We start from the raw sequence: 115343 nt of genomic DNA on the forward strand, positions 1-115343 counted from the left end.
TCGTGACGATTCCGTCGACGTCGCGCCGGTTTGGCTGCCCTTGTCGGTCGCGCCCCCCCCCCACGACGGGGTCGGCGTATCACTGTTCGGCGATCGCCACCGTTTCCAGATCGAGGTCACGGAAGGGCGTGACGGTCACGTTCCGCAAGCGCTCCGACCAGCCGGTCTGCACGCCGGGGATCACCAGCGGAACGGCGGGCATGTCCCGGAGGACGAGGCGTTCGGCCTCCTGATAGAGAGCCCAGGATTCCTGCTCGTTCGCCGTGGCGTCGGCACGGGCGAGCAGCGCGTCGACCTGCTGGTTGCTGTAACGGCCGGTGTTGGACGAACCGCCGGTCCGGTAGAGGGGGTTCAGGAAGTTCTCGATCGAGGGATAGTCGGCGACCCAGCCGGTGCGGTAGATCGTCTGCATCTGGTACGCGTTGATCTGCCGCCGGAACTCGCCGAGCGTCGGTACCGGCCGGAACAGGCACTCGCGGCCGAGGGCGGCGGTGATCGACGAGCAGACCGCGGTGAGCCACTTCTCGTTGGCCGAATCGACATTGGACGCGATCTCGATCGGTCCCTGGAATCCCGTGCTGTCGAACAACTCCCGCGCCTGCTGCGGCCGATGCTCGCACAGTGTTCCGCACTGGCCGGTGGTGCCGCCGCGCACGGTGGCAGGCACGAGTCCGCCTGCCGGGGTGCGATCACCGGTGAACACCGTGTCGATGACGTGCTGCCGGTCGATCGACATCGAAATCGCCTGGCGTACACGCGGATCGGCGAAACGCGGGTCGTACAGCGGGAATGTGATCGTCTGCAATCCCGTTCCGGCGCGGGTGAAGTGGCGGCCGGGCAGATCCTGCTTGTAGCGCCCGCCGACCAGCGCGTCGCCGGGCAGCACCTCGAGGAAGTCGAGCCGGTTGTTCACCACGTCCGCGTAGGCCGCTTCCAGGGTCGCGTTGAAACGGAATTCCGCGCGTTCGATGGACGGCTTGTTCGGTCCGGAGTAGTCGTCGTCGCGCTGGATCGTCAGATTCGAACCCGGTGTGCGGCCCACGAATTCGAAGGGCCCGTTGCCGATCGGGTGGGCCAGGTATCCGGCCCGGTCGGTGAAGAACTTCCGCGGCAGCGGCGCGAAGGCGAGGTAGCCGAGGCGATTGAGGAAGCTCGGCAGCGGCGCGGCGAGCGTGATCGTGAACTGGTGGTCGTCGACGACGCGCAGACCACTCATCGTGCGCGTAGCGGGGTCACCCGAGTGCGCGGCGGGTGCGGCGCCCGGGTCCGCCGCGTTGACCGCGTCGAAACCCTCGATCACGGAGAGGAACCCTGCGCCCTGCTGCTGATTGGGCGCGTACGCGGTGTAGTTCCAGGCATCGACGAAGCTCTGAGCGGTGACCGGTGTTCCGTCGTGGAAGGTCCACCCGTGCTTCAGCCGCACGGTGAACACACGAGAGTCGTCGGTCTGGATGGATTCGGCGACGGCATTGCGGGGCGCGGCGGTGCGCGGATCGTAGTCGACCAAGCCCTTGAACATCGTACGAAGGATCTTCGATCCACCGGCGTCGGTGGTGTCGCCGGGAACCAGCGGGTTCTCCGGCTCGGTCGTGTTGAGAGTGAGAAGACCGGCGTCTCGGCCGGTGGAGTTCGTGTCCGTGCCGCAACTCACCGCACCGAGAGCCGTGAGACAGGCGGTGGCAACGCTTAGCGCGAGTAGAGATTTTCGCATCGGGTACTGCCTTTCCTGCGTGATGCCGGGCGCGGGATCGGTGCGTGTCGTCGATTGCGCCCCCGTTCAGTGCAGCAGCGCCGTGCGTTGACCGTAATACGCTGTGCGGCAGGACAATCAAAACCGATCAATTGTTCAGGACTGCGTCGCGGTGAAGCCGATCCACATCGCGCACCACCAACATCCCTGGGAGACCAGGGCGGTCACCGCGCCGCGCAGGACGAGCGCGACGCCGAGCCGCGGGCCCGCCGCGACCATGCGCCGTTCGAGCGCCATCGCCTGTATCCCGTTGACGAGCAGAATCGCGACCAGAGCCAGTTTCACCCTGGTCGCGAACACCTCGAATTGGGGTTCGAGCAGCATCCCGCTGCCCACCAACCCCGCGAGGCCGGCCCAGATCGGCAGGTGCAACCGGCCGATGTCGCGCAGCATCTGCGCCGTGCTCGCCCGCCCGGTCAGCCACAGCAGGGCCGAATAGTCGCCGACCAGCACCGCGCCGAGCCCGACGACCAGCGCCGCCAAGTGCACGAACAACGCGACGCGATGCAGCTCCGGACTCACCTCCACGCGGCTCGACACCCAGATCGCTGTCGCGAGAAACCCGCCCGCCGACAGCGCCGCGAGCGCGAGCGCCACCGCACCGCCGCTACGAGTCGCTACAGCTGCTTTCCCGACGTCGGTGGACATGACGCCCCGTCCTCTCTGCAGGCAGACCACATGTCAGCCAGTGGACCAGGCATCGCGATTGACCTCCGCTCCTTCGGTCAACCGTCCGTCAATCAATCCAAGCCGTCGAGGAATTCGCGCACGTCCTCGGCGTCGGGGACATGCAGCGCCCGCCACCCCGCAAGGGCCCGCCGGGCATGGTGGCGGGCGCGGACGGTGTCGCCGAGAGCATGGTGGGTGCGCGCCAGGCCCTCCTCCGCCCGCGCCTGCTCGGACCGGTTGCCGTGCTCCTCGGCCAGCCGCAGCGCGGCGGTGTGCTCGGTCAGCGCCCGGAGCGGATCGCCTGCCGCCCTGGCGGTTTCGCCGAGGCCATTGATCGCGGCCGCGCGATCGTGGTGGTCGCCGAGCTCGGCGTACAGTTCCGCGGCCCGGCGGTGGTGGTCGAAGGCAGGGCCGGTCCGGCCGTCGCGGCGATGCAGCAGGCCGATGTGGTCGAGGACCAGAGCTTCCCCGCGCCGGTTGCCCAGTTCGCGATGCAGGGCGAGGGCCATGCTCAGGTGGTCGGCGGCCGCCTCCGGCTCGCCGCAGTGATCGAGGACGTCGCCGAGGTTGCCAAGCACGTGCGCCTCACCGACCCGGTTGCCCGCCGCGTGGGTCAGTTCGAGCGCGCGACCGAAAAGTTCTCTGGCCGACGCGAAGTCACGGCGACGTGCCGCAACGTTGCCCAGGGTGTTGTAGGCGCGGGCCTCTTCGTAGGCGATGCCGGTCGCCCGGCACAGCTCGGCCGCCTGCCGGGACAGCGCTTCGGCGTCGCCGTAATCGCCGCGGCGCCAGGCGGTCCAGCCGAGATCGGTCAGCGCCCGTGCTTCGCCCGTCCGGTCGCCGACGCGGCGGCTGGCCTGGAGGGCGGCGCCGTGCAGGATCACCGCATCGGAGTGCCGGGAGTTGGCGTCCAGGTAGGGCCGCAGGGTGGTCGCCACATCGGAGACCCGCATCGGCCACGTGCATCGGGCGGCGGTGGCGGCGGCCGCGACGAGGTTCTCGCGCTCGGCGTCGAGCCACCGGGCCGCCGCCGTCTCGTCCGGGAAGCCCGTGATCGCGCGGGCGGGCTGCGGCAGTTCCGGGCGCTGGTCGGCGCCGTAAGGGAACAGCAGGTCGACGGCGGCGCGGGCGTGATACAGGTAGTGCTCGAAGAGCCTGGCGGTGGCGGCCCGCCGCGCGTCGGTATCCTCCGCGATCGTCGCTGTGCCGTGGGCGAATTCGCGCAGCAGATCGTGGAAGGTGTAGCGGCCCGCTTCGTGCTGGGCGAGCATGTGCGCGTCCAGCAGGTCTTCCAGGTGGTCTTCCGCCTCGTACACCGAGATGTCGGCGAGCGCGGCAGCGGCGTGTGGCTCGACATCGCGTCCTGGATGCAGACCGAGCAGGCGGAACATCCGCTGCTTGGCTGGGGTGAGCTGTTCGTAGGAGAGCGTGAACGCCGCCGCCACGCCGCGGTCGGCGGTGGCGAGTTCGGCGAGCCTGCGCCGCTCGTCACGCAATCTGTCCGCCAGATACTCGACGCTCCAGCGCGGCCGGTGGTGCAGCCGCGCGGCGGCGATGCGCACGGCGAGCGGCAGAAAACCGCACAGCTGGAGCACATCGAGAACGGCGACCGGTTCCGCGTCGGCTCGCGCCCCGACAATCCGGCCGAACAGGACCACGGCGTCCCCGGCGGGCAGCGGGTCCAGCGAAATGGATCGGGCGCCATCGAGATCGACGAGCCTGCGCCTGCTGGTGATCAGCAGCAGGCTCGGCGAGGCGCCTGGCAGCAGCGGCCGGATCTGGTCGGCGTCGACGGCGTTGTCCAGCACAACGACCACGGCGCGGGCGGCGAGCTCGGCCCGCCACAGCGCGCCCCGCTCCGCGTCGGGCATCGGGATGCGCTCGGCGGGAACGCCGAGCTGGCGCAGGAGGATTTCCAGCGCCGCACCCGGCTCGACCGGATGGCCGCCCGGTGTACGGCCTTGCAGGTCGATGAAGAGTCGTCCGTCGGGGCAGCGGTCGCCGAGCCGATGTGCGGTGTGAATGGCCAAGGTGGTCTTGCCGATTCCGGCCATGCCGTCGAGCACCACGATGTTCACGAGCGGTCCGTCGCCCGGGCCCCGGCCGATGAGTTGGTCGAGTTCGTCGGCGCGTCCGGCGAAGTCGGGGATGTCGTAGGGGAGGAAGTCCGGCCGATGCGAGCCAAGCGACGGAGTCTCCGCGCGATGGAGCTCGATCGTGTTGCCGCCGTGCGGTGATACGTCGACGGGCCGTCGGATGTCCGCGCCGACCGGTTCGGCCGGTATCCCGGCGGCGCGTGATTCCGCGGGGGTGACCGGCAGCATCGGGGGGAGTGACAATCCCGGATCGTCCTGTAGCACAGCCTGTTCCAGCGCGACGAAAGTGCGGCCTGGGTCCAGACCCTGCCCGTCGGCGAGTGCGACCCGGAAGGCGCGGGCGGCGCCCAGCGCGTCCGCCTGCCGACCGGATCGGTACAGGGCGAGGACCAGGTGGGCGTGCAGTCGCTCGCGCAGCGGTTCGGCCGCCGCGTTGGCGACGAGTTCGTCGAGGATCTCCTCGTGCCTGCCGAGTGCCAACTCCAGCTCGAACAGGCGCTCCATGGCACCGAGTCGCTTCTCGTGCAGTCGAATTCGGGCGCTCGTCACGTAATCTGCGCTGACATCCGCGAACGCTTCGCCCTGCCACAGCGCCAACGCGGCGCGCAGCGTCCGCACCGCCTCCCGCGGGTCCATGGCCACGTCCGCTTGGCCAAGCGCGACCGAATCGGTGAACTCGGTGAGATCGAGCTGACCCGCACCGGGGCTCAGCACGTAGCCCGCGGCGCCTCGCGTCTGGAGCAGTTCCGCCGCCCCGGCCTGGCGCAAAACCCGGCGAATGGCGGTGATCGCGGCGTGAATCTGCGAACGCGCGGTGTCCGGCGGGTGCGCGCCCCACATGGCATCGGTGATCCGCTCGGCGCTGAGCACCTGGCCGGCGTGGAGCAGGAGATAGCCGAGGACGGCGCGGTGCCGGGGCGCGGCGCCGGTCAGCGCAACGCCGTTCACGGTGATCTCGACCGCACCGAGAACCCTGAACCGCATACCCTTCTCCCGCCTCCTATCGAGCACCCATAGCGGAGGCATCGCGAATCTATCAACTCGGCGGCACAGAGTAGTCGTCATGCCAGGACTTCCCCTCATCGAACCGGAGATCGCCCCCGGCCCGACCGCCGCGTTGTTCGACGCGGCTCAGCAGCTGTGCGGCCTCACGCCCAACCTGATCAAGACGATCGGCAACAGCCCGGCCGCCCTGCGCGGTTACGTCGACCTGGCGAAAGCGTTGCGCGACAGCGCTGTCGCCGAGACCACCAGGGCCAGGATCGCGGTGCTCGTCGCCCAGGAGAACCGCTGCGACTACATGTTGTCCGCGCACAGTTTTCTGGGCACCCGGGTGAGCGGTCTCACCGACCGGGAGGCCGCCGCCGCGCGGGACGGCGTCGCCGACGATCCGAAAGAGGCGGCGGTGCTGGCATTCGCCGGCGCCGTGCTCCGTGGTCGCGGCGCCGTCACCGACGACGAACTCGCCACCGCGCGAATCACCCTGACCGCGGCCGAGATCGTCGAGGTGGTCGCGCAGGTCGCGCTCGGCGTCTTCGGCAACTACGTGGCGTTGGTCGGACGGGTCGCCAACGACTGGCCGCTCGTTCGCCACGACATCCGGCCGGACGAGTCCTGAGCCGCGGCTTCCCGCCCTTGTCACAGTCTTCCGCCCGCCGTCGTCATAGCGGTACCGGGCGGCCACCCACCGAAAGATAATTCGAAAGGAACACCGACCATGAACACACACGTCGTGACCCCGTCCGCGCTGCCCGCCGCGACTCCGGCACACCGCGTGCGGAGCCTGATCGACTCCGTGGCAGGCCGCACCGCGGCATCGCGAACCAAGTTCGCCGTCTTCGCCGCGACCACCGGCCTGGTGCTGACCGAGTCGGTGGTGGGCGCGTACTGGGACCTCGCGCGCATCCCGTACGTCGAAGAGACCTTCGCCGAGCTGCGCTACCCGATGTACTTCGCGACGATCCTCGGCGTGGCCAAGGTGGCCGCGGTCGCCGCCGTGGTGACGCCCGGATTCCCGCGACTGAAGGAATGGGCCTACGCCGGACTGTTCTTCGTCTACGCCGGTGCGGCAGCCTCGCATCTCGCGGTCGGCGATCCGACCGCCAACGTGGTGTCCCCGTTGGTCTTCGCGGGACTCACGCTGGCCTCGTGGGCGTTGCGCGCGCCGGCCCAGCGCGACCCGAAGCCGTTGTCCCTCGCGCTGAAGTTCCGGCGCGCCTAGTTCTGGTTGGCCCGCGCCACCGATCTCTTGTCTACGACTGAAAGTTAGGAAACAACAATGTCTTTCGAAGTTCTTCGCGACGCGGTGCGTGGCCGGGTGCTGCTGCCGGGTGATGAGGGATTCGACGGAGCCGCCCGGCCGTGGAATGTGACGGTCGCCCAGCCTGTGGCCGCGGTGGTGGAGGCCGCCGACGCCGACGACGTGGCCGCCGTGGTCACCCATGCGGCACGGGCGGGCGTGCCGGTGGTGGCGCAGCCGACCGGACACGGTGCGGCCGGGGGGATTTCGGAGGCGATCCTGCTGCGCACCGGGCGGCTCGACGGCATCGAGATCGACGCCGGACAGCGGATCGCGAAGGTCGGCGCGGGCGCGCAGTGGGGCGCGGTGCAGGCCGCGGCCGGTGCGCACGGTCTCACCGGACTCGCGGGCAGCAATCCGGTGGTCGGGGTGACCGGCTACACGCTCGGCGGCGGTCTGAGCTGGTTCGGGCGCAAGTACGGCTGGGCCTCGGACGCGGTGCGCGCCTTCGATATCGTCGACGCGACCGGCGCTCCGGCGCGGGTGACGGCCGAAAACGATCCGGAGCTGTTCTGGGCGCTGCGCGGCGGCGGCGGTGATTTCGCCGTGGTGACCGGCATGGAGTTCGACCTCTTCCCGGCGCCCGGACTCTACGGCGGCCGGGTGATGTGGCCGGGAGCCCGCACGGCGGAGGTGTTCGAGCTGTTCCAGCGCCTCACCTCGGACGCGCCCGCGGAATTGTCGGTGTGGTTCCACCGTTTCCAGTTCCCGGATGCGCCGCCGATGGTCGCGTTGGACGCCGCTTACCTGGGCGATCCGGAGGCGGGCCGGGAACTGCTCGCCGCACTCGACGCGATCGGCGGCCCCATCACGGACACGCGCGGTGCGCTGGCGGTGGCCGACCTCGGCGCCATCACCGCCGAACCCACCGACCCGAGCCCCTCGCTGTCCCGCGGCGAACTGCTCACCGCCCTCGACGACGCGGTCGTCAAGACCGTGCTGGAAGGGCCGGTCGCCCCGCTGGTCGACATCCAGATCCGCCACTTGGGTGGCTCTTTGGCCGAAACCCGTCCCGGCGGTGGCGCCTGCGGACCCGTCGCGGAGCCTTACCTGCTGTATCTGCTCGGTCTCGGCCTTCCGCACCTGGCCGACGCGGTCAAGGGGCGCCGCCGCGAGATCGTCGACGCGCTCGGCGGCAGCATCAGTGGCCGCAAGCCCTACACCTTCCTCACCCCGGAGGAGACCGCGGTGAGCGCGTTCGACGCGGGGACGCTTGCGCGGCTGGGCGAGATCAAGCGGGCGCGAGATCCGCAGGGGGTGATTCGGGCGAACTACCCGGTGCTGGGATAGGAATCGGCCGCGCCGCCGCGCCGGGCGAGCACAGGCCGCGGACCCTCGTTGTTCCGCGGCCCGTGAGCGTCCGGCCGCTCGGTCTTAAGGTGAATCGCATGCTCAACCCGACCTTCCGCGACGTCCAGGCCGCCGCGGACCGCGTCACCGGCGTCGTCCGGCCGCTCACCGTCATCGCCGCCGACCGGGACCTGGTGCCGGGAGCGCAGGCCTACCTGGCCCTCGAATTCCTCCAGTACACCGGATCGTTCAAGGCGCGCGCCGCGGTCAATCTGGTTGCCACGCTCGTGCATTCGCGCGCCGTGCCCGCAGCCGGAATCGTCGCCGCGACCGGACGCAACGCTGATCTCGGGTTCGCGTGGGCTGCAAAGCAATTCGGCGTTCCGGCGACCGTATTCCTGGCGGCGGGCACGTCGGCGGTGAAAGTGGCCAGGCTGCGCGGCTACGGAGCGCGGGTCCGGGTCGGCGGAGCCGGTCAGGCCGACGCGCAACGGGCGGCGCGCACCTTCATGACGCGGACCGGCGCGATCGACGCCTACACCCACGACGACCTGCTCACTTCCGCGGGCGCGGGCACGATCCTGCTCGAACTCGCCGCCGCCGTCCCCGATCTGGACACCGTGGTCGTCGCGGTGGGCGCGGGCGGCATGTTCTCCGGCATCACCGCCGCCGCCGATCGGCTCGGCATCCGCGTCGTCGGCGCCGAACCCGATGGCAGCAGGGCGCTGCACGCCGCGCTGGCCGCGGGCGCGGTGCTGGACGTCGACATCGACTCCGTCGCCGCCGATTCCCTCGGCGCGCTCCGGGTCTGCGGCGCGGCGCTGGCGTGGGCCCGAGCCGCCGACGTGCACTCCGTCGTCGTCGACGACCCCGCCATCATCGCCGCCCGCCGCCTGCTCTGGGACCGCCACCGCATCGCTGTCGAACACGGCGCGGCCACGGGTCTCGCGGCCGTCCGCGCGGGCGGCTACCGCCCGCGACCCGCCGAACGTATCGCGTTCGTCCTCTGCGGCGCCAACACCGACCCCGCCGACCTCATGGCGACGGTGTGATGGCCCCGGGCCTCTGCGCCCGACGCGCGGTCGGCGCGTCGCCGGGCGTCACCCGTCTGACCGGCCGTTCGGGCGCAGCATCGGCTGCCCCGCCGGTGGAACAGCGAGGCGCTGAAAGGCCTTGGGCAAGATTTCATTACGCTCATGGGCGGTTCATGCCGGAGTCGGCAGGATGGCTGGGCACCCACCGGGAGGAAGAGACGTGAGCATCGAGCAGGACCGGGCGCGGGGTGCGGGAGCCGGGTGGAAGCGCTTCGATCCGAAGCGGGCTGTTGTGGCAGTAGCGGCGACACTGACCGTCCTCGTGTCCGGCTGCTCCACCGGAAACTCCGGTACGGCAACAGCTCCCACGGCGACGACCACACAGGCGCCCGCAGCACCGGCTGCCGCGGCGACCCCCACCACAAGCGCGAAGCCGGCCGATACCGCCGAATATCGCCAAGACGACGACGGATTCGGACGAGCAGGCTATTTCTTCACCTCGCCCAGCGGCGCGTTCTCCTGCGCCATCTTCGACGCATCGGTGAGCGCCTACGGCATGCCTGTCGGAGCGGCATGTCAGGGCCGTGCCGCCACGCCCGCCGGGGCGCAGGACTGCGCGAAACCCGAAGGGCTGCAAGCTCCCGTCCCTGGATTGGGAGTGGGTCCGTCGGGGACGACCTTCTACTGCAATGTGGGTTCACCACTGTTCACGACCACCAGCACGGTGCTGCCCTACGGCTCGTCGCTGACCGCCAACGGGTACACCTGCCATTCCGCCCAGAGCGGCGTGAGCTGCCAGGAGAACCTGAACGGCAAGGGATTCCGAGTCGCACGCGAATCGAGCGCTCTCACCCTGGATGGCTCACAACGGGAGGGCGCCTCGGTCACGGTGCCCGATGTGCGCGGTGAGCGGCCCGCCGCGGCGGAGAGTCTGCTGACGAACGCCGGTCTGACGGCGAAGGTCCAGGGCGGCACCGGCCGCGGACCGCGCGGCGGCCAGTGCGTTGTCGCCGAACAGGAGCCCGCGGCAGGCACGAAAGTCGCGACAGGGGCGCTGATCACGCTGACGACCCGTGAGATCGGCTACGAGGCCGGGATCTGCTGAATTCTCCATCCACTGCGACAGGTTCGGACAGCGCGGCCGTCGTCTCGAACACCGGTAAGCGTTTTGGGCCACCCGTAACGCAGCGCTCTGCCGAGCGAGTGTCAGCGGTGCATCTGGGATTCGGCGGCCTCGGCGCTGAGGTCGGACAGCGAGAGCGGATGGGCGGGGGGACCGTCGAGGATCGTGGTGCGGTGGACGCGCAGTTCTCCGTCGACGTGGAGGAGTTCGCCGGAGGGCACGAGTTTCCAGTCGGCATCGTCGTCCATCGGCTCGCTGGCCACCACCACGGTCGGGGTATGCGCCGGATCGGTCGAATGGACCCGGACAGTTCCCTTGCTGCCCTTGTGCGCCAAGTGCTCACCGGGTTCACGTTCCAGTACATAGAGGTCGTGGGTACCGGGGTAGCGCAGCGCCCACAGTTCGGTCGCGGTGGTCAGCAGCAGGTTGATCGCGAAGATCGGCAGCTGATCGGCGATCCAGCGCGCGGCGTCGGTGATTCCGGCGGTGACGTCCCCGCCGTGCGCGTCGATGTGTTTGGTGATCAGCGCGAAGAAGCGTTCCGAATCGGTGTCGCCGTTCACCAGGTCGCGATACCGGCCGAGTTCCTCGTCGAGGCGGGAAAGCTCCTCGATGACGCCGTTGTGCGCGAAGATTCGCCCGTGCTCGGTGAACGGGTGGGTGTTGTTCGGGGTGCGGGCGCCGGTCGACGCGTGCCTGACGTGCGCCAGGAAGGTCGCGGACTCGCGGTGCTTGGCTTCCACCGCGAACTGCCGGTCCTCGTAGGCGGCCAGCGGTTGTTTCTCGACCAGCGGTCGCCCCGCGGTGTCGAAGGTGCCGAGCCCGGTCCCGTCCGGATTGGTCTCGCTCTGCAGATCCAGGCTGTCGGACGCGTCGAGAAGCCAGAAGGTCGCCTTGACCCGCTGTGGCGCGGCGGTCATTCCGAAAAGTCGACACATGCTGGCCTCGTCCCTGCACCGGTCGCATCGAATGATCTTGCCCGTGACGAGTCGAGCCTAGCGCGCGGGCGCGGCCGGATCGGGTCGGATCGGCGTGACCGTTGCCGATGGATTGCTGCCGGGAACGCGGAACGCCGGGCAGAGCCGCTGCTCCGCCCGGCGTCCGAGACAAGGCCTAGCGCTGGGCCAGTCCGACCAGACGCTGGCGCAACCAGGTGAGCGGAGTCGCGCCTCCGGGGGCGATCCGGTAGGACGGATAGCTCTGGTGGGCGCCGGATGCGAGGAAGTCGTCGATCTGCCGCTTGCGCTCCTCGTAGGCGGAGTTGTTGAGCTGGTCGTGCAGGAGTCCGAGACCGCCCGCGGCGAGGGCATCGTCGATGAGTTCGCCCGCCTGCTGCTGATAGTTGCCGAACAGGGCGGGATCCGGATTGGAGACCTGGGCGAAGAACCCGGCGATCCGGGCGGCGAAGTCACCGTCCGGAGTCGCGCAGTACAGGTCGCCGGGGACGCAGAAGGTGTAGGTGTGCGGGGTGAGCCAGCCGAACCCGCCCAGGCGCGGACCGCCCGCTCCTGCGCCAGGCACCGGGGGACCGATGAGGGTGTCGGTGGGGGAGCGCCGTGGGTCGGCGATCAGCCCGACGAGGTCGACCCGGTCGGGCGGTACCACGCCGAGTCCGGTGCCGATCTCCGCGGCGAGATCGCCCGCGGCATCGGCGCCTTGGCTGTAGCCGAGCAGTGCGAATCGCGTCGACGCGCAGCGCTGGGCCGTCTCCGCGATGAGCGAGCGGGCGCCGTCGACGGCTTCGCGCTTGGACCGGCCGTACACCTCTCCTTCCCAGGGGAACGCGGTCGCGGTGTAGGCGACGTAGTCGGTCCGGACGTCGCCGGGCAGATCGTCGGCGACGGCGGCCAACATCCCCTTGCCCGGTTCGGATTTCGAGGTCTCCCAGGTGCCCGGAACAGCTACGACTTGGACGTCCGGGCAATTCGGTGGCGTCGCTTGCGCTGTGGTGGCGGCGGCGCCGGAGGACAGCACGGCGGCGACTGTCGCCGCCGCGCAGGCGGCAGTGTTCGTCCATCGAGGAAACATGGCGTACTCCGTGTGTTCGCTGCGGGCGAGGACGATGGCGCTCGGTGCGAGCGCCGGGTGTCTTTTGTCTTTCAGGTAGGCACGAGTTCGTCGGAAAACGTCCGGGGCGGACAGACAATATTGTGGCGGAAAATTTCGGATGTGCACGGCGATGCTCGACGATTGCCGGGCCGTGTCGAACGGAGCGCCCGAAACGGGCAGGCAGGACGCGCAGCGCGGTCCGCAGTGAGCTCGCCCTCGGCCCGGCGACGGCCGCACGTCGGGCCGAGCGCGGGCGGCCGGGTTTCGGGCAGACTGAGCCCGGGAATCCGATGAGCGATTTCCGGACCGGGCGCGGGAAGCACGATCGCGAACAGGAGCGCAGGCGATGACCGACGGCGTTCGCACGCTCGAGCGGGTGCGGCCGGTCGAGCCGGTGCGGCAACGAAGTTTCCCGCCGCGAACGATCGACGGGTGGGCGCGCCGGTTGCGTACGGTGCCGACCGCCACCCCGCGCGCCGTGCTCTTCGCGGCTTGCTGCCTCGTCGTCGCCCAGCTGGCGCTGCGCGGCTGGATCGCCGGTCGCGGCTACTTCTACTGGGACGACCTCGTCCTGGTCGGGCGCGCGGGCCGCTACGAGCTGCTGTCCGCGGACCTGCTGCTCTACGACCACGACGGTCATTTCATGCCGTTGGCGTTCGCGACGGCGTGGCTGGTGACCAGAGCGGCGCCGCTGGTGTGGGCGGGTCCGGTGATCTCGCTGATCGTCCTGCAACTGGCGGCCTCGCTCGCGGTGTTGCGGATGCTGATCGTCGTGGCGGGCAAGCGTCGCGCGATCCTGGTGCCGCTGGCGCTCTATCTGGTGTGTCCGTTGACATTGCCCGCGTTCGCGTGGTGGTCGGCGGCGCTCAACGCGCTGCCCTTGCAGTTCGCCCTCGCCTGGGTGGCCGGTGACGCGGTGCTGCTGGTGCGGACCGGCCGTCGCCGGTACGCGGTGTCCGGGATCGTCGTGCTGGTCGTCGCGTTGCTGTTCTTCGAGAAGTCGGTGGTGGTTCCGTTCGTCGCGTTCGCGGCCGCCGCGCTGACACAGCACGTGGACGGTCAGCGCGGTGTCGTCGGGGCGGTCGCCCGGCGCGGTGCGGCGCTGTGGGTCGGTTCCGGTGTCGTGCTGGCGGCCTGGCTCGCCGTCTATCTCAGCGTCATCGACGTCGCGGCCGTCCACGGCAGCGGACACGATGTGGGGGAGCTGTTGCGCAGCGCCACGTCGCTCGGTGTCGTGCCCGCGCTGTCGGGCGGGCCGTGGATGTGGGAACGGTGGCTGCCCGCCACTCCATGGGCGGCGCCGCCGGGCTGGGCGGTGGCCGCGGCGTGGGTCGTACTCGGCGCGCTGGCGGTGATCGCGCTGGCGGTGCGCCGACGGGTGGCGGTGGTCTTGGTGACGGTCGCGGTCTACGTGGTGGTGGCGCAGCTGCCGCTGGCGGTGATTCGCAGCGGTCCGCACACCGCCACCGAGATCATGCAATCCCTGCGATATCTGGCCGATGTCGCGGTGGTGATGGCCATGGCCGGTGCGCTGGTGATCCGCGCGCGTCCTCGCGAATCCACTCCGTATTTCTCGATGTTTCGGCCTGGATCGCGGCGGTTCGCCGCGCCCGCGCTGGCGGGCCTCACGGTGGCGTTCGTCGTGAGCAGCCTGTGGTCCTCGTCGACCTTCGCGCGGTCGTGGGCGGTGAGCCCGACCCGGACCTACCTCACCAACGTCACCGCCGCGCTCGGTGCACAGGACGCGCCGCTGCTGGAGCAGGAGGTGCCGTGGGAAGTCCTGGCGCCCTACGCCTATCCGCGGAATCTCGCCGATCGAGTACTCGCGCCCGTCGCGCCGTCCGGCGCGTTCGCCGACTCGACTCCCCGGCTCCGCATGATCACCGACACCGGCGAGATCGTGGACGCGGTCGTTTGGTGGAACCGGCACATCCGTCCCGGACCCACACCCGCGTGCGATTACCGGATCGCAGGCTCGACGCCGGTGGAACTCCCGCTCGACGGCCCCATGCTCGACAACAACTGGACCGCGCAGCTGAACTATCTCGCCGACCGCGACGGCCACATCACGGTCGGCCTCGAGCACGGTCGCCCGGTGGTGGTCCCGGTCGAAGCCGGGCAACACACCGTGTACGTGCGCGTCGTCGGCGGCGGATCGGTCCTCCGAATAGGTTCCTACACAACGGGTCTCGGGCTGTGCGTCGGCGTGGGTCCGGTCGGCGTCGCCTCCTACGACCGCTGAGATTCTCGCTTTCGGCGAAGTGCTCGAGTCTTTCTCTTCATTGCCGCATTCGGTTGCGGCGGAACCGCTCGTCATCAGAGACGATCACGTCCGTTGGCCGCGATAGCCGTTCGTTGCGGTCGAGCGTGGAACAGGAGGCGGTTCGGCGTGGTCGCCGCCGGAATCGGGGTGGAGCGGGGATGATGGGGAATCGTGTCCGAGAATTCGAAGGTCTCCGATCTGAAGCCGCGTAGCCGTGACGTCACCGACGGCCTGGAGAAGTCCGCCGCGCGCGGGATGCTGCGGGCGGTCGGCATGGGTGATGAGGACTGGGAGAAGCCGCAGGTGGGGGTGGCGTCCTCGTGGAACGAGATCACACCGTGCAATCTGTCGCTGGAGCGGCTCGCCAGGGGGTGCAAGGACGGTGTGTTCTCCGGTGGCGGCTTTCCGATGCAGTTCGGCACCATCTCGGTGTCCGACGGTATCTCCATGGGACACGAGGGGATGCATTTCTCCCTGGTCTCGCGGGAGGTGATCGCCGACAGCGTCGAGACCGTGATGCAGGCCGAGCGGCTGGACGGCTCGGTGCTGCTGGCCGGCTGCGACAAGTCGCTGCCCGGAATGCTGATGGCGGCGGCCCGGCTGAACCTGGCGAGCGTGTTCCTGTACGCGGGGTCGATCCTGCCGGGGATCGCGAAACTCTCCGACGGCAGCGAGCGCGAGGTGACGATCATCGACGCGTTCGAAGCGGTCGGCGCGTGCGCGCGCGGGTTGATGAGCCGCGAGGACGTGGACGCCATCGAACGCGCGATCTGTCCCGGCGAGGGCGCCTGCGGCGGCATGTACACCGCCAACACCATGGCAAGCGCGGCCGAGGCGCTGGGCATGTCGCTGCCGGGCAGCGCGGCCCCGCCCGCGACCGACCGCCGCCGCGACGGTTACGCGCGACGCAGCGGCGAGGCGGTGGTGGAGTTGATCCGGCAGGGCATCACCCCCGCCGACATCCTCACCAAACCTGCCTTCGAGAACGCCATCGCGGTCGTCATGGCCTTCGGCGGCTCCACCAATGCCGTGCTGCACCTGCTGGCCATCGCGCACGAGGCGAACGTCGATCTGACGCTGGACGATTTCGCCCGCGTCGGCCGCCGGGTGCCGCACCTGGCCGACGTGAAACCGTTCGGCAGGCACGTGATGACCGACGTGGACCGGATCGGCGGCGTGCCGGTGATGATGAAGGCGCTGCTCGACGCCGGGTTGCTGCACGGTGACTGCCTGACCGTGACGGGGCGGACGGTGGCGGAAAACCTGGCCGAGATCACCCCGCCGGACCCCGACGGCAAGGTGATCCGCGCGATGGCCGCGCCGATCCATCCCACCGGCGGCATCACCATCCTCAGGGGGACCCTCGCTCCCGAGGGCGCCGTGGTCAAGTCGGCGGGCTTCGAATCCGACGTATTCACCGGCACAGCAAGGGTTTTCGACCGCGAACGGTCCGCGATGGACGCGCTGGAGGACGGCACGATCACGGCGGGGGACGTGGTCGTCATCCGGTACGAGGGCCCGAAGGGCGGTCCGGGGATGCGCGAGATGCTGGCCATCACCGCCGCCATCAAGGGCGCGGGCCTCGGCAAGGACGTGCTGCTGCTGACCGACGGGCGGTTCTCGGGTGGCACCACGGGTCTGTGCGTCGGGCACGTCGCCCCGGAAGCCGTCGACGGCGGGCCCATCGCGTTCGTGCAGGACGGCGACCGCATCCGCCTCGACGTCGGCGCGGGCACTCTGGACGTACTGGTCGACGACGGCGAACTCACCCGCCGCCGTGCGGGCTGGAAGCCGTTGCCGCCCCGCTACACCCGCGGTGTGCTGGCGAAGTACACGAAGCTGGTCGGCTCGGCGTCGGGCGGCGCGGTCTGCGATTGACGGGGCGGATGTACTGCCGGTCGAAATGACCGGACCGTCTAGCTGCTCAGGTTGCGTTGCCTGGCGAGTGACTCGATCAGTTCGAGTGGCGCGGGCAGCGGGATCGCGCCTTCCTCGGCGGGGGCGTTGAGGCGGGACGCGGCGACCCGCTCGTGGAGGTGTTCCATCCGCATGTCGAGCCGGTTCGCGGCGTCCGCGGCGTCGGTGAGTTCGGCGAGCAATTCCTCCGGAATGTCACCGCCGTATTTGTAATAGATCTTGTGCTCGAGGCTGGCCCAGAAATCCATGGCGATGGTGCGGATCTGGAGTTCGGCGGGCACGTGCTCGACGCGGTCGCTCATGTACACCGGCAGCTCCAGCAGAATGTGCAGGCTCTTGTAACCGTTGGGCTTCGGGTCGGCGATGTAGTCGCGCACCTCGGTGACGGTGACGTCGGACTGGCTGGTGAGCATGTCCGCGATCCGATAGGTGTCCTGGATGAAGCTGCAGGTGATGCGCACACCGGCGATGTCGACGATGTTCTTCCTGATGTCGGGCAGCGTCACCGGTATGTTCTTGCGCTGCAGCTTGTGCAGAATGCTCTCCGGGGACTTCAGCCGCGACCGGACGTGCTCGATCGGGCTGTAGTTGTGGATGTAGGTGAATTCGTCTTTCAAGATATTGATCTTGGTCATCAACTCGGAAATGACGAATTGGTACGACATCATGAAGCGGGAGAATTCGGTGCGAAAATGAGCCAGGTCGTCGTCACGCACAATGTTCGGTGAATCCATCACATCCGCATCCCGCTGATTCGAAGCTGTCGTCTCTACCGACAGTGTGCCACCGAGGGCTGAGACGTAGCTGAGCGGTGACCCCGCCTCAGGCGGCGGAGTCGCCCCGCGGCAGCGCGTCCAGCGACGGCAGCGGTCGCGCGCAGATCTCGCGCGCTTCGTCGGCGGGCAGGCCGAACATCCGGAGCAGGTCCTCGGTCACCTGGTCGGCGGCCTCGGCGTCGTCGCGTTCGGGGCGGTCGTGCAGTAGCTGGCCGAGGCACAGCGCGGCGCCGGCCACGATCGTCATCGCCAGCTCCGGATCGCTGGTGTGGAAGCGGCCCGCGTGGACGGCCGCTTCGATGTCGCGACGGGCTCGCGGCGCGAGACCCCTGCTCGAGCTCGCGAGGTTCAGTCCGTCGTTGAGCAGGACCTTGCTCAGGGTGGGGTTGCGCCGGTGCAGGCGGCCGGTGAGCCGGAAGCTCTGCGCGAACACCTGGGCCGGGTCGTCCAGGTCCTCGCACAGCAGGTCGAGCAGTGCGCCGTGCCGGTCGAGCGCCTCCTCGATGGCGGCTCGGTACAGCTCCTCCCTGCTCTGGAAGTGGTTGTAGAACGACCCCATGCCCACGTCGGCCGCCTGGGTGATCTCGAGGATCGGCACGTTGAGCTTCCCCTCCGCCAGCAGTGACTGTGCCGCGCTCACGAGCGCCGCGCGGGTCCGCGCCTTGCGGCGCTCCAGGCGGTTGGGTTCCGGGCCGTTCTGCGCGGTCATCGCTGTTCCTCCCTGACGTCTTCGCACGCCATCGTAGCGCCCCGGTCAGTGTTGACGAATTTGTCAGAACCTCTTGACTGACTACTCGCTCGCGAGTGACGATATCGTCAGTAACTGGAAGGGGGTGGTCGATGAGCGGCCATCACGATGTGCACAGTGGTCTGCACAGCGAGCGCGGCGCGTTGGCGGGCGAGCACCCCGGCCGCGCGGGCAATCCGGTGGTGAAGGTGCTCGATCTGGCCTGGCTCGAGTTCGCGAAGCCGGACCTGGAACGCGCCGAAACTTTCGCGAACGCTTTCGGTTTCACGACGGCGCGCCGCACCGCCGACGAGGTGGAGTTGCGTGGCAGCGACCCCGGCTCGCCCTGTGTGCTCGTCCGCCGCGGCCCTCGTTCGCGCTTCCTCGGTCCGGCCTTCCTGGCCGCCGATTCCGCCGACCTGTTGCGGCTGGCGGAGGCCACTGGCTCGCGGGTGAGGCCGCTGCCGGAATCGCTGGGCGGGCTCGGGGTCGAGCTGGCCGACCCGAGCGGGCTGCGCGTTCGGGTGGTCGCCGAGACACACGAGCTGCCCGCGCTGCCGCCGCAGGAGCCGCATGTGTACAACCTCGGACACGACATGAGGCGCGTCAACGGGACCCAGCGCCCGCCCCGGGCGCCCGCGCGGGTGCAGCGGCTCGGACACGTCGTCGTGCAGACGACCAAGTATCGGGAAACGCTCGACTGGTACCTGCGCAACCTCGGCATGATCGTCAGCGACTTCCTCTACTACCCCGGCCAGCGGGAGCGCGGGCCGGTGATGAGCTTCATCCGCTGCGACCGGGGCGCCACCCCGGCCGATCACCACACGCTCGCGCTGACGCTGGGACCGTCCAACCGGTACGTGCACTCGGCGTACCAGGTCGCCGATCTGGACGCGCTGGCCGCGGGCGGCGAATTCCTGCGCGAGTGCGGCTACCGCCGGTCGTGGGGGATCGGCCGCCACATCCAGGGCAGCCAGATCTTCGACTATTGGCGCGATCCGGACGGCTTCATGGTCGAGCACTTCAGCGACGGCGACATGTTCGACTGCACCCTCGAGCCGGGCTGGGCGCCGATGAGCGCCTCCGGTCTGGCGCAGTGGGGTCCGCCCGCCACCAAAGACTTCCTCGGTCTGACTCCAGGGGCCGAATCGCTGCGGGAACTGCGCGCGATCGCAGGCGCGCTGCGGGAGGACAACGAATTCGATCTCCGCCGCTTGGGCGGCCTGTTGAAAGTAGCCAAGTCATGACCTTTTCCGTCCTGCGCACCGCCGACGCCTGGTGGGTGCGCACGCCCGCCGGTGCGGCCCGTATCGAAACAGCCGCGACGACCACCCGGGAGCTGCTCGCCGACCGCGATGCGATCGCCGCGGCGGCGGCTGGCTCGGAGGTTGTTGCGGTGGAAAGTCTTTCGTTGATCTCGCCGGTGACCGCGCCATGCCGGGTGGTGGCGCAGATGACGAACTTCGCCTCCCACGTGAAGGACTCCGGCATGGATCCGGAGACCGTGCCGCTGACGTTCTTCCGCAAGACCTCCGGATCGATCAGCGGCCCGCACGACGACGTCGTCCGGCCCGCGCACGTGCGTCTGCTCGACTACGAAGTGGAGATCGGCCTCGTCTTCGGCCGCGAGATGCCGGTCGGCTCGGAGATCGACGCGGAGAACCTCGCCGACTACATCGTGGGTCTCGTGGTCACGAACGACATCTCGGCCCGTGATGTCCAGTTGCCGAAAACCCAGTTCTACGAGGCGAAGTCGTATCCGACGTTCACCCCGGTCGGACCGGCGCTGGTGCTGCTGGACGCCGACGAGCTGAAGCGGTTCACCGATCTGCGGCTGCGGCTGTGGGTCAACGGTGAAGTGCGGCAGGACATGACGGTCGCCGACATGATCTACCGGCCGGTTGAGACGCTGCGCGAGCTGACACGCTTCCAGCGGATGGACGCGGGCGACCTGCTGCTCACCGGAACGCCGATCGGCACGGCTATCAGCGCCCCGCCCAAGACGGTGCAATTCATCGCCAACTTCCTGCCGCCAGCGGTCAAGTGGAAGATGTTCTTCCAAGGTCAGGCCAAGAATCCGAAGTACCTGAAGGACGGCGACGTGGTCGAGGCCGCGATCGGCACCGACGACGGCGCCATCGATCTCGGCCGCCAGCGCACCGTCGTGAGGTACGCCCGGTGACCGAGACGACGCTCGCGGCCGACGACCTGCTCTGGCCTCGCTACGCCGGTCCGGAGGACTTGGCCGCCATCGAATCCGTGCCCTTGGCGGCGCGCGGTCTGCCCGAGTCGACCTATGCCCTGCTCGTCCGCGCGGCGACGCGGTGGCCGGAACGCAACGCGCTCACGGTGCTGCCGGAAGCCGCGCGTTGGCGGGAACCGTTGCGGCGCAGTTACGCCGAACTGCTCGCCGACGTGCACCGGTATGCGAACCTGCTGCACGAACTCGGCGTGCGACGCCGCGACGCGGTCGCGATCGTCGCGCCCAACTGCGCCGAGCTGATCCCCGCCACCCTCGCCGCGCAGCTGGCGGGCATCGCCGCGCCGATCAACGGCGGTCTCTCGCGCGATCACATCGCGAAGTTGCTCGGCCGCTCCGGGGCACGGATCCTGATCGTCGCCGGACCCGAACTCGCCGCAGACAGTTGGGCATCCGCGCGAGAGCTGGCCGCGCGAGGGCTCGTGGACGCCCTGCTGGTGCTGCGCCCCACCGCCGCGGCGGACCAGGCGCCTGAGCTGCCCGTAATCGCCGGTGTCCGGATCGGATACCTCGATCTCCTTGCCGGAGAACAGGATTCGTCCCGATTCGTCGGCGCGCCGCCCGCGGCATCGGATCTCGCTGCCCTGTTCCACACCGGCGGCACTACCGGCGTACCGAAGCTGGCCGCGCACCGGCACTCCGGCGAGGTCGCCAACGCGTGGATGATCGCCGCCAACTCCATGCTCGACGAGGACTCGGTCGTCTTCGCCGCGCTGCCGCTGTTCCACGTCAACGCCCTCGTCGTGACGCTGCTCGCGCCGATGTTTCGCGGTCAGTCGGTGGTGTGGGCCGGACCGCTCGGCTACCGGGACTTCATCCTCTACGCGGAGTTCTGGAACATCGTGGCGCACTACGGGATCGCCGCCATGAGCGCGGTGCCGACCGTGTACGCCGTGCTCGCGCAGTGCCCGATCGGCGCGGACATCTCCAGCCTGCGCTACGCGATGGTCGGCGCGTCACCGCTGCCGCGCGCGGTGCGCGAGAACTTCCAGGCGCACACCGGAGTGACCCTGGTGGAGGGCTACGGACTCACCGAAGCGACCTGCGCGTCGGCGCGCAGCTTCCCGGATCTGCCGCGACCGGGTGCGGTGGGACAGCGCATGCCCTATCAACGCGTCGAGATCGTCCGTAGCACCGTGGACGGGTCGTGGGTGAAGCTGCCCGCGGGTGCGATCGGTGTCCTGGTGATCAGCGGCCCAACGGTTTTCGCCGGTTACGTGACCGGGTGGGACGAGCACGGCCACGTCATCGACGGGCTGGGCACCCTGGCCGACGGGTGGCTGGACACCGGCGATCTGGCCCACATCGACGAGGACGGCTTCATCCACCTGCACGGTCGCGCCAAGGACCTGATCATCCGTGGCGGCCACAACATCGACCCCGCGACCATCGAGGACGCCCTGCTGGCTCACCCGCAGGTCGCCGCCGCCGGTGCGGTCGGACGCCCGGACGTGCACGCCGGTGAGGTCCCGGTCGCCTACGTCGTCCTCTCGGCAGATGCGGACGTCACCGAATCGGAGTTGGTGCGGTGGGCCGCCGACCGGGTGCACGAGCGCGCCGCCGCACCCAAGACGGTCACCGTCCTCGACGCGCTACCGGTCACCGACGTCGGCAAGCCCTACAAGCTCGGCCTGCGCGCCGACGCCACCCACCGCGAACTGCTCGAGGTGCTCGCCGAGACCGCCGGAGTGCGCGGCGTCACGGCGGAGGTCGCGGACGGCGCGGTCGTGGCGACGGTCGAACTCGAATCCGCCGCCGACGAGCGAGAAGTGGAGACCGTCCTCGGCCGCTACGCGATCACCTGGAAAGTCGTGGTGGCGCAATGACAATCGTCTCGACGGTACTCGCGGGGCTGACGCTGCTGATGGCGGGCGTCGTCGTCGCCCATCTGCGCAACGGCGACGGCATATCCGAGATGGCGCCCGCGGCCGTGACCGCGCTTGCCGCCGTCGGCTATGTGGTCACCCTTGCCGGGGTTTCCCCGTGAGCGCGCAGACGATTCCGGTCGTGCTCATCGGAGCGGGTCCGGCCGGACTCACCGCGGCCACCTTGCTGGCGCAGTACGGGATCGAGTCGCTGATCCTGGAACGGTGGGAGGGCGTGTATCCGCAGCCGCGCGCGGTCCACCTCGACGGCGAGATCCGCCGGATCGTCGACCGGCTCGGCGTCGGCGACGAATTCGACGCGATCTCCCGGCCCGCGCTGGGTCTGCGGTTGCTCGATCCCGATCGGCGGGTACTGGCGCAGTTCGATCGCGATCCGGCCGGTGATCGCAACGGGCACCCGGAGGCGAACCTGTTCGACCAGCCGGAATTGGAAGCGATCCTACGCGCCAACCTGCGCCGCTATCCGGAGGCGACACTGCGGAGCAACGCCGAGGTCACCGCCGTGACCGAGGAAAGCGATTACGTCCGAGTCGATTTCACCGAGAGGGAAACGGGGCGAGCCGAATCGGTGCGCGCCCGGTACCTATTGGGCTGCGACGGGGCCAACAGTCTCGTTCGCGGCGCGATCGGGGCGCGGATGCGGGATCTGCGATTCGAACAGCGTTGGCTGGTCGTGGACATCGCCATGACGGCCGACCTCGGCCACTGGGAAGGCGTCCACCAGATCTGCGACCCGACGCGCGCCGCCACCTATATGCGTATCGGAAAAACGCGCTACCGGTGGGAATTTCGGCTTCGCTCCGGCGAGACCGCCGCCGATTTCCGCGACCTGTCCCAGCTGCGGCCGCTGCTCGCGCCGTGGGTCGGCACCGTAACGCCCGAGCGCCTCGAGCTGGTGCGGATCGCCGAATACACCTTCCGTGCCCAGCTCGCCGATCGCTGGCGCGCGGGCCGGGTCTTCCTGCTCGGCGACGCCGCCCACCTGACGCCGCCGTTCATCGGCCAAGGCATGGGCGCGGGTCTGCGCGACGCCGCGAATCTCACCTGGAAACTGGCCGGGGTGCTGCGCGGTGAGCTTCCGGACAGTGTGCTCGACACCTACGAGACCGAGCGAAAACCGCACGCGCGAGCGATGATCCGGCTGGCGAAAGTCATCGGCGTGACCATGACCGAGGGCGGCGAACTCGGCAACCACCTGCGCGGTCTGATCGCACCGGGGCTATCTCGGGTGCCCGGCCTCGCCCGCATGGTGACCAGCGGCGAATCCCCGCCGCTGCGCCGCTCCGGCCTGGTGGTCGCTCCGCTGCTGCGCCGCGGCCTGGCCGGTCGGCTGCCCCCGAACGATCGCCTCCCCGACGGGCGACGGGTCGACGACCTCATCGCGGGGCGGTTCGCGATCATCACGATGGTTGACGTGCCGCGGGCCGACAAGAAGCGGATCGAGCAGCACGGGGGTGTCGTGCTTCGCGCGGCGCCGGGGACGGTGCTGCACCGCTGGCTTCGGCACGGTCGTGCGTCGGCGGTCCTGGTCCGGCCGGACGGAGCCGTGCAGAGCTGGGGAGCGAACGCGTCCGCCCTGTGCGCGTCGGTGCCGGGGTTCGGGCCCGGCGAAGGCGCGCAGGCCACAGGAGAATGATTGCTGACCATTGCTACGGTTTTGAGGAAATCATCACTTTTTGTGATATCGTGCCAGCGGTGCGCTTGTCGCTCGTCGCATGGTGGCCCGGTGAGAGGATCCGCATGTCTCGGTATCTGTTCGCGCTCGGGCGCGTCGTAGCTCGTCGTCGCTGGTGGGTGCTGGCGATCTGGATCGTGCTGCTGATCGGCGCGGTCGGCTTCGCAGCCGGAACCGGCGGCAAAACGAACGACAACTTCACCGTTCCCGGCACCGAATCGCAGGATGCTGTGTCGTTGCTGAAGCAGCGGATGCCGGCGTTCAGCGGCGCGCAGATGCAGGTGGCCTTCGCCACGCCCGGCCTGGCCAAGGTGACCGACCAGCAGGTCGCCGCTGAGATCGAGCAGGTGATGGCGGGGTTGAGCGGACTCCCGCAGGTCGCGGCGGTCGTCGACCCGTTCCAGGCCAAGGCGGTGTCGCCGGATCAGCGCGCCGCGCTGGGCAGTGTGCAGTTCTCGGTGTCGGCGGGGGAGGTCGGCGAGGACACGCTCGAAGGAGTCGACCGCGTCGCGGATCCGGCGCGGGAAGCGGGGCTCGATGTGGAGTTCTCCGGCGCGGTCTATCCGGGCTTCACCGCCGAAATCCCGCATACGCCAGAGCTTCTCGGCGTCATCGCGGCATTGATCATCCTACTGGTCACCTTCGGCGCCGCGGTCGCGGCCGGTCTGCCCATCGTCACCGCGCTGGTCGGCGTCGGTATCGGGCTCACCGGGATTCTCGGGGTCGCCGCTTTCGTCGACGTGCCCTCGGCGGCGACGTCACTGGCCTTGATGCTCGGTTTGTCCTGCGGCATCGATTACGCGCTGTTCGTCCTGTCGCGGCACCGGCACCACATCGTGCTGGGAATGGCGGCGGCGGAATCGATTCCACTCGCCGTCGGGACCGCGGGCAGTTCGGTGGTGTTCGCGGCGGTCACCGTGATCATCGCGCTGTGCGGACTGACGGTGGCGAACATCCCGTTCCTCACCGTCATGGGTCTGACCGCGGCGGGCGCGGTGCTGGTGGCCATGCTCGTGGCCCTGACGCTGCTACCCGCGCTGCTCATGTTCGCCGGTGACACCGTCGCCAAGTTCATCTCGCCGCCGCTGCATCCGGGATGGCCGGAGGAAATCGCGCGCATCGCCGCCTACGAGCCCGAGCGCACGTTCGGGCACTCGTGGGGGCGCTTCGTCACGAGATTCCGCATCCCGCTGTTGATCCTCGGCGTCGCGCTGCTCGTCGTCCTGGCCATCCCCGTCACCCGCATGGAACTCGGATTGCCCAGCGGCGCGATACAACCGGACACGAGCACCGCGCACAAGGCCTACGACCTGGTCGACGAGTCGTTCGGCCCCGGCTTCAACGGGCCGCTGCTGCTGGCGACCGACCTGTCGAGAGCCACCGGCCCGGACGCGGCGCAAACGCTCATGGGCAGGCTGCGACAGGAACCCGGCGTGGCCGTGGTGCAGCCCGCGGGCACCGGGGACGGTCTGATGCTGATCCAGGTCGTCCCCGAAACCGGCCCCGACGACCCGGCCACCGCCGATCTGGTCAACCGGCTGCGTGACGACCGCGCCGCGATCGAAAGCGGCACCGGGGCAACGTATCTGGTCGGCGGCACGACGGCCGCCAACATCGACACCTCGAACCGGCTCGCCGAGGCGCTGCCGATCTTCCTCGCGGTCGTCGTCGGCCTGGCGCTGGTGTTGCTGACCATCGCGTTCCGCACGATCCTGGTGCCGCTGTTTTCGATCGCAGGCTTCATCCTCTCGGTCTTCGCCGCCCTTGGCGCGCAGGTCGCGGTGTTCCAATGGGGCTGGGGCGCCGAACTTTTCGACGTCACCAAGGCGCAGACGCTGAGCTTCCTCCCGATCATCACCCTCGCCATCATCTTCGGCCTGTCCAGCGACTACCAGATCTTCGTCGTCTCCCGGATCAAGGAGGAACACACCCGCACCGCCGACGCGGTCACCTCGGTGCAGAACGGCGTCGCGCACTCCGCCCGCGTCGTCACCGCCGCCGCGCTGATCATGTTCGCGGTGTTCGTCGCCTTCGCCACCGTCGACAACCCCATCGTCAAACCGCTGGCGTTCACCCTCGCCGTCGGCGTCCTGCTCGACGCCTTCGTCGTCCGCCTGACCCTGGTGCCCGCCGTCATGGCCCTGGTCGGCAACCGCATGTGGTATCACCCGCGCTGGTTCGCCCGCTACGTCCCCGATCTCGACATCGAAGGCGCCGAACTCGAGCACCGCATGGCTCCTCACGTGGAACCAGAGGCCGCACCCGCACGATAGGACGTTCGGTCCGGTTGCTGGGTGAACGCGGCGCGATACGCGCTGGGGGTCAGTCCGGTCCGTCGCGAAAGATGTTGGCGCAGTGAGTCTGTCGTGGCGAGGCCGCTGAGGCGGGCGACCTGGTCCATCGGCAGGTCGGTCGTTTCCAGCAGCTCCTGGGCGCGGATGACGCGCTGATGGAGGAGCCATTGGAGCGGGCTGAGGCCGGTTTCCGCGTGGAACTTGCGGGTCAAGGTGCGAATGCTGGTGCGGGCATGATTCGCGAGGGCGGCGCGGGTGAGTGGCTCGTGCAGGCGGCCGAGCGCCCAGCTGCGGGTCGCCGCCAGCGACGTACCGGTCTCGGGCGGAAGGGGCGTCCGAATGAACTGCGCTTGTCCGCCCGGTCGGACGGGCGCCGCCACGACGAGGCGGGCGACCGCGTTGGCTGTCGCGGCGCCGTAGTCGGTGCGCACCAGATGCAGGCACAGATCGATGCCCGCGGACAGTCCGGCGGAGGTCAGGATGTTGCCGTCTTCGACGTATAGCACGTCGGGGCGAAGTTCCACCGCGGGGAAACGGCGGGAGAATTCGTCGGACTTGGCCCAATAGGTGGTGGCGCGGCGCCCGTCGAGCAATCCGGCCTGGGCGAGGACGAAAGCTCCGGTGCAGATCGAGGCTATCCGCTTGCCCGCGGCCGCGGAGTGGCGCAGCACCGCGAGGATGCGCGGATCGACGTCGTCGCGGGCGCCGGTGCCGGTCACGATGACCGTATCGGCGTCGTCGACGGCCTCCAGACCGTGCGGAACGGTGATCTCCAGGCTGCCGTTGGTGGCGACCGGGCCGGGGTACGCGGTGCAAATGCGTACCCGATAGCCGGGGGCGCCGTCGACCAGCATTTCGCCGAGCACCAACTCGGGAATGGACAGATCGAACGTCGTGGCCGGTGGGACGGCGACGACAGCCACTCGGTGCATGGCCCGAACCTCCGGATCTTTGGCATGTGGGCCACTATCGTACGGATCTCCTGTGACGGAGGCTGATTGGCACGGCGGCGCGGTCGTTGCGCCGACTGCCGTTCACACCGAACCAGGAGAGCAGACATGTCCTTGTACGTCGTCATCGGAGGCGGAGCCACCGGCTCGGCCACCGCCCGTTTGCTCGCCGAAGCAGGCGAGCGGGTTCGGCTCGTCACCCGCGGCGGCAGCGGGCCGGTGCACGCGCGGATCGAGCGAATTGCCGCCGATGCCACCGATATCGCGCGGCTCACCGAACTGACGCGCGGCGCGGCCACCCTGTTCAACTGCGCCGCGCCGCCCTACGATCGCTGGCCGACCGACTTTCCTCCGCTGGCCGCCGCCCTGCTGGCGGCAGTCGAGCGCACCGGCGCCGACTATGTCATGCTCGGCAACACCTACGGCTACGGCCCGGTGGACGGCCCCGTGACCGCGGAGCTTCCCCTGGCGCCAACGAGTGTGAAAGGCCGTGTGCGGGCCCGAATGTGGCACGAAGCGCGAGCCGCATACGAGGCGGGCCGGGTGCGGGTGACCGAGGTCAGGGCCAACGACTTCCTTGGCGCACACGCGATTTCGCCCTTTACGCTCATGGTCGGTGCGCATGTGCTGGCTGGATCGCCCGCTTCTTACCCCGGCGATCTCGACGCCCCGCACAGTTGGACCTACACCGGCGATGCGGCGCGCACACTCGTCGCCGCGGCGCGGCACGAGCAGTCCTGGGGCCGCGCCTGGCACGTGCCGTCCAGCTCCGACGAGTCGGTGCGCGAACTGGCGGCGCACCTCGCCGCGGCGGCCCGCGCGCCGGAGCCGCGCCTGAATCACATGACGAGGGCCGAGCTCGAGGAAATCGGTCGGTCGGACTCGGTCATGGCGGAGTTCCCGGAGATGCTGTACCTGTACGACCGGCCCAACATCCTCGATGCGTCATCGACCGCGACGACATTGCCTCTCACACCGACTCCGATCGATGAGGTCTTGGCCGAGATGGCGGCGGTGTCGGTAGGGCCCTGATTGCCGTCCTTCCGTCGATAGGGGAGCGATACCCTTGAGGTCTGCGGAAAGGAGCAAATGTGGGGCAACTGGAAGGAAAGGCCGCACCGCACGTAGCCCGCCGCGTGATCGCCCCGCGCTGACCTCGAGCTACCGATGTACGAGCCGATCGACCTGGTCGATTCAGCCGAACGGACCCGCACCGCGCTCGCCACCGCCGCGGCGCGGTTCTCCGAGGCTTGGGCCTCCGGGTCCCCGCCCGACCTGTCGGCCTATCTACCGCGTGAACCGGCCGCGCGGCGGACGGTACTGATCGAACTGATCAAGATCGACCTGGAATATCGCTGGCTGCGTCACCACTTTCCCAAACGACTGGCCGAATACCGCGCGGAGTTCGCCGAGCTGCGCGAGGGGCCGCTCCCGGCCGAGCTCGTCTACGAGGAATTCCACGCCCGGCGCCGCGGCGGGCAGGTGGCCGAGACGGCGGCCGCTGCCACCGCCGCGGCGGACTCGGAGCTCGCGCAGATCGACGGCGACTACCGCAGCACGATGATCGCCCGTCCAGGAGCCCAGGTGCTGCTCGACGCCATCGACGTCGGCGACCGGGTCGACGATTTCGACCTGCTGATGCGGATCGGAGCGGGCGCCTTCGCCCAGGTGTATCTCGCCAGGCAGCAATCCATGCAGCGACTGGTCGCGGTCAAGATCTCGCACAACCACGGCATCGAGCCGCAGACCCTCGCCCAGCTCGACCACGAGTACATCGTGCGCATCTTCGACCAGCGCCTCATCGGCGACGGCGAGCTGAAGCTGCTCTACATGCAGTACCTCCCCGGCGGAACGCTGCTCGACGTGCTGCGTTTGCGGCGCTCGACACCGGAGGAGCGCCTCGGCGGGCAACTGCTGCTCGACGCGGTCGACGACGTGCTTGCCGAAAAGGGAGAGGTGCGGCCGGCGGAATCGGCCGTTCGCGAACGGACCGCTGCGCTGACCTGGCCGGAGACCGTCGCCTGGCTGGGCCGCCGACTCGCGGAAGCCTTGCAGCACGCGTCGGAACGCGGGGTGTTGCATCGCGACATCAAACCCGCGAACGTATTGCTCAGCGCCGAGGGCATCCCGAAGCTGGCCGATTTCAACGTCAGCTTCAGCAAACGCGTCAAGGGTGCGAGTCCGCTCGCGTACTTCGGCGGATCGCTGGCGTACATGTCGCCCGAACAGCTCGAGGCCTGTCATCCTGAGCTGGCCACGACCGCCGCTGACCTCGACACGCGAAGCGACATCTTCGCGCTGGCCGTCATGCTGTGGGAACTGCTGACCGGGCGGCGTCCCTTCGCGGACGAAACATCCGCGGGCGAGTCGGAGACGTCGCTGGCACGCATGCTCGAGCTGCGGCGCCGACCCATCGACTCGACGTTCCTGTCCGATCTACCGCCGGACTGCCCCGCGGCCCTGCGCCAAGTGCTGCTGAAGTGCCTGTCGCCCGACCGTGCTGACCGCTATTCATGCGGCTCGGAATTGGCCCAGCAGCTCGACCTGTGCCTCGAGGCCAGGGCCCGCGACCTCGTCTATCCGCCGCCGAACAGTTGGCGGGCGCGCCTTTCGCGGTGGCCGACCCCGATCCTCTGGTTGTCTTCGCTGTTCGGAATCGGCCTGGCTACGGCCTACCTGGCCACACACGCCCAAAAGCTGATCAGAGAGCGAGTGCCCGACGCCGTCAACGCACAGATGGACAAGGGCGTGATCGCTTGCATCCTCGGCGTCTTGCCGTTGGCCATCCTCATCTACGTGTACATATCGCGTGATTTGCTCGCGGTTTCACGCGGCTTGCGCGATGGCAGGCGCTACGACGAGGCGACGCTCGCGCGGGTGCGGTCGCGAACGTTGCTGTGGGGCGACCTGTGTGCGCTGAACACCCTGCTCGCCGCGGTTATCGCAACCGTGACAGGCGTGATGTTGCTGCGCTGGTTCACCGACCTTTCGCTGCGGATACAGATCCACGCGGCGATGACCGTGCTGGTGGCGGGCACCATATCGGTCGCCTACACGTTCTTCCTCTCCACCTTCTATATCGTTCGTTGCGTCTATCCCATCCATCTGCGCCACGGCCGCACGACGGAGCACGACTCGGCCGATCTGCATTGGCTGCGTCGAAGAACCACGGTCTATCTCGCGATCACCGCGTCGGTGCCGGTGATCGGAGTGCTGGCGGGATTCAGCGCCCTCGAATCGGACGAGCTTGCGCTCGTGCGCGATTCGGTGCTGGGATTGTGCGCGGGCGGCGGCCTCGCCTTCGTCGCCGTGTATTGGCTCTTCCGTAAGCTCGACGCCGACCTGCGCGCGCTGGACCGCGTGATCTCCGTTCCCGCACTCGACGACCGCCCCGATCGCGCGGGTCGCGCGAAATGATCTCGGAAGTGATCGCGCCTCAGTGAGCCGCGTCGCCCGTCGGATCGTCGGCGGGCGGGTGCGGATTCGGGATATCGATGATGGCGAGGAACGCGGTCGCGGCGGGCGTGCGACTGAAGCGGTTCCAGACGACGTACTCGACGCGGGCGGGCGCGTCGTCGATCGCGAGGGTGACCACGCCGGTGAGCTGCGGCGCGTAGGCGGCGGGAAGCATGGCCACACACAGGTCCTCCCCGACGAGCCGGGTGATGTAGTCCGCGGTGGTCACTTCGAAGGCGACGTCACGGTCCAGGCCCGCGGCCGCGAAAGCTTGGTCGGATTGGGCGCGTCCCGCGGTCCCGGCAGGCAGGTCGACGAATACCTCGGACGATAGCCTGCGCAGGTCGACCGTGGATTCGCCCGCGAGCGGATGGTCCGGCGCGACCACGGCGACGAGCCGGTCACGGGCGAGTTCACGGGTGGCGACACCGCGCGGGCGCGAGGTGGTCGGAAGCCCGAGGAATGCCACGTCGATGGCTCCCTGCGCGACCTGCTCGACAAGATCCTCGCTCGCACCGACCCGCAGGCAGATGCGCACATGTGGGTGCCGCCTGCGGAATTCGCGCAGCGCGCCGGGTACGTCGACCGCGGCGACGGTGGGGATCAGGCCGACCGCGAGCCGCCCGCGCACCTCGCCGACGGCCGCGGCGACCTCGGCGGCCGCGCGCTCGGCGGCGTCCAGGCACTGGCGGGCGGCCGGGAGGAACGCCGCTCCGGCGGGAGTCAGCCGCACCCGGCGGCTGGTGCGCTCGAACAGGCGCGCGCCGAGTTCCCTTTCCAGGCGTGCGATTTGGTGGCTGAGGGCGGACTGGACGACCAGACACCGTTCGGCGGCGCGGGTGAAGCTGTTCGTCTCGGCGACGGCGACGACGTAGCGCAGCTGTTGAAGCTCCATGGATCAATCGTGAATCACGATCGATGGAGTGACAAACATGTGTTGGATTCATCAATGGATCTCCGATGAGATCGTGAGTATGAAAAGTCCAGCAGCGCAGTGGCTTCCCGACCCCGAAGGCGGTGGCGCGCTGTCTCGCACCGCATCGACCGCGCTCGCTCCCGCGGCGTGGGGCACGACCTATGTCGTCATCACCGAGCTTCTCCCGCACGGACATCCACTGTTCGCCGGACTCCTGCGCGCGTTGCCCGCTGGCCTGATCGCGCTGGCGCTCACCCGGACGCTGCCGCGTGGCGCGTGGTGGGGGAAAGCCGCGGTGCTCGGTGTATTGAACATCGGCCTGCTCACCGCACTGCTGTTCGTTTCGGCCGAACGCCTGCCCGGCGGCGTCGCCGCCACCTTGGCGGCGGCTCAGCCGCTCGTCGTCGCGGTGCTGGCGGTGGCCGTTCTACGCGAGCGTCCGTCCGCTCGGCGCTTCGCTTGGGGAGCGATCGGCGTGGTCGGCGTCGGCTTGGTGGTACTCGGGCCGAACGCGGCCCTCGACAGCACAGGGGTCGTGGCCGGCCTCGGCAGCGCGGCTTCGCTGGCGCTCGGGCTGACCCTCACCAAGCGCTGGGGCCGCCCCGCCCAAGTCGGTCCCACCGCCTTCGCCGGCTGGCAACTCACCGCGGGCGGCCTATTCCTGGTGCCCGTCACGTTTTTCGTCGAGGGGCCGCCTCCCGCCATCGACGCGACCGCCGCCCTCGGCTACCTTTGGCTGAGTCTGGTCGGCGGTCTGCTCGCCTATGCGCTGTGGTTCCGCGGCGTCGCCGCCTTGCCCGTCACCTCGGTCGCGGTGCTCGTCCTGCTCTCGCCCCTGGTCGCGGCGGTGCTCGGCGCCGTCCTGCTCGATCAGACGCTCCGCCCGATCCAGCTCGCGGGGTTCGCGCTCGCGCTCGCCGCGATCGTCGCCGGTCAGCTGCCCACACCCACCCGCTCACCCGATCCTGCCGCACCCCCTGGAAAGGACATCTCGATGAAGACAGCCGTTTTCGGAGCCACGGAAGAGAGGGCGATGAGATGAAGCGTGCACTCGGTACTTTGGCCGCGCTGGCCTGTCTCGGCGGGGTGGTGCTGGCACCCGCTATCCCGGCAACGGCGGACAGCCCGGTGTTCCCGGCCACCATCGTGCTGCCCGACGGATTCCGTCCGGAAGGTGTCGCCATCGATACGCTGCCGGTGGCCTACTTCGGCTCCATGGCAGACGGTTCCATCTACCGCGTCGACCTGGTGACCGGGCACGGTGACCTGCTGAGCCGTGGCCCAGGTACGCAGGCGCTCGGCCTGCGGATCGATGACCGCGGACGATTGTTCGTCGCGGGCGGCACCGGCGGCGATGTCCGCGTCCTGGATATTTGGACGGGCGCGGTGCTGGCGACCTACCAACTGGCAACTCCGCCGGACACTTTCGTCAACGATGTCGTGTTCACTCCGTCGGGCGCGTGGTTCACCGACTCGCGCGCACCCGTGCTGTACCACTTGCCGATCGGGCCGGACGGTAGATTGCCCGCGCCCGAGGAGGTGGCCAGAATCCCGCTCACCGGTGACCTCGCCTACGTGCCGAATGCGTTCAATGCCAACGGCATCGCGCGCACGCCGGACGGCGCCGGCCTGATCGTCGTGCAATCGGTGACCGGCCGCCTGTTCCGCGTCGATCCCGCGACGGGCGCGACGCGCGTCATCGACCTCGGCGGCGAGGAACTGCCCGACGGCGACGGGCTGCTCCTGGACGGCAGCACACTGTATGTCGTGCAGAACCGGCGCAACGCGATCGCCGTGATCTCCCTCGACGCTGCGGGCACGACGGGCACGCTCGTGCGGCGAATCACCGACCCGCGCTTCGACGTGCCGAGCACCGTCGCCGCGTACGCGGGGCGGTTGTACCTGCCGAACGCTCGCTTCGACACCCCGACCGAGCCGACCACGCCCTACACCGCCGTCGCGGTCGAGCTACCCCGATGAGCGGCGGGGGAGTCGTGTGCCGGGCCGCGACGAGTTCGGCGTCGCGATAGGGTCGCGGCCCGTCACGGGGATCCTCCCGGATGCCCTGCGGCCCAGTGCAATACGTAGCTCAGTGCAATACGTACCGGCTGGTGGGCACGACGTCGATATCGCGATCGGCGCCGAACGCGGCCACGCTGGTCATCATGCGCTCGATCCGCCTGCTCAGCTCGGCGGGGTCGCCGCCGCTGCCGTAGAAGGCGTGCGGGTCGCGCAGCGCCGCCAGCGGGAACAGTTCCTCGACCACCGCGGCAAGGTCCGGTGCGGTGTCGGTGACGGCCTCGAGCACGCGATTCTGTACGTACCCGAAGGTGGCCTGGGTGGCGATGGCGACCTCGGTGTGGCGGTTGCGCCAATGATCGAGCCATTCGTCGTACGGCTGTTCCGGCGGTCTGCGCAGAAACGCGACGTTGGCCAGCCCGGGAGTGCGCTCGCCGATCGCGACCGGAGGCGGCGGAAGGGGCGTCCTGACTTCGACCCGCCACCCCTCGTAGCGCTCGGCGACGTCACCGAGCGCCGCGAGCACGGCGGCGCGGTCGCAGCCGGTCGGCGACGAGAGGGTGAGCACCGCGTCGATCGGCGCGTCGAAGGTCGTCAACCGGAGCATCGCGTCGGCCACGTCGGCGTCGGAGATGTTCAGCCGCACGGATTCGACGCCCGCCGCGACCAGCCGCCGCGTCGAACCCGCGTCCCGCAGGTCGCCGACACCCCAGAGCGCGAAGATCAGGTCTTCCTGCACAGCACCACCACCTTGTAGAACAGGTTCTAGGCGAGTGTAGGCGGCGCGCGGGCTCAGCGCGGCAGCAGGGTGATGCGGGCGTTCTCGGCCGGGCTGAGACCGGTGTGGTAGCGGCGTGGCGGTTCGATGGGGCCCGGCGCAGCCTGGATGCGACGCTGCTCGAGCACAGTGCGGAACAGGATGCGGGCCTCCACGAGTGCGAACTGCGCGCCCAGGCAACGATGCGCGCCTGCGCCGAAAGTCAGCCAGGTCTGGCCGTTCGGTCGCTCGTCGAGGAAACGTTCGGGGCGGAAGACCATCGGATCGGCGTAATGCCGGGGTGATTCGTGAATGAGCAGGATCGGCACGATGACGATGGCGCCCTTGGGAATGCGGATGCCGTTGAGCACGGTGTCGCGGAGGGCCCGCCGCCCGGTGAACGGGGAGACCGGGCGCAACCGCATCGTCTCGGCGACCACGGCGTCGAGGTACGCGTCGAGCCGTTTCCCGTCGCCCGCGTCGGCCGCCGCGTCCAGCTCGGCCATGGCCTGCGGATGGCCCGCGAGCATGGCGGCGATCCAGCCGAGCGTGATGGCGGTGGTCTCGTAGGCGCCCAGCAGGACGCCGCGCATATTGCGGGCCAGCGCGGCGTCGTCGTGCTGATCGAGTTCGGTGCCGACGTACCGGGACAGCACGTCTTTCCGGTCGCTCCGGTCGCCGGGTTCGGCGCGGCGCGCGGCGATCTCCTCGATGATCACGGCGTCGACCTCGGCTTGGCGGCGACGCAGCGGCGGGTAGGGCAGCGTGTAGCCGCCGATCAGCGGCGTGAGCAAGGTGACGGCGAGGAAACCGCGACTCTCGATCTCGCCGAACCATTGGCTCACGGCCTGTTTCAGCCGATCCCGGCGGGCAGGCGCCACGTCACCGAAGACGACCGCGAGCAGCACGCCGATGGCCAGGTCGTAGCCCGCCTTCAGGAACTCGAACGGCTCACCGACCGGCCAGGTGGGCAGCTCGCGCTCGACCACCTCCACCATGAGCTCTTCGTAGGATCGAAGCGCCTTGCTCTGGAACGGCGGAGCGAACAGCCTGCGTTCGCGGCGGTGCTCGTCGCCGTCGAGGAAGATCAACGTCTGCTTGCCGAACATCGCGTCGTGGCTGGAGAACCGGCTCAGCACCTGCCCGACCGAGAAGTCGTCGTGGTTGGCGAAAAGCTCTCGCACGTCGTCCATATCGTGGGTGACCAGCATGTCCGGGAATCCCGGCGGCGAGACGACGAACCGTTCCCCGAGTTCCAGCAAGGGGGAACGCTGGGTGCCGGGTCGCATCAGTCCACCGATTTGCCCGAGGTGGCGGGTACGTAGCAAAGGGAGTTCACGCAGCGATAGCGGAGTGTGCGACACGCAGCCATCCTGATCGCTCTCCCCGCGAGATGCAAACATGAAATAGTCGCGGCCGCAAAGAGAGTCGAGCAGACCGTGCCCCCATTTTTCGGGGCCCGGCCCGCTGGATTCGATCTTGATAGCCTCGGCTCGATGAACCACGACCGCTATATTGTTGCCGCTGTCGGTCACACAACGCGCCGCCCGCCGCTCCTGGTCCCGGGGTAGCGGAATCGGCTGACAACTCGGGTTTCATCACCGTTAGAGGAAGTAGTTCGTGTTAAACACTTTCGTCGAGACACTGTTCGCTCAGGTCGGGAATCGGCCGGGTGATGTGGTGTATCGATTCCTGGACAGCGGTGATGTCGACGGTGTCGTCCGCGAAATGTCCTACGCCGACCTGGGTGTCCGCGCGCGGGCGATCGGCGCCGCACTCCAGGATTCGATGCCGCGGCGCGCGTTGTTGCTGTACCCGGCGGGGCCGGAGTTCGCCGAGGCGTTCTTCGGGTGCCTCGCGGCGGGCGTGGTCGCGGTCCCCGCGCCGCTGCCCGAATGGGAGAACCGGTCGCTGCGCAGGCTGCGGCGGATGGTGGCGCACGCCGAGGTCGATGTGGTGCTGGCGCCGCGGCGGGTCGTCGCCGATGCGGCCGCGCTCGGCGCGGAGATTCCCGAGCTGGCGGGCGTGCGATGGCTGGCCACCGACGAGGTCGAGGGCGATCTGGCAACGCGGTGGCGGGAGCCGGATCTCGGACCGGATTCGGTCGCGTTCATCCAGTACACCTCCGGCTCGACGAGCGCGCCGCGCGGCGTGCTGCTCACCCACGGGAATCTGCTGCACAACCAGGCGGCGATCGCCGCGGGACTCGGCCACGACCGTGCGTTGGCCGAGTCGTGGGACGGCGCGCTGTTCGCCAGCTGGCTGCCGATGTACCACGACATGGGACTGATCGCGCCGCTGCTGCACACGGTCTACCTCGGCGGTAATTCGGTGCTGATGTCGCCGCTGCACTTCTTGCAGCGCCCCGAACGGTGGCTGCAAGCGATCTCGACCTACCGCGCCCACACCAGCGGCGGCCCCAATTTCGCCTACGAACTGTGTGTGCGCCGGATCGCGCCGGAGCAGATCGATCGGCTCGACCTGAGCCGGTGGCGGGTGGCGTTCAACGGTTCCGAACCGGTGCGGGCCGCGACGGTGCGGCGCTTCACCGAAACCTTCGGCCGCGCCGGGTTCCGCGCCGAAGCGCACCAGCCGGTCTACGGATTGGCCGAGGCCACCCTGATCGTGACCGCGCCCGCCATCGCGACGCCGCCCGTATTCCTCGATGTCGCGGGCCGTGCCGCCGACGGAAACCACACTCGTGCAACGGAGTTGGTCGGCGTCGGGCAGGCATCCGAGGGGATCTCGATCGCGGTCGTCGATCCCGAGAGCGGCGCCGAACGCGCCGCAGGGGAGGAAGGCGAGATCTGGGTCGCCGGGGGCAGTGTGGCCGCCGGATACTTCCGCGACGAACAGGCCACCGCCGAGGTGTTCGGGGCGCGGCTGCCCGCCGACGACCGCCGTTTCCTGCGCACCGGGGACCTCGGATTCCTCTCCGGTGGAGAGCTTTTCGTCACCGGTCGGCGCAAGGATCTGTTGATCGTCGACGGTCGCAACCACTATCCGCAGGACATCGAGGAGACCGTCGAATCGGCGCACGACGCTGTCCGTGCCGGATGCGTCGCAGCGTTCTCCGTGGACGTCGGGCTGGACGGGGAACAGCCGGTGGTCGTCGCCGAGGTGCGCGGCGAGGATCCCGGCGAGCTGGCCGCGATCGAGGGCGCCGTCCGCGCCGCGGTGGCGGCCGATCACGGTATCGGCCTCGCGGCGGTGCTGCTGATTCGGCCCGGAACCATCTTCAAGACCAGTAGCGGGAAGATTCAGCGTTCGGCCTGCCGGGCGGCCTATCTGTCCGGCGAATTGCTCGCGCTGCTCGCGGGCCCGGTGCGGTCGCCGGAGGACGAACTGGACGACTACGAGACGGAGCCGCGGACCGTGCAGCCGGACACCGCCGAGTCCGCGGCGCAGCCGTCGGCGGAGGCGATCCGATCCTGGCTGGTGACGGCGATCGCCCGGCACGCGGCGCTGGATCCGGAACGCATCGACGTGCACCGGCCGATGGTCGAATTCGGTTTGGGCTCGGCCGATCTGGTCGAGATGGTGATCGACCTGTCGGATTTCGTCGGGCGCTTCCTCGACACCAACCTGTTGTTCGACCATCCCACGATCGACGGCGTGGCCGCGGCGCTGGCCCCCGCCGCGCCGGACGAGCCGGGCGCGGCCGACGCCGCGGAGCCCGAAGCCGCTCCCGGCGACGACGCCGACGACGACGCGATCGCCATCCTCTCGATGTCCTGCCGGTTCCCCGGCGCCGCCGACTCGCCCGAGGCGCTGTGGCGGCTGTTGGACGGCAACGGTGACGCGCTCACCGAGGTGCCCGCGGGCCGCTGGGACATCGACGGGCTGTACGACCCGGACACCTCAGCGCCCGGCAAGGCCTACACCTTCCGTGGCGGATACGTCGACGGCATAGATCGTTTCGACGCCGCCTTCTTCGGCATCGGCCCGCGCGAAGCGGCGGTGATGGATCCGCAGCAGCGCGTCATGTTGCAGCTCGCCTGGGAGGCGATCGAGCGGTCGGGTCGCGATCCACGCACCCTGCACGGCAGCGAAACCGGCGTCTATCTCGGCGTCTACAGCACCGGCTATCTGGCCGACGTCGCGCCGGAACAGCTGAACGGCCAAGTCGGAACGGGACTTTCGCCGAGCGTCGCGTCCGGGCGGATCGCCTACACGCTCGGCTTGCACGGCCCGGCGGTCACCTTGGACACGGCCTGCTCCTCGTCGATCGTCGCGGTGCATCTGGCGATGCAGGCACTACGCGCGGGGGAGTGCGATCTGGCCTTGGCGGGCGGCGCCACGCTGCTGATGTCACCGACCGCCCACATCGAGCTGAGCAGGCTCGGCGTGCTGTCGCCGACGGGCCGGTGCGCGCCGTTCTCCGCCGACGGCGACGGGACGGTGTGGGCGGAGGGCGCCGGTCTGCTGCTGTTGAAGCGTCTCGGGGACGCCCGCCGCGACGGGGACCGGGTGCTCGCGGTCATTCGCGGTTCCGCCGTCAACCAGGACGGCCGTAGCCAGGGTTTGAGCGCGCCGAACGGCGCGGCACAGGAACAGGTGCTGCGCTCGGCGCTGCGGGTCGCGGGTCTGGCGCCGCACGACATCGACTATGTCGAAGCGCACGGCACGGGGACGGCGCTCGGCGACCCGATCGAAGCGCGCGCACTGGCGCGGGTGTTCGGGCCCGGTCGTGATCCGCTGCGACCGCTCGGCATCGGATCGCTGAAATCCAATGTGGGGCACACCCAGGCCGCCGCGGGCGTGGGCAGCATCGTCAAACTCGTACTGGCGCTGCACCACGAGCGCATCCCGGCCACGTTGAACGTGGGAGTGCCTTCACCGCAGGTCGATTGGGCGACCAGCGGTCTGGCGGTGCAGGCCGAGCCGATGCCGTGGCGGCACGGTGACCGGCCGCGCCGGGCCGGGGTGAGCGCCTTCGGGCTCAGCGGAACGAACGCGCACCTGATCCTCGAGGAGGCGCCACCCGAGCCCGCGGCCGAGCCGAACCCGGCGAGCGAGGACCGGAGGGTGTCGCTGCTGCCGATATCGGCCCGCAGTCAGGCGTCGCTGCACGGTCAGGCCGAACGGCTGCTCGACCTGGCGCTCGCCGATCCACGCTTGCGGCCGGGGCCGGTCGCTCGCGCACTGGCGTTGCAGCGCACCCAGTTCGAGCGGCGTGCCGTCGTGGTGGCGGGCGACCGGGACGAGATGATCGGCGCGCTACGCGATCTGGTGGACGGCCGGTCGTCGGCGAACACCGTCGTCGGCTCCGGTCCGGTACTCACCAACGCCAAGACCGCGTTCGTCTTCCCAGGGCAGGGCACGCAGTGGGTGGGCATGGCGCGCGACATGCTCGTCGCCTCCGCGGAGTTCCGCGCCGAATTCGAGCAGTGCGACAAGGCTTTCGGCACACACGTCGGCTGGTCGCTGGTGGACAGGCTGGACACCATGACCGCCGCCGACCTCGCCGACTTCCCCGTCGTGCAGCCGCTGCTGTTCGCGACCATGGCCGCGCTCGCGGCCACGTGGCGGGCGGCCGGCGTCACCCCGGACGCGGTGGTCGGCCACAGCCAGGGCGAGATCGCCGCCGCCTACTGCGCCGGTGTCATCGAATTGAGCGATGCCGCACGGATCGTCGTCACGCGCAGCCGCCTGATGCAGGCCATCACCGCACCGGGCGCGATGGCGATGATCGGCCTGCCCGAGGCCGAGGTGCGCGAGCGGCTGGCGGATTTCGACGGCCGGGTGTCGATCGCGGCGGTCAACGTGCCGCGCTCCACGATCGTGGCGGGCGAGCAGCCGGCGGTGGAGGAACTGCTCGCCGACCTGGACCGCGCGGGAATCTACACCCGGCTCGGCGCCGCCGGTCCCGGCTTCGCGGGACACTGCGGGCTGATCGAGTCCATCCGCGATCCGCTGACCGCCGCGCTGGCCGACCTCACCGCGGATTCGCCTGCCACGCCGTGGTATTCGACGGTAACGGGCGAGCCGATGACGGCCGAGCCGATCGGACCCGGCTACTGGTACCGGAACGCGCGCGAGACCGTGCGGTTCGCGACCACGATCGAGCGGATGATCGCCGACGGGTTCCGGTACTTCGTCGAACTCGGCGTGCATCCCTCGTTGACCGCGGCGGTGCGGACGGTGTCGGAGGAGCTCGGGCGCGAAGTGGTGGCCGTGGGTTCGCTGGTGCGGGACCAGGACGGACCCACCTCCCTCGCCAGGGCGCAGGCCGAACTCTACGTCGCGGGCCACGAACTCGACTGGACCCGGCTGGTGCCCGACCACGGCCGGGTCGACCTGCCCACCTACGCCTTCGACGAACGGCGGTTCTGGACCGAACCCGTCCATCGCGACTCCGGGTCGCTCGGCCTCCAGGACGTCTCCCATCCCATTCTGGGTGCCGGTGTGCCGCAGCCGGATTCGGACGGACTCACGCTGACCGGGCGGCTTTCGCGCAGGCAGCATCCGTGGGTGGTCGATCACGCGGGACCGAACGCGGTGCTCGTGCCCGGCGCCGCACTGGTCGAATTGGCCGTTCGCGCCGGTGACGAGGCGGGCAGCCCGGTGCTGCGCGAGCTGGTGTTGCGCGCGCCGATGCTCGTCCCCGAGCGCGGTGCCTTGCAGATCCAGACCGTCGTCGGCGGCGCCGACGCCGACGACCGCCGCACCGTGCGCGTCTACGCCCGCGCCGAGCACGACCCGGATGCCCAGTGGACGCTCCATGCCGACGGCGCGCTGGCCGCGGAATCCGAACCCGCTCCCGCGCAGGCCGATTCGTCGGCGTGGCCGCCCGCGGACGCGGTCCGCGTCGATGTCGACGACCTGTACGCGAAGCTGTTCGCGCGCGGACATCACTACGGTCCGCTGTTCCGCGCGGTGCGGGCGGCATGGCGACGCGATGACGACATCTTCGTGGAGGTCGAACTCGCCGAATCCGCGCACGGCGATGCCGCGAAATTCGGCATCCATCCGGCACTGCTGGACGCCGCGTTGCACGCGACCGCCCTGTTCGCCGCCGACGGCGCGAATGCCCTGCTGCCCTTCGTGTGGACCGATGTCACGCTGTGGGCCTCCGCCGCGACCGCGCTGCGCGTCCGGCTCACCCGGTCGGGACCCGACGCCGTCAGCGTGTTCGCGACCGACCGGACCGGACAGCCGGTGGTGTCGGTGGGTTCGGTGCTGTCGCGTCCGGTCGCCGCCGCGCAGTGGGACGCCGCCGCGCTCGCGCCCGCGTACCGTCGGCTGTTCCGGATGGAGTGGTCGGAGCTACCCTTGCCCGCACCGGACCGGACGCTCACGCTGGGCGAGTGGAATCCCGCCGATCCGGTGGTTCGCGACGTGATCGTGCTGCGGGTCCCTGAAGGCGATGCGCCGGGCCAGGTGCACGACACTGCTCAGCACATCCTGTCCGCGCTGCAAACGCTGTTGTCCGACAGTCGATTCGAGCGGACACGGCTGGTTGTGCGCACGCACCGAGCGGTGGCGCTGCTCGGTGCGGACAACCCGGACCCGGCGGGCGCGGTCGTGTGCGGGTTGGTGCGCTCCGCGCAGTCGGAGAATCCCGGCCGGATCACGCTGATCGATGCGGTCGACGGCGAGGTGGACATCGTCGCGCTCCTCGCCGCGGACGAGCCGCAGCTGGCCGTGCGCGACGGCGTGGCCTTCGCGCCGCGCCTGACTCGGCTGCCGGAGGCGGCAGGGCGGGCGCCGGAAGGACGGGTGTCGCTCGGGGACGGGGCCGTGCTGATCACCGGCGCGCCCGGTCGGCTCGGGTCCGCGCTGGCGCGGCACCTGGCCGACGCCTACGACGCCAGAGACCTGGTGCTGGTCAGCCGTCGCGGTATCGACGGCCCCGGCGGTGTCGCGCTGCGGGACGAGCTGGAAAGCCGCGGCGTGCGTGTGCGATTCGCGCGCTGCGATATCGCCGACCGGTCGGCGCTGGCGCGGCTGCTGGACGGTCTGCCGCTGGCCGGTGTGGTGCACGCGGCGTGCGTCCTCGACGACAGCACCTTCGGCGCGTTGACCGCCGAGCAGCTCGACGCGGCGCTGCGTCCGAAAGTCGATGCGGCACACCATCTGCACGAGCTGACGGCCGACCGGGAGCTGTCGATGTTCGTGTTGTTCTCCGCCGCGGGCGGCCTGTTCGGCACGCCGGGCCAAGCCAATTACGCGGCGGCCAACGCCTATCTCGACGCGCTGGCGCTGCGTCGCCGCGCGCTCGGACTCCCGGCGCAGTCCCTGGCCTGGGGCGCGTGGGAGGTCGACATGCACGACCACATGGCGCAGGCAGACATCCGGCGGATCGCGCGCGCGGGCGTCCGCGCGTTCTCGGTGCCCGAGGGCATGGCCTGCTTCGACGCCGCGCTGCGGGTCGGTGACCCGCTGCTGGTGCCCTTGCTGCTCGACACCGACGTGCTGCGCCGTGCGCCCGCCGTTCCGCCGCTGCTGCGCGGACTCGTGCGCCGCGCGCCCCGGCGGGCGGTGGCCGACCGTGCGAGCGTCGACGCCACGGCGGGCTCGCGTTTCGCCGAACGGCTGCGTGCGGTGCCCCGCGCCGAGGCCACCGCGCTGGCCCTCGCCGCGCTCGCCGAGTGGACCGGGGAGGTCCTCGGCCACGCGGGCGGCGAAAAGGTCGCGGCCGAGCAGACCTTCCAGAGCCTCGGACTCGACTCGCTGATGGCGGTGGAACTGCGCAACAAGGTGCGCGAGCACTCCGGAATCTCGGTGCCGCTCGGCACGATCCTCGCCGAGCAGAGTCTCGCCGACCTCGCCGGTCACCTCGTCGGCGAGGTGATGCGGCAGGCCGATGCCGAGGGCTCCGCCGCGGTGGCGGCCGAGGTGCCCGAGGTGGAAGTGCTTCCGGTCACCCGGGAGATGATGCGCCTGTTGCGCACCGAGCAACTCGGCATCCCGAGCGCCGCGCAGACCGGCGGCGTCGCCGTGCGGCTGACGGCGCGGGTGACCCGGCCGCGGTTGGAGGAAGCGCTGGCGCGGCTGGCCCGCCGGCATGCGGCGTTGCGCACCACCATCCGGTCGAGTGACGAGCACGGTCGCCAGCTGGAGATCCGTCGCGAGCCAGGCGCACTGGCCGGATGGCGCGACCTCGACCGGCTCGACGACACCGTGGTGCAGCAGCGGTTCGCGGAGCTGATGGCGCGGCCGTTCGACCTGGCGACCGGCCCGCTGTGGCGCTTCGAACTGCTGAATGCCGAATCCGGCGATCAGGCACTGCTTTTCGGCGGGCACCACAGCATGAGCGATGTGCAGTCGATGCTGCTGGTCGCGGGTGAGCTGGCCGCGGAACTGTCCGGCGCGGAGCTCGACGACGCCGTCACCAACCGCGACATGCATCAGCTGCTCGCCGCGCAGTCGGGCGGTCGCGATGACGCCGCCGAGAGCGCGAAAACCCGGTGGCGCGAGGCGTTCTCCGGATCGCGCAGGCTCGAGCTGACCCTGGCGCATCCACGTCCGTCCGGCCGCAGCTACGGCGCGGGGTCGATCGCGCTCGACCTGCCCGCCGGACTGCACGACCGGGTCGCGGACCGCGCCCGCGACCTCGGCATCACCCCGGCCGCGGTGTTCCTCGGGGCGCTGACCATCCTGCTGGCCCGGCGTCAGCAGGTCGATCGGTTCGCGCTCGCGGTTCCGGTGGACACCCGCATGCACGCCGACGCGACCGCCGCCGTCGGATATTTCGGTGTGCCCGTGCCGTTCCCCGCGGCCGCGGCGGCCGGTGACCTCGTCGCCGACGTGCTGCGGAGCACCGGCGAGCGACTGCGGAACCTGCTCGCGCCCGGCGCGGGTTTCGCCGATGTGCTCGCCGCGCTGGCCGCCGAGGGCCTCTACCGCGACAACGCGCCGATGATCGAGGTGTACTTCAACTACCTGCGCGCCAACTCCGCCGTCGCGCCGGCCGCGCTCGTTCCGGTGAGCACGGGCTACTCCGACCTGGACCTCATGGTCGCGGTGCTGCCCGACACCGGCCAGGTGTGGTTCACCTACAACAGCGACATCATCGACGCGCGCACCTGCGCCGAGTTCGGCATGGAATACCTCGCGACTGTCGCCGCCGCCATCGCCGACCCCGGAGCCGCTGCTCGCCCCGAAACCATTGGACAGCAGCAGGTTTCCGGCTTCCGCGCGGCGCTTGGCGCCACGTTCGCGCTCGGCAGGCTGCCCGAGCTGATGACGGCGGCGTCGTCCGATGCCACGCCGATCACCGTCGCGGAAGCGCCCTACCACCATGTGCTGTCCTGCCTGCGCGACCCGTCGGGAGTGTTCGCGCAGCCGTCGACGGATTTGGGCATCGTGCTGCTGCGCGCGTCGGACTTGGAACGCTTCGGCGCGCTCTCCGACGACCAGCTCGCCGAACTGGCCGCCGCATTCCCCGCGGCCGTGCTCGACGTAGTCGAACGGACACGTCGTCCGGTCATCGTCGGCATCCTGCCCTCGGCGCGCGCGGAGGAACGGTTGCTCGAGTGGGAGCGGCTGGTCGCCGAACGCCTGCGCGACCGGCCCGGCGTGGCGGTGCTGGAGTCGGGGGAGTGGACGCGCCGTCATCCGGTGGACCAGCCCTTCGACGACCGGACCGAGATCCTGGCGCATCTGCCCTTCACGGCCGAATTCCAGGCGGCGGTGGCGCTGACCCTGGCCGCGACCGCGGCCGCCGTGACGGAGCCCGCGCCGAAGGTGATCGCCGTGGACGGCGACGACACCCTGTGGAGCGGAACGGCGGGCGAGATCGGGTCCGCCGCTGTGACTTTCGACGCGCCGCGGCTGGCGTTGGCCCGGCGGCTGCTGCACTGGCGCGACGCAGGAACACTGCTGGTGCTGCTGACCAACAACGACGCCGACATCGTCGACGCGATCCTGGACCGGCCCGAAAGCCCGTTGGGCCGCGAGCATTTCGCCGCGGTCTCCGCGGGGTGGGACGGCAAGCCGGAGCGGCTGGAGGAGGTCGCGCACGCTGTGCGGCTCGGCCTCGACAGCTTCTGCTACCTCGACGACAACCCGGTCGAAGTGGCGCGTATGCGCGCGCGGCTGCCCGAGGTGCTGTCGGTGACGTGCCCGCCCGGCGGGGAACTGGAGTCGTTCCTCGCGCGGCTGTGGCCGATGGTTCCGATCGCGGCGACGGTGGAGGACCGCCAGCGGGCCGACTTCTACCGCCAGGATCGCGAGCGCGACAAGGAGAGGGCGTCAGCGGAATTCGCCGACTTCCTGGCGGGACTGAATCTCGAGGTCGCCATCGAGCCGCTTTCCGACGCCACCGCGGTGCGCGCCGAACAGCTCGTCCGGCGGACCAATCAGTTCACCCTCGCCGCGGTCACCCGTGACGATCTCGCCAGGTGGTGCGACGAGGGCGAGGTGTGGACGGCGACGGCGCGCGACCGCTTCGGCGACTACGGCCTGATCTCGGTGCTCGCGCTGCGCGCGGATGCGGAGAGCCTCTGGATTCGCGGCTGGCAGCTCAGCTGCCGCGCCCTCGGCCGCGGCGTCGAGGAGCGGCTGCTGGGTTGGGTGGCGGACCGGGCCGACGCCCTCGGCTGCTCGACGGTGCGGATGTCTGTCGAGCACACCGGCCGCAACGAACCCGCTCGCCGATTGGCCGCGCGGCTGGGCGGCGGCGGGGATGCGCGGCTGGAAGTGTCCGCGACACCGGATCGCTTGCGGGAGTTCAGGTCCTGGGAAACCACGGCGGCTCATGGAGAAGAGGAGATGACCCGGTGACCGGTGCTGACGAACGGACGACGGTGCGCAACCCGGCCGTCGACCGTCGCGTGCGCGGCGAAGCCCTCGAACGAGGCGCCGCGGGGCTGGACGTCGCCGCCCTGCTGGCGCGCACCGGCAGTGCGCCGCCGGTCGAATCCGGACGCGGCGTGCCACCGATGGACGCCGACGCGGCCGGAGGCGGTGGCGCCGCACCGCAGGCCGACATCGGACGCGGGACGCCACCCGTGGACGCCGAGGCGTTGACCGCGGCCGTCACCGCCGTGGCGAATCGATTCACCGCGACGCCACTCGACGCCGACGCCGATTTCTTCGACGCGGGCGGCACCTCCCTCGCGGCGGTGGAATTCGTCGCGGCGCTGGCCCGCGAGCTGAACATCCACCTGGACCTCGACACAGTGTTCTTCGACGCGCGCCCCCGCAGGCTGGTGCAGCGCTGGCTGGCGGATCATCCGGAAGCCACGCTGCCGCAACAGAATCCAGAGACCGACACCGACGACCTCGCCCAGATCTTCGCCGATCTCGCGGGCGCCGACCGGTTGCCGCTCGTCGCGGCGCCGGAGCGGGTCGCACCGCGCCGCATCCTGCTGACCGGGGCCACCGGCTTCCTCGGCAGTCACCTGCTGCTCGATCTGTTGCGCCACAGCCAAGCCCACGTGGTGTGCCTGGTCCGTGCCGAGGACGACCACGACGCCGCTCGACGACTCGAGGACGCCGTCCGGCGCTTCGCGCTGCCCTGGTCCCGGGAGATACTTCGGCGTGTGACCCCGCTGGCGGGCGACCTGCGCCTGCCCCGGCTCGGCCTGTCGGACGATCGATGGAAAACCCTTGCCGCGGAGGTGGATTCCATCGTGAACGCGGGTGCCGCGGTGGACTTCCTGCGCGGCTATCCGTCGCTGCGCCGGACCAATGTGCTCGGCCCGCTGACCCTCGCCGAACTGGCGTGCACCGACCGGCCCAAACCGCTGCACCACATCTCATCGCTGGCGGTGTTCAACGGAACGGAAGCCGCCACGCTGAACGAGGACGATCCGACCGCCCACGTCGCCGCGCTACCCATCGGATACGACCGATCCAAGTGGGCCGCCGAGGCCGTGCTGCGCAGGGCGGGCGAACACGGACTCGTGGTGACAATCCTGCGCCCCGGTGGCATCGGCAGCCATCCGGAGACCGGCGCACACAATCCGCGTGACCTCAACGCCGGAATCACGGCGGCGCTGCTGCGCTTTCGCACCGCGCCGGGCTTCCGGCATCTCAACTCCGCGCCGGTGGACTGGGTCAGCCGGGTGGCCGCGGAGATCGTCGGCACGCCGAGCGCCTGGGGCCGCACCTATCACCTCACGGGCGCGCCCACCTCGCTCGATCAGGTGGTCGCCGAAACCACGCTGGGCGGCATGGGTATTCGTGTGCAGCACTGGGAGCAGTGGTGCGACGACGTGGTCCGCGCGATCCGCGAAGAACCCGTACCGGAACTGGAATCGCTGGCGCAGGTGCTGCAAAGCCCCGTCGCCCGGCGTCAGCTGGCGGCGATGGTGACAGCGCCGCCCGCGTCGGCCGCCCGCACCGAGGCGTTCGTCGCCGCCAACGGCCTGCCCGCGCCCGCCGCGTCCGGCGCGGCGCGCGGCCGGATGCTCGCGGCCATGGCGAGCTTCGGCCCGCAGCCGGGCGACGAACCCTATTTGCGCTTCGACGAAACACTCACCGGCACAGTAGGTCCCGTCGGTGAAGACGCCGATGTTCCGTGCGATCTGCGGCTGACCCTGTCCGTCGCGAGCGGCGCGCAGGTGTTCACCGCGCGCACGCTCGACGTCACCGGCGAGCTCGCCTGTGCTCGGTTGCACGAGGAGCCGCTCGCCGTCGAGGGGACGGCGACCGTCCGGCCGCACGACGGGATTCCGCTGCGTCACGAAGTGCGGCATCCGCTCATGCACTACCGCCTGACGCTGCGTGATTCGTCCGGCGGCGAGTGGTGGCTGGAGGGGTACAAGTTCGCCGCGGCGCGCAGGCGCTTCGTCCGGCAGCTCGGTACCCAGGTGATCGAGATCGGACGCGCCGGAGAGCCCGCGTCGTATCGCGGCGAAGTCGCCGTACCCATGCACACCTACTTGCCCGACCAGATCGACGGCATCCGGATCGATCCCCGGCTGCCCGAACGCCAGCAGCGGCTGGCGAAACTGCTGTGGCTCAGCTGGTTCGGCGGCCAGCTCGGTAAAGGGCTGATGGAACCGATACTCCGGGTCGGGATCGACCTGCTGGATCTGCGCCGAGCCGCGCGTAAGGAGCACCGCCGATGACCGACCTGCGATCCGCCGCGCCGGAATCCGATGCGGCGGAAGTCGTTTCCTTCCGCACCGCCGACGGCGTCGACCTAGCCCTGCGCCCCGTCGGTCCCGCGGACGGTCCCGCGGTGCTGCTGGTGCACGGGCACGGGGTGTCGTCGGAGATGTTCGCGCTCCCCGAGATCCGGAACGTCACCGACGTCCTTGCCGATGCCGGCTACCAGTCGTGGCTGCTCGACTGGCGCGGCAGTTGCCGCCTGCCGTACAACGAATCGGGCCAGCCCTACACCTTCGACGATGTCGCGCTCTACGACCTGCCCGCGGCGGTCGCGCAGATCAGGGCGCGAATCGGGGACCGTCCGCTGTTCGTCGTCGCGCACTGCATCGGTGCGCTTGCCCTTTCGCTGAGCATGACGGCCGGATTGCTGCCGGGACTCGCGGGCGTCGTCGCGCAGGGTGTCTTCCTGACGCCCAAGGTCAGCACGTCGGCGCGGGTGCGGGTGCTGCTCGGCAGCGAACTGCTCGGCTCGCGCGTCGGCCACATCGAATCCGACTTCCGCAAGGTCGGGCTCTGGTCCCGGCGCACCTTGCTGTACGCCGCGCTGTCCCGCAAAGGCGACTGCCCCGACCCGACTTGCCGCATGGTGCAGCACGGCTGGGGGATGGGCGCCAAGCTGTTCGAGCACGACCATCTGAATCCGCGCACGCACGACCGGCTGGCCGAATTGTTCGGCGCGATACCGCTTTCGGTGCTGCCCCACCTGCGGCAGATGGAGCTGGCGCACGCGGTGGTCCGGTGGAACGTCGACGACGACCGCTATGCGGCGCTGCCGGAGAACGCGCTCGACCACGCAGGCCGCATCGACTGCCCGGTGCTGCTGCTGTCCGGCAGCCGCAACGAGGCGTGGCTCGATTCCAACAAGCTGTGCTACGAGGTGCTTGCGGCGCGCAATCCGGGAATCGATGTCCGCTACACCGAGATTCCCTCCTACGGCCACCTCGACACGTTCATCGGGCGCGGCGCGGCCTTGGACGTGTTCGGGCACATCGTCGATTTCCTCGACGAGACCTCAGCTCGGTTGGCGTAGTGGCAGGCCCGCGGTCCGGTAGATGGCATCGATGACGGTCATGGTGGCGACGGCGTCGCTCGGTGCGGTGGCCACTGGTTCGCCGCGCAGCACCGCGGCGGCGAAGGCGTCGAGTTGATAGTCGTAGGAGGTCCGATGCGCGAAACGACGCACCCGCCTGCCGCGCTCCGAGCGAACCGAGAGCAGATGTCCCATATGCGGCAGCACCGGATTGACCAGCCGCATCCGGCCGCGATCCCCGACGACGGTGGCGCCGACGCGCAACACGTCGGCCGACCACATCGAGCACCGGATATGTCCGGTGTGCCCGGAAGGGAAGCGCAGGTCGGCGGTCATCGCCCGGTCGATCCGCGATTCGCGCAGCTTCGCCCGCGCCGCGACCACCTCCGGGTCCTCGCCGCCCAGCACGCGGGCCATGTGCACGGCGTAGCAGCCCGCGTCCATCAGGGCGCCACCCGCCAGGGCGTAGTCGTAGCGGATGTCGGAGAACTTGGGCAGCGGAAAGCACAGCGCGGCCTCCACCCGCCGCAGCGTCCCCAGTTCGCCGGAGGCGATGATCTCTTCGGCGGCCGACATCAGCGGGTGGTAGCGGTAGTGGAACGCCTCCATCACGACGCGATCGGAATCGCTTGCCAGCGCGGCGATCTCACGCGCCTCGGCGGCGTTTGCGGTGAACGGCTTCTCGCACAGCACGTGTTTTCCCGCCGCTACCGCGGCGCGCGTCCAGCGACCGTGCAGGCCGTTCGGCAGCGGAATGTAGACCGCGTCGAGATCGGGCGCCTCGATCAGCGCCTGATAGCTGTCGTAGACCTGGGGAATGCCGTGCTTGCGCGCGAACCGCTCCGCGCGCGGCCGATCCCGCGCGGCGACCGCTGCGACGACAACTTCCGAGCTGCGCGCCGCCGGTGCGATCAGGGACGCGGGCGCGATGCCGGCCGCGCCGAGGATGCCGATGCGGAGCCCGGACTGCAGGTGGTCGGTCACCAGCAGACACTAACATCGGCACCGCACCGCGACTGCCGGGCGAATTCCGAATGCGGACGAACGACAGCTGAGCACGAACGAAAGTCGAGAGTATGCGTATCGCGTTGTTGACGGCAGGGACCCGGGGCGATCATCAGCCGTATCTGGCGTTGGCGGACGAATTCCGTTCGCGCGGGCACGATGTCGAGATAACGGCCACCGAGAACTACGCCGCAGTGGTGCGGCGCTCGGGCTTCGAGCCGCACGTCATCCCGTTCAACTCCGCGGAACTGCTGGAATCGCCCGCCGCCAAACGCGCGCTGTCCTCCGGTAAGACGCTGCCGTTCGTCCGGATCATGCTGGACACGGTCAAGATCATGGCGGGCGAGCGCGGGGAGCGGATGCACGAGGCGCTCAGCGGCGCGTGCGAATCGGCGGAGGTGATCGTCTCGTGCGCCTCGACCCTGCCATGGGCGATGGAGCGCGGGGAGAAGTACGGACAGACCGTGGTGGGTTGTCTGCCGTATCCGCTCGAGCGCACCGCGGAGTTCCCGTCGTCGTTCATGGTCAAGCAGATGATCTCGTCGCCGCGACTGCGGTTGGCCAGCTACTCGGCCTTCGAAATGGCCTACGGCCTGGCCTATCGTCGCGTGGATCGGCGGGTGCGCGCGATGATGGAGTTGCCTGGCAAACCACGAAATCCGTTCCGGCGCATGCGCGAGGACGGTATTCCGCTGGTGCACATGGTGAGTCCGGTGCTGTTGCCGAAACCCGATGACTGGACCGACCGTTCGACCGTGGTCGGCGCGCCGATCCTGCCCGCCCGGCTGCGCGAGGCATGGGGCGAGGCGGTGGTCGATCCGGCGCTGTCCGCGTGGCTCGACGAGGGCGAGCCGCCGATCTACTTCTGTATGACCGGCATGCCGATCCTCGACCCCGCAGGATGCTGCGAGCTGATCGCCGCCGTCTGCCGCAGGCTGGGGGCACGTGCCCTGGTGACCGTGCGCGGGGAGGGTTTTCCGCGCGGCATCGGAGACGACCGGAGGCTGTTCGTGCTGGATTCCTTCGACTACGACCGCGTCCTGCCGCGGTGTCGCGCGGTCGTGCACCACGGTGGCAGCGGCAACACCCATGACGTGTTGCGCGCGGGCCTGCCCGCGGTGGTGATCGGCGTGCACAGCGACCAGTTCTTCTACGGCTGGCGTATTTCGGCGCTCGGCATCGGGGCCGACTTCCCGTATCCGTCGCTGACCGAGGACCGGCTGCACGACGCACTCGTCACGGCATTGACACCCGAAGCGGGCAGGCGGGCAGCGGAACTCGGCCGCACAGTCTCCGCCGAGAACGGTGTCCGCGCCGCGGCGGACGCGGTGGAACGCCTGGTCGTCTCGGCATCGGCCTGAGTCGGGGCGATTCCGTGCACGTCGCGATCTTCACCGACTTCCACCCGGCCACACTCGGCGGCGTCCAGACCGCGATGCGGTCGCTCTGCGACGGCCTGCGGCGGCTCGGTCATCGGGTGACCGTATTCTGCCCTCCCGCACCGGGATCCGTGACCTCGGACGCCGAGACGGTGGTGCTCGGCGCGCTGCCGGTCGCGATGTCGAACGGGCTGCCGGTCGTCCTGCCGACCCGGGGTAATCAGCGCAGGATCGATGCCGCCTTCGCCGAGCGCGGCCCGATCGACATCGTGCACGCGCTGACGACCTACGGGTGCGGTATCTCCGGTGCACGTGCCGCACGCAGGCACGGCATTCCGATCGTCCAGACCATGCAGAGCCGTGACGACACGGTGATCGCGCAGTATTCGCCCGCGCCGTATCTGTCCGCGTTGACCATGCGTCTGGTGCACGGCTGGTTCGTGCCGTTGCGCGGGCGACCGCCGTCCGATGGCGACGGCCGCATCGCCCGGCTCGCCTGGCGTCCGCTGATCGCACAGGCGCAGGCGGCCGATCGAGTGATCGTGCCGACCCGGCACTTCGCCCACCGCGTCGCCGCGCACGGCGTGGACCGGCCGATTCACGTGGTGTCCAACGGAATCGACGACGAACTGCTGGATCGCGTCCGCGGCGCTGACGACGAGGCGACGAAGACGGAAACGCCGCCGCGAAGGCTGGACGCGGAAACGCCGCTGCGAGCGCGGGACATCCAAGCGCCGCTTCGGGCTCTGTGGTGCGGTCGCCTGTCGGCGGAGAAGCGTCCGCTCGAGGCGATCGAGGTGGCGCGCCTGGTGCAGGATTGCACGCTGGACGTCTACGGCGGCGGCCCGCTGGCCGACCGGGTTCGCTCGGCGGTCGCCGAGGCGGATCTCGGCGGACGTGTGCGCCTGCACGGCGAGGCCGGTCAGGCCGACTGCCTGCGCGCCATGCGCGGTCACGACGTGCTGCTGCTCACCTCCGACTGCGATACCCAGGGCATGGTGCTGCTGGAGGCGATGGCGATGGGTCTGCCGGTCGTGTATTGCGATCCCGAACTGTCCGAAACCGTGCCAGCCGATGGCGGCGTTCGCGCCGACGACCGGTCGGTGGAATCGTTCGCCGCGGTGCTGAAAGACCTGGCGGGCAACCGAATCCGCCTGCAAGCCATGCGCAGGACGCTCGCGGACCATGCCGACGAACCGCGCCAATCGCGGCACATCGAAGCGATCCTGTCGGTCTACGCCGAAGCGCTCGACGCCCCGAATGTCAGCGGGGGAGTGGTCAGAACTCCGCGATGCGGCGGGCGGAATCGATGACGGCCGCGAGGTAGTGCTCGCGCTCCGCGGGGGTGAAAGCTCAGGATGCGAGGATCCTGGCTTTCTCGGCTTCGAACTCGGCGTCGGTCAGCACGCCCTGCGCCCGGAGCTCGGCGAGCTCTTTCAACGCGGTGACCCGTTCCGTGCCCGCGCCGCCACCAGGTGCGGGCTGCGGCGCGGCGGGCTGCGCCGCATAGCTCGGAGGCGGGGCGTACTGCTGTTCCTCCGCCGCCCAGCGCTCTCCCTGGCGCCGGGAAACGCGATTGGAGACAGCGGTCGCGGTTCCGGAGATGATCGCGGTGCGGGCGACGCCGCGCAGCAGTCCTGGCATGACAATTCTCCTCAACGATTTTCCGCTTCGAGGGCGTCGAGGGACGCCAATATGCTCTGCACCGGAATGCGTCCGGACGCCACGAGTTCGGCGCCGTTACGACGCAACGCGGAGGCGAAAGGCGCCGCCCAGGTGTTCTCGTAAACCAAGATCGCGGCCGAACGTCCCGGTTCGAGCGCCGCACCGGCTTCCGTGCGGTCGGCGTCGTCGAGCAAGCCCGATCCCGCCTCCGCGAACAGGGTTATATCGATCTCCCCGCCGAATCCCACGTCGGCGATATCGATTCCGGTCAGCGAACCGTCGAGGTCTTTTCGGATGAACGCCAGGTCGAGCACCCGGACGATGCCGCGCTCGACGAGGTCGCGCAAGAGGGGCAATGCCGAACCGTCCGGCTGCCGGTCGGGAGGAAATTCGATCACGAGATAGTCGATGGGGCCGATCATGTCGATGTCGGAATCGGTCACTGTATCTCCTCTTTCCGTAGCGAGAAAGAGACATATCGCCCTGACATAGCACTGAACAACTGTCGAAGCATGGCTTTTTATGCGACGGGTGGCGGTGGTTCCGAGAAAGAATCTACGCTCTGCCGACGTCGCCGATGTTAATGTCGATCATAGCGCACGCCCTCATCGGCGGCGGCTGTGAAACTGTGATCCGGGGCAGGCCCGCGTGGCCGGGCCCGCAGTTCGACATAGTGTGCACCGGTCCTGCATCGAAAGGGACCGCCGAAGTCGGCGAATTGCCGTCGCATCGCCCGAATTCGTTCCTGGAGTGAGGGATTCCCATGAATTCCGGACCGCCCGAGGATCTGCCCGCCGACTCGCTGAGCCCGGGCGAACGCGTCGAGCTCGAGAGGCTTCGCGCCGAGGTGGCGGCGCTGCGCGCGGAGGTGCGCGCAGCGCCGCCGGTCGCGGCCGCTCGACCGCCGCGGCACTCGTGGCGATGGACCGCGGTGGCGGTGCTGGTCGTGCTGGTCGCCGTCCTGTCCGTCGCGACGGTGATGTCGCGGTACGTGCGGAGCCAGATTCTCGACACCGATCGGTACCTGACCACGGTGGCCCCGCTGGGAACGGATCCGGTCCTGCAGAACGAGATCGCGAACACGATCACCGACGAGATCTTCACGCGCGTCGATATCGAGGGGCTGACCGCCGACGCGCTGGCCGCGCTGACCGAAGCGGTCCCGGCGACCGAGGACCGGCCGCGGCTGGATCGCGCGGTCGAGGGGCTTGCGCCGGTGATCACCGTGCAGGCGCGCAACTTCGTCAACGAGACGGTGCTGACGTTCGTACGCAGCGAGAAGTTCGAGGACCTGTGGCTGCAAGCCAACCGTGTGGCCCACACGGCGCTGGTCGCGGTGGTGACCGGGCAGGTCGGACCGACATCGGTGACCGTCGACGAGAACGGGACGGTCACCCTCTCGCTCGGCACGGTGCTCGACAACGTGAAGGCACGGCTGCTCGACCGCGGCTTCACCTTCGTCGAGAAGATCCCGCCGGTCGACAAGCAGTTCGTCCTGTTCAGGTCCCCGGAGCTGGTCCGGGCGCAGCGGGCGGTCGACGCGCTCGACAAGGCCGCGAACGTGCTGCCGTGGTTGACGATCGCGGCCGCGGTGTCGGCGATCGCCGCGGCGCCGCCCGGCCGCCGACGTCGTGCCCTGGTCTTCGTCGGGCTCGCGCTGGTGGTGGGCATGCTGATCCTGGCGATCGCGCTGATCATCGCCCGAGCGCTGTATCTGGACCGGATGCCGCCCGACATACTGTCGCCGGACGCGGCCACCGCGATCGTCGACACGGTGCTGGTGCCGCTGCGCACCGCGCTACGCGGAGTCGCCGTGCTCGGCATCGTGATCGCGATCGCCGCCTTCCTCACCGGAAGCGCGGGCTCGGCCGTCGCCGTCCGCCGCGGCTTCGGGCAGGGCTTGGACGCGGTGCAGCAGCTCAGGCGTTCGCGACCACCGAATCCGGTGGAGGTGTGGGCGTTCCGTCTGCGCGTGGCGCTGCGCTGGGCGATCGTCGGGGTCGCCGCGCTCCTGCTGATCTTCTGGCGTTACCCCACCGGGCTGGTGGTGGTGTGGATCGTGCTCGGCGCGCTGCTGGCATTGGTCGCGCTGGAGATCCTGATTCGTCCCGCGCGCGGCCAGGAGGAAGCTGTCCCACCCGAGCCGAAGAACGGTGCGGGCACCCCAGCTCGGGCAGGCGCTTGACCCGGCGATCGAAGGCGTCCGTCGGATGGACGGAATCCGGCTGCGCCGCATCGTCGTCGGGCTACGGGCGCCTCCGTCTCCCGGGACGTGCCCGCGCCCGTGCCTGGCCGACCTGAGATGTTGCCGAAAAATTGCTAGCAAACTATCTCGATGCCGGTTCGTTGCACGGAAATGCAACCGTCTAGAAGTATTTTCCCGATACTCTCTCCTCGAATCTCGAGAACGGCCAGGCAGTCGGCGTCGCCTTCGGCATCGTCCACATCGAAGAAGGGCGTGTTCCATGAACTTCGGGAAGAGTCGCGAACACCGCGAGTTTGCCGCACTATCGCGCAGGTCCGCGCTCGGACTGAGGCTAACCGCCGTCCCGATCCTCGGAATGGCCGCGTGCGGCGACCCCGACAGCGGTGCGACGGCGACGTCCATGAGCGCGGCCGCCGAGGACGCCAAGGCCATCGCCACCGACGCCTACGTCTTCGGCTATCCCCTGGTCCTCATGGACGTCGTCCGGGAGAACGGCGCCCCGCCCAACCGCTTCCAGCACAGCGACCCGCCGACCCCGGAGAACAAACAGGTGGTGCGCCTCAACCTCGACACGCTCTATTCGCAGGCGTGGCTCGACGTGCGCACCGAACCGATGATCCTGCGGGTGCCCGCGATGGAGCCGACCCGGTACTGGCTCATGCAGATCATGGACGCGTGGTCCAACACCGTCCACGATCCCAGCAGCGTGGATCCGCAGGTGAAGCCGGGCACGGCAACGCCGCCGTTCACGTACGCCGTCACCGGGCCCGGCTGGTCGGGGGACCTGCCAGAGGGAGTGACCCGGCTCGCCGTGCCCACCGGCACCGCCTGGCTGATCGGCCGGCTCCAGTTCGACGGCGCCGCCGACGTCGACCGGGTCCGCGAGCTGCAACGGCAGCTGGAGCTGGTGCCGCTGAGCGAATGGGTGAAGGACCCGAACGCGCCCCACGGCGACCCCGGCGCGCAACCCGCGAGCGCGGCCGATCCGGCCGCGATCGTCGCAGCGATGGACGGGCCCACCTTTTTCGAGCGGATGGGTGAGGTCATGGCGCTCAACCCGCCCGCGGCCGCTGATGCCGACGCCATGCGTCGATTCGCGGCCATCGGCATCATCCCCGGCGGCAGCCCGAAAGGAGTCCCACGCGACGTGCTGAACGCCGCGGCCGGCGACGCGAAGAAGCGGATCCCGAACTATCGCAACCCTTACGCCGAGGACGTCAACGGCTGGACCTTCGATCCGAGCCTCGGCGCCTACGGCACCAACTACGACGTTCGCGCGATCGTTGCCATGAAAGGGCTCGGTGCCAACCTCGCCAGAGACGCCATCTACCCGACCGTCGACGCCGTCGCCGACGACGACGGAGTGCCGCGCCGCTTCCGAATCCGTTTCGCCGCGGGACAATTGCCGCCGGTCGACGCGTTCTGGTCGCTGACCGCCTACGACGCGGCAAGCCACTTCGTCGACAACCCCGCGGGCATCTACGCTATCGGTCATCACACCCCGGTCGTTCCCGGCGCGGACGGCTCGGTCGAGCTGGTCGTGCAGAACGCCGATCCCGGCGCGGGCGTACCGCAAGGGAACTGGCTGCCCATCCCCGCCACCGGAGCGTTCTCCCTGACCCTGCGCCTCTACGCCCCGAAACCCGAAGCGGTCGACGGCGCCTGGCAGATGCCGAAGCTCGAGCAGGTCGACTGACGGCGGGTCAGCGTCCGCTGGTAACCATCGACGTCCGGGCACGCTGCGGACCGACCGCCGCACCGACCGGGATGCGCGCGGCGGGCGTGGCGCCGCGCAGCCGTGCACGACGGATCGCGCTCTCGGCTTCGATGACGATCGGGACGAGCAGCGACCAGCCGAGGCAGGCGAGCCACTGGCCGCCGGTCAGCGAGGTCGTCATGAGCAGGTCTTGCAGGAACCCGGTCTCCACGGCGAACACCGTGACGACGACCGGGATCGACAGGATCTTGAGCGCGCCGAGAATCGGTGGCGTCAGGCCGGATTCGGGGTCGCGGCGCATGACCAGCCCGCTCAGGATGGAACCGAACGACAGCACGACGAACGCCGTGGTCATCGGGACGTTCGCCTCGGTGGTGCTCATCTCGCCGGGCGCGAGGAGCATCGCGGCGAGCGTGACAGCGAACTGCAAGACACCGTAGGCGAGCCACTGCACGAACGAATTCCGGTTGGCGATCGGCTTGGCGGGGTCGCGGGGTGGCTTGTTCATCAGATTCGGCGGCGGGGGATCGAGCATGATCACCGCGACCGGGAACAGCGTGATGAAGAAGTGCTGGAAGAGCACCATCAGCGGAGTCAGCGCGACGCCGTCGTTGATGTCGAAGATGCTCGCGACCAGGAATAGCAGCACCAGCGAGAACAGCTTGGACATCTGATAGCGGATGTAGGACACGATTTTGTCGTAGATGCTGCGGCCCAGGCGGATCGCGGTGATCAGGGTGCCGAAGTTGTCGTCGGTGAGCACCATCTTGCCCGCCTGTTTGGTGACCTCGCTGCCCGATCCCATCGCCACGCCGATATCGGCTTTCTTCAGCGCGGCCGCGTCGTTGACGGCATCGCCGGTCATCGCCACCACCGCGCCGCCGCGCTGCATGATGTCGGCGAGGCGCAGCTTGTCCTGCGGGGTGACGCGCCCGAACACATGCAGATTCGGCAGGGCGGCCGCCAGCTCGTCGTCGGTCATGGCCTGGAGTTCGGCGCCGCCGATCGCGCCGGGGCCGAGCCCGAGTTCGGCGCCGATCGCGGAGGCGGTGATCGCGTGATCGCCGGTGATCATCCGGACGTCTATGCCCGCTTCGTGAGCCGTGCGCACCGCGTCGATCGCTTCGGAGCGCAGCGGGTCGATGATGCCGACCATGCCGACGAAGGTGAGGTCATCGACGAACGCCATCGGATCGGCCGCGACGGCCTCCTCCCGCCCGTCGATCACGCGCGCCGCAAATGCCAGTACGCGCAAACCCTTTTCCGACATGGCGCGATTCGCGGCCACGATCTCGTCGCGCATGTCGTCGATCGGCACCGCCCGGCGCCCCGGCCGGTACGCGGTCGCGCACCGGTCGAGGACGACGTCGGGCCCGCCCTTGACCAATTCGACGAACCGGGTGAGCTCGTCCACTTCGAGGTGGTGGAACGTGGCCATGAACTTGTACGCCGAATCGAACGGCACCTCGGCGACACGGGGATACGTCCGGCGCGTGAGCGGCGCGTCGACGCCGAGCTTGGCCGCCAGCACCACCAGCGCGGCCTCGGTCGGATCGCCGACGACCTCACCGGTGTCGGAGACGGTGGCGTCGCTGTCGAGGCACAGCCCGTAGGCCAGCAGGGTGAAGTCCGGGACGGCCTCGCCCGCGATCTGGGTGATCTTGCCCGACTTGTCGTAGCCCTGGCCCTCGACCAGGTACTGCCTGCCGTGGAAGTACAACGACCGCACGGTCATCTGGTTCATGGTCAGCGTGCCGGTCTTGTCCGAGTTGATGGCGCTCGTGGCGCCGAGCGTCTCGACATCGGTGAGGTTCTTGACGACGGCCTTGGCGTCGGCCAGCTGGCGCGCACCGTAGGCCAGCATCGCCTGCACGAAGGTGGGCAGGCCGGTCGGAATCGCGGACACGCCCATCGAGATGCCGAGCAGCAGCAGGGTCGTGACGCTCTGCCCGCGGATCACCCCGATGATCACGATGATCGCCACCGCGGTCCATGCGATCACGCCGAGCACCTTGGTCAGCGCGTTCAATTCCCGTTGCAGCGGAGACTTGCTCGGCGCGACGGCCGAGAGCATCGAGGCGATCCGGCCCATCTCGGTGTTCTGGCCGGTTTCGGTGACCACCATGCTCGCGGTCCCGCGGGTGACCGAGGTGTTCTGGAAGACCATATTGCTGCGATCGCCGAGGGCGACCTCGGTGGTGGCGAGTGTCCGAGCGTCCTTGGCGACGGGTGCGCTTTCGCCCGTCAGCGCGGCTTCCTGCGTCTCGAGGGTCGCGGATTTCAACAGCCGTCCGTCCGCGGGGACGATGTCGCCCGCCTCGAGTTCGATGATGTCGCCCGGTACGAGTTCGGTGGCGTCGAGCTGGGTCAGCGCTCCGTCGCGGATCACGCGCGCCTGCGGCGTCTGCATCTTGGCCAGGGCGTCCACGCTGGCGCGCGCCTTGACCTCCTGCTGGGTGCCCAGCACGATGTTGAGCCCCACCAGCACACCGACGACGATCGCGGTCGGTATCTCGCCGATGATCACGCTGACCACGGCGACCGCGACCAGCATGAGGTTCATCGGATCCTTCAGCTGCGCCAGCGCGATCGCCCAGACCGACGGCGCGGGCTCGGAGGCGATCTCGTTGGGCCCGTATCGTTCTCGGCGCTCCGCGACGTCGCCCGCCGTCAGGCCGGACCGCTCGTCCGAGCCGAAGGCGGACAGCGCGACGGACGAGTCACGCGCGTACCAGACCGGGCGAGCGTCCCCGGCGCCCGCCGGGCTCGGCGCCGATTCCATCGTTGCCATGACGCTCGTCCTTTCCGGGCCGGACTCTCAGAAGGGGGTCGGGATCCAGTGCAGGGGCTGCGTCGGTGGCTGGTAGCCCGCCGGGCTCTGCCGATCCGGCAATGTGACTTTCGGATGGTCCGGATGCTCGTAGGGGATCTGGCTCAGCATGTGGCTGATGATGTTTAGCCGCCCACGCCTCTTGTCGTCGTTGTACGCGACATACCATGGCGCCCAGCCGGTGTCGGTGTGGCGGAACATCTCGTCGCGCGCTCGCGAGTAGTCGTACCAGCGGCTGTAGGACTGCAGGTCGAGGTCGGACAGCTTCCAGAATTTGCGCGGGTCGTCGATCCGGCTCTGCAGCCGCAAGGTCTGCTGCTCCTCGCTCACCTCGAGCCAGTACTTCAGCAGGATGACGCCGGATTCGACGATCGACTTCTCGACCGTCGGGATGGCCTCGAGGAAGCGCTGGGCCTCCTCCTCGGTGCAGAATCCCATCACGCGTTCGACACCGGCGCGGTTGTACCAGCTGCGATCGAAGATGACGACTTCACCGCCCGCGGGAAGATGGGGCAGGTAGCGCTGCACATACATCTGCGACTTCTCGCGTTCCGTCGGCGCGGGCAGCGCGACCACCCGGAACACCCGCGGGCTGACCCGCTCGGTGATCGCCTTGATGACACCGCCTTTTCCCGCGGTGTCGCGCCCCTCGAACAGGACACAGATCTTCGCCCCGGACGACCTCACCCACGCCTGCAACGCGACGAGTTCGGCGTGCAGGAGCGCGAGATGCCGGTAGTACTCCTTTTTCGTCATCGGTGGCGGCTGCGCCGGAGCGGAAGGCTCGATCAACTCACCCGAGGCCGACTCGGCCGAGACCTCAGGCTGTTCTCTCGGCGCGTGCTTACCGGCACCACCCTTCTTGCCTTTGGTTTTGCCGTGTCCGGCTTTCTTTCCCATGATGTGCGGGCCCGGATCAGATGCGGTCGGGCTGCCACGTCGTCACGGCCCAGATCACGACGACATTCAAGCTGATGATCACGATCGACCACCACGGGTAGTAGGGCAGCCACAGGAAGTTCGCCAGGATGGACAGCGCCGCGAGGAAGACCGCGACCACGCGCGCCCACATTGCTCCTGCCATCAGCGCGGCCGCCGCGATCACCAGCAGAATCCCGAGAATCAGATGGATCCAACCCCAGCTGGTGGCGCTGAGCTGGTAGGCGTAGTTGGGCCCGGTCACCAGAATGTCGTCCTTGGCGATGGCCGAGATGCCCTCGAAGATCGAGAGAATGCCGAGGGCCATCAACAGGATCGCGGCGCCGATCGACGTCCCCGCCGCCACCGCCTGCTTGACGGAATGCTCATCAGTTGCTGACATCGCGAGTCACCTCTAATCATTCGTGACGGTTTCGATCGATCAATCGCCTCATCGCTCGAACCGGATGGGGCAAGGCGAGAACGGCCGCAGGGCACCGTCTGCCGAGAAAGACGCTGGATCAGCGCAGGAAAACGCTGGTTGATGCCACGGGAGGGCGGACCGTGCCGCCCCGTTCGAGGTCGGCTTCGACGCCCGGACTTCAGCGAGACGTGACGCCCGCATCGCGGCCGCTGGCACCGATGACGGCACTCGCCTCACTTCGCCAGCATATCTCCAGCGACACTTTCACCGGAGTCGAATCGCGACCGCGCAAGCCTGTCGCAACATCGCGGTGACCTACCCGGCCGGGAGGAAGTGCCGGGTGGTGGGTCCCACCGCTCGGGTGTGCGACGAACACGCCCGTTACGGCGAGATCGGTTGGAAGGGGCGAATTTCGTCGTGGCCGGGCTGGACGACGCCGGCCGAGGATTCCGGGACTTCGTTCCACGCCCCCGAGAGATCGCGCAGCGGCTCGGAGACCACGAACCGCGCCTCCTCGCTGAGCAGACCGAGCGACTCGACCTCCGGATGCAGCGCGCGCAGTTTTGCTATATCCGTCGAGTAGAACAGTGTCCGCGTGTGCTGTTCGCTGGAGTACCGGAAGAACCACATCGACTCGCCGTCGGTGGTGGCGACACTCATCTGGACCGGGTGCGTCACGTCGTGCGCGCGGCCGACCTCTTCGACGAAACCGGCGGCACGGGCGACCGCGCCGAACGGATCGTCGGTGAGGCCGAAGGTGAGCGCGAGGAAGAACAGGAGTTCGGAATCGGTGGACCCCTCGATCTCGGTGAACAGAGCCGGATCCACCGCGGTCAGCAGATCCCGTTTCATCGCACGGAAACCGTTGAGCGCCCCGTTGTGCATCCACAGCCACCCGTCGTGCCGGAAGGGGTGGCAGTTGCTGCGCTGGACGGCGGTCCCGGTCGACGCGCGCACGTGCGCGAAGAACAGCGGAGTCCGCACGGCGCCCGCGATCTCGCGCAGGTTCTGATCGTTCCACGCGGGTTCGATGTTCTTGAACACCGCCGGTCGTGAACCTTCGCCGTACCAGCCGATCCCGAAGCCGTCACCGTTCGTCGTCGTCGCGCCGAGCCGCGAGTGCATGCTCTGGTCGATCAGCGAATGCACCGGCCGGAACAGCAGGTCCTCGGCCAGGATCGGTTTCCCCGAGTAAGCCATCCACCTGCACATATATCGATTCAAGCAGACTGGTGGAAGACTCGGAACGAAAATCGCATTCCGTCGACCGGCGGCCACCCGACTCAGTGGGTGAGCACCACCTTGACGATCACGACGGTCGCGGCGACCGCGGTCAGCAGGACGGCGCCGTACACGGACTCCCGCGTCGGGCGCTCGCCTTTCAGCCGTGCGATGACGAAGACGATGCCTCCGATGCGGACCAGCATGGCGAGTTCGGCGAGGATCTGCGCGGTCCTCGGCTCCAGCCATCCCAGCCACCCGGTGGCGAGGATCGCGCACGGCAGCACAGCGGAGCTCAGAATGGGGATGGAATTGCGCAATTCGCGCACCTGTTCCGACCAAGTCAGCGGACTTCGTTGCCGCACAGTATGTCCGACTGCTTCGGCGAAGGAGTGAGCGACGAACGTCGACAGGGCGGTGCCGAGGACGACCAGGATGCCGACGTGCTTGTCCGCCGCGACGAACGGCACCAGCGCCGCCAGCACCAGCACATTGCCGTAGATGTAGGCGCTGATGCGGCTCGCCGCATTGTCGCGATCCAACGGTCTGCTGCGGGAGAACAGCGGACCGTGCAACAGCGCGTGCGTGTCGACGCCCATCGGATCAGGTGGCCTGGATTCGGCCGGATTGTCCGGGCAGAAATGCCGCGGCGATCAGTCCGGCGCCGCCGAGCGCGGCCAGTGTGATCATCGCGGCGGCGTAGGCGTGACCGGTCAGTCCTGCGGCCAGGATGGTGCCCGCGATGGCGGTGCCCATCGAGGAGCCGAGATTCGACACGCAGCGCGACAGACCGGAGATCTCACCCTGCTGTTCCTCGCCGAAGGCGGACTGAACGATATTGACCGCCGGGGTGAGCATCACGCCGAGCCCCACGCCGATCAGCAGCAATCCCGGGACGAAAGCCCAGAGATTCTCGGAGCGTCCGGTCATGACGATCAGCACGACGATGCCGACGACGGTGACGAGAAAACCCGCCATGATCAGCGTGCGCTGGGCGCGCCTGCGGGCCAGGCGCGCGGCGGCCAGCGACGACACCAGCAGCCCGAGGGTGGCCGCGGTGAAGATCACGCCGGTCTCGATCGCGTTGTAGCCCCGCACAACTTGCAGATACGCCGCGACGACGAACGACGTTCCCATCAGCAGCAGCCATTGCAGGTTCTGGGTGACCAGGCCGAGGTTCGAGGTGCGGTTACGGAACAGGCTCGTCGAGATCAGCGGCTCGTCACCGGCCCGCTCCCGCGCGCGAATCCACAGGAAGAACCACGCCAGCATCGCCGCGCCCGCCGCGAGCAGCGCGATCATCAGCCGAACATCGTCGTCGGCGGCCAGGATTCCCATCACGAGCAGTACCAGCCCGATCGCCGAGAGCGCCGAGCCGGGAATGTCGAACGACTTCGTCGGATCGGCGGGGAGTGGGTCGACGACGCGCAGGCTGAGCAACACGATCACCGCGACCACCAGCGCTTGGAAACCGAACGCCGCGCGCCAGCCGAGGCCCGAGGTGATGAGTCCGCCGAGCAAGGGTCCGGCGGCGGCGCCGATACCACCCATGGCCATGATCACGCCGAATGCCCGTGCGCGGGAAGTCGTTTCGGTGAAGAACAGGGTGGTCAGGATGTAGACCGGCGGGATCAGCATCGCCGTGCCGACGCCCTCCAGTATCGAGTTGCCCAGGATCAGCACACCGAGTCCGGGCGCGAGCGCGCTCAGCACGGCGCCGATGCCGTACAGGACCAGGCCCGCGATGAAACAGCGTTTGCGCCCGTATCGGTCGGTCAGCTTCCCGCCTGGGATCATCAGCGCCGCCATGACCAACAGGAAGGTCGTGATGACGATCTGCACGCCTTGTACGGTGGTGTCCAGGTCGCGGCTGATGTCGTTGATCATCACGTTCATATTCGAACCGGCGAAGCTGCAGATGAACTGCGCGAGTGCCAGCGGAACGAGCACCGCGCGCGGTGGGCTGGAGACGCCTGTGTCGGTCATCGGCCCATCGATCTATCCGGAGGATTCCGGCCGCGCCTCGGCGCGGTCGAGTTGCTCGTCGAGGGCCATGGCAGCCGCGACCAGAGCCAGGTGGGTGAACGCCTGCGGGAAGTTGCCCAGCTGCTCACCGGAGGGGCCGATCTCCTCGGCGAACAGTCCCACGTGATTGGCATAGGTGAGCATCTTGTCGAAGGCGTAGCGGGCCTGCGTGAGACGACCCGCCCGGGCCAGCGCTTCCACGTACAAGAAGCTGCACAGGTTGAAGGTGCCCTCGACCCCGCGCAGACCGTCCGGGGATGCCTCTGGGTCGTACCGGTAGACCAGGCTGTCGCTGACCAGCTCCTCGTCCATGGCGTCCAGCGTGCTCAGCCACGCCGGGTCCAGCGGTGACAGGAAACCCATTCGGGGCATCAGCAGCAGCGACGCGTCCAGCACGTCGGTGGCGTAATGCTGCACGAACGCCTGTCGCTTCACGCTCCAGCCGCGCTCGACGATCTGGGTGAACACTTCGTCACGCGCGCGCGTCCACCGCGCCACGTCCGCGGGCCGCGAGTACTTGGTGGCCATGCGAATACCGCGATCGAACGCCACCCAGGTCATCAGCCTGCTGTAGGTGAACTCCTGTCTGCCGCCGCGAGTTTCCCAGATGCCCTCGTCCGACCGGTCCCAGTTGCCGGCCAGCCAGTCGGTCAGTTTCGCGAACGCGCGCCACCCCTCGATGCCGCCGATGTCGCGAGCCTGCGCCAGCGCGTCGGCGGCCTCGCCGTAGATATCGAGCTGGATCTGGTCCGCCGCCGCGTTGCCGACCCGGACCGGCGCGGAACCGCGGTAGCCCTCCAGGTGCGTGAGCACCTCCTCCTCCAGCAGCGGGTCGCCGTCGATCCGGTACATGATCTGCAGCGGCTCACCCGAGGCGGTGCCGCCCGCGTCGAGACGGTCACGCAGCCACCGCCGGAATGCGTAGGCCTCCTCGGTGAAACCGAGGTCGATCAGCGCGCGTACCGACAGGGAGGCGTCCCGGATCCACGTGTAGCGGTAGTCCCAGTTGCGCTCGCCGCCCACCTGCTCCGGCAGTCCCATGGTGGCCGCGGCGATCGGCGCGCCCGTCGGCGCATAGGTGAGCAGCTTCAACGTGATCGCGGAGCGGTTGACCATGTCCCGCCAGCGTCCCTGGTAGGTGGACGAACGCAGCCAGGACTGCCAGTAGTCCCGGCACCGCTCGAAGTCGGCGAGGATGTTGTCGCGACTCGGATGCTCGGGCGCGGGGCTCTCGCTCGCCGCGCTGGTCAGCACCACGACGGCGGTCTCGCCTTGGGAGAGCGTGAAATGTGCTGTGACGTCATCGTTTTCGGCCCGCAGCGTGACCGGTTCGATGGTCCGCAGGTGCAGGTCCGTGCCGGGGCCGTGGAAGACCACCGCGTGGTCGTCGATCTGCTCCAGGGTGTGCTCGGCGCGCCCGTAGTCGAATCGCGGCTTGCAGGTCAGCGTGAAGGACAGACTCCCGCGCACCACCCGGGCCACTCGCACCAGCCGATGCCGATCGGTGGGTGTGGTGCCCCGGATGGGATCCATGAAGTCCCCGACCTCGCCGACCCCGTCCGGTCCAAGGAACCGGGTGACGAGAATCGCCGTGTCCGGCATGTACAGCTGGCGGATCGACACTTCGTCGTCGGTGGAATCCACGGCCAGCCGGCAGAAGCCGCCGCGCTCGCTGTCCAGCAGGGAAGCGAAGATGCTCGGCGAATCGAACCTCGGCGTGCACCACCAGTCGATCGTGCCCGCCGACGACACCAGGGCCGTGGTTTGCAGGTCGCCGACGATGCCGTGCTCGGCAATCGGTGGGTACTTGTTCACGAGCGCTCCTTCACTCCCGTGCAATTGGCCATAGCGGAAACGAGATGCGGAGGGCCTTCTTCCTGCTCGCTCGAAACCTGTTGACGCCCAAGACGAATTGCGGATGCTTCATGCGGGAGCGGTCAGCGGCGTCCAGCCGAGCCGCGGCGAGATTCGGTCGACAGTGGTGATCGCACTCGACGCGGCGCTGATCTGGGCCGTGACCGCCCGGGAGCCGAATCGCACCTGATCCGGGCTCCCAGGGCGGTGTCGCGTGGCAATACCGAAGCGCACCGGGGCGGCGTTCGCCGTCACCGCTTTACGCGGAGGGTGTCTGTCCCAGTGCCCGACCCTTGAGCTGTTCGAATTCCGCCGCGGTGATCACACCGGAGTCCAGCAGCGACTTCGCTTCGGTGATCTGCTCGGTGGGAGACTTGCCCGCCACCTGCCGGATGTACTCGTCGGTGCTCTGCTTGGCCTCGAGTTGCATCTGCCGCGCCCGCTCGGCCATGCCGCGGCCCCGGACGATCAGGTAGACGAACGCACTGAGGTAAGGCACCAGTATCAGCGCGATCACCCACAGGGTCTTGCCGAGGCCCGAGACCGTGTGGTCACGGAACAGGTCGAGCAAGATCTGGAACAGGACGATCAGGTACGCCACGAAGGCGAACACGATGATCGTGTACCACAACAGGTCCCAGAACGAATCCAACATGGTGAACCCTCCTCCGAGTGTGCTACCCCCCGCTTCGTTGACCGACCAGGCGGCGCCCGTCTGCGCCGGGGCCGGACGATCCACCGTTGGCATCGGCCCGCCTCGCATCGCCTACGCGCACATCCGTTCACCGATGATATCCGGCGCTCATCGCGGATGCGTACACTCTCGGCAACCGCATCCGGCGGGGCTCGTGGTAATCCGACGTCACCGCCGTCGCCGACCCGCTCCGGTGCGCGTCAACGCCCGTCTGCCAGGGACGTCTCGTCGATATCGAACAATCGTAGGATGCCGCGCCGAGGTGCGCCGAGCATCCCACCCGGCTTCGTGTCAGCACGGTAGCAAACACTTGGACACAGCGAAACCCGCTAATTTCACTGCGGCGGGACGCGTGGCCTCGGCCGGGCTGCGGGCGCCATCGATGACGTCGCAGTATCCCGACTGGTCACGGTGCCGCATCATTGCCGCGACGGTGCTTCCGCGGCGCCGCCCGGTGGCGGCCGAGACCGTAAGGTCGGTCCTGCCAAGAGTGTTCTGCGAGAAGGAGGAGTTAGGAAATGCCCAAGTATCTGTGGCGAGTCGGCTACTCCGAGGAGGGGGCTCGCGGTCTGCTGGCGCAGGGCGGCAGCGCCCGCCGGGCAGCTATCAAGGAAATGGTCGAAAGCGTGGGCGGTCACGTGGACGTCTGCTACTTCGCTTTCGGCGACGACGACCTGTTCGTGATCGGTGATGTCCCGGACGAGGTTTCGGCCGCGGCGCTCGCCATCCGCACCGCGGCCTCCGGTGCGGCGCTCTCGCACACCGTGACGCTGCTGACCCCCGAGCAGATCGACGAAGCCGCCGCGCGGGAGGTCACCTACCGGCCGCCGGTGGAGGCGTAATCGTTGGACGACTCGGCCGAACCGCCGCGCGGCGGTTCGGCCGAGTCGTTGCCTGGTTACTTCGGCGGCGGAACGACCGGTGTGACGAGCATCCGGCCCGCGGTGCCGACGGTTTCCTCCAGGGTTCGCTTGGTCATCCCGAGCAGCACCGGGTTGTTGCGCTGCTGCCAGAGAATCTGCGTGGTGGTCCACGCGGTGTCCCTGGCGCGAGCGATGCTGAAGCTGGTCAGAATGTGCTTGAGCGCCTCGGCGTCCTTGGTGGTCAGCTTCAGCAACGCGGGCTCGTATTCCGCCCTGACCTCGGCCTCGATCTTGGCCAGCAGCTCGTTGACCTTGAGATAGTCGGCGTGCACCGGCTTGGTGTCCGGCGTGGTGCCGCGCTCCTTGCACGTCTCGACCACCGCGGTCGCCAAATCGTGGTTGATATGGGCGTTCATGCCCGCCAGCGCGAACTGCAACGGCCACACGGTGCGGTTGGCGCGGGCATCGAAGACCGGCCGCCAGACCGGGTTGGGCCGCTTGCCGCGCTTGGCGGCGTCTACCGCGTCGAAATACAGCCGCGCGAAGATCACATCGAGGCGTTCGACGAATGCGGCGTCCGCGAAGAATCCTTCGGTGATCTGCTGCCCCACCAATTCGGTGACGCGCAGGTACATGTTGTTGAAGCTCGCGACTCCGTCGCGCGGATCGAGTTCGTCCTTGATGGCGCGCATCCGCCGGATGACCTCTTCGACGGGCCCGGGAATCTGGGTAATCCTCATGCTGTCCTCCTCCGCAGGGTCGTTACGTCTGTCAGCGACATTGGATGTATCGAACGCGCTTCGTAAACCACTGCTACAGTGGCGATTTCACTGCTCCGTAGGACTCGGAACCGCACTTTTCCTGTGCTACCGAATGCCTGAACGCTACCGGTAGTCCGGGCCTCAACGGTCGGCCGCTGCCGCCCAGGCGATTGCTTCGCTTCTGTTCGCGACGGGGAAGCGTTTGAATTCTCCCGGTGTCATCCAGCCGAACAGCGAGGTGACGGTGATCATCCAGTCGAGGTCGGTGACCAGCGCGATCCGCTTCCAGCGCGTCAGGTGCTCGACTCCGAGCTTCAGATCCTCCCACGCCGCTTCGGGTGTCATGCCGTCGAATCGCTCGAACACCAAGACAATTCGGATCTCGTCACCGCGACCCCAGACTTCGCGGATGGCGGGCATCAGTACTCGTTCGTAGTCGGATGCCTCGAGCCGTCCCGTTGCTTCGAACCCGATGACGCCGTCCGGCAATCCTCCGATCGGTTCCAGCATGATCACGACCGTAGCACTCACATCGAATCACTCGCAGGCGCTTACTCGAAATGCAATTACGCATATCGAGTACTCGCGGCGTCATGTGGGCGGGCCGATCGAACCGCTGCGGTCGCCGCCTGGTGCGCGTCGCGTCGGCGCTGTCACGAGGATGGTCAGCGCGAGCTTCGGACAACTGCGCGCCCGCGCGTCGGAGATCCCGGCCGGTCCGGTTCTGGTCTTCGGCCGAGTCGGGCACCGAGGCGACAGCGCAACGCGGTTGCTGACGCAGCTCGGCTGGGACGCGGTCAACCTGGACGGCGGATACCGGACCTGGCGTATCGCGGACCTATCCTGACAACCCGGCTGATGAAGCCCCGATCCACCTGAGGAGCAAACACAGTGTGCCAGCGAATCGTCTGCCGTAAGTGCGGCAAGCCCGGCTACCTCGGCTGCGGAAATCACGTCGAGGAGGTGCTCGGCGACGTGCCGAAGGCGCAGCGATGCTCCTGCGAGGTCCAACCGCCGCCCCGCAGGCGCTGGTTCTTCGGCGCCTGAACGTCTCGACATCGGTCTCGCTGTAGGGCGATGGCTGCGCGCGTGGGCGGTCTCGTGGCCGATCCGGCCTGTAACGACCACCCGGGCCGTGCCTGCTCCCGAGATCCCGACGTCCGCATCCCACGGCAGTTGAAACCGGCAGCGTCGGTGAACCTCGAACGAATCGACCGCGCACCGGCCGTGTGGCCGGTCCGCGATGGCACACGACCCGGTCATCAGGTCCCGGAGCGGGATTCGGCTGCGCGCCGGAAGCCACGGGCCCTCTCCCGCAAGCGAATCCAGTCCACCGCTGGGGTGGGCGCGGGAATGCCCGGCCGCGTTCTCGGCACCCGCACGCGCAGCGCGCCCGGCGTGATCGTGCACCGGACCGGCGTGGTGAGCAGCAGTGATTCCCCGTCGACTCCGACGGGGATGGTGGCGGTGTCGGCGTCGACGACCACCTCGCGGGTGGTCTGCTGGACGAGTTGACGAAATCGGCCGACGCGCAGCAGATCGAGGGCCTGGCGGGTGCTGGCGACCGAGAGTGCGACCACCCCGAGCACGCCACGGTCGATCCGGGCGCGGCGGCTCAGTCCGGCGAGATCCCCGCTCCCGTAGGGATTGTTGCTGACCAGGACGGCCTGCGGCCCGTCGACGACGGTGTCACCGATATGGGCGACCAGCCGCGAACCCGTTTGTCCGGCAAGGAGATCCGGGAGCGTCTGAAGTGTGGTCGCGGTCTTGTCGTCGCGGTAGGCGGGACTGCGCACGAGTTCGGCATAGACGCCGAACGAGGCGTTGTTGACGAACGGGCGGCCGTTGATGGCGCCCAGGTCCACCCGCAAGTCGACGCCGTCGGTGAGCGCGTCGAGCGAGGCGCCGGGATCGGCGCGATCCAGACCGAGATCCATGGCGAAGTGGTTGCGTGTGCCCGCGCTGATCACCAGGAATGGCACGCCGGATTCGGCGGCGACCCCCGCGACCAGCGCCTGCGTTCCGTCACCGCCCGCAACGCCGAGCAGATCCGCGCCGCGTGAGACGGCGTCGCGGGCCGCCCCGACGACGTCCACGGGCTCCGGCCCTTCGAGCAGCAGAACCTCCGCGCCGAGTTCCTCGGCCCTGCGCCGCAGGTCGAATCGCGCGACCTTGCCGCCGCCGGAATGCGGATTCATGATCAGGAACGGCCGGCTCGGCGGCGAGGCCGGATATTCGGGCATCCGCGTGTCGCGGTCGTCCTCGCGCAGTGCGATACGCGCGCAGATCAGCGCCAGCGCCGCCAGACCGCACGACAGCAGCACCACCCACAGCAGTTCGGCGCGAACGAACATGACGAACACGGCGATCGGCGCCGCCACCGCCACGACCGCCGCGGCCGCTCGCAGCACCCCGCGCTGGGACAGGAACCAGTAGAGCGCCGCGACCGTCACCACCGCGCCGCCGATGCCGACCATCACCAGTCCCGCGGTCCCGAGCAGTCCGGCGAACAGCACCGGGACGAGCACCGCGCAGCCCACCGAAACGAACGCTGCTCGCGCGGACCACCGTCGCACGAACGCGTCTTTGCCGTATTCGTCCTCGTTCACGGTCGCCTCATTCCTGTGAGTGGTCGCGGCGGCGGTCGGGGCGTTCCAGGAAGTCCGCGACCGCGGCCTCGACGGTGGGGTAGAAGTGGGCCGGGTCGAATCGGTCGCCCATGCCGAATCGGATCAGCCGATCCTTGACCGGCCCCTTCATCTCCGCGAAGGCCAGCCGAATCCCTTTGCCTGCCAGGTAGTTGTCCAGGTCGACGAGTTCGTCCACGGCGGTGGTGTCGAGGCCAGTGATCGGTTCCGCCGCGACGACCACCCACTCGACCGGGGTCGGAGCCCTTGCCACCACCCGGCGGACGTATTCGTCGAAGATCTCGCCGTTGGCGAAGAACAGGGGGGCGTCGAACCGGACCAGGACCAAGCCCGGGATCCGGTGTCCGTCGGGGTGGCGTTCGATGTCGTGATAGCCGGGGCGGTCGGTCGTGCGCACCAGTTCGGTGCGGTAGGGCTGCCACGCGCGCGCGACCACGGCGACGAACGACAATCCGATGGCGACCAGAATCCCTTGCAGCACACCGGCGAACACGACGCCGAGGAAGGCCGCGACGGCGAGCCAGAATTCCACGGCGCTCATATGCCACATACGGACCATGCCGCCCACATCGATGAGCGCGGTGGCCGCGACGATGACCACGGCCGCGAGCGCCGCGTCGGGCAGATACGCGGTGAGGCCGGGGGCGACGAGGACGAACACCAAGACCGCGAGCGCGCCGACGACACCGGCCAACTGGGTGTGGGCTCCGCTCTGTTCGGCGACGGGGGTGCGAGATCCGCTCGCCGACACCGGAAAGCCGCCGAACAGCCCGCCCGCGATATTCGCCGCGCCGATTGCCTTCATCTCGGTGCTTCCGTTCACGTCTTCGCCGTGGCGGGAGGCGAAGGTCCGTGACAGCACACCGGTGTCGGCGAACGCGATGAGCGCGATTCCGGCGGCAGGCCCGATCAGGCGCGCGACGTCGTGCCAGTCGACGCCGCCGATCGAGGGCAGCGGTAACCCCTCGGGAAGGGCGCCCACCATGGGGATGTCGTCGGTGAGTTCGGCGGCGGCGCACAATGCGACGGCCGCGACCACGGCGACCAGCACGCCCGGGACGACGGGGAACCACATCCGGAACGCGACGATGATCGCGATGGCGCCGACGCCGATACTCGCCGCCACCGGGTCGACCTTGCCGTCGAACACCGACCTTGCCGTCTCGGCGATCTCGGCCAGCACACCGGTGGCGTCGACGGAGAATCCAAGCAGTTTGGGCAGCTGTCCCACGACGACGATGAGCGCGATCGCGTTGAGATATCCGAGCCGGATGGGCTTGGACAGCAATTCGGTCACGAATCCCAGCCGCAGGAATCCGCCGATCAGCAGAATGAGGCCGACGAGAACGGCCAGGACCCCGGCCAAGGCGAGCGCGTCGTCCTGATCGCCCGCCACGGCCAGCGGCAGGACGGCGGCGGCGATGAGCGGGGCGAGCGAGGAATCCGGGCCGAGAACCAGGATCCGGGACGGACCCACCGCCGCGTAGGCCAGCAGCGGGACGATCGTTGCGTAGAGACCGGCGTAGGCGGGCAGGCCGGCGGCCTCGGCGTATCCCATGCCCGCGGGGATCAGCAGCGCGGTCAAGACGAGTCCGGCGGTGATGTCCGTGCGCAGCCAGTCCCGCCGGTACCGCAGGGCGGTCGCGATACCGGGCAACCGGCCGAGAACGTCGGTCCAAGACATCGGCCGGCCTCAGCCGTCGCGTGCGTGCAAAGGATCCACCGTCCGCTGAGGGGATCTACCGCCCACGATTCTCCTCCGACCCTGGCGGCGTCCGAGGCCGTTCAGAGCTGCGGCTGCCAGGCGGTCACGGCCCAGATGACGACCACGCTCAGCGCGATGAGGAGCAGTGACCACCACGGGTAATAGGGCAGCGACAGGAAGTTCGCGATGATCACCAGTACGGCGACGGCCACCGCGGCGTAGCGGCCCCATGTCGTGCCGAACAGTAGGCCGAGGGCGCAGATCAAGCCGACGATGCCGAGGATCAGATGGACCCAACCCCAGGTGGTCGAGTCGAACCGGTAGACGTAGTCGACGCCCGCGACGTAGATCTCGTCCTTGGCGATGGCCGAGACTCCTTCGAGCACGGAGACGGCGGCGAGCACGAGCAGCATGATCGCCGCGGTGATCGAGATCCCCGTGGCGACGCTCTGCCGCTGGAAAGGCTCCGCGGGCGGGGGACTCGGGGTACCCGATGGGTTCGTCATGGTGGGACTCCTCGTCGTCATCGGACCGGATCCGCCGATTGTCGCCCCGCGAGTACGCGCGAATCCTCACCTGTTCCGGGTGAAGTGCGCGAGCGGCCGACCGCCCGATTCCGACCGGTAGTTCTGATCGTTTCGGGTATGCGTCTGATAAGTGAGGCGGCTACCACGACTGTCCCGGTCCTTCCTCGAAAACAACACCGAGGGGTTGCTATGACCAGTGAGATGCAGAAGGCGAAACGACCGGTCATCTCCATGGTGTCCGGTCCGTATGGACATCCGTTCCACCCGATCCTGGTGACCGTGCCGATCGGGGCGTGGGTGGCGAGCGTGGTGTTCGATATCGGCTCGCGGATAGTGGACGACCCGCAGTTCCTCGCCCGCGGCGCGATGTGGCTCGTCGCGATCGGAGTGCTCGGCGCGCTGGTGGCGGCCGTGATCGGTCTGCTGGACTTGCTCGCGCTACCGACCGGCACCACGGCGTTTCGCATCGGTTTGGTGCACATGAGCCTGAATCTGGCGGTGACCACCGCCTTCGTCGTCGGCTTCTTCTGGCGCAGTTCCGGCGGCGGGCCGCAGGGCGCGGTGTCATGGGGCCAGCTGGTGCTGTCGATCGTCGCCCTGGCCGTGCTTGGCGTCTCCGGCTACCTCGGCGGCCAGCTCGCCTATCACTATGGCGTCCGGGTCGCGGACGAAACCACCCAGGCGACCGGCTTCCAACACTGATCGGCGCGAGGAGGTCAGGCCGGGGTGATGTCGCCGCACCGGGCGGCACGCCTCACCCGAAACGAATGACATACCGGTGGGGTAGGGCCTCGCCTGTTCGCCGAACATCGGCGATGTGTGGTCGGTGGCGGGGTGGGCGTAACATGCTGAATCTCGACCGGCGAGTTCATAGATTGGTGTCGAGTCTCTGCGCGTCCGGTTATCGCGCAGGTGTCGGTGGGTTTTCGAATTGGGAGTGGGGTATCTGGTATGGCGCGCAAGGTTGTTGTCACGGTCGTCGACGATTTCGACGGTCATTCGCAGGCGGCGGAGACGGTGTCGTTCGCGGTGGATGGTGTCGAGTACGAGATCGACCTATCGCAGGAGAACGCCGCCCGGTTGCGAGAGTTGTTCGCGCAATGGGTTCTTCATGGCAGGCGAGTGGGTAGAGCGGGTCGGCGCAGCAGAAGTGTCGAGACCGCTGCCGGGGACGGTCCTCGTCCCGGCGTGGTGCGGGAGTGGGCCAGGGCGAACGGTTTCGACGTTCCCCGGCGCGGGCGCGTGCCCGCCGATGTCGTGGCCGCTTATCAGAAAGCCGCGTCCTAGGCGCTGAACTCTCGGATCCGAAGTCTTGGATAAGGGTCCGTCCTCCCGAAGGTCGATGCGGGAGGACGGACCACTTCCCCGTCAGCCGCGGGAACGCCGCCACGTTCTCGGGCCGCTTCGACCTTATCGGGTAATCGGCGCGGAGGGGGCATTTGACGCGAACTTTGTGTCGTTCCTTGGCTTGTGACCCTTGCGCGTCGTCGATTCGGTGAGGGCAAAATGCTGTGGCCAAGCGGTGCCTTGTGTTACGACGTCGTACGGATTTCTCCGCGCCGAAACCCACTCGGCAGCACCGCCGTCAACCGCTCGCCGCGGTGGGCACGTCGATCGGCACGCCGGTCTCCCGCTCGGAGACTTCCCACAGTTTGGCGATGGCGCTGTTCATTCCAATTTTGCGGAAGATCGGTTTGCGCACCGGCGGCCCATTGTTGACGAACATCGGACCGTAGAACTCGCCACCGTTCGCGGTCGGGTCCGTCGCCGCACGCAGCTGCGGCAGCGCACCGTCGGGCGCGGACATGCCGGTGTGCACAGCGGCCCACTGGCTGAACCGCTGTGTCAGGCCACCGCCGGATTCCCGGACGCTGACCGCTTGCAGGTTGGTGTTCGACAAGCCCGGATGCGCGATCAGACTCGCCGCGCCCACGCCTGCCCGCTCGAACGCACGCTGCAATCCCAGGCCGAAGTGAAAGTTGGCGAGCTTGGCCTGGCCGTACGCGCGCCACGGCCCGTAGCGACCCTCGAGATGTGGATTTGCCGGGTCGACGGCGCGGCCCATGTGATGCGCTGTGCTCGTCACGGTCACGACGCGGGCTCGGGGAGTGCGCAGCAGCGCGGGCAGCAGTAGCGCGGTCAGGGTCCAATGTCCCAAATGGTCCACGCCGAACTGCATTTCGAAACCATCGACGGTCTTCGCCTCGCCGGTCGCCATCACGCCGGCGTTGTTGATCAGCAGGTCGATGCGCTCATGTGAGCCGAGGATCTTCTCGCCGGCCGCGCGCACGGATGCCTGCGCGGAGAGATCGAGCGCCACCAGCTCGAGTGAGGCGTCGGGCGCGGTCGCGCGGATGGTCTCGACCGCGGCCGCGGCTTTGTCCTGATTGCGTACCGCCATCACGACGTGGGCGCCCTTCGCCGCCAGTTGCCGCGCCGTTTCCAGCCCGAGCCCGCCGTTTGCCCCGGTCACCACCGCCGTCCGGCCGCGCTGATCGGGGATTTGAGAAGCGTTCCAGAACATCGCGAACCTCCTGGTCGAATGTTCGTTCGGTAGCGAAATCTACCAAATCGAGCGCGCGCGGAACCGGCATCGGGCCGTAATCGTCGGCCAGGGTCCCCGGGTGGTCTATGCCAGTCGAGTGCGCTCGTCGCCTGCGAAGCGGTTGACGGGTCCCGGGGTGGCGACCGCCCGGAAATAGGTCGCGGAGATGGCGACGGCCGCCGCGGCGTTGCGGCGATCCAGGTCGTACTGCCAGGCAATGATTTCCGGCAGCCGGTTGGCATCACCGACGAGGCAGAGACGCACGGCGCGCCGGTTTCTCATTTGCAGGGACGAGATATTCGGAGCTTCCGATTACCCGCGGTGCCGCTATCCACGCACAGTGAAAATTCCGATCCCGTATTAGATCTGTCCATTGGCTCGGAATATAGGCCGGGAAACCCGTAATCGGTGAGTTGCCGTGACATAGCCAACAAGATCGAGAACAATGCGCCCATGACGGTGGCGGCGACCGGCGGATTGACAGATCGGCAGGACGATCGCGTAGATGGCGCGACACCGCGCGGCGGATTTCGACCCGACATCGAGGGGTTGCGGGCGGTCGCCGTACTGGCAGTTGTGCTTTTTCATGCGAACCTGCCCGGGGTCGGGGGCGGATTCGTTGGTGTCGATGTCTTTTTCGTCATTTCCGGATTTCTCGTCACCGGAATACTTTTCCGCGATGCGGCCGCCACCGGCACTGTCGGGCTGATCCGGTTCTACGGCGCGCGGGCCCGCCGTTTGCTGCCCGCGGCGGGTGTCGTGCTGGTGGCCACCGCGATCGGCGCGGCCGTACTGCTGCCGCCGCTACAGGCTCGCCAGGTCCTCGGCGATGGCATCGCCGCCGCCTTCTACGCCGGGAACTATCGGCTCGTGCTGCGCGGCACCGACTACCTTGCTGTCGACACGCTTCCGTCGCCGTTTCAGCACTTCTGGTCGCTCGGTGTGGAGGAACAGTTCTATCTGTTGTGGCCCGTGCTGATCGCTGGCACGGCCTGGTTCGCGCGGCGGAGCCGGATCGGATCGGCCGCGCGGTTCCCGTACCTGATCGTTCTCGCGGTTGTCGCCGCGCTCTCCTTCGCGATCTCGCTGACGCTGACCCGCACGCTGCCGCCGTTGGCTTACTTCTCGCTGCCGACGCGAGCCCGGGAGCTGGGCGTCGGCGGCATGATCGCGCTGTCGGCCTGCGCCTGGTCCCGGTTGCCGAAATCGGTCGCGGCCCTTGCCGGATGGATCGGGCTGGTCCTCATCGTCGCGGCGTGTTCCCAGCTGAACGGGAAGACACCGTTTCCGGGCACCGCGGCTCTGCTGCCCGTTCTCGGTACCGCCCTGGTGATCGTATCCGGTTGCGTCGAAACACGATTCGGGGTCGGCCGCGGACTGGCGCTGCGTGGCATGCGGGCGATCGGCCGGGTGTCGTACTCCTGGTATCTGTGGCACTGGCCAGTATTGCTGCTGGCGCCGCGCGTGCTCGGGCACCAGCTCGGACCGGGTGGCTCGATGGGCGCGGTCATGATGGCGGGCGGACTCGCCATGCTCACGTTGTGGCTGGTCGAGAATCCGGTCCGCTTCGCCGCCCCGCTGCGAAGGTCGGCGGCACACAGCCTCGCCTGTGGCGGCGCGGTCACGGCGGTCGCCGGTGGTGTGGCACTGACGCTGCTCGTGCTCGTTCCCGCCCCGGTCGGCCGTGGCGCGGCAGCCCAGGCCCTCACGCTCGTCACGCCCGCCGCACCGGCCGTTCCCGGCGCGGACCCGGGCGACGCTGCGGTCCGGCAGCTGATGGCAGACGCCAAGGCCGCAGTCACCGCATCGGCCGAGATCCATGCTGTCCCTTCGAATCTCACCCCCTCGCTCGCCGACGCACCCGGAGACAAGGCAAGCGTGTTCCTCGACGGCTGCGTGCGATCGTGGCGTGACCTTGGACAGGCCGAGTGCGCCTCCGGCCATCCGGACGCAGCCACGACCGTGGCGCTGGTCGGCGATTCCCATGCGGCGATGTGGCATCCGGCGTTCGAGCCGATCGCCGCGGCACGGCACTGGCGGCTGGAAACCATGGCGAAGGTCACCTGTCCGTTGCTCGACCTGCCCATCAGCAGCCCTTATCTGGGCCGGGAGTACACCGAATGCGAGCAGTGGCGCGGCCAGATCCTGACCCGGCTACAAGCCGAACGTCCCCGGCTGATCGTGCTGAGCATGTCCCGGCGCTACGGCGCCGACTTCGGCTTCGTCTCGTACGACCAAGCCTGGGTCGACAGCCTGAACCGCCTGGTCGGCCGGCTGCGAGCGACCGGCGCGGCGGTCCTCGTTCTCGGGTCGATCCCCGATCCGCACACCACCGTGCCCGCGTGTCTGTCCGAACACATCGATGATGCGGCGGCCTGCACGCCTACCCGGGCGGACGCGGTCGACGACGCGGGTATCGCGGCCGAGCAAGCGGCGACCACCGCCGGTGGCGGCCAGTACGCCGATCTGACCTCGCTGTTCTGCACCGCCGCCCGCTGCCCCCTCGTCATCGGCGACAACCTGGTGTACCGCGACGACAATCACCTCACCGTCGGCTACGCCAGAACACTCGGACCGGTCATCGCCGCACTCGCCGACCGTGCGCTCGCCACCGGCTGAGTGCGTTCCGGGCACCCGCACCGGCATCAGAAGCGCCCGGGCACTGCTACTTCGGTGCGACGCGCGCTGTCAGCTCGCTGCGGGCGCCATGGAGACCTCCCAGAAATCGGCATAGCGCCCGCCCTGGCGCAGCAGTTCGTCGTGGGTGCCCTGTTCCACGATCCGGCCGCCGTCGAGGAAGACGATGTGGTCGGCGCGCTGGACCGTGCGCAGCCGGTGCGCCACCATCACCACCGTCCTGCCCGCCATCAGGTGCTCGATGCCCGCGTGGACGGCTGCCTCGCTCACCGGGTCCAGGGCGGAGGTCACCTCGTCCAGCAGCACGATGGGCGCGTTCTTCAGCAGTGCGCGCGCGATCGAGACACGTTGGCGCTCGCCGCCGGACAGCAGTGCGCCGCCTTCGCCGACGTTCGTGGCCCACCCGTCGGGCAGGCGTTCGATCACCTCGTCGAGTCGCGCCGCGGTCGCCGCCGCAAGCAACTCGGCGTCGTCGGCGTCGGGACGGGCGAGACGCACGTTCTCCTCGATCGTGCCGTCGAAGAGATACACGTCCTGAAAGACGATGGCGAACTGTGCCATCAGGACCTCGGTGTCGACGGCCCGCACGTCCACCCCGCCGATGCGCACCGCACCCGCGTCCACGTCGTAGAACCGAGCGAGCAACTGAAGCAGTGTGCTCTTGCCCGAACCCGACGGGCCGACGACGGCGAGCCGCTGTCCCTCGGGCAGCGAAATCGACACGTTGTCGATCACCGTGCGGTCGCCGTGCCGGAAGGTGACCGAGTCGAACGCGAGGTCGTGATGTTCCGGCCGGAGGGGTTCGCGCGGTTCCGGCAGCGGCTCGGTGCGCAAAACCGTGTCGAGCCTGGTCAATTCGGCACGCGCGCTGCGGACTTGGCCACCGATTTCGGCCAGCGACAGCAGCGGATCAGCGCAGCGAGCGGCGAGCACCAGAATCGTCAGAACCTCTGCCGCGCCGATGGTCCCGCCGAGGGTGAGGTAGGCGCCGAGGACCAGCAGCGCGGTGAACATCACCTGCACCACGAGTGTCGAGCCCAGCACGCCGGGCAGCGCCGACAGCGCTTGCTTGCGGGACGCGCGCCCGACTTCCCGCAGCGAGTCGTCGAGTGACCGGAACCGTTCGGCGGTTCGTCCCCCGGCGCGCAACACCGGCTGGGCCTGAAGGTATTCGATGACTCGTCGCGCGGCCTCACGGTCGCGTTCGTGGCGCTCGGCGTCGACCGCGGCCATCGAGCGGCCCGTCCATATCTGGGTCGCCGCGACGATCGGCACGGCGGCCAACGCGGCCAGCCCCAGCTGCCAGTCGAAGGCGAGCATGACGACGAGGATCGCCAGGGGAGTCACCGACGCGGAGACGAGCGGCGCCAGCATGTGCGCGATCACGCTCATCGCCTGCAGCACACCGCGACTGGCCAGGATCGACACGTCTCCAACACGGCCTTCGGTGTACCAGCCGATGGGCAATCGGGCGAGATGATCGCCGAGACGGTGATAGACACCGCGCAACAGCGTGGTCCCGACGCGAAACCCGGACAGGTCGCTGACATAGCGCAGCACCCCGTAGACCGCGACCGCGACGCCGAACGCGATCAGCCAGGGCACCGCATCCTCGGGGGTGTCCCCGAACAGCGCCCGCAGCACGGGAACCAGCAGCGCGTAGGACAAGCCTTCGACGATCGCGGTGGTCGTCATCAGGGCCACGGTGCGACGCACCGGCCGGGCGTACTCGTGTCCGAGCACCCGCAGCAGCATTCGAATCATCGGGGTCCGTCTCCTTCCATCTCGTCGGTGATCGATCGCTGGGATCGCCAGAGCGCGGCGAACTTTCCGTTTCGCGCCAGCAGCTCGGCCGGTCTGCCGCGCTCGACGATCGACCCGTTCTCCAGCACCACGACGGTGTCGGCGTCGGCGACCGTCTCCAGCCGATGCGCGATGACGAGAATCGTCTTGCTGCCGGACAACGTCGAAAGGGCTTGGCGCACCGCCTGTTCGGTCTGCGGATCGGCGAAGGCGGTCGCCTCGTCGAGCACAAGGACGGGCGCGTCGGCGAGCAGTGCGCGGGCGATCGAGATGCGCTGGGCCTCACCGCCCGACAGCCCTGCGTCTTCACCGATCACCGAGTGGTATCCCCGCGGCAGCTCGAGAATTCGATCGTGGATGTTGGCCAGCCGAGCCGCGCGAACCACGTCGTCCAAGTCGGCGTGCGGTACCGCCAGCGCGATATTGTCCGCCACCGACGCGCGCAGCAGGCGGACGTCCTGGAAGACGAAGGAGACCATCCGGTAGAGCCGCCTGCTGCCGACGTCGCGCAGATCGACTCCGCCGAGCAGAACCGAACCGTGGGTCGGGTCGAAGAACCGCGGCAACAACTGAACCAGCGTGGACTTCCCGCTGCCCGACGGCCCGACGATCGCGGTGACAGTGCCCGGCTCGAGCGCCAGGTCGATCCCGCGCAGCACCTCGTGATCGGGGTCGTAGCCGAACCGGACGTCCCGCAGTTCCACGCGGTGACCCTGCGGTGCGACCGGGTGCGCCGGCTCAGGTAGCGACGGCACCGCGAGCACCTCCTGGATCCGGCCGACCGCGCGCCGGGCGGCCTGCAGATCGTCGAAGCCGTGGCCGAGCGCCGCCACCGGAGCGGTCAGGCCCAGCCCGAGCAGCAGGAATGGCAGCAGGTCGGCCGGTGGCATGTCACCGGCCGTGATCAGCGCCGCGCCGCCGATCAGCACCACCAGCAGCACGAACGGCGGCGAGAGTGCCAGCTGCATCCCGGCGGCGATGCCTGCGAGACCGCGCACCATCCGGAGGAAGATGTCGGCGAAATCGTCTGCGGCCGTGCGGAATTTACGATGCGCGCGCCCCGATCCGCCGAACGCCTTGACCACCGCGATCCCCTGCACGAACTCGACGACGGAACTGGCGATCCGTCCCATGGCCGCGTCGAAATCCGCCTGCTCGCGCAGCCGGGTCGGGGTCATCATCAGCGGAACCAGCGCCACGGCCAGCACCACAGGGATCAGCGTGATCAACGTCAGCCGCCAGTCGACGGTGAACAGATAGACCAGCGACACCGCGGGAACCACGAATGCCGCGACGAGCTCGCCGGGGGTGTGAGCGATCAACGGGTGCACGGCGCTGACGTCCTCGCCAACCACCTTCGCCAGCTCACCGGTCCGGCGCCGGGAGAACCAGCCGATCGGCACCCGCCCCAATCGCGCGGCCAACTGCCGCCGGAACGACAGTTGCACGTAGCCGTCGAGAAGATGCCCGATTCCCGAGGACGCCGCGGTGAACAGCAGCCGCACCAGCAGACCGGCCGCACCCACGATCACCACGGTCCACACATGGCCGTGATCGATCGGGTTGGGCGACAACAAGGCTCGGCCCAATTCCACGACAGCCAGCAGCGGAGCCAAACCGGCGACGGCGCCGATGACCTGCAAAATCACCACGGCGGCGAAAGCGCCCAGATAGGGGCGCAGCGGCAAGGCAGTGCGCTGACTCGCCGCAGTGTCGGTATCCGGGGCGGACCGCTCACTCGACTCGACTACATCGGTGATGGTCATCGCCTTCCCGCCTTCTTCGATTTCGGGGCGACCGAAGGTGATTCGTCGAGATGATCCTGGAGGAACGCGGCGATCTCCGTGCGCGCGGCCTTGGCCTGCGGCGCCAGGCCCGGCATGCTGAGGAAGCCGTGCGGCGCACCGGGATGTTCGGTGAGCCGCGCAGGCGTCCCGGACGCGAGCAGCCGTTCGGCGTAGCGACGGCCGTGATCGGCCAGCGGGTCGATGGTCGGCACCACCACGAGCGCCGGGGCCAGCCCGCCGAGATCCTCGGTGAGCAGCGGCGACACCGCACGAGCATCTGATCCCGGCGGCGCCGCCAAGCGCTGAAACAGCCGCAGCTGCGCCATGTTCAGGGTCGGGCTGTCCGCGTGCTGGGTGATCGAGGGATGGTCGAACGCCGTCCCGGTCACGTCCGTCACGGGATTGACCAGCACCTGCGCGCGCAGGTGCAGGCCGGATGCTTTGGCTCGGATCGCGGACAGCGCGGCGATCAACCCGCCGGTACTCTCGCCGACGACCACCGTCCGCGCCGGGTCCACTCCCCATTCCGCGGCGTGCAGCACCACGTGCCGCAGCACTTCCCAGCCGTCGTCGACGGCCGCCGAGAGGGGAGTCCCTTCGGCGAGCAGGCGGTGCTCGACCGAGACGACGACCGCGGGCAGCGACGCGGCGAAATAGCTGTTGGACCAGTCGCATTGGACCGCCGTGCCGACGAACCCGCCGCCGTGCACGTGCAATACCAGCGGCAGGTCACCGCGGTGCTCGGTCGACGGCCGGTACTCCCGGACCCGCACCTCACGGTCGGCCAGTGTCACCTCGCGCCACCGGATCGCGACGCCGTCGGCCGGGCGTCCGGTGATCACCCGCCCGAGACGGGACGACCGCCTGCGGTTCTCCGCGTCGCGGTAGGCGACCAATTCGTCGGCCGTCATCGTCGACCAGTTCGGCGCCTTGCGCACGGCATGCAGCAGCCGGATACCCAGCGGCGGTCGTTCGATGCCGGTGCCGTCGTTCATTTCTCCTCCATGGGGCTGTCGCGCTTGCAGATTCGACTGCCAGCATCGCCAGCGCACCGCGGGGGTGTCTTGGAAAAATGTCACGTCAGATGCGGCGGGTGCGCCGGACCTCACTGGGGGAGAGCTTCCACCAGCGCCGGGCGGCCCGCGAGAACGACGGCTGCTCGACGAAACCGACGATGCCCGCGATGTGGCCGAGCGGCAGGTCGGTGCCGAGCAAGAGCCGGAGCGCGGTTTCGCGACGAGTGTCGTCGAGCAGCTGGCCGAAGGTGACGCCTGCCTGCTCGAGGTGCCGTTGGAGCGAGCGGGGGTGCATCATCAGCAACCGCGCGATCCCGGCCAGCTCGACCGTGCCAGTGCCGAGTGATTCCCTGATCGCGGTTCGGGTGCGGGACACGATGTCCGTCTTGCCGTTCGACGTCTGCTCGGCGAGGAATGCGACGGCGAGCTGACGAATCGTGTCGTTGACGCCCACGAGTTCCAGATTCGGCAGTGCCGCGGGGAGGCGGAGTATGGCGGCCGGTTGCGGCTGCCGAGTTCGGACCGGCGCTCCGAAGTAGTCCGCGTAGTCGCGGGGCGAGACCGGGGACTCGTATGGGAGATGGACGCCTAGCAAACCGTACGGTCCGCCATTGAGGTAGGTGATGACCCGGTGGGTGAAGCCGATCCCCAGATCGACGGCCTGCACCGGACCCGCCGCAGTGGCCGGTCCGTAGTACAGCCCGACCACGCCGCGACGATGCTGAGGATCGTCACCCATGGATACCGTGAGAAATCGGCCGTACGAGGAGAGATATCGCGACAGGCAATCGAGCGCGGCGCCGATGGTCGGCGAGTTCGTCATCGCGACGGCGAGTGTCCCCAGAACGGACACGGATTGACGTCCAGCGACCCGAAGACCGAGGTCGGGGCACCGCAATTGCTCCGCGGCAACCTCCAGTAACGCCGCGGCCACTCTTCCTGGAACCAGGTCGTCGTCCAGGTCGAGGGACTTCGGCGACAGGCCGACCGCGAGCGCCAGCGAATCCGCGTCGCCCCCGAGCTCGGCGACGACGCTCCTGAAGCCGCGCAGACTGGCGGAGCGAATATGACTCACGGCGAGATTGTCGCACTCGGATAAAAAAGCGTCGCGCTCGGATAACTCTTCGCCGATCCCGCCCGGCACACTCCGATGCGTCGGCGCAACCCGCCCAAGTTCCCCGGCCGGGTAGTGCCCGACGACCTGCCGACCGGTTGCCCTGGCTCTCCTGACACGACGCAATCCCGACCACGCACCACTCACCACTCGGAAAGATCGACCATGACTCTGCCTTCCGCTCTTCGCGTTCCGCTCGCGCTCCCCGTCGTCGCGTCGCCGCTGTTCATCGTGTCCGGCCCGGAACTCGTCAGCGCCCAGTGCAAAGCCGGTGTGATCGGCTCGTTCCCCGCGCTCAACGCCCGCCCCGCGTCGGCCCTGCGCGACTGGCTCGCCCAGCTCACCGAGGACCTGGCCGCGCACACCGCCGCGAACCCGCACGCGCCTGCCGCCCCCTTCGCCGTCAACCAGATCGTCCACAAGTCCAACGACCGGCTCGAGTCCGACCTTCAGGCGTGCGTGGACTTCCAGGTCCCGATCGTGATCACCTCGCTCGGCGCACGGCCCGAGGTCAACGACGCTGTTCATTCCTACGGCGGAATCGTGCTGCACGACGTCATCAGTAATGCGTTCGCGCGCAAGGCGATCGAGAAGGGCGCGGACGGACTCATCGCTGTCGCGGCGGGCGCGGGCGGGCACGCGGGAACGATTTCGCCGTTCCCGCTCCTTCGCGAGATCCGCGAGTGGTTCGACGGGCCGCTGCTGCTCTCCGGCGCCCTCTCGCACGGCGCGTCGATCCTGGCGGCGCAGGCCGCCGGCGCCGACCTCGCCTACGTCGGCTCCGCGTTCATAGCGACGCACGAGGCCAATGCGGCCGCCGGGTACAAGCAGATGCTCGTCGACAGCACCGCCGCCGACATTGTCTACTCCAACCTCTTCACCGGCGTCCACGGCAACTATTTGCGTGGCAGCATCGTCGCCGCCGGTCTCGACCCGGACGACCTCCCCGAGTCCGACCCGTCGACGATGAACTTCGGCTCCGGCGGCAACACCGGGGCGAAAGCCTGGCGTGACATCTGGGGCTCCGGACAGGGCGTCGGCACCCTCGACGAGGTCACCTCGGTCGCCGATCTCGTGGCGCGGCTGCGCACCGAGTACGACGCGGCCCTCGCCGCCGGGGTGTGGGATGGCACGTCGATGCGCCACTTCGCCGCCGCGCGGTCCGCGTAGGGCGGACGAATTCGGCGGGTATGCCGGTCAACGGGACAGGGTGGTCTCGCGCAGCACGCGGGACAGTTTTTCGGGATTGCGCATGGCGTACAGCCCGGTGACGAGGCCGTCGTCGATGCGCACCGCCACGACGGTGTCGATCTCGCCGTCGCGCCGAAGTATCAGCGCCGGATAGCCGTTGACCTGTGCCAGTTGCCTCGCGCTCGCCGCGGTCCTGCCCAGCCCGGCGGTCAGCACGCGAGCCACATTGTCCGCTCCCACGATTGGTGCGAGCGCGGCTTGCGCGATGCCGCCACCGTCGCCGAGGAACACGACATCCGGCGCGAGGATGTCGAGCAGGTTCTGTAGATCGCCCGTGTCGATCGCACGCTGGAACGCGTCGAGCGCGTCCCGGGTCTCGGCGGCGGAGACGATGCCGCGCGGTCGGCGTGCCGCGACGTGCGCCCGTGCCCGGTAAGCGATCTGGCGTGCCGCCGCCGGACTCTTGCCGACGGCTTCGGCGATCTCCTCGTACCCCACGTCGAACACTTCACGCAGCACGAACACCGCCCGCTCGGTCGGTGTGAGCGTCTCCAGCACCAGCAGCATCGCCATCGAGACGCTGTCTGCCAGCTCGACGTCCTCGGCCACGTCGGGCGCGGTGAGCAGCGGCTCGGGCAGCCACGGTCCGACATAGGACTCCTTGCGCCTGCCGAGGGTGCGCAGCCGGTCCAGCGCCTGGCGGGTGGTGATCCGCACCAAGTACGCGCGCTGATCCTGGACAGCGTCCAACTCGACCCCTGCCCACCGCAACCAGGTCTCCTGCAAAACGTCTTCCGCGTCGGCGGCCGAGCCGAGCATCTGGTAGGCGACGGTGAACAGCAGGTTGCGATGGGCGACGAACGCCGCGGTCGCCGAGTCCTCGCTGCTGTCGCCCGGCCACTTCTGCGATTTACCGACCATGGGGTGGCTCCTGTTCGCTGTCCTGTGGTTCATCCATCAGACGCCGGGCACTGCTGTTCCGTAACACCGAAATGTCGTGGCGCACGTCACATCTGTCCACTGTTACGCGGCCTCGGGAGCCGACGTCCGGTGTTCGTTCAGGCGAATCCCCGCCCGGCCCAGGAGTATTCGATCCGGGGGTCAGGACGGGTTGGGATTCATAGCTTCGGCCGTCCCGTCGTGCAGGCGAGCGGGGCGACCAGGTGCTCTATCGCCGGACATGTTTCGACCGAGTGAGAGGTCGGCACCGTGCCCAGGCGTTCGATCGCGTCGAGGACATCCGATTCCGCGGGCAGGCGCAGGGTGCCGGGTCTGGGCCGTGATGCCCAACGGCAGCCGAATCCGTTGTCCGACATGGGGAGTAGTACTCGTCGCCCGGCTCGACGTGGGACGACTCCGAGTTCGGTGAACCGTGACATGCTCGACGGCGTCAGTGGTTCGATCAGAAAGGTCCACCGTGTATCTCGCTGATCGCTGATGACCGGCGGGCAGGTATCGGCAAGCAACGCCAGAACGCGAGATCCGAGTTCGGGGGGAAGGTCGAGCGCACCGATTCGCGGCCCACACACAACCATCGCGCGTTCGGCGGTCAGCTCGACCGGAAGGCCGTATCGGTGTCGTAGCAGGTGAGCGATATCGACTGGCGTGTAACAAGATTCGAACATCAGACGTTCACCTGCACAACGTGACCTCCCCATCGGTGGTGCGAATCGCCCGGATCGGGCGACGGTGCAACCTCATCACCGCCGTATTGCTGCGGAGTGGCCGTTCTGTTCCTTTCGCGTTGCCGACACCGCTCGGCGACTCGGATCGCGACGAACCTCACGTAGATCCAGCAACCCGCTCAGTTCGGAATCCAAATCCACTGTCTCGCAACGACTATCTGCCCTGCGATCTGTCAGTCGGTCTGCGCCTCCGGTTTTCTGACCGCCGATAAACGACCAGCGTCATGCCTGCTACACCGAGGCGGGATGGCGCACCCCTTTCTTGACTTGGTAGACGTCGGAACCGATTGGAACAGAGTCGAGTTCGATTTCTGCCTGCCAGTGTGGAGGCCATCGGGTTTGCGACGACCAACGGATTCCATCCAACTCCTCCGTGCCGATCTCCAGGTCGATGAGGTCCGCGCCGGTGAAGTCGTTGAAGGCTCCGCGGACTCGGATCACCTGATTCGCAAGTTCCCTGGTCAGCAGAGATACATGGCTCCAAAGAGCTGTAGTGCGCTCGGCGGCGAATGACGAGGGCATCGGAACCGTTGCCTTGGTGCCGGTATCGACCATGTTGCGGACTTGCCGCGCCAACTTCGCGACGTGGTCGGCGAAGTCGGCGAGATCCTCTAGGTGGGTGAGCATCTTGTTGATGGAGGGGATTTCGTCTGAATGCTGCGCCGGGATCGTCTTGGCAATGGCGTTCTGGCTTTTGGATACTCGCTTGAGCGCCTCGGGTATGACAAGCCACTTGTCGAAATCCAGGATGATCGATTTGCAATCAAGAGTAGGCGAGGTCGCGAGCCGCAGGCCGAGAGGTTCATCGAGGACCTTCTCTTTGAGGTAGCGTGCGGCGTCGCAGGCATCGTTCAATCCGCGGTAGACAAGCGTTCGGATCACCCATCGGATATCAGGGCTGACGGACTGCCAGGATGGGAAGCTTCCTGGTTGCCAAACCCCTACCTCGCTCAGGTCCACTACCTCGCTGAAGTCTGGCTCCTCGTCGCGGTCAAGTCTGCTACCGGGGGCAGTGACCTCCCCTGGGGCGGCCGCTGTGGCCGGGGTTTTCCCCTCACTGAGAGCTCGGCTTTCACCCGCGCCTCGGGCTTTGCTCGCGGCATCGGTTCGGTCATGTCGTGGTTCAGTGGGGGGCGGGGAGAGGATCGCTGCCAGTCCGGCTTCGATGTCGAGTTCTTCGCGGAGCTTGGCTACATAGGCGTTGTGCTGCACCGGTATCAAGATCTCGCGCAGGCCAGCCTCGATATCGAGGGAAGCAGTCACGTCCTCGATCAGCGCCTGGTGCTGTTCAGCGAGCCAACGATCGACAGCGGGGTTCTGGTCTCGGACGAAATCAGTCATCATTCCTCACTCGCATCCAAATTGGTCGCGATGGTCCGACGAGCCTTCATCAGATTGGCCCGGACAGCCTCCGGGCTGATCCGGAGGATGCGAGCGATTCGAATCGGCGTGTACTCGGCAAAGCTCCAAGCCATGACCTGCCGCTGACGAGGGGGCAGTGTCGCCAACGCTCGCAAGAAATCGAGGCGGCGTTCCACGGCGTCGAACTCGAGATGCCCGCTCAGTAGGGCGGTTCGATCCGACACCTCTGCGACCGGGTCTTCCTCCAGTCTGCTGTTCCGCCGCGCGTATTCACGGCCGCCGACAGTGAATACCCAGGTTGTGGGGTGATCGATGGTAGACCACGCCCTCCAGGCTTTCGCCATCGTTTCCTGCGCAATGTCAGCGGCGTCAGCTCGGCGAGCACCATGCTGTTCCAGGAAGGCCACAAGCCGCGGCAGGGTCTCCCGGTAGAAGGCGCTGAAGGCGGCGATCTCCAAGTCGAGCGGGCTGAAGGCGATTCGAGACGTGGCGGCCGGGTGGAGTTGTCCGCTCGGATTGTCGTGGCCATCGGTCACGAGCGCGGCTCCGGCTCGGGACCGATAATCAGACGGGTCCGGCGCCCATCACCGTGTATGTCGTCCACCCGACTGCCACCGGGCAACACGCGGGCGAGCCCGATCAAGTACCGCCGGTGCCCGCGCTGTTGCTCTGCGCAGGCGCGTAGACGTAGCCAGAGCCCACCGAAGACCAGAATGTGGATTCCGAGCGATGTCACCAGCAACGCAGTGGTCGGGCTCATAGCCTGCTTCCTCATTGAGTTTGCCGTTCACATATATAGAGGCTCACGGGCCGGCCGACGTGAACTCCGTGGATCAGAAACTTGTTCGGCATACCGACTGGCCGCAGTATGCGACTGCCTGTTGTCGGGATTCGATCTCGGGCTCGAGTGGTCGGTGCATTCCTGCGGGCAACGCCTCGGCCGCCCGCAGGCCACGACCGCCGAGCAGATCCGCCAGGCCGGCGTCATCCTCACCCGGCCGGTAGACGCCGTCTTGTCAGTGGCCCGGCGCGGGATTCAGTCGAGGGAACGCCGCCTCAACCCTGATGGCAGAGGAGGGCGAACCTATGTTGCGACGTCTCCCTCAATGCGTGGCGTCGTCGGCGGCAATCGGAAGGCCGGGGCAGACTGCTACATAGTCGATGTCCGGGGAAACCCATGCGTCCCACTGGGTTCGGCTCATGTTTTCAGGAACTTTGGCGCACAGTTCGTCCCTCCACGCCGCAGGGGCGGGCCACAGGCGCACGGTGCCCTCGCCCCCATCGGAGATGATGTGGCGACCGTCGGGGCTGAATACCAGGGTTCGTACGGTACCGCGATGCCCCGTCATCGGCTGGCCGATCGCCAGACCTGTCATTGCGTCCCACAGTCGCACGGTGGTGTCGATGGTGTACATCGAACCCGAGCCGGAGACAATGTAGCGGCCGTCAGGGCTGAACGCCACGCTCCACACCGCGTCCTGATGCCCAAGGAGAGGCTGGCCGATCGGCTGTCCGGTGTCAGCCTCCCACAGTCGCAGGGTTTTGTCGTGACTGCCGGAAACGATCCGCTTGCCGTCGGGGCTGAACGCCATGCGATGCACGGAGTTCCAAGTTCCGGGCGGTGCGGACGAACTGATCTGTCGACTCGTGCTGCCATCCCACAATCGCACGCCCTCACCGCTGGTGGCGATCCGCTTTCCGTCCGGGCTGATCGCGATGGCTTGAATCGGACCGGTCGTCATTGGTTGGCCGATCAGTTCGCCGGTGACTGTGTTCCACAGCCGCATGTCAGTGTTGTCGGCTGTGAAGATTCTCCGCCCATCGGGACTGAACGACACGGTTTCCACCGCGTCCTGATGGCCGGTAAGGGGCGGGCCGATCGGTTGGCCGGTGGTCGCGTCCCACAGCCGCACGGTGCCGTCGTCATCTCCAGAGACGATCCGTTTCCCGTCCGGGCTGAAGGCTACGGTCCGCACCGGGCCCTTGTGCCCGGTGATGGGCTCGCTGATCGGCTGACCGGTGCTGACGTCCCACAGGCGCAGGTTGCCTTCCCCGCCGGTGACGATCTGCTGCGCGTCCGGGCGCAACGCGACCGCGTTCACCGCTTCTCCAAGGCCGATGAGGCGCTGCCCGATCTGTTGGCCGGTATTCGTATCCCACACCTGCATGGTGCCGCCGGACCGGGTGGCTATGTACCGGTGATCCGCGCTGAGCGCGGCGATCTCTGCTCGGTCCGAGGGGCTCAGCAGGGGCTTGCCGATCGATGGGTCCGGGTCCGCGTCCCACACCCGTACAGTGCCGTCCGGACCGCCGGAGACAAGGCGTCGCCCATCCGGGCTGAACGCCGCGCTCCACACCGGGCCCTCGTGCCCGGTGAGAGGTTCGCCTATCGGTTGGGTGGTGGTCGCGTCCCACAGCCGCACGGTGCCGTCGTGGTCTCCGGAGATGATCCACTTCCCGTCCGGGCTGAACGCCACGCTCCATACCTCATCGTCATAACCGGTCGTCTTGTCCGGACCGGTCATCGGCTGGCCGACCGGTCGGTGGGTGTCCAAGTCCCATATCTGTATGGTGCCCTCGGTACGTCCGCTGCCGATGACGATCCGGTGTCCGTCGGGGCTGAACGCCATGCATTCCACCGGACCCGGAAACCCGGTGATCGGCTCGCCGATTCGTTCGCCATTGTTCACATCCCACACCTGCACGGTGTCGCCGGAAGCGGAAGCGATCCACTGCCCGTCCGAGCTGTACGCCACACCCCCCCAGCCGCCGATGAGCGGCCGGCCGATCGGTTGGCCGGTGGCCACATCCCACTGCCGCACCGTGGAATCCCAACCGCTGGAAGCGATCCGCTGTCCGTCTGGACTGAACGCCACCGCGTACACCGGGCCCTCATGCCCGATCAGAGGTTGGGCGATCGGCTGGCCGGTGGCCGCCTCCCACAGCCGCACCGTGCCGTCGTCGCCGGCGGATGCGACGCGTCGTGCGTCGGGACTGAACGCCACGGCGTGCACGTCGCCGTCATGTCCGGTCACCGCCTGGCTGATCGGTTGTCCTGTACTCGCATTCCATACCTGCACAGTGTGGCCGTCGCTGGAGGCGATCCGCTGACCATCCGGGCTGAACGTCGCGTTGCGCACCTCGGCGGCGGTCCTGATGACCGTGAATACGTCGCGCCGCGCGATCAGGGCGTCGAGTAGGGTGCCCTCGTCCGGCTTCGAAGCGATCTCCTGCGCGGCCAGGATTTGCTGTAGTGCGCGCACATCGCCGCCGGATCGGGTCCGGGCGAGCATGGACTGGGCCTCGGCGGTCAGTCGTCGAGCCACTGCCTCGTTTCGTTGGTGAAGAGCTGCTTGCCGTTGCACGAGCGCGAGGACCGCAGCGGCGACCGCGCAGATCGTCAGCAGGATCAGGCCGGTGAGGGCGGCGCTCCGCAACCGCCGGAAACGGCGTTGCTCGCGTACGTCCTCACTGGCCAGTTCGTACTTGGGTTTGCCGTGGATCGGGGCGGCGAGGTCGGTGACCTTCTCCCGGAACATCGGCGCCGCGGGATCCCACGGCGCATCGTCGCTGACGTCGACGTAGAACGGCTCCGCGGCGAGGACGCCCGGCTCTGCCAGCGCCGGCAGCGCCACATCGGACCGGTCCGGATCGAACCGCCCGGCAGCTTCGTCCCAGACCAGGTGTCCATTGGCGACGACGAACAGCAGCCGGTCCGGGCCACGCTTCCGCAGCCAGTGGGCGACCTCTTTGTTCACCCAGCCGGAGGTCACGGCGTGCGGGGAGAGCACCACGATCAGGTAGCGAGCCCGGTCCATCGCGTCGATGACCCTGGCCCACAGGTCCGGGCTGGCGGTCAGGTCGGTGGCGTCGCGGAACACCCGCAGTGCGTGCAAACGGCCCACCCGCCTGCCGATCCGGTGCATGGCCTTCTGGATGCCCGCCGCGACCGGTCGATCACGGTGGGTATAGGAGATGAAGGCGTCGTAGTCGAACGACTTCCCGTGTTCCCAAGGCGGCAACCCCGGAGCTTCCGCAGTACGAGCACACATGGTCTTCTCCCGGTTCGTGAGGTGGCATCGAACCGCATGGCGGAATGATCCGAGTCTTCAGCACGGGTGCGCACGGATCGTGAGTAGTGCGCTACCTCAGTAGAGGCATTGCACCGGCTGAAGATTCGGGTGAAGAGGCTGGCGGCAGTTCGCCTTCCAGCAAGACGAACCCGCAGTCCGGAGTCCCGTGAGCGTTGGGGATTGGACACCGCTGAAAGTGGCTGTAACGACCGGGGATCATCCGACGACTTTCGCAGGGGATTTCTTTACCGATCGTTCCGGTTTGCCGGAACCCTTGCACGCCTGGCCTATTCGGGCCGGGCGGCATGTTCAGAGGAGAGGCTGTGCGGATCGTACAGATGTTGAGGAAGAGCCGCCGGTGGCGTGCGGGCACCGGATTGGTGCTGGGCGTGGTTGCACCGGTGCTGATCGTGACCGGGTGCTCGGCGGACGAGCAGGGTTCCGCCGCGCCGGGTGCGAGCACCACGACGGTGAGCTCCGTCAGCTCTTCGAAGACCACGACCCCAGCCAGCAGCACCGCGGTGCCGGGCAGCCCCGGTGTCGGGCCGGCGGGCAGTGGTCAAGGGTCGGGTTCCGGGCAGGCAGGGGCCGGTCAGCCTGTCGCTCCTGGGGGCACCGACAACTGCGGAACCATCGTCATCAGTGGTGTGGGGCCAGAACCTCACCCGGTGGAGGGCGGCACGGACACCTGTGGCGTGACCCTCTGCGGTGACCCGAGCTACCCGCCTCCGGCGCCCGGCGGCACCGACTACTGCGGGCCCGAACCCTGCCCCGTTTACGTCAAGTGCACGGACAAGATCGATTACGCCGGGGATCCCCGCTCCAACAACGAGATCAACAATATCGGCGTGCGAGAAGGCGTCTGTCCGGAGCCGATTCGCCCCACGACCACCAGCGCGGCTCCGCCGACCACGACCACGACCGCGCCACCGCCCACGACCACGGCAACGTCGTCGCCGGAAGCGACCGCGACAACGGCAACGACAACGGCGTCGCAGTAGCCGAACAAGCCGGCCGCACCGCGAGGCGGGTTGGTCACCGAGGTGGCGGTCTCGGGGAGCGGGAGCCGCCGGGGCCGCCGTCATGGAGTGGCGGTAGCCGGGTGCAATCAGGCTGGCACTGCTGCGAAAGCGAGTAGGGGACTACGCGCGACTTCCGAACTCGGGTGCGTCACGCTCGGATAGTCCAGTTCATGCGTCTCGACCTGTGAGCAGGGAGCTGACCCATGTGTGCTCAGGCTCCGGAGGTTCCGGGGCAGGCCCGCGGGAACGGGGAGTCGTTCGATTACGACGCCTTCATCTCTTATGCCCACGATGATCGGCCGGTCGCCGCGGGAATTCAGAAGGGTCTGCACCGCATCGGCAGGCGCATGGGCCACCTGCACGCGCTGCGGGTGTTCCGTGACGCCACCGACCTGACCGCCAGCCCCGACTTGTGGGGCAAGGTGACCGGGGCGATGGACCGCGCCCGCTACCTGATCGTGGTGCTCTCCCCGCACTCGGCCGCCTCGGGCTGGGTCAACAAGGAGGTCGCCCATTGGCTGGCGCGGCGTGGACCGGACCGGCTGTTGTTCGTCGTGGCCAATGGACACCTGACCTGGGACGAGCACACGGGACGATTCGACCCGGACCGTTCCGACGTGGCGCTGCCGGTGCTGACGAAGCCCGGAGTCCTGGCCACCGAACCGTTCTACGTCGACGTCTCCAAGGATGCGCCGTGGGATCACCGCGCGGCGATCTTCCGGGAGAAGATCATCGATCTGGCCGCGCCGATCCACGGCAAACCGAAATACGAACTCGCCAGCGAGGATCTGCGTGAGCAACGCCGCTTCCGGCGATTGCGCCGCGCCGCCATCGCAGGTTTGGTCCTGCTGACCGTCGTGGCGATCGCCGCGGCAGCGGTCGCGATCGTGCAGCAACAAGAGGCAGTACGCCAACGCAACGACGCGGTCGCTCTCGCCCTCACGGCGGCCTCCCGCGATGCCACCGGCAATCCCGCGGTGGCCCTCGCTCTCGCCGCCGAGGGCGGTCTGGCTACTCCGGCCCCGCTCTGGCAGGCCAGCAACGCATTGGCCAACGCCGGCGTCGCCTTCAGCCACCGCACCGCGCAGCAGATTCGTGCCCCGATCACCGGTCACACCGACTCGGTGACGGCCATAGCGTTCAGCCCGGACGGCACTCGGCTGGCCTCTGCTGGCTACGACAAAACGGTGCGGTTGTGGGACGCGGCTACGGGGCGGCAGGTCGGCGAACCGCTCGCCGGCCACAACAACGGGGTGTATTCGCTAGCGTTCTCTCGGGACGGTTCCCGGCTGGCCTCCGCTGGCTACGACAAAACGGTGCGGTTGTGGGATCCGGCCACCGGGCGGCAGGTCGGCGACGCCCTCATCGGCCACACCGACGGCGTGTACTCGGTGGCGTTCAGCCCGGACGGCGGCCAGTTGGCCTCCGCAGGCGCAGATCAAACGGTGCGGTTGTGGGACCTTGCGTCCGGCCGCCCTGTGGGCGAACCGTTCACAGGGCACACCGGCTGGGTGTATTCGGTGGCGTTCAGTCCAGACGGCACTCGACTGGCTTCCGCGGGCGCCGATCAGACCGTGCGGTTGTGGGACCGGGCCACCGGGCGACAGGTCGGCGAACCGCTGACCGGCCACTCCGACGAGGTGTACTCGGTAGCCTTCAGCCCGGACGGTACTCGGCTGGCCTCCGGAAGTTTCGACAAAACGGTGCGGTTGTGGGATCCGACCACCGGGCGGCAGGTGGGCGAACCGCTGACCGGTCACAGCGGTTGGGTGTACTCCGTGGCGTTCGGCAAGGACGGCACTCGACTGGCTTCCGCCGGTTTCGACAAGACGGTGCGGTTGTGGGACCCGGCCAGCGGCAAGCAGATCGGCGCCTCGCTCATCGGTCACACCAGCCCGGTGTACTCGGTGGCGTTCGATTCGGACGGCACCCGGCTGGCCACCGCAGGCGCGGACCAGACCGTCCGTGTATGGGATCTATTGCCCGGCCGGCCCATGAGTGACCTGCTCACCGGTCACACCGGCTGGGCGTTCTCGGCGGCGTTCAGCCAGGACGGCACCCGACTGGCGACCGCAGGCGCCGATCAGACCGTGCGGGTATGGGACCCTGCCACGGGGCGGCAGGTCGGCGACCCGCTCACCGGTCACTCCGACTGGGTGTACTCGGTGGTGTTCAGCCCGGACGGCACTCGATTGGCCACTGCCAGCCGGGACAAAACCGTGCGGTTGTGGAATCCGGCCACCGGACGTCCGGTGGGTGAACCGCTCATCGGTCACACCGACGGGGTGTACTCGGTGGCGTTCAGCCCCAACGGCACTCGATTGGCCACTGCCAGCCGGGACAAGACCGTGCGGTTGTGGAATCCCGCCACGGGGCGGCAGGTCGGCGAACCGCTCACCGGCCACACCGACGGGGTGTACTCGGTGGCGTTCGGTCCGGACGGCACGCGGCTGGCCTCCACCGGCGCCGATCAGACCGTGCGGTTGTGGGACCCGGCCACCGGGCGGCCAGTCGGCGAACCCCTCACCGGCCACACCAACGGGGTGAACGCGGTGGTGTTCGGTCCGGACGGCAGCCGACTGGCCACCGCAGGCCGGGACAGCACCGTGCGGTTGTGGGACCCGGCGACGGGGCGGCAGGTCGGCGACCCGCTCACCGGCCACTACAACGCGGTCTTCTCGGTGGCGTTCAGCCGGGACGGCAGGCAGCTGGCCTCCGGCGGCTTCGACACAACGGTGCGCTTGTGGGATACGACCACCGGGCGGTCGATCGGCGAACCACTCGTCGGCCACACCGGCTGGGTGAATGGGATGGCGTTCAGCCAGGACGGCAGCCGACTGGCCAGCGCCAGCTACGACACAACGGTGCGGGTTTGGCAGCCACTCTGGGATGCGAACGCGGCATGTGAGCTTGCTGCTCCCTACGTGACACGAGCCCAGCTACACGAATACATGCCGTCCAGCTGGGAACCGAAATGTCGATATGCGGAGTAGCTGACCGCTCCGCTACTGGGAACGCAGCACCAGCACCGTGATTTCGCTCGGCGCGAAGACCCGCAGTTGCGGCCCCCAGAAGCCGGTTCCCCGGCTGGTGTAGAGCTGGGTGTCGCCGTGGCGGCTCAGTCCCGCGACGACGGGCTGGTCGAGCCGGACGAGATAGTGGAAGGGCCAGATCTGGCCGCCGTGGGTGTGGCCGGAGATCTGTAGCGCGACACCGGCGGCCGCGGCGTCGGTGATCTGTTTGGGCTGGTGGGCGAGCAGGACGACCGGCGCTTTCGGGTCTGCACCCGCGAGCGCGGCAGGAAGGTCCGGGCCATGACCGGTCAAGCCGACGCCCGTCGGGTCATCGATGCCCGCGATCACCAGGTGATCGTCCCCGCGGCGCACCGTCACGTGCTGGTTGTGCAGCGGTTGCCAGCCGAGCGAACTCATGTGGTCGATCCAGCCTTGCGCGTCGCCGAAGTACTCGTGGTTGCCGGTGATGTAGAACCGGCCGAGCTCGGCCTCGACCTTGCCGAGCGGATCGACCTGCGCGCGACGCTTCGCCACCGAGCCGTCCGCGAGATCACCAGCGTGACAGGCGATATCGGGACGTTGCGCGTTGACCACGTCGACCACGCGCTCCGACCAGCGCAATCGGTCGAGCGCGGCGAAATGGGTGTCGGTGACGACCACCAGACGCAGGCCGTCCAGCGCCGGACCGAGCCCGGGGATGGACACCTCCACGGTGCGAACCCGCGGCACCCGCCGCGCTTCGACCACACCCAACACCACGAGCGCGACAGCGGCGGCGAATACACCCGCGGCGACGATTCGGGAGCGGGCCGGATCGTCGACACCGGCGACCGCAAGTCCGAGGCCGGCGAGGTTGCCGAACACCGACCAGCTGAACACCACCCACGTCACGCCGAGCAGCGTGTCGCCGACGATCGAGGCGGCATCCGACTGCGCGGGTCCGTGGCCGAGATACATCGATGCGGGCAGGCAGCAGAACGCCAGCGCGAACAGCGCCGAACCGAGCCAGAACAGCGAACCGGTTCCCTGGGTCGGCGCGGCCACCAACGTCCACCACGGCAGCAAGATCAGCAGGGCAGGAATCGCCAGGAACAGGACCGGGCGGAGTACATACTTCAAGAGGGCTCGTCCTCGTGCGCGGGTGTAGCGCGCGGTCCCTCACCCGGCGCCATGAACACCCCCGACGATAGCAGCGGTTATGCCAGGCCGAGGCGGTCGGCGGCGACGGCGAGATCCTTGTCACCGCGACCCGACAGGCACAGCACGACGACGGAGTCCTCGGAAACCTCTCCGCAGTCGGCCATGTCCAGCAAATGTCCTACGGCGTGGGCGGATTCGAGCGCGGCGAGGATGCCCTCGGTGTGACTGAGCGCCTGCATCCCGCGCAGTGCGGCGGCGTCGGTGGCCGCGCGATAGCTCACCCGGCCAGTGTCCTTCAGATGGCTGAGTTCGGGGCCGACACCCGGATAGTCGAGTCCGGCCGCGATGCTGTGGGTCCGCGCGATCTGGCCGTCCTCGTCCTGCAGCAGGTAACTGTAGGAGCCGTCGATCTCACCCGGGCTGCCCATGCTCAGCGTTGCCGCGTGCGCGCCGGTGTCGACGCCGAGCCCGGCCGCTTCGACGCCGATCAGCCGCACCTGGAGATCGTCGGTGAACGGGTGGAAAACACCGATGGCGTTGCTGCCGCCGCCCACGCAGGCGAGAACGTAATCGGGCAGTCTGCCTTCGGCGCGCGTGATCTGATGTCTGGTCTCGGCGCCGATCACCGTCTGGAAATCGCGCACGATCCGCGGGTACGGCGCGGGACCGGCCGCGGTGCCGAACAAGTAGTGGGTGGTGTCCAGGTTCGCCACCCAGTCGCGGACCGACTCGCTGATGGCATCCTTGAGCCGGCGCGATCCGCTGTCGACCGGTCGCACCTCGGCGCCCAGCAGACGCATCCGGACCACGTTCGACGCTTGGCGCCGCATGTCGTCGGTGCCCATGTAGACCGCGCAGGTCAGGCCGAGCATCGCGGATACCGTCGCGACGGCCACGCCGTGCTGGCCCGCGCCGGTCTCGGCGACGATCCTTCGCTTGCCCATCCGCCGCGCCAGCAGCGCCTGCCCGAGCGCGTTGTTGATTTTGTGAGCTCCGGTGTGGGCCATGTCCTCGCGCTTGAGATAGACCCGCACGCCGGGCACGCCCAGCAACTCGGCGAACCGCCGCGCCTGATGCAGCAGCGTTGGCCGGCCGACGCGATCGCGCAGCAATTTCCGGTACTCCGCCTCGAAACCCGAATCGGCTTGCGCCAGAAGGTAGGCCGCTTCGAGATCCAGCAGCGCGGCCATCAGTCCCTCCGGTACGAATCTGCCACCGAAAACGCCGAACCGTCCACGCTCGTCGGGAAGCATTTCGTGACGGAACCCGCTCGCCGCCACGTCGTGATCAATCCTCATCTACACCAACGCTTTCGCCGACCCGGATCCGACGGCTCAGTCTGTTCCGCGCGCACTAGCGCTCGGCAACAAGCGAGTTAACAGACTCGATCTTTCGGATGGCAAGGTCTTCTGCGTGAGGGTGCTCGCGGTGGCTTGGGGCGGCCGTCGGTCAACGATCGATCGCGTGCTGGCGCAACGACGCGTCCAGTTTCCGCCATAGCTCTCCCGCACGGCCGCGACCGCTGGGGGCTGGTGGGTAACGCGTCAGGACGTTCACGACGATCGGGCTGGCCAAACCAGTTGCCTTCTTTATATATTCGTCGCCCACGTTACGGTCGTCGCCTGCATCGAGTTCGAGTGCGCGAGCCGCGTGGGCGGCCGACATGAGGATGTGACCGCCCTGGGTCGCCTTCGCCAGCGGGTGCAAGTACGCGGCTCCTCCCGCGTGACCGGCGGCGCGCGCCGCGTCGGCTGCGGCTTCGTAACGCATCTCCGCGGCTGCCCGTGCGGCCCTGTGCGCATCCAGCGCGGTCATCCGAAGCGCCTTCGTCCGCTTGCCTCCGGCGGCGAACCTGCGCGCCTCGTCGAGCACGGCCCTGGGGCGCAGGTCATCCGGGCAGTCGCGCTCGAAGATCGCCAGAACAGGCTCCGCGCAAGCCACGGCATAGCCCGTGACCTCGCGTATCTCGTCCATGCTGAGCTCGATTGTCTGATCCTCGTCAGCGGTGTTCATGGTGTTGACAGTATCGTTGAACGATCGGTTGGAAGTCCGTGGCAATACTTGTCGGCCGAATCCATTCGCCTGCGACGAGTAGTTCGGCGCGGCAAGGCAATCCAGGCGACGGTGCGGTTCGGGGTCTCGGCTACGTTGGAAGGTCGAAACACGAGTCCGTCACAAGTGGAGGCCGAGTGACCATCGACAAGGGCAAACGCGCCGAAGTGCACGGGATCTTCGAGAGGGTCGCCGGCTACTACGACCGGATGAATTTCCTCATGACGCTCGGCCGGCACGCACGATGGTGCCGGGAAGTGGCCGCGCGCGTCGCGCCACCCGCGGGTGGGCAACTGTTGGACATCGCCACCGGGACCGGTGTGATCGCGTTGGAGGCGGCGCGGCGATACCCTGCCGTGACCGTGACGGGCGTCGACTTCTCGGAGGAGATGCTGACTCGTGCACGGGCGAAACCCGGTGCGCAGGCGGTCCGCTGGCAGCTCGCGGACGCGGCCCATCTGCCGTTCGACGACGAGTCTTTCGACGGGATCACCGAGGGCTATCTTCTCAGGAACGTCGAAGACCTGGACGGAGTGCTTCGCGAACAACACCGGATCCTCGTGCCCGGCGGCCGGATCGTCATTCTCGAAACGTGCCCGCCGAGCGGGTGGGTGAAGCCGGTGGTGGAGTGGGGAATGCGCATCATTGTTCCGCTGCTCGGCCAGGTGGTGGCTCGCGACCGCTCGTCCTACAGCTATCTCGAATCCAGCACCCTCGCTTTCGCCTCACCGGAACAAGTCGCCGACGTTCTCCGTGGGCTCGGCTTCCAGGACATCGGGTGGGAGAAGAAGTTCTTCGGCACGAACGTCATCCTGTGGGCCACCAAGTCGCGCTGACGGGCGAATCGCAGCCTGGACGGTCAACGGCCCGAGCGTTCGGCTCACCGACCTCGTCACTTCGGCTTCAGAGGAGCGTGTCTCCGGGCGCCACGGCGATGGCGGCGCGGTAGACCGTGGTCGCGAGATGGTGTGCAACCGAACTGGTGGCCCTGCGGCGGTCAGGGGTTGCGACTCCCTGATCGGGGCTCGCGCGACCCACCTGCTCGTCGTTCTTCGGCGGTGGGTCGCGCTCGGGGTCTTCCTCAGCTCAGCCGGGACAGCTCGGCCACCGCGACCCGCGCCACCGCGACCTGCCCGGCCAAGGTGAGATGGACGCCGTCCGGTTCGAACAAGCGTCGATCCGGTGTCGGCCGGGTGGCGGGGATGGTGTCGATCACCACCTCGGGCCGCTCCAGTAGGGCGGCCGCGGTCGCGGCGTGATCCGCTGCGCGCCAACTGATTCCGGCTGCCAGGAAGGGAGGAAATTCGGCGAGCAGCTTCTCGTCCATGTCGGTCGGGGTGAGCCACACCCACCGCGCTTGGGGCGCCCGTCCGCGCAAGAGGTCGAAGTTTCGCACGGTCTCCTCTGCACTGACCACTCGCTCCCCGTCTCGCCCCAGCCGCTGTGCGTCGTTGGCGCCCAGCTGGCACAGCACCCAGTCCGGCTGCAGGAAGGCGAGTGAGCCTTTGAGGACCTGCGTCGTCGTGGCGCCGGCGAGTGCGAGATTCGTCAAGGTGATGTCGTCATCCGGCCGGTGCAGTTGCAGCATGTGTCGCAGGATTTCGAACCACGACAGCCGGTCTGCCGTGCTGCTTTCCCCGAGCGCGACCACCCGTGTCCCCGGCGCGAACGGCAGTCGCTCGACCTGTGCGGCGATCTCCGGTTCGGTGAGCAGCTCCGCCGCGGCGGCCCGCGCCTGCTTGTCCAGATCGTCACGGAGCGAACGGTATTCGTCGGGTTCCAAACCGAAAAGGGCGGCGATGTGCGCCTCGTCGATGCCGTTCAGATACGGCAGCGACAGCTCGGGCTTCTGGAAGCGAACCAATTTGCTGATGAGTTCGGTGGTCATGACAGCTCCTGAATTGTCTTCGGGTGGAGGGATCTACGAACGTGGCATCCGGAATGCGGCGACGACCAGCCACGTCATGCCAGTGAACCGGGCGATGGGCAGCACGACCGCGGCGGCGGTGAAGGTCAGGGCTACGGTGGTCAGCAGGGCCAAGCCCGCGATGCCGAAGCCGATCCGAATCGCCCACGGCCCGAGCAGCTTTCCGGATTGCGCGGCCAGCGCGATGCCCGCCACCAGTAGCCCGGAGGTCATCACATTGGCGGGGCCGCCGAGCAGAAAAGCGAGGGTGTGCAGGGCGCGCACGACGCCCGGGTCCGCGGTGACCTCCGGGACGGTCAGTACCCAGCTGACCACGCCGGAGCAAAGCAGGAACGCCACCGCGAGGGCGCCACCGACAGCCGCGAGCGAAGCGCCGAACCCATCGGCGTAGCGCCGCAGCCGAGTGACGGCGGCCGCCACGAACACGGCCAGCGGGATCGCGCTCGCGTACTGGAGAATTGCGCCGGTGCGCACGGCGGCGGACTGATCGCGGAAGTAGGCGAGCGCGTCGCCCGCATCGGTGAAGGGTGACGGAAAGGGGTCGCCACCGGCGCGAACCGTGCTGACTACGAGGCCGGCGACGAACAGTCCGACAGCCGCGGCGGCCAGCGAGCCGAGCGGTGGGTCGAAGGGACGGGCGAGATTGTCCACCGGAGATGTGGGTGCGAGAGCCATGGTTATCCGTTCTCATAAGTGAATCGTTCTTGGCTGTGAACTATTGCGCGCTGTGTACGATAGCCGTGTGGCCGATGCCGAGCAAGACGATTCGCGACCGACGCGGTCGTCCCGCCCCATGCGCGCGGCGTCGTTCATGCTCGCCCAGCTCGGCGCGCACGCTGCCCAGCGTTTCGGCGAGCGGATCGCCGAAATCGGCCTCACCCCACCGGAAGTCGGCCTTCTTCGGATGATTGCGGCCGAACCTGGACGCAGTCAGCGCACCCTGGCCGCCGAATTGGGTGTGGTGCCGAGCCGGGTGGTGGCATTGATCGATCCGCTCGACCGCAAAGGGCTGATCGAACGTCGACGAAGCGAGACGGATCGGCGCAACCACGAACTGCACCTGACCGCCGAAGGCGGCAAGGTGCTCGGGCAGCTCGCCCGCATCGCCCTCGCCCACGAACACGACATGTTCACCGGGTTGACCGACGACGAATACGAGCAACTGGCGACGACTCTGGACAAGCTGATCAAGGCAAGGGAGCTGAGCCCGGGCGTGCATCCGGGATACCGCACGTTGGGGTAGCCGCCAGCGAGTGCCGCCGCCGCGATCCGAACTCGAACCTGGCCACCGGATTTCGATCGAAGTCCTCCGTGCACGAACGGAGACAGCCGAAGCCATCGCGCGGAATCCGTATGAAGGAAGGCCACATATGACGCCTGAGATGACGGAAAGGGTCCGCAAGGACGCCGCACTGCTTCGCGAAGGACTCACTCGTGTAGGAACCGCAGCTCTCGAGGTCGCTCGCCCGACGGAATGAATGGTCGAGCAGAACCGCACGAAGCAGGGCAAACGGCCGGGCAGGTCGTGAAGCCGGCGTGGTGGGTGAATCGGGGCACCGATATTCGATGTGTGAGTTGCTGTCGTCGGTGCTATCGTTCCGGCGCGGCCGAACCGATCGGTACGGCTGGAGCTGCATGAGGGGGGTTCCCATGTTCAATTGGTATGTAGGTCTACTCGCGGTCAGTGGTGTCGTCATGATCGCGATGGCCATGGTCGAGAACGGGCAGAGCAGGGCTTCGCGCCTGATCAACGGCATTCTGGGGCCCATCTACTTGGGCTATGCCGTCTACCTGGCCTTCATCTTCGAGGGCGGCTCGTACCTGATCTTCTTTCAAGCGTTCATCGTGCCGGTGCTGCTGGCGGTGGACTTCTTCCGGAACCGAAAGCCGCGCCAGAAACTGACCGAGACTCAGAAGGCATGGCGCGAGCATCAGCGTTCCGAGCAGAGCAGGTAAGGCACGTACGCGATCGTCGCGTTACGGCGATGGGGCAGGCTGCGCTCGCACTTCGCCCATCGACTCACTCGAGCCGAAATCGACTGCCTCGCAGGATAGTTGAGCAAGCTGCTCGCGGAACCTCGCGCGGCCGACCCGCTGCCCGCCCGCGTTCACCGCGGCGAGCAGGACCGGGACGGAATGAACAAGGAGTTCGCATCGTGCACCTGACCCTCGCGATCACAGCCGCACTCGTGGTCCTGACCCGGCGACGCTGCGACCGGGCCGATGGCTGAGGTCGTCCGCGCCTTCGACGAGGAGAGCACGGCCTGGGCGCGGGTCCTGGCCGCGCTCACCCCAGCCGAGTTCGGGCGGCCCACCCCGTGCCCACCGTGGACCGTAGCCGAGTTGATCGCACACGTGACCGCTGCTATCGCCCGCGTTCCCGACGGCTTGGCCGCTCCCTCGCCTCCGCGCGCGGATCTCGACGCCACCGGGTACTACCACCCGCGCATCTTCGACGCGACCGCCAATGCCGAACGCGTGACCGCAGCCCAGCGCGCCGCAGCGGCCCAACCGGATCCGGCCGCACTGGTCGCCGCTTTCGACCGCCAATGCCGCCGCACCCTGGATGTCGTCGCGCACCAACCACCCGGTCGGCTGGTCGTCACTCGCTGGGGTGACGGCATGGCTCTCCACGAATTCCTGCTCACCCGCGTGGTGGAACTGGTCCTGCACGGACTGGACCTGGCCGCCGCGCTGGACCGCCCTATCTGGAGCACTCCAACGGCCGCGGCACTCGTCACTGGTTTCCTCGGCGTGGACACCGCTGCGACTCGGCTTGGTTGGGATCAGCCGACTGCGCTGGCCAAAGGGAGCGGACGGGCGCCACTCACCCCGGATGAGGAGGCCGAGCTCGCCCGAATTCCCCTGCGCCCTTTCGGCTAGAACTCAGCCCTACGTTCGCCACCGACAGGCTGCCAGGCGGAGAAGCAGCCGATTACCGGGACGTCCCATCCGCACCGATCAGTCGAACGGCGACTTGTCGATAGCGCAGCCGGTGCCTTCCGGTGGTAGTAGCCCGGTGAACAGATACTCCCGTTTGGTCCGCTCCGCGCAGGTGCTCGGCACGTACATGCTGCTGTGGCCCGCGCCTTCGATCACCACCACCCGGGCGTCGGCCAGCTGGGCGGCCCCCGCGTAGGCGCCGGGCAACGGGGTCGCGGGGTCGAATCTACTGTTGAGCACCAGGATTGGCGCGGCGGTGCGGCGGTTCCACGGCCCGGTGTACCGGTCGGCATCGTGGCCTCGCCAGAACGCGCAGGTGGCGTTGCCGAAGACGGCGACCCGACCGAAATACGGCACCCGCAGATCTTCCGATACCGCTGCGCGACTGTAGACGCTGGTGTCGGTCGGGACGACACTGTCGGCGCACTGAATCGCGTGATACGCCTCGGTGCGGTTGGCCAAGTAGGACGCGCCGCGCGCGACCGGCAGCAGTCCTGGGGGAGTGGTGCCCGCGTCGAACAGCTTCTGCAGCAGCACCGCCAGGTCCGGGTAGGTGGACGACTGCGAAAGACTGGCTGCGGCATTGATGATCGCCGCATAGGTCCACGCCTGACCATCCACCTTGATGGGTGCCAGTCGAGCACGCTCCGCGAGGACCGTCCACTTGAGCCTCGGATCGCCGGAGGAGAACGCGCAGCGCGGCCCGGCCGCCGAACACTGCTGCAGAAATGCTTCGAAGGTGGCGGCGATGCCGTCGGCGACCTGCTGCCTGGTGTCCAGCGGAACCGTGGCGCCCTGGCCGTCGTGGCCGTTGACGTTGCCCTCGAAGTCCATCGAGCCGTCGAAGACCATCGCACGCACCCGGCTGGGGAACATGTTCGCGTAGATCGCGCCGAGCTGTGTGCCGTAGGAAATGCCGTGGTAGGTGAGCTTCGGATCCCCGACGGCGCGGCGCAACAGTTCCAGATCCCGCGCGGTGTTGGCAGTCGAGGCGTGGTTCAGGATCGGACCGGCCTGCTGCTCGCAGCGGTCTGCGAATTCCTTGGACCGGTCGTAGAACGGACCCTCTTGGCCTGCGACGGTGGGCATCTCGGGCATCGAGCCGAGGAATGCTTGTTGCTCGTCCGCCGTCGGAAAACAGCGGGCCGCCGCACTGCGTGCCACCGATCGGGTGTCCCACGAGACAACATCGAACCGCGACCGCAGCTCATCGGAGAACAGCCACGGCCACCGAGCCCGTTCCCGCAGACGATCCACCCCGGACGGGCCGGGACCGCCGAAGTTGACGAACAGGGTGCCGATGCGCTGACTCGGATCGGCGGCGGGCAGTTTGATCACCGCCAACTCGATCTGGTCACCGTGCGGCCGGTTGTAGTCCAGCGGCACCTTCGCGGACGCGCACTGGAAGCCGTCCTGGCAGTCGGACCACTGCATCGCCGGGGTGTCCGCCGCCTCGGCCAGGCGATCGAGGTAGGAGTCGCCACCGTCCTCCGCTGCGGCAGGCGCCGGGGCGCCGATCACACCGGCCCCGATCGCGAGCACCAGTGCGACGCGCCGGATCCGGTGAGATCTGTTGGGTCCCAAGCGCAGATCCAATCGAGGGCCTCTCTGTGCACGATCAACGAACCGGGCGATCTTGTCATACGCCAGGCGGCGAGTGCCACAAACAGAGAGACTCGGCACACCGTACGACATGGAGGAAGAGTGCAAAGTGATTGCTCAGCAGTCACTTTCACGCCAGCTATGGCCAGACCGCCTGTGCGCGGTTGAAATCGGTCGCGACGACAAGCACCGTCGGCTCCGGGTCCGACCGAGGGCAGTCATGACGGTGCGACCCGGGCCGATCTTCGTTACTCGCGCGGCGGTACTCGCGTGGCTGCGGAGAGCGCGCTGTGCAGGATTGCCGCGCCTGCCGCCCCAGTCCGGTGGCGACCGCCGGAAGGTAGGCAGCGGCTCGCTCCAAGACGCACGGACCGGTCGTGAGGTCGATGCCAGCCGACGATGGCTGTACCCGATGATATGGGGCATGACCGACTACACGGTGTTGCTGGCCCGGATTTCGGCCCGGGCCCGCGACGAGGGTGGCCCGCTGCTCGCGCCCATCACCGTAACGGAATTGGTAGCAGCGGAATCTCTGCTCGGCTTCGCCCTCCATCCCCTTCTCGCAGACGTATACCGGCAGGTCGCGGACGGCGGTTTCGGCCCCGATTACCAGCTGCTCCGGCTGCTCGACGGTGACGCTGAAACCGTGGTCTCGGCCTATCTCACCAACCGGGCCACCGGTGCGGGTACCGAGTGGGCCTGGCCGGAAGGCGTGGTGCCCATCCTCACGTGGGGCTGCGGCATGTACGCGTGCGTCGACTGCCGCAGCGATGAGGGCACGGTGCTGTTGTTCGAGCCCAACCCGGGCGATCCAGACGCTGCTTGGTTCATCGATACGCCGAGCCTGGCGCAATGGTTGGAGCACTATCTCGACGACACCGGCTGGTGGGTCGCAGCAGAGGAAGGTGAAGACGTCGACGATATGCCACTGTGGCCGCACACCAGAGAGCGCGCCGACTGACCACACCCCCACACGGACACCAGACGGCATCGTGGCCTGAAAGGCCGGTGTTCGGGTTACTTCGTCAAGCTCCGAAGTCCGCAGCTACGCGATGGAAATCATCAGCGATCCGCAGCAAAGGCCACCTTCCAAGCGTGGAAGGTGGCCTTCGTCGTCGCCGGATCAGCTGCTGCCGAACGAGCCGGTGGGCGGCAGCGCCTGCCGGAAGATGCGGGGCCCTGGACCTGGGAAGTCGTGATCCGGCCCGCGGAACTCCACTCGCGGGCCGTCGGGGCCCGGCCTGCCGGGGAACCCGTCGGGTCCCGGATGCGGACGGCTGACATCGCCGCCCTCGAGCACGACGCCCTCGGACACCTCCTGAACCTGAACGCCGTCAGCCGCAGGCGTTTCCGCACTGGCCGTCGCTGCCACCGCCGCCAGCGGAAGCGTCACCATCGCGCCCGCCACGGCGACCCGGATGGCTCCTCGGCGCATGTTCGTCATGGAAAACACTCGGAATTCCCTTCTCTCGGAGCGTGAGTCGCGGTGACTCACGACCACCATCGAAGGCCGCGGCCCTGTGACCGGGGTGCGACGATTCTGGTAGTCGGCTGTGAACGGCGAGCGTTCCTGTGAATCCGCGGCCGATGTTGCGGGGCAACAGGTCCCATGCAGCCGGTGCGAGAGAACAGGGTTCGTGTCACCGAGCAGAAGTCACCCCGATCGCCCACATCGGGCACCGGAATACCTGAAACGAACCGGTAGCGGGCTGCCAGCTCAACGGGCAGGGCAGCGGCGGTCACCGTGACGAACTGCCGAGGATGAGCCGACCGAAGTCTTCCGTCGGTTCGAATCCGGCCTTGGCCGACAGCGGCGAGCCGTACCGCATCCACCGCGGCTACGGAAGCGGCGACCAGCAACTGCGCGGCACTCTGGCCGTTGGTCGAAGTCGCCGACGAACGGTTTGCTGCCCAGTCGACGTCGACCGTCAGACTGTGATGACGACCTTCGCGCGGGCGTGTTCGGTTTCCAGGTAACGGATGGCGGTACCGGCCTGGCTCAGCGGGTAGGTGCGGTCGATCACCGGGGTGAGTTTTCCGGATTCGGCGAGCTCGGCGAGCGCGGTCAGATTCGCCTGCGACGGTTCTGCTTGCAGGACGTCCACCCAACGCGCGAAGCGCGCACGCACCATACCCGCGATCATCAGCGCCATCGGGCCGACGATCGAACCACCGCGATACACCCCGCCACCGGAGAGGACGAGTTTTCCGGCCGGCGCCAGCACCCTCCGCAGGCCGGCCATCGAATGATTGCCGACAAGATCGAAGATCAAGTCGTAATGTGCTGTGCCGCAGGTGAAGTCGTCAACGGTATAGTCGATGACATGGTCCGCGCCGAGCGTGCGCACCAGCTCGATATTCCGGGTGCTGCACACGCCGGTCACCTCCGCGCCGAAGGCCTTCGCGATCTGCACGGCGAAGGTGCCAACACCGCCGGACGCACCGTTGATCAGCACTCGCTGTCCTGCCTGTAACTGCCCGAGATCCCGCAATCCCATGAGCGCTGTGTTGCCCGCCAACGGAATCGCGGCCGCCTGCTCGAAGGTGAAGCCGGCGGGTTTTCGCGCCACCACATGCTCCGCAGCGGTCACATACTCGGCGAAAGCACCATCGGCCTCACCGAACACCTCGTCATCGACCACGAGCCCCTTGACATTTCGCCCAACGGCGACGACTCGCCCGGCGAAATCGCGGCCGCGGATCCTCACCCGAGGCCCGCGCCACCCCATCATCGGCCTCGCCAGATACGGATCCCCCCGCATCACGTGCCAGTCCATCGCATTGACAGCAGCCGCATGTACCCGGATCAGCGCCTCGTCGTCGCCGGGCACAGGCGTGTCGACCTCCCCGAATACGAGCGCCTCCGTTGATCCGTACCGCTCCTGCGTGATCGCCTTCATCGGGTTCTCCATTCGTACTACCCCTCGATGCCGAAACGATAGGTCGCCATCCGACCGGCAAACATCCGGGAACACGCTGAGGGAAACCCGATTTCGGCCGTTACCCGCACCGGCGTGCTCGGCCGTGCCGTGGTGGCATGGTTTGGACTGCAGAGCCGTCGACGAAGTCCGATCCAGTCTCACCGCGCCCCCCGGTCGCCAACAGGGCGACCGCAACCGCCCGCGGGCGTCTAGACCGGACTACCGGACTTGCGTCGACGAGATCGACATCACCCGCCTCGCGGTGCGATGCTGACCTGCGCGGGGCGGGTCCGGCAGGTCGGTAACTACGGTCACGCGTGCTGCGGATGGGCGGCGGCCATGATGCTGTGCAGCTGGATGTTCTCGACGAGGATGGCCTCGCAGAGTTGGTGTTCTGAGGTCCATCCGTGGGCATAGCGGAATTGCTCGGCCTGGGCCCCAGGTCTCCAGAGACGGCCCGCGGCTCACCGATCCTGTCGTAGCTGCTCCACGACACGGCGGGACCGCCATACCCACAGGCCCCACCAGCAACATCTGACTCGACCTCCCCTGTCATTCCGCCACCCTATCTGACCAGCCGATTAGCTCTCCCGACATACACTGTTGTAATCTCTTCAAGCGCCCCAAGAGGGCGCACCACGGGCTGTGGCGCAGTTTGGTAGCGCACTTGACTGGGGGTCAAGTGGTCGCAGGTTCAAATCCTGTCAGCCCGACAGACAGAAAACCCCTCCGACCTGGGTCGGAGGGGTTTTCTGCTTATCGGATCGCCCGGAGACTTGGGGCCAATTTGGGGCCGGATGCGCCGCGGAGGTGCTGGGAGAGCTTCTCACCGTCGTCGCGCAGGCCGTCCACGTCCGGGTGGAGGTACCGCTGCGTGATCCGCGGATCGGTGTGGCCGGCGATGCGCTGCAACCGGTGCAGCGGTACCCCGGAGTCGGCGAACCAGGTCAGTCCGGTGTGCCGGAGGTCGTGACGCCGTAGGTGCTCGTAGCCCAGCTCGGTCACGACCTCGTCCCAGTGCATCGCGTCCCGCAGTACGCCGGTAGCGATGCGTCCGCCGCGGGGTCCAACGAACAACCGCGCGGCCAGCCACGCCGACCGCCGTTCGTCGTCGGTGGTGTCTCGTAGGCGAGGGTCCGAATCCAGCCGGGCGTGGGCGGCATTCACGCGCCGCAGGATCAGCGGCCGGATTTCCTCGATCAGCGGAACGGTCCGCGCCCGCTTGCCTTTGGTGCCCTTGTCTTTGAGTCCGCCGGGGCCGGGCGCGGTCTGGCGCCGCAACGTCCACACCCAACCATCGGTGTCGATATCGCCTACGCGGCAACCGGATACCTCGCCGATGCGGGTCGCCGTGCACGCGGCGAACACAACCACATCACCCCAACCCTGATACTCACCTGCGACGCGGCGACCAATGCGGCCGAAAGGCGTTGCAGCGTTGCCCAGTCCGGCAGAGCCAATGCCCGCGGGTCATCGAGCTCGTCCTCGTACTTGTCGAACTGGCTCTGCCACTTGACGACTTTCACTACGTTGGCGGGATGACCTCATCGCGCACCGCCTGATCGAGCACCCGCGCCAGCGCGGCCAAGGTGTTCTTGATCGTGGAAACGCCGTGCCCATCCTCGATCCACCTCGTAACGGCCCGATCCGCGAGACCGTTGGTGATCATCGTGACCGGCAGGTGCCCGAGAGTCGGCACGATGCGGCGCCGCCAGCCGCCCGATACGGATCGAGTGTCTTGGGCTCGACACCACGCATCGCGGTATCCCAGTGCGCTTCTCCGTACTCCTTCAGTGTCGCCGTCGCCGTCTTCGGGGCGACGCCGCGGGCCGCCGCGCGCTCGATGCGCTCGAGCCACTCGAGGGCTTCTTCCTCGGAGTCGAACGACTCGGACTTCGAGTCTCGCCGCTTGGTGGTGGGGTCGGTCCACCGGACTCGCGCCCGGTGACGACCGCCTTTGCCGCGTTGCTCGACGTAGCCGCGAACTTCTACGCCGAGCGGCACGGGGTTGATGGGCGCGCTCATCACGCCGCCGTCGGGTCGATGCGGTGACGCTGGAGGTAGGCGATCACGTCGGCGCCGCTGTAGCGGGTCACGCGTCGGACAGCTGCACGAACGGCGGCCCCTGCGGCGGGCTCGCCGTCCGCCAGCGGCGCAGACTCGACGCGTCCACCCGGAGCAGGGCGGCAACTTCGTCGGTGGTGTACCACCCCGCTTCGCGCAGATCACGAACCTGCTCGTCGTTCATCACAGCGCCTCTCTTCCGCTTACGCCCTCATCCTCGTAGCGCCATTCGATACGAGTGACGATGGTGTCGGGCTGGCATCCGCGATGGCTCGCGCAGAAGAACGCGATGAACTCCGCGGTGTCCATCTCGGGGAAGCCTTCGGCGGCAAGGTCGCACCCGAATCGAGGAGATGCTCGAAACCAGCCATCACAGCATCACCCAGTACCGGCTGCTCGCCACCGGAGAGGTAGTGCTGACCGTGCTCAGCCTGCGAAACGAGGTCATCCCGCCGACACTGAACCTGGACAACCAGGACCCCCAGGTCGACCTCGACATCGTCACCGGCCAACCCCGACACGGACGCATCGACTACGCGATCGACGACTCGTTCGGCTTCGGCGGACACAACGTCGCACTCGCCTTCGGCCGGTACTGAATCGGGCCGACCGCAACTCGGCCGACAGCGCCACCGAACAGTGCGAAATCAGCGCCATATATCGCTGCAGGTCACAGTGCGGGGATGTCGAGATCGTGTGTCCGCGTGGCCGTGTCGCGGAGTGTAGGAGAAAGGGTCGACAAGAATTGTTGGACACCAATCCTTTTCGACACGTTTATCGACACATGCCCGGTCCGGGCGACCTGGGCTTCTGTCGTTGTTCGGAGTCGTGTTCAGCGATGTTCGGAGCGGTCTTCGGTAGCGCTAGCAGCTTGGGCAGTGTGTAGCGCTGAAGGGGCCGAGCAAAGGCATGTTCACGCCGAATGGGTTCCCGCATTCTGTGCTGGTCGAGCCGTTCGCGGGTTCCGGCATTTCATTGGGGATCCCGTTGAGCTGACCGTGCGGGTGCACCCGTGATTGACAATCAGTTCTGGTAGATCGCTGATGAATTGCTGTTTCACAGCAGTTCGCTTGGACGCTAACGTTCCTCGCTGTGCAAGGGCGGTTCCGCCGATCCGTGCACGCCTCACACTCGCTGGTGGGGCGATTTCGGATACATGGTGTCACCGGGCGATTCAGGTTGAGCCCCCGATTGCCCGGTGATACCGGTCTCGACTTCGTCCCGCCCAATCGATTGGTTTCCGATGAAGATGAGGGTCTTCGCGACCGTCGCGCTCATAGTCGGGGTGCTCGTCACTCCGGCAACCACCTTCCACGCGCCCTCCGCGGCCGCTGATCCCGGTGGCTTGCACGGCCCGCTCAGTACCCGCGGGCGCTACATCGTCGATGCCGACGGGAATCGGGTCAAGCTGAAATCCGGGAATTGGCACGGCTCGAGCGGCACCTGGGAGGGCAACGGTGACGACGAGGATCCCGCGAACAATTTCGCCCAGGAGATCGGGCACCGGGCACCGCTGGGCTTGGACCGGGTCCGGATGGACAAACTCGTCGGCGACTTCAAAGCGTTGGGGCTCAACAGCATTCGGCTGCCGTTCTCGAATGAGATGATCACCGACAACCGGGCGGTGACCGGGCTGACGGCCAATCCGGAACTGAACGGGTTGCGTCCGATCGAGGTGTTCGATCGTGCGGTCAAAGCGCTCACCGATGCCGGTCTCGGCGTGATCCTCAACAACCACACCACCTCCACCCGCTGGTGCTGCGCCGTGGACGGTAACGAGCGCTGGAATTCGGGTCAGAGCTGGGACGAGTGGATCGAGGACTGGGAGTTCATGGCGGCCCGCTACAAGGGCAACTCCGGAGTGATCGGCGCGGACCTGCGCAACGAGGTGCGCCGCGACACCTGGGACAACCCCAACTGGGGTCAGGGCGACAGCAATGACTGGTACGACGCCGCGCAGGAGGCGGGCGACGCCATCCTGAGCGCCGCCAACCCCGATCTGCTCATCATGATCGAGGGCCTCAACTGGATGGGCATCCCCACCGATCTGACCTGGCACGAACGGCCCATGCTGGAACCGTTGAAACGGCTCTCCGAAACCCTGGTGCATTCCCACAAGGTCGTCTACGCCGCCCACTTCTACGGCTACATCGGCCCGAACCACACCGGAGCCAGCGGCTGGGGCGAGACGCACAACCCCCGCTTCCGCGACATGTCACGCAGCGATCTGTTCCAGTCCATGAACGACCTCGCCGCCTACGTGGCCACCACACCCGACCGGCATTTCACCGCGCCGGTGTGGATCAGCGAGTTCGGCATCGGCAAGGACGCCGAAGCGGCCGACAAGGCATGGTTCGCCAACATGGTCGACTTCCTCATCGAGAAAGACCTGGATTTCGCCTATTGGCCGATCGTCGGTTTCCAGAAGCAGGACCAGGGAAACCAGTGGGGCCTGCTGCGCTATGACACCGACGGCAGCATGCGCAGCGTCACCGACGCCGACGACTGGCGCGGCGCGCACGTGCGCCGGCTGCTGGCCGCCAACGGACAGCAAGGGCAGATCGCCCCGGTCCGAACCTGGTCCATGCTCAACGGAATTCACGAGGACGACAATCGCTCGCTGCGCGCCGCCGCCGATTGGGACAGCGGCGCCCACAAGCTGGTGTGCCCCGACGATCAGCGACTGATCGGGATCAGTGCGCGAGGTCAGGGCGGCCTGTGCACCGACGCCACCCAGGGAGACCTGTGGAAGCCGGGAACCACGGCGGTCAAGGTGTCCGAGGAGAAGGTCAGCACCGACTGGGCTTCCGGCTTCACCAAATACCAGTGCGCGGACGGCCAATTCATGATCGGCTACAGCCTCCGCGGCGACGGCATGTCCGCGATCCTGTGCGCTCCCGGCAGCATCGCCTTGGCGGGAGCGGGCCGCACCCTCTGGGATGATCGCGGCGATTCCCGTCCGGCCTCCGGCGAAGGCGGCGACTACGCCGAGGGCTACTACAAGGCCCAATGCAACGCCGACGAATACGCCGCCGGTATCGCCTTCTCGTGGGCCAACTCTCGGCACGGGCACCCCGACGCCCTGTACTGCCGCAAACTCGGCTGAGTCCGGTACCCCCAAGAACTCGGCCGGCCCGGCGCGCAGGATCGGCCAAGGCTATGGTGCCCGTGGCGCATCACACGCCACCGGCACCGCGGCAGATATCCGCGCTCGAATCCGGACCGCACGTTTCCGCACGCCGCCACGGGACCCGCGTGTTCGAAGTCGGCGCCGCTGGCATTGTGTTGTCGGCAAACGTTCTCGGGCTCGAGTGGTCAGTGCATCATCGCGTGGATGATCATGGTGCGCGGAGGGCGTGGTGCGGGATTACGGGTTGTCGAGTGTGCAGCAAGATGAGGTGTGGCGGCAGTGGCGGGCGGGTGAGCCGTTCAGTGGGATCGCGCGGTCGACGGGGGTGCCGGTGCATCATGTACGGCGGTGGCGCGAAAGGTTGTGGGACGGTCGTCGACGATTTCGACGGTCGCTCGCGGGCAGCGGAGACTGTGTCGTTCGCCGTGGATGGCGTCGGTTACGAGATTGAACCTGCACTCATGCATGCCTTCGAGGACGAACACGGCGTGCCGGTGCTGCACGCCTGGGGGCTGACCGAGACCTCCCCGCTCGGCTCCGTGGCGCGTCCGTCGGCCGCGGTCACCGCGG

The 115343-nt window shown here is 68.3% G+C and carries 90 protein-coding genes, 1 tRNA gene and 1 pseudogene; 42 read left to right on the top strand and 50 right to left on the bottom strand.

Annotated elements, in window-relative coordinates; genetic code table 11:
• Positions 1-79: 79 nt before the first annotated feature.
• The 3 genes from AB0H50_RS10575 to AB0H50_RS10585 form a co-directional block, all read right to left on the bottom strand.
• Positions 80-1519: an ABC transporter substrate-binding protein gene (locus AB0H50_RS10575; protein WP_357449461.1), complete on the bottom strand. Its 1440-nt coding sequence runs from the start codon at positions 1517-1519 to the stop codon at positions 80-82.
• A 327-nt stretch (positions 1520-1846) separates the two neighbouring features.
• Complete coding sequence (locus tag AB0H50_RS10580) at positions 1847-2398, bottom strand: hypothetical protein (protein ID WP_357449463.1); 552 nt, start codon at positions 2396-2398, stop codon at positions 1847-1849.
• Positions 2399-2490: 92 nt separating this feature from the next.
• A complete protein-coding gene (locus tag AB0H50_RS10585; RefSeq protein ID WP_357449466.1) occupies positions 2491-5499 on the bottom strand; it encodes a BTAD domain-containing putative transcriptional regulator in 3009 nt (1002 codons plus the stop codon).
• 79 nt (positions 5500-5578) lie between these two features.
• Between AB0H50_RS10585 and AB0H50_RS10590 the strand changes: the two genes are divergently transcribed.
• The 5 genes from AB0H50_RS10590 to AB0H50_RS10610 all read left to right on the top strand — a co-directional run bounded on the left by AB0H50_RS10590 (position 5579) and on the right by AB0H50_RS10610 (position 10243).
• Entirely contained in the window at positions 5579-6133 is a 555-nt protein-coding gene (locus AB0H50_RS10590; RefSeq protein WP_357449469.1) for a carboxymuconolactone decarboxylase family protein, read from the top strand.
• 99 nt (positions 6134-6232) lie between these two features.
• On the top strand, positions 6233-6736 hold the full coding sequence (locus AB0H50_RS10595) for a DoxX family protein (protein ID WP_357449472.1): 504 nt from the start codon (positions 6233-6235) through the stop codon (positions 6734-6736).
• A 57-nt stretch (positions 6737-6793) separates the two neighbouring features.
• Positions 6794-8104, top strand: a complete 1311-nt coding sequence (locus AB0H50_RS10600) for an FAD-binding oxidoreductase (RefSeq protein ID WP_357449475.1) — start codon at positions 6794-6796, stop codon at positions 8102-8104.
• A 98-nt stretch (positions 8105-8202) separates the two neighbouring features.
• Positions 8203-9156, top strand: a complete 954-nt coding sequence (locus AB0H50_RS10605; protein ID WP_357449478.1) for a pyridoxal-phosphate dependent enzyme — start codon at positions 8203-8205, stop codon at positions 9154-9156.
• 202 nt (positions 9157-9358) lie between these two features.
• Positions 9359-10243, top strand: a complete 885-nt coding sequence (locus AB0H50_RS10610) for a PASTA domain-containing protein (RefSeq protein ID WP_357449481.1) — start codon at positions 9359-9361, stop codon at positions 10241-10243.
• 101 nt (positions 10244-10344) lie between these two features.
• On the opposite strand, the gene AB0H50_RS10615 is transcribed toward AB0H50_RS10610, so the two are convergent.
• Together AB0H50_RS10615 and AB0H50_RS10620 are read right to left on the bottom strand one after the other, a co-directional pair.
• Positions 10345-11199 carry a class II glutamine amidotransferase gene (locus AB0H50_RS10615; protein ID WP_357449484.1) on the bottom strand — a complete coding sequence of 285 codons (855 nt, stop codon included), beginning with the start codon at positions 11197-11199 and terminating at the stop codon, positions 10345-10347.
• Between the two features lie 175 nt (positions 11200-11374).
• Entirely contained in the window at positions 11375-12289 is a 915-nt protein-coding gene (locus AB0H50_RS10620; protein ID WP_357449487.1) for a cutinase family protein, read from the bottom strand.
• Between the two features lie 367 nt (positions 12290-12656).
• Here AB0H50_RS10620 and AB0H50_RS10625 point away from each other — a divergent pair, with 367 nt between their 5' ends.
• Together AB0H50_RS10625 and ilvD are read left to right on the top strand one after the other, a co-directional pair.
• Positions 12657-14552 carry a hypothetical protein gene (locus tag AB0H50_RS10625; RefSeq protein ID WP_357449490.1) on the top strand — a complete coding sequence of 632 codons (1896 nt, stop codon included), beginning with the start codon at positions 12657-12659 and terminating at the stop codon, positions 14550-14552.
• Between the two features lie 192 nt (positions 14553-14744).
• Positions 14745-16451, top strand: a complete 1707-nt coding sequence (ilvD, locus tag AB0H50_RS10630) for a dihydroxy-acid dehydratase (protein WP_357449493.1) — start codon at positions 14745-14747, stop codon at positions 16449-16451.
• 38 nt (positions 16452-16489) lie between these two features.
• On the opposite strand, the gene AB0H50_RS10635 is transcribed toward ilvD, so the two are convergent.
• On the bottom strand, positions 16490-17224 hold the full coding sequence (locus AB0H50_RS10635) for a GTP pyrophosphokinase family protein (protein ID WP_357449496.1): 735 nt from the start codon (positions 17222-17224) through the stop codon (positions 16490-16492).
• Between the two features lie 88 nt (positions 17225-17312).
• Positions 17313-17975 (bottom strand): TetR/AcrR family transcriptional regulator, encoded by a 663-nt coding sequence (locus AB0H50_RS10640; RefSeq protein ID WP_357449499.1) that lies wholly within the window; start codon positions 17973-17975, stop codon positions 17313-17315.
• Positions 17976-18106: 131 nt separating this feature from the next.
• Between AB0H50_RS10640 and AB0H50_RS10645 the strand changes: the two genes are divergently transcribed.
• The 6 genes from AB0H50_RS10645 (at position 18107) to AB0H50_RS10670 (ending at position 26087) form a co-directional block, all read left to right on the top strand.
• Complete coding sequence (locus AB0H50_RS10645) at positions 18107-19240, top strand: VOC family protein (protein ID WP_357449502.1); 1134 nt, start codon at positions 18107-18109, stop codon at positions 19238-19240.
• A complete protein-coding gene (locus AB0H50_RS10650; protein ID WP_357449505.1) occupies positions 19237-20175 on the top strand; it encodes a fumarylacetoacetate hydrolase family protein in 939 nt (312 codons plus the stop codon). The genes AB0H50_RS10645 and AB0H50_RS10650 overlap by 4 nt, the downstream gene beginning before the upstream one ends.
• Complete coding sequence (locus tag AB0H50_RS10655) at positions 20172-22079, top strand: acyl-CoA synthetase (protein ID WP_357449508.1); 1908 nt, start codon at positions 20172-20174, stop codon at positions 22077-22079. The genes AB0H50_RS10650 and AB0H50_RS10655 overlap by 4 nt, the downstream gene beginning before the upstream one ends.
• On the top strand, positions 22076-22240 hold the full coding sequence (locus AB0H50_RS10660; protein WP_357449510.1) for a hypothetical protein: 165 nt from the start codon (positions 22076-22078) through the stop codon (positions 22238-22240). Before AB0H50_RS10655 ends, AB0H50_RS10660 begins: the two co-directional genes overlap by 4 nt.
• Entirely contained in the window at positions 22237-23775 is a 1539-nt protein-coding gene (locus tag AB0H50_RS10665; RefSeq protein ID WP_357449512.1) for a bifunctional 3-(3-hydroxy-phenyl)propionate/3-hydroxycinnamic acid hydroxylase, read from the top strand. The genes AB0H50_RS10660 and AB0H50_RS10665 overlap by 4 nt, the downstream gene beginning before the upstream one ends.
• A gap of 104 nt (positions 23776-23879) precedes the next feature.
• Positions 23880-26087 (top strand): MMPL family transporter, encoded by a 2208-nt coding sequence (locus tag AB0H50_RS10670; protein WP_357449515.1) that lies wholly within the window; start codon positions 23880-23882, stop codon positions 26085-26087.
• Here the strand turns inward: AB0H50_RS10670 and AB0H50_RS10675 are convergent.
• Positions 26054-27040: a DJ-1/PfpI family protein gene (locus AB0H50_RS10675; RefSeq protein WP_357449518.1), complete on the bottom strand. Its 987-nt coding sequence runs from the start codon at positions 27038-27040 to the stop codon at positions 26054-26056. The genes AB0H50_RS10670 and AB0H50_RS10675 overlap by 34 nt on opposite strands.
• 126 nt (positions 27041-27166) lie before the next feature.
• Between AB0H50_RS10675 and AB0H50_RS10680 the strand changes: the two genes are divergently transcribed.
• Together AB0H50_RS10680 and AB0H50_RS10685 are read left to right on the top strand one after the other, a co-directional pair.
• Entirely contained in the window at positions 27167-28090 is a 924-nt protein-coding gene (locus AB0H50_RS10680) for an NAD-dependent epimerase/dehydratase family protein (protein WP_357449521.1), read from the top strand.
• Between the two features lie 135 nt (positions 28091-28225).
• Positions 28226-30475: a serine/threonine-protein kinase gene (locus tag AB0H50_RS10685; RefSeq protein WP_357449524.1), complete on the top strand. Its 2250-nt coding sequence runs from the start codon at positions 28226-28228 to the stop codon at positions 30473-30475.
• A gap of 19 nt (positions 30476-30494) precedes the next feature.
• Here the strand turns inward: AB0H50_RS10685 and AB0H50_RS10690 are convergent, their stop codons facing one another.
• Positions 30495-31409: a LysR family transcriptional regulator gene (locus AB0H50_RS10690; RefSeq protein WP_357449527.1), complete on the bottom strand. Its 915-nt coding sequence runs from the start codon at positions 31407-31409 to the stop codon at positions 30495-30497.
• Positions 31410-31488: 79 nt separating this feature from the next.
• Here AB0H50_RS10690 and AB0H50_RS10695 point away from each other — a divergent pair, with 79 nt between their 5' ends.
• Both AB0H50_RS10695 and AB0H50_RS10700 read left to right on the top strand, forming a co-directional pair.
• A complete protein-coding gene (locus AB0H50_RS10695) occupies positions 31489-32472 on the top strand; it encodes an EamA family transporter (RefSeq protein WP_357451508.1) in 984 nt (327 codons plus the stop codon).
• On the top strand, positions 32469-33410 hold the full coding sequence (locus AB0H50_RS10700; protein WP_357449530.1) for an SMP-30/gluconolactonase/LRE family protein: 942 nt from the start codon (positions 32469-32471) through the stop codon (positions 33408-33410). Before AB0H50_RS10695 ends, AB0H50_RS10700 begins: the two co-directional genes overlap by 4 nt.
• 109 nt (positions 33411-33519) lie before the next feature.
• Here AB0H50_RS10700 and AB0H50_RS10705 read toward each other — a convergent pair whose 3' ends face one another.
• Positions 33520-34188, bottom strand: coding sequence for a hypothetical protein (locus AB0H50_RS10705; protein WP_357449533.1), 669 nt, complete (start codon positions 34186-34188; stop codon positions 33520-33522).
• 53 nt (positions 34189-34241) lie between these two features.
• Positions 34242-35495, bottom strand: coding sequence for a cytochrome P450 (locus AB0H50_RS10710; protein ID WP_357449536.1), 1254 nt, complete (start codon positions 35493-35495; stop codon positions 34242-34244).
• Positions 35496-35826: 331 nt separating this feature from the next.
• Here AB0H50_RS10710 and AB0H50_RS10715 point away from each other — a divergent pair, with 331 nt between their 5' ends.
• From AB0H50_RS10715 to AB0H50_RS10725, 3 genes are read left to right on the top strand one after another with little or no spacing between them, the layout of a single operon-like run.
• The gene (locus AB0H50_RS10715) at positions 35827-45936 is read left to right on the top strand and encodes an HAD-IIIC family phosphatase (protein ID WP_357449539.1); all 10110 of its coding nucleotides are present in this window, start codon (positions 35827-35829) and stop codon (positions 45934-45936) included.
• Positions 45933-48230 (top strand): thioester reductase domain-containing protein, encoded by a 2298-nt coding sequence (locus AB0H50_RS10720; protein ID WP_357449542.1) that lies wholly within the window; start codon positions 45933-45935, stop codon positions 48228-48230. The genes AB0H50_RS10715 and AB0H50_RS10720 overlap by 4 nt, the downstream gene beginning before the upstream one ends.
• Complete coding sequence (locus tag AB0H50_RS10725; RefSeq protein WP_357449545.1) at positions 48227-49303, top strand: alpha/beta fold hydrolase; 1077 nt, start codon at positions 48227-48229, stop codon at positions 49301-49303. The genes AB0H50_RS10720 and AB0H50_RS10725 overlap by 4 nt, the downstream gene beginning before the upstream one ends.
• Here AB0H50_RS10725 and AB0H50_RS10730 read toward each other — a convergent pair.
• Positions 49286-50287: a Gfo/Idh/MocA family oxidoreductase gene (locus AB0H50_RS10730; RefSeq protein WP_357449548.1), complete on the bottom strand. Its 1002-nt coding sequence runs from the start codon at positions 50285-50287 to the stop codon at positions 49286-49288. The two genes, AB0H50_RS10725 and AB0H50_RS10730, sit on opposite strands and share 18 nt — an antisense overlap.
• A gap of 92 nt (positions 50288-50379) precedes the next feature.
• Here AB0H50_RS10730 and AB0H50_RS10735 point away from each other — a divergent pair, with 92 nt between their 5' ends.
• Entirely contained in the window at positions 50380-51669 is a 1290-nt protein-coding gene (locus AB0H50_RS10735) for a glycosyltransferase (RefSeq protein ID WP_357449551.1), read from the top strand.
• Positions 51670-51683: 14 nt separating this feature from the next.
• Complete coding sequence (locus tag AB0H50_RS10740) at positions 51684-53000, top strand: glycosyltransferase (protein ID WP_357449554.1); 1317 nt, start codon at positions 51684-51686, stop codon at positions 52998-53000.
• 40 nt (positions 53001-53040) lie between these two features.
• Here AB0H50_RS10740 and AB0H50_RS10745 read toward each other — a convergent pair whose 3' ends face one another.
• Both AB0H50_RS10745 and AB0H50_RS10750 read right to left on the bottom strand, forming a co-directional pair.
• Positions 53041-53331 (bottom strand): SHOCT domain-containing protein, encoded by a 291-nt coding sequence (locus tag AB0H50_RS10745; protein WP_357449557.1) that lies wholly within the window; start codon positions 53329-53331, stop codon positions 53041-53043.
• 11 nt (positions 53332-53342) lie between these two features.
• Positions 53343-53795, bottom strand: coding sequence for a DUF6325 family protein (locus AB0H50_RS10750; RefSeq protein ID WP_357449558.1), 453 nt, complete (start codon positions 53793-53795; stop codon positions 53343-53345).
• Between the two features lie 320 nt (positions 53796-54115).
• Here AB0H50_RS10750 and AB0H50_RS10755 point away from each other — a divergent pair, with 320 nt between their 5' ends.
• Positions 54116-55537, top strand: coding sequence for a hypothetical protein (locus tag AB0H50_RS10755; RefSeq protein WP_357449561.1), 1422 nt, complete (start codon positions 54116-54118; stop codon positions 55535-55537).
• Between the two features lie 421 nt (positions 55538-55958).
• On the top strand, positions 55959-57254 hold the full coding sequence (locus AB0H50_RS10760) for a DUF1254 domain-containing protein (protein WP_357449564.1): 1296 nt from the start codon (positions 55959-55961) through the stop codon (positions 57252-57254).
• A gap of 7 nt (positions 57255-57261) precedes the next feature.
• On the opposite strand, the gene AB0H50_RS10765 is transcribed toward AB0H50_RS10760, so the two are convergent.
• The 7 genes from AB0H50_RS10765 to AB0H50_RS10795 form a co-directional block, all read right to left on the bottom strand.
• Positions 57262-60066 (bottom strand): cation-translocating P-type ATPase, encoded by a 2805-nt coding sequence (locus AB0H50_RS10765; RefSeq protein WP_357449567.1) that lies wholly within the window; start codon positions 60064-60066, stop codon positions 57262-57264.
• Between the two features lie 27 nt (positions 60067-60093).
• Entirely contained in the window at positions 60094-61005 is a 912-nt protein-coding gene (gene ppk2 / locus AB0H50_RS10770) for a polyphosphate kinase 2 (RefSeq protein ID WP_357449570.1), read from the bottom strand.
• A gap of 16 nt (positions 61006-61021) precedes the next feature.
• Positions 61022-61426, bottom strand: a complete 405-nt coding sequence (locus tag AB0H50_RS10775) for a hypothetical protein (RefSeq protein WP_357449573.1) — start codon at positions 61424-61426, stop codon at positions 61022-61024.
• A 402-nt stretch (positions 61427-61828) separates the two neighbouring features.
• Positions 61829-62647, bottom strand: a complete 819-nt coding sequence (locus AB0H50_RS10780) for a class II glutamine amidotransferase (RefSeq protein ID WP_357449575.1) — start codon at positions 62645-62647, stop codon at positions 61829-61831.
• Between the two features lie 83 nt (positions 62648-62730).
• Positions 62731-63267 (bottom strand): hypothetical protein, encoded by a 537-nt coding sequence (locus AB0H50_RS10785; protein WP_357449578.1) that lies wholly within the window; start codon positions 63265-63267, stop codon positions 62731-62733.
• A 4-nt stretch (positions 63268-63271) separates the two neighbouring features.
• A complete protein-coding gene (locus tag AB0H50_RS10790; protein ID WP_357449581.1) occupies positions 63272-64654 on the bottom strand; it encodes an MFS transporter in 1383 nt (460 codons plus the stop codon).
• Between the two features lie 12 nt (positions 64655-64666).
• Complete coding sequence (locus tag AB0H50_RS10795; RefSeq protein WP_357449583.1) at positions 64667-66508, bottom strand: glycoside hydrolase family 15 protein; 1842 nt, start codon at positions 66506-66508, stop codon at positions 64667-64669.
• Between the two features lie 103 nt (positions 66509-66611).
• Between AB0H50_RS10795 and AB0H50_RS10800 the strand changes: the two genes are divergently transcribed.
• Positions 66612-66737 carry a hypothetical protein gene (locus tag AB0H50_RS10800; RefSeq protein ID WP_357449585.1) on the top strand — a complete coding sequence of 42 codons (126 nt, stop codon included), beginning with the start codon at positions 66612-66614 and terminating at the stop codon, positions 66735-66737.
• Between the two features lie 69 nt (positions 66738-66806).
• Here the strand turns inward: AB0H50_RS10800 and AB0H50_RS10805 are convergent, their stop codons facing one another.
• Positions 66807-67199 (bottom strand): SHOCT domain-containing protein, encoded by a 393-nt coding sequence (locus tag AB0H50_RS10805; protein WP_357451510.1) that lies wholly within the window; start codon positions 67197-67199, stop codon positions 66807-66809.
• Between the two features lie 560 nt (positions 67200-67759).
• On the opposite strand from AB0H50_RS10805, the gene AB0H50_RS10810 reads away from it, so the two are divergent.
• Complete coding sequence (locus tag AB0H50_RS10810) at positions 67760-68083, top strand: GYD domain-containing protein (RefSeq protein WP_357449588.1); 324 nt, start codon at positions 67760-67762, stop codon at positions 68081-68083.
• 56 nt (positions 68084-68139) lie between these two features.
• Here AB0H50_RS10810 and AB0H50_RS10815 read toward each other — a convergent pair whose 3' ends face one another.
• Both AB0H50_RS10815 and AB0H50_RS10820 read right to left on the bottom strand, forming a co-directional pair.
• Positions 68140-68844: a DUF5995 family protein gene (locus AB0H50_RS10815; RefSeq protein WP_357449591.1), complete on the bottom strand. Its 705-nt coding sequence runs from the start codon at positions 68842-68844 to the stop codon at positions 68140-68142.
• Between the two features lie 162 nt (positions 68845-69006).
• Positions 69007-69375 carry an STAS/SEC14 domain-containing protein gene (locus AB0H50_RS10820; protein ID WP_357449593.1) on the bottom strand — a complete coding sequence of 123 codons (369 nt, stop codon included), beginning with the start codon at positions 69373-69375 and terminating at the stop codon, positions 69007-69009.
• Here AB0H50_RS10820 and AB0H50_RS10825 point away from each other — a divergent pair.
• Both AB0H50_RS10825 and AB0H50_RS10830 read left to right on the top strand, forming a co-directional pair.
• Complete coding sequence (locus tag AB0H50_RS10825) at positions 69374-69712, top strand: rhodanese-like domain-containing protein (protein WP_357449596.1); 339 nt, start codon at positions 69374-69376, stop codon at positions 69710-69712. The genes AB0H50_RS10820 and AB0H50_RS10825 overlap by 2 nt on opposite strands.
• A 44-nt stretch (positions 69713-69756) precedes the next feature.
• Positions 69757-69912, top strand: a complete 156-nt coding sequence (locus AB0H50_RS10830; RefSeq protein WP_357449599.1) for a hypothetical protein — start codon at positions 69757-69759, stop codon at positions 69910-69912.
• A gap of 215 nt (positions 69913-70127) precedes the next feature.
• Here AB0H50_RS10830 and AB0H50_RS10835 read toward each other — a convergent pair whose 3' ends face one another.
• From AB0H50_RS10835 to AB0H50_RS10845, 3 genes are all read right to left on the bottom strand, one after another.
• Positions 70128-71441, bottom strand: coding sequence for a diacylglycerol kinase family protein (locus tag AB0H50_RS10835; protein ID WP_357451511.1), 1314 nt, complete (start codon positions 71439-71441; stop codon positions 70128-70130).
• Between the two features lie 40 nt (positions 71442-71481).
• Complete coding sequence (locus tag AB0H50_RS10840; RefSeq protein WP_357449601.1) at positions 71482-73197, bottom strand: SulP family inorganic anion transporter; 1716 nt, start codon at positions 73195-73197, stop codon at positions 71482-71484.
• Positions 73198-73298: 101 nt separating this feature from the next.
• A complete protein-coding gene (locus AB0H50_RS10845; protein WP_357449604.1) occupies positions 73299-73724 on the bottom strand; it encodes an acetyltransferase in 426 nt (141 codons plus the stop codon).
• A gap of 210 nt (positions 73725-73934) precedes the next feature.
• On the opposite strand from AB0H50_RS10845, the gene AB0H50_RS10850 reads away from it, so the two are divergent.
• Positions 73935-74447: a DUF2231 domain-containing protein gene (locus AB0H50_RS10850; RefSeq protein ID WP_357449607.1), complete on the top strand. Its 513-nt coding sequence runs from the start codon at positions 73935-73937 to the stop codon at positions 74445-74447.
• Positions 74448-74696: 249 nt separating this feature from the next.
• Complete coding sequence (locus tag AB0H50_RS10855) at positions 74697-75032, top strand: Lsr2 family protein (protein WP_357449610.1); 336 nt, start codon at positions 74697-74699, stop codon at positions 75030-75032.
• Between the two features lie 298 nt (positions 75033-75330).
• Here AB0H50_RS10855 and AB0H50_RS10860 read toward each other — a convergent pair whose 3' ends face one another.
• Positions 75331-76269, bottom strand: a complete 939-nt coding sequence (locus tag AB0H50_RS10860; protein ID WP_357449613.1) for an oxidoreductase — start codon at positions 76267-76269, stop codon at positions 75331-75333.
• A gap of 105 nt (positions 76270-76374) precedes the next feature.
• A complete protein-coding gene (locus tag AB0H50_RS10865) occupies positions 76375-76572 on the bottom strand; it encodes a hypothetical protein (protein ID WP_357449616.1) in 198 nt (65 codons plus the stop codon).
• A 171-nt stretch (positions 76573-76743) separates the two neighbouring features.
• Here AB0H50_RS10865 and AB0H50_RS10870 point away from each other — a divergent pair, with 171 nt between their 5' ends.
• A complete protein-coding gene (locus tag AB0H50_RS10870; RefSeq protein ID WP_357449619.1) occupies positions 76744-78909 on the top strand; it encodes an acyltransferase family protein in 2166 nt (721 codons plus the stop codon).
• Positions 78910-78978: 69 nt separating this feature from the next.
• Here AB0H50_RS10870 and AB0H50_RS10875 read toward each other — a convergent pair whose 3' ends face one another.
• From AB0H50_RS10875 to AB0H50_RS10890, 4 genes are all read right to left on the bottom strand, one after another.
• Positions 78979-80691, bottom strand: a complete 1713-nt coding sequence (locus AB0H50_RS10875) for an ABC transporter ATP-binding protein (RefSeq protein WP_357449622.1) — start codon at positions 80689-80691, stop codon at positions 78979-78981.
• Positions 80688-82496, bottom strand: a complete 1809-nt coding sequence (locus tag AB0H50_RS10880) for an ABC transporter ATP-binding protein (protein WP_357449625.1) — start codon at positions 82494-82496, stop codon at positions 80688-80690. The genes AB0H50_RS10875 and AB0H50_RS10880 overlap by 4 nt, the downstream gene beginning before the upstream one ends.
• Positions 82493-83512 (bottom strand): alpha/beta hydrolase, encoded by a 1020-nt coding sequence (locus tag AB0H50_RS10885; RefSeq protein WP_357449628.1) that lies wholly within the window; start codon positions 83510-83512, stop codon positions 82493-82495. The genes AB0H50_RS10880 and AB0H50_RS10885 overlap by 4 nt, the downstream gene beginning before the upstream one ends.
• Before the next feature lie 85 nt (positions 83513-83597).
• Complete coding sequence (locus AB0H50_RS10890; RefSeq protein ID WP_357449630.1) at positions 83598-84677, bottom strand: AraC family transcriptional regulator ligand-binding domain-containing protein; 1080 nt, start codon at positions 84675-84677, stop codon at positions 83598-83600.
• A gap of 135 nt (positions 84678-84812) precedes the next feature.
• On the opposite strand from AB0H50_RS10890, the gene AB0H50_RS10895 reads away from it, so the two are divergent.
• On the top strand, positions 84813-85817 hold the full coding sequence (locus AB0H50_RS10895; protein ID WP_357449633.1) for a nitronate monooxygenase family protein: 1005 nt from the start codon (positions 84813-84815) through the stop codon (positions 85815-85817).
• 27 nt (positions 85818-85844) lie between these two features.
• On the opposite strand, the gene AB0H50_RS10900 is transcribed toward AB0H50_RS10895, so the two are convergent.
• The 4 genes from AB0H50_RS10900 to AB0H50_RS10915 form a co-directional block, all read right to left on the bottom strand.
• On the bottom strand, positions 85845-86759 hold the full coding sequence (locus AB0H50_RS10900) for an RNA polymerase sigma-70 factor (RefSeq protein WP_357449636.1): 915 nt from the start codon (positions 86757-86759) through the stop codon (positions 85845-85847).
• 995 nt (positions 86760-87754) lie between these two features.
• Positions 87755-88864, bottom strand: coding sequence for a hypothetical protein (locus AB0H50_RS10905; protein ID WP_357449639.1), 1110 nt, complete (start codon positions 88862-88864; stop codon positions 87755-87757).
• Positions 88864-89421, bottom strand: coding sequence for a sigma-70 family RNA polymerase sigma factor (locus AB0H50_RS10910; protein WP_357449642.1), 558 nt, complete (start codon positions 89419-89421; stop codon positions 88864-88866). The genes AB0H50_RS10905 and AB0H50_RS10910 overlap by 1 nt, the downstream gene beginning before the upstream one ends.
• A 567-nt stretch (positions 89422-89988) precedes the next feature.
• The gene (locus tag AB0H50_RS10915; RefSeq protein ID WP_357449644.1) at positions 89989-92907 is read right to left on the bottom strand and encodes a TIR domain-containing protein; all 2919 of its coding nucleotides are present in this window, start codon (positions 92905-92907) and stop codon (positions 89989-89991) included.
• Positions 92908-93296: 389 nt separating this feature from the next.
• Here AB0H50_RS10915 and AB0H50_RS10920 point away from each other — a divergent pair, with 389 nt between their 5' ends.
• Entirely contained in the window at positions 93297-93959 is a 663-nt protein-coding gene (locus AB0H50_RS10920; protein WP_357449647.1) for a hypothetical protein, read from the top strand.
• 224 nt (positions 93960-94183) lie between these two features.
• Complete coding sequence (locus AB0H50_RS10925) at positions 94184-96973, top strand: TIR domain-containing protein (protein ID WP_357449650.1); 2790 nt, start codon at positions 94184-94186, stop codon at positions 96971-96973.
• 12 nt (positions 96974-96985) lie between these two features.
• On the opposite strand, the gene AB0H50_RS10930 is transcribed toward AB0H50_RS10925, so the two are convergent.
• From AB0H50_RS10930 to AB0H50_RS10940, 3 genes are all read right to left on the bottom strand, one after another.
• Positions 96986-98113, bottom strand: coding sequence for a metallophosphoesterase (locus AB0H50_RS10930; protein ID WP_357449653.1), 1128 nt, complete (start codon positions 98111-98113; stop codon positions 96986-96988).
• A gap of 77 nt (positions 98114-98190) precedes the next feature.
• Positions 98191-99432, bottom strand: coding sequence for a tryptophan synthase subunit beta (gene trpB, locus AB0H50_RS10935; RefSeq protein WP_357449655.1), 1242 nt, complete (start codon positions 99430-99432; stop codon positions 98191-98193).
• A 151-nt stretch (positions 99433-99583) separates the two neighbouring features.
• On the bottom strand, positions 99584-100147 hold the full coding sequence (locus AB0H50_RS10940) for a putative immunity protein (protein WP_357449658.1): 564 nt from the start codon (positions 100145-100147) through the stop codon (positions 99584-99586).
• Between the two features lie 176 nt (positions 100148-100323).
• On the opposite strand from AB0H50_RS10940, the gene AB0H50_RS10945 reads away from it, so the two are divergent.
• Positions 100324-101022, top strand: coding sequence for a ubiquinone/menaquinone biosynthesis methyltransferase (locus AB0H50_RS10945; RefSeq protein ID WP_357449661.1), 699 nt, complete (start codon positions 100324-100326; stop codon positions 101020-101022).
• Between the two features lie 245 nt (positions 101023-101267).
• Here AB0H50_RS10945 and AB0H50_RS10950 read toward each other — a convergent pair whose 3' ends face one another.
• A complete protein-coding gene (locus tag AB0H50_RS10950; RefSeq protein WP_357449664.1) occupies positions 101268-102074 on the bottom strand; it encodes a GDSL-type esterase/lipase family protein in 807 nt (268 codons plus the stop codon).
• A 33-nt stretch (positions 102075-102107) separates the two neighbouring features.
• Complete coding sequence (locus AB0H50_RS10955; protein ID WP_357449667.1) at positions 102108-102788, bottom strand: hypothetical protein; 681 nt, start codon at positions 102786-102788, stop codon at positions 102108-102110.
• Positions 102789-102855: 67 nt separating this feature from the next.
• On the opposite strand from AB0H50_RS10955, the gene AB0H50_RS10960 reads away from it, so the two are divergent.
• The 3 genes from AB0H50_RS10960 to AB0H50_RS10970 all read left to right on the top strand — a co-directional run bounded on the left by AB0H50_RS10960 (position 102856) and on the right by AB0H50_RS10970 (position 104996).
• On the top strand, positions 102856-103356 hold the full coding sequence (locus AB0H50_RS10960) for a MarR family winged helix-turn-helix transcriptional regulator (protein WP_357449670.1): 501 nt from the start codon (positions 102856-102858) through the stop codon (positions 103354-103356).
• 407 nt (positions 103357-103763) lie between these two features.
• Entirely contained in the window at positions 103764-104069 is a 306-nt protein-coding gene (locus tag AB0H50_RS10965) for a hypothetical protein (RefSeq protein WP_357449673.1), read from the top strand.
• Between the two features lie 267 nt (positions 104070-104336).
• A complete protein-coding gene (locus AB0H50_RS10970) occupies positions 104337-104996 on the top strand; it encodes a maleylpyruvate isomerase N-terminal domain-containing protein (RefSeq protein ID WP_357449676.1) in 660 nt (219 codons plus the stop codon).
• 78 nt (positions 104997-105074) lie between these two features.
• Here AB0H50_RS10970 and AB0H50_RS10975 read toward each other — a convergent pair whose 3' ends face one another.
• The gene (locus AB0H50_RS10975; protein WP_357449679.1) at positions 105075-106640 is read right to left on the bottom strand and encodes an alpha/beta hydrolase; all 1566 of its coding nucleotides are present in this window, start codon (positions 106638-106640) and stop codon (positions 105075-105077) included.
• A 442-nt stretch (positions 106641-107082) separates the two neighbouring features.
• Here AB0H50_RS10975 and AB0H50_RS10980 point away from each other — a divergent pair, with 442 nt between their 5' ends.
• The gene (locus tag AB0H50_RS10980) at positions 107083-107619 is read left to right on the top strand and encodes an SMI1/KNR4 family protein (protein WP_357449682.1); all 537 of its coding nucleotides are present in this window, start codon (positions 107083-107085) and stop codon (positions 107617-107619) included.
• Between the two features lie 162 nt (positions 107620-107781).
• Here AB0H50_RS10980 and AB0H50_RS10985 read toward each other — a convergent pair whose 3' ends face one another.
• Positions 107782-108102, bottom strand: coding sequence for a hypothetical protein (locus AB0H50_RS10985; RefSeq protein WP_357449685.1), 321 nt, complete (start codon positions 108100-108102; stop codon positions 107782-107784).
• A gap of 484 nt (positions 108103-108586) precedes the next feature.
• The gene (locus AB0H50_RS10990) at positions 108587-109489 is read right to left on the bottom strand and encodes an NAD(P)-dependent alcohol dehydrogenase (protein WP_357449688.1); all 903 of its coding nucleotides are present in this window, start codon (positions 109487-109489) and stop codon (positions 108587-108589) included.
• A 729-nt stretch (positions 109490-110218) separates the two neighbouring features.
• Between AB0H50_RS10990 and AB0H50_RS10995 the strand changes: the two genes are divergently transcribed.
• Positions 110219-110292, top strand: a tRNA-Pro gene (locus AB0H50_RS10995).
• Positions 110293-110335: 43 nt separating this feature from the next.
• Here AB0H50_RS10995 and AB0H50_RS11000 read toward each other — a convergent pair.
• The 5 genes from AB0H50_RS11000 to AB0H50_RS11020 all read right to left on the bottom strand — a co-directional run bounded on the left by AB0H50_RS11000 (position 110336) and on the right by AB0H50_RS11020 (position 111952).
• Positions 110336-110953, bottom strand: a complete 618-nt coding sequence (locus AB0H50_RS11000) for a site-specific integrase (RefSeq protein WP_357449691.1) — start codon at positions 110951-110953, stop codon at positions 110336-110338.
• 151 nt (positions 110954-111104) lie between these two features.
• Entirely contained in the window at positions 111105-111248 is a 144-nt protein-coding gene (locus AB0H50_RS11005; RefSeq protein ID WP_357449693.1) for a hypothetical protein, read from the bottom strand.
• Positions 111245-111604 carry a hypothetical protein gene (locus AB0H50_RS11010; RefSeq protein ID WP_357449696.1) on the bottom strand — a complete coding sequence of 120 codons (360 nt, stop codon included), beginning with the start codon at positions 111602-111604 and terminating at the stop codon, positions 111245-111247. Before AB0H50_RS11010 ends, AB0H50_RS11005 begins: the two co-directional genes overlap by 4 nt.
• Before the next feature lie 67 nt (positions 111605-111671).
• Entirely contained in the window at positions 111672-111827 is a 156-nt protein-coding gene (locus AB0H50_RS11015; protein ID WP_357449699.1) for a hypothetical protein, read from the bottom strand.
• The gene (locus AB0H50_RS11020) at positions 111827-111952 is read right to left on the bottom strand and encodes a hypothetical protein (protein ID WP_357449701.1); all 126 of its coding nucleotides are present in this window, start codon (positions 111950-111952) and stop codon (positions 111827-111829) included. Before AB0H50_RS11020 ends, AB0H50_RS11015 begins: the two co-directional genes overlap by 1 nt.
• Before the next feature lie 98 nt (positions 111953-112050).
• On the opposite strand from AB0H50_RS11020, the pseudogene AB0H50_RS11025 reads away from it, so the two are divergent.
• Positions 112051-112242, top strand: a pseudogene (locus AB0H50_RS11025) (beta-ketoacyl-ACP synthase); the annotation flags it as partial.
• A 644-nt stretch (positions 112243-112886) separates the two neighbouring features.
• Positions 112887-114749 carry a cellulase family glycosylhydrolase gene (locus AB0H50_RS11030; RefSeq protein ID WP_357449704.1) on the top strand — a complete coding sequence of 621 codons (1863 nt, stop codon included), beginning with the start codon at positions 112887-112889 and terminating at the stop codon, positions 114747-114749.
• Positions 114750-115343: the final 594 nt, after the last annotated feature.

Origin of the sequence: Nocardia sp. NPDC050793, assembly GCF_040654065.1 — a bacterium.
GTDB lineage: Bacteria > Actinomycetota > Actinomycetes > Mycobacteriales > Mycobacteriaceae > Nocardia.

What these genes read in the sequence shown, in the direction of transcription:
- AB0H50_RS10800 (WP_357449585.1), top strand. Translation starts at nt 66,612, where the DNA reads ATGCTTCATGCGGGAGCGGTCAGCGGCGTCCAGCCGAGCCGCGGCGAG.
- AB0H50_RS10790 (WP_357449581.1), bottom strand. Translation starts at nt 64,654, where the DNA reads ATGACCGACACAGGCGTCTCCAGCCCACCGCGCGCGGTGCTCGTTCCG.
- AB0H50_RS10650 (WP_357449505.1), top strand. Translation starts at nt 19,237, where the DNA reads ATGACCTTTTCCGTCCTGCGCACCGCCGACGCCTGGTGGGTGCGCACG.
- AB0H50_RS11005 (WP_357449693.1), bottom strand. Translation starts at nt 111,248, where the DNA reads ATGATCACCAACGGTCTCGCGGATCGGGCCGTTACGAGGTGGATCGAG.
- AB0H50_RS10670 (WP_357449515.1), top strand. Translation starts at nt 23,880, where the DNA reads ATGTCTCGGTATCTGTTCGCGCTCGGGCGCGTCGTAGCTCGTCGTCGC.
- AB0H50_RS11010 (WP_357449696.1), bottom strand. Translation starts at nt 111,604, where the DNA reads ATGAGCGCGCCCATCAACCCCGTGCCGCTCGGCGTAGAAGTTCGCGGC.
- AB0H50_RS10590 (WP_357449469.1), top strand. Translation starts at nt 5,579, where the DNA reads ATGCCAGGACTTCCCCTCATCGAACCGGAGATCGCCCCCGGCCCGACC.
- AB0H50_RS10615 (WP_357449484.1), bottom strand. Translation starts at nt 11,199, where the DNA reads ATGTGTCGACTTTTCGGAATGACCGCCGCGCCACAGCGGGTCAAGGCG.
- AB0H50_RS10605 (WP_357449478.1), top strand. Translation starts at nt 8,203, where the DNA reads ATGCTCAACCCGACCTTCCGCGACGTCCAGGCCGCCGCGGACCGCGTC.
- AB0H50_RS10900 (WP_357449636.1), bottom strand. Translation starts at nt 86,759, where the DNA reads ATGGTCGGTAAATCGCAGAAGTGGCCGGGCGACAGCAGCGAGGACTCG.
- AB0H50_RS10980 (WP_357449682.1), top strand. Translation starts at nt 107,083, where the DNA reads ATGACCGACTACACGGTGTTGCTGGCCCGGATTTCGGCCCGGGCCCGC.
- AB0H50_RS10755 (WP_357449561.1), top strand. Translation starts at nt 54,116, where the DNA reads ATGAATTCCGGACCGCCCGAGGATCTGCCCGCCGACTCGCTGAGCCCG.
- AB0H50_RS10855 (WP_357449610.1), top strand. Translation starts at nt 74,697, where the DNA reads ATGGCGCGCAAGGTTGTTGTCACGGTCGTCGACGATTTCGACGGTCAT.
- AB0H50_RS10985 (WP_357449685.1), bottom strand. Translation starts at nt 108,102, where the DNA reads ATGACGAACATGCGCCGAGGAGCCATCCGGGTCGCCGTGGCGGGCGCG.
- AB0H50_RS11030 (WP_357449704.1), top strand. Translation starts at nt 112,887, where the DNA reads ATGAAGATGAGGGTCTTCGCGACCGTCGCGCTCATAGTCGGGGTGCTC.
- AB0H50_RS10865 (WP_357449616.1), bottom strand. Translation starts at nt 76,572, where the DNA reads ATGAGAAACCGGCGCGCCGTGCGTCTCTGCCTCGTCGGTGATGCCAAC.
- ppk2 (WP_357449570.1), bottom strand. Translation starts at nt 61,005, where the DNA reads ATGGGAAAGAAAGCCGGACACGGCAAAACCAAAGGCAAGAAGGGTGGT.
- AB0H50_RS10775 (WP_357449573.1), bottom strand. Translation starts at nt 61,426, where the DNA reads ATGTCAGCAACTGATGAGCATTCCGTCAAGCAGGCGGTGGCGGCGGGG.
- AB0H50_RS10840 (WP_357449601.1), bottom strand. Translation starts at nt 73,197, where the DNA reads ATGTCTTGGACCGACGTTCTCGGCCGGTTGCCCGGTATCGCGACCGCC.
- AB0H50_RS10965 (WP_357449673.1), top strand. Translation starts at nt 103,764, where the DNA reads ATGTTCAATTGGTATGTAGGTCTACTCGCGGTCAGTGGTGTCGTCATG.
- AB0H50_RS10970 (WP_357449676.1), top strand. Translation starts at nt 104,337, where the DNA reads ATGGCTGAGGTCGTCCGCGCCTTCGACGAGGAGAGCACGGCCTGGGCG.
- AB0H50_RS10600 (WP_357449475.1), top strand. Translation starts at nt 6,794, where the DNA reads ATGTCTTTCGAAGTTCTTCGCGACGCGGTGCGTGGCCGGGTGCTGCTG.
- AB0H50_RS10780 (WP_357449575.1), bottom strand. Translation starts at nt 62,647, where the DNA reads ATGGCTTACTCGGGGAAACCGATCCTGGCCGAGGACCTGCTGTTCCGG.
- AB0H50_RS10845 (WP_357449604.1), bottom strand. Translation starts at nt 73,724, where the DNA reads ATGACGAACCCATCGGGTACCCCGAGTCCCCCGCCCGCGGAGCCTTTC.
- AB0H50_RS11020 (WP_357449701.1), bottom strand. Translation starts at nt 111,952, where the DNA reads ATGGACACCGCGGAGTTCATCGCGTTCTTCTGCGCGAGCCATCGCGGA.
- AB0H50_RS10820 (WP_357449593.1), bottom strand. Translation starts at nt 69,375, where the DNA reads ATGCTGGAACCGATCGGAGGATTGCCGGACGGCGTCATCGGGTTCGAA.
- AB0H50_RS10895 (WP_357449633.1), top strand. Translation starts at nt 84,813, where the DNA reads ATGACTCTGCCTTCCGCTCTTCGCGTTCCGCTCGCGCTCCCCGTCGTC.
- AB0H50_RS10850 (WP_357449607.1), top strand. Translation starts at nt 73,935, where the DNA reads ATGACCAGTGAGATGCAGAAGGCGAAACGACCGGTCATCTCCATGGTG.
- AB0H50_RS11015 (WP_357449699.1), bottom strand. Translation starts at nt 111,827, where the DNA reads ATGAACGACGAGCAGGTTCGTGATCTGCGCGAAGCGGGGTGGTACACC.
- AB0H50_RS10925 (WP_357449650.1), top strand. Translation starts at nt 94,184, where the DNA reads ATGTGTGCTCAGGCTCCGGAGGTTCCGGGGCAGGCCCGCGGGAACGGG.
- AB0H50_RS10675 (WP_357449518.1), bottom strand. Translation starts at nt 27,040, where the DNA reads ATGCACCGAGTGGCTGTCGTCGCCGTCCCACCGGCCACGACGTTCGAT.
- trpB (WP_357449655.1), bottom strand. Translation starts at nt 99,432, where the DNA reads ATGAGGATTGATCACGACGTGGCGGCGAGCGGGTTCCGTCACGAAATG.
- AB0H50_RS10700 (WP_357449530.1), top strand. Translation starts at nt 32,469, where the DNA reads ATGAAGCGTGCACTCGGTACTTTGGCCGCGCTGGCCTGTCTCGGCGGG.
- AB0H50_RS10620 (WP_357449487.1), bottom strand. Translation starts at nt 12,289, where the DNA reads ATGTTTCCTCGATGGACGAACACTGCCGCCTGCGCGGCGGCGACAGTC.
- AB0H50_RS10885 (WP_357449628.1), bottom strand. Translation starts at nt 83,512, where the DNA reads ATGAACGACGGCACCGGCATCGAACGACCGCCGCTGGGTATCCGGCTG.
- AB0H50_RS10690 (WP_357449527.1), bottom strand. Translation starts at nt 31,409, where the DNA reads ATGGAGCTTCAACAGCTGCGCTACGTCGTCGCCGTCGCCGAGACGAAC.
- AB0H50_RS10955 (WP_357449667.1), bottom strand. Translation starts at nt 102,788, where the DNA reads ATGGCTCTCGCACCCACATCTCCGGTGGACAATCTCGCCCGTCCCTTC.
- AB0H50_RS10695 (WP_357451508.1), top strand. Translation starts at nt 31,489, where the DNA reads ATGAAAAGTCCAGCAGCGCAGTGGCTTCCCGACCCCGAAGGCGGTGGC.
- AB0H50_RS10825 (WP_357449596.1), top strand. Translation starts at nt 69,374, where the DNA reads ATGATCACGACCGTAGCACTCACATCGAATCACTCGCAGGCGCTTACT.
- AB0H50_RS10660 (WP_357449510.1), top strand. Translation starts at nt 22,076, where the DNA reads ATGACAATCGTCTCGACGGTACTCGCGGGGCTGACGCTGCTGATGGCG.
- AB0H50_RS10920 (WP_357449647.1), top strand. Translation starts at nt 93,297, where the DNA reads ATGTTGAGGAAGAGCCGCCGGTGGCGTGCGGGCACCGGATTGGTGCTG.
- AB0H50_RS10710 (WP_357449536.1), bottom strand. Translation starts at nt 35,495, where the DNA reads ATGCGACCCGGCACCCAGCGTTCCCCCTTGCTGGAACTCGGGGAACGG.
- AB0H50_RS10625 (WP_357449490.1), top strand. Translation starts at nt 12,657, where the DNA reads ATGACCGACGGCGTTCGCACGCTCGAGCGGGTGCGGCCGGTCGAGCCG.
- AB0H50_RS10860 (WP_357449613.1), bottom strand. Translation starts at nt 76,269, where the DNA reads ATGTTCTGGAACGCTTCTCAAATCCCCGATCAGCGCGGCCGGACGGCG.
- AB0H50_RS10765 (WP_357449567.1), bottom strand. Translation starts at nt 60,066, where the DNA reads ATGGCAACGATGGAATCGGCGCCGAGCCCGGCGGGCGCCGGGGACGCT.
- AB0H50_RS10640 (WP_357449499.1), bottom strand. Translation starts at nt 17,975, where the DNA reads ATGACCGCGCAGAACGGCCCGGAACCCAACCGCCTGGAGCGCCGCAAG.
- AB0H50_RS10685 (WP_357449524.1), top strand. Translation starts at nt 28,226, where the DNA reads ATGTACGAGCCGATCGACCTGGTCGATTCAGCCGAACGGACCCGCACC.
- AB0H50_RS10575 (WP_357449461.1), bottom strand. Translation starts at nt 1,519, where the DNA reads ATGTTCAAGGGCTTGGTCGACTACGATCCGCGCACCGCCGCGCCCCGC.
- AB0H50_RS10585 (WP_357449466.1), bottom strand. Translation starts at nt 5,499, where the DNA reads ATGCGGTTCAGGGTTCTCGGTGCGGTCGAGATCACCGTGAACGGCGTT.
- AB0H50_RS10580 (WP_357449463.1), bottom strand. Translation starts at nt 2,398, where the DNA reads ATGTCCACCGACGTCGGGAAAGCAGCTGTAGCGACTCGTAGCGGCGGT.
- AB0H50_RS10880 (WP_357449625.1), bottom strand. Translation starts at nt 82,496, where the DNA reads ATGACCATCACCGATGTAGTCGAGTCGAGTGAGCGGTCCGCCCCGGAT.
- AB0H50_RS10725 (WP_357449545.1), top strand. Translation starts at nt 48,227, where the DNA reads ATGACCGACCTGCGATCCGCCGCGCCGGAATCCGATGCGGCGGAAGTC.
- AB0H50_RS10745 (WP_357449557.1), bottom strand. Translation starts at nt 53,331, where the DNA reads ATGCCAGGACTGCTGCGCGGCGTCGCCCGCACCGCGATCATCTCCGGA.
- AB0H50_RS10815 (WP_357449591.1), bottom strand. Translation starts at nt 68,844, where the DNA reads ATGAGGATTACCCAGATTCCCGGGCCCGTCGAAGAGGTCATCCGGCGG.
- AB0H50_RS10645 (WP_357449502.1), top strand. Translation starts at nt 18,107, where the DNA reads ATGAGCGGCCATCACGATGTGCACAGTGGTCTGCACAGCGAGCGCGGC.
- AB0H50_RS10635 (WP_357449496.1), bottom strand. Translation starts at nt 17,224, where the DNA reads ATGGATTCACCGAACATTGTGCGTGACGACGACCTGGCTCATTTTCGC.
- AB0H50_RS10595 (WP_357449472.1), top strand. Translation starts at nt 6,233, where the DNA reads ATGAACACACACGTCGTGACCCCGTCCGCGCTGCCCGCCGCGACTCCG.
- AB0H50_RS10905 (WP_357449639.1), bottom strand. Translation starts at nt 88,864, where the DNA reads ATGACTGATTTCGTCCGAGACCAGAACCCCGCTGTCGATCGTTGGCTC.
- AB0H50_RS10950 (WP_357449664.1), bottom strand. Translation starts at nt 102,074, where the DNA reads ATGACCACCGAACTCATCAGCAAATTGGTTCGCTTCCAGAAGCCCGAG.
- AB0H50_RS10785 (WP_357449578.1), bottom strand. Translation starts at nt 63,267, where the DNA reads ATGGGCGTCGACACGCACGCGCTGTTGCACGGTCCGCTGTTCTCCCGC.
- AB0H50_RS10810 (WP_357449588.1), top strand. Translation starts at nt 67,760, where the DNA reads ATGCCCAAGTATCTGTGGCGAGTCGGCTACTCCGAGGAGGGGGCTCGC.
- AB0H50_RS10760 (WP_357449564.1), top strand. Translation starts at nt 55,959, where the DNA reads ATGAGCGCGGCCGCCGAGGACGCCAAGGCCATCGCCACCGACGCCTAC.
- AB0H50_RS10680 (WP_357449521.1), top strand. Translation starts at nt 27,167, where the DNA reads ATGTCCTTGTACGTCGTCATCGGAGGCGGAGCCACCGGCTCGGCCACC.
- AB0H50_RS10870 (WP_357449619.1), top strand. Translation starts at nt 76,744, where the DNA reads ATGACGGTGGCGGCGACCGGCGGATTGACAGATCGGCAGGACGATCGC.
- AB0H50_RS10735 (WP_357449551.1), top strand. Translation starts at nt 50,380, where the DNA reads ATGCGTATCGCGTTGTTGACGGCAGGGACCCGGGGCGATCATCAGCCG.
- AB0H50_RS10875 (WP_357449622.1), bottom strand. Translation starts at nt 80,691, where the DNA reads ATGATTCGAATGCTGCTGCGGGTGCTCGGACACGAGTACGCCCGGCCG.
- AB0H50_RS10940 (WP_357449658.1), bottom strand. Translation starts at nt 100,147, where the DNA reads ATGAACACCGCTGACGAGGATCAGACAATCGAGCTCAGCATGGACGAG.